Genomic DNA, 89400 nt, shown 5'->3' with positions numbered 1-89400 from the left:
CTGGCTGGCTTCCTTCATGGATTATGATTTGGGCTACTTCGATGATGAGACATGCAGGCTCGAACCACTCCAAAACCCCTTCGGGCCAAAAGTGTACCCATGTCTCCGATATAAACCGTAACCTACGTGTCCGGAATGGACCCAGAGAAAACTGGTGCCCAGAGGCGGATTCGAACCACCGACACGCGGATTTTCAGTCCGCTGCTCTACCAACTGAGCTATCTGGGCCTCGCCGGCAAAACGAGACATCGCCTGACCGGATTTCAGGAAAGCGCCGTGGGGCACCCCTTGAAAGCGCGTGGGTTATAGCACGGGAATCCGGCCTGTCCAGCGCCTAAGCGCTGATTTTCCGGGGCAATTGTCGCAGACAATACCGACGCCGGCAAAGCAGCAATTGCGTAAGGTCGGCGAAGTGGAATTGCGCGGCCGGCACCGCCCAAACCCTACTTCGGCTCGTCGCTCTCGTCCTCGTCATCCCGCGCGGTGATGACATAGGCGCCCTTCAGCCAGCGGTTGAGGTCGATGTCCTTGCAGCGCTTCGAACAGAACGGATAGGTCTCGCGCGCCGACGGCTTGCCGCATTCGGGGCAGGGGCGCTTCGGGCGCAGTGGTGTGACCTTATCGTCCAGGCTCATGGCCGCGCGGTATGCCAGCTGGTGTGGACCTTGAAGCCTTCGCCCGAAAGCAGCGCCACTGTCTCGTAGAGCGGCAGGCCGACGATGTTGGTGTAGGAGCCGACCAGCTTGACGACGAACGACCCGGCGAGACCCTGGACGGCATAGCCGCCGGCCTTGCCGCGCCATTCGCCGGAGGCTACATAGGCGTCGATCTCCTCGCGCGGCAGCCGCTTGAAGCGAACCCTGGATTCAACCAGCCTTTGGCGCAGCTTGCCGCCCGGCGTAATCAGGCAGATGCCGGAATAGACCCGGTGCGAACGGCCCGAAAGCAGTCCAAGGCAATTGGCGGCGTCGTCCAGCGTCTCGGCCTTGGGCAGGATACGGCGTCCGACCGCGACCACCGTATCGGCGGCCAGCACGAAGCCCGGCGCATAGTCTTCCTCGCTTTTCAGCGAGGCCAGAGCCTTCTCGGCCTTTTCCTTCGACAGCCGCTTGGCCAGCGAGCGCGGATGTTCGGCGCGCAGCGGCGTTTCGTCGACATCGGCCGGCAGCACGCGGTCCGGCTCGATGCCGGCCTGTTGCAACAGTTCGATCCGGCGCGGCGAACCAGAGGCAAGCACGAGCTTCTGCAGGATGCTCATCGCGGTTCGCGCCGGACTGTTACTTGAAACGGTAGGTGATGCGGCCCTTGGTCAGGTCATAGGGCGTCATCTCGACCAGGACCTTGTCGCCGGTCAGCACACGGATGCGGTTCTTGCGCATGCGGCCGGCCGTATGGGCGATGATCTCGTGTTCGTTTTCGAGCTTCACCCGGAACATCGCGTTGGGCAACAATTCCGTCACGACACCCGGAAACTCGAGGACTTCTTCCTTCGGCATTCGATACCTTTGCTTGGATTGCAGTTCCGGCGCCCTGGAGCGCCCAGGCCGGAATTTCGGCGGAACCTATATGATAATCGTGCGCTTGTGAACACGCTTAGATCGCGTCATAAGCGACGCGCTCCAAGCTTTCGTTTTATGCATGTCGTTGTCTCAAAACCGGGACCGCTTTTGAGCGACATGCATCAATCCGCCGCGTTTTTTACCTCCGGAAGCAGAAAACGTCGGCTGATGCGCGCTTTCAGCCGTTCTCTCACGTCGCGATAGCTGGCCATGATCTGCTCGCGCCTGCCGCCGACATCGGTCGGATCCGGCATCGGCCAGTATTCGACGTCGACGGCAAGCGAGCGGGTGAGCTCGAGCGCGGCGTGGTGGGCTTCCGGCGCCAGGGTGACGATCAGGTCGAAATAATCGTCCTCGAGATCGTCCATCGAGCGCGGCTGGCGCTCGCCCAGCGTCAGGCCCTCTTCGGCCAGCACCGCGTCGACGAACGGATCGCGCTCGCCCCTGTGCACGCCGGCAGAGGCGACGAAAGTGGCCGGCGGCAGCATGCGCCGCGCCAGCTGCTCGGCCATCGGCGAGCGCACGGCGTTCATGCCGCACAAAAACAGTATCGAGCGGGGCGCCCCAGTCAGGTCTAACCCCGCCAGTGCAGCACGCAGACCAGCGTGAACAGCCGCCGCGCCGTGTCGAAGTCGATGTCGATCTTGCCGGCCAGCCGGTCCATCAACGTCTGCGAGCCTTCATTGTGCAGGCCGCGCCGGCCCATGTCGATCGCCTCGATATGGCTCGGCGTCGAGGATCGGATGGCGTCGTAGTAGCTTTCGCAGATCAGGTAATAGTCCTTGACGATGCGCCTGAGCGGCGTCAGCGACAGGATATGGGTGACGACATCAGCACCATCCTCTCGGGCGACCGCAAACACCAGCCGGGATTCGGCCAGCGACAGCTTCAGCCGATAAGGCCCGGCGCCGTCATCATTGACCGGCTGAAAGCTGTTCTCCTCGATCAGGTCGAAGATCGCCACCGCGCGCTCATGTTCGACATCGGGCGTCGAACGGCCGATCGACTCGTCGAGCTCGACATCGATCAGCCTTGCGCGGGTTTGATCGCCGTCCGCCATCGCCGCCTACATGTTCAGCCGGATGGCGACGGAGCGGCCATGCGCGTCGAGGCCTTCCGCCTTGGCCAGCGCAATCGCCGCCGGCGCAAGTGCTCTCAGCTGCACCGGCCCGAGCTTCAGGATCGAGGTGCGCTTGACGAAATCGAGCACCGACAGGCCCGAAGAGAAGCGCGCCGAACGCGCCGTCGGCAGCACGTGGTTGGAGCCGCCGACATAGTCGCCGATGACTTCGGGCGTATGGCGTCCCAGAAACACAGCACCCGCATTGCGCATCCTGGCCAGGAAGCCCTCGGCATCGTCGATGGCGAGTTCCACATGTTCCGCGGCGATGCGGTCGACCAGCGGCAGCGCGGCCTCGATGGTCTCCACCAGGATCACCGCACCGAAATCGCGCCAGCTGGCAGCCGCCGTCTCGGCGCGCGACAGGCTCTGCAGCTGCCGCTCGACCGCCTGTTCGACGGCCTTGCCGAAGGCCGGATCGTCGGTGATGAGGATCGACTGCGCCGACACGTCATGCTCGGCCTGAGCGAGAAGATCAGCGGCAATCCAGTCGGGATCGTTGCTGCCGTCGGCCACGACCAGCACTTCAGACGGTCCGGCGATCATGTCGATGCCGACCGTGCCGAACACCTGGCGCTTGGCGGCGGCGACATAGGCATTGCCGGGCCCGACGATCTTGGCGACCGGCCGGATCGTTTCGGTGCCATAGGCAAGGGCGGCAATCGCCTGCGCGCCGCCGACGCGGTAAATCTCTGAAACGCCTGCTAGATCGGCGGCCACCAGCACCAGCGGATTGATGATGCCGCCCGGCGCCGGCACGACGATGACGATGCGCTCGACGCCCGCCACCCTGGCCGGCACGGCGTTCATCAGCACCGAGCTTGGATAGCTTGCCGTGCCGCCCGGCACATAGAGCCCGACCGCCTCGATCGCCGTCCAGCGCGAACCCAACTCGACCCCGACGGCATCGGTATAGCGATCGTCCTTGGGCATTTGTCGCCCGTGATGGGATCGGATGCGGTCACGGGCAAATTTCAGCGCCTCGACCGTCTGCGGATCGGCGTCTTTGTAGGCCTGCGCGATGTCGTCCTTCGACACGGCGATGCCGAGGCTATTGAGGTCGGCCTTGTCGAATTTCAGCGTGTAGTCGACCAGGGCAGCGTCGCCCTCGGCACGAACCCGCGCAATGATGGCGCGCACGGCAGTGTCGACGTCCTCCGATACCTCCCGCTTGGTGGTCAGGAAGGCGGCGAAACGCTGCTCGAAACCGGCATCGGACTGGATAAGCGTAATGGCCATCGGCTGCGTCTAGATCGTGATGAGACTTGGTTGAAATCTCATCACGATCTAACCCTTTGTTGGAGCATGATCTCTGGACAAACGATTCCCGTTTTGTCCAACAAAAACCGGCACCCACTTTTTGGGATCATGCTCTACACCCTGTGCACCGGACGCGAGGTCGCTTCCCAGGCGCCGCCTATGTCGGCAAGCCGCGCCTCGATGCATTCGACGTCGAGCATGATCGCGCCGCCGCCGGAAAAGACCAATTCGACGATGCCGGCCGGCTTGCTGATTTCGATAAAGCTGATTGCCAGAAGCGACAGCACCTCGGCCGGCCGATCGCGGGCAATGCCGCTGGTCTTGGCACCGAGCACGCGGTCGAAATGCAACACCGCCTGGCGCCGCTCATTGTGCTGGCTGAACAGCCCGGACTTCGCCTCCCAGACGAAGCGGTTCATGGTCAATATGAAACGCTTGGCCGAAGGCAGGTATTCGAGATCCGAGACCTTCATCACGGCGTCCTGGACGTGAGCCGAGACGATGCTCAGATCCTGATCGTCGAGCGCAATGAGTTTGAGGGCTGCCATGCCGAATGCACACCTGAAAGTTGGTTTCAGCCTTCTGTTAGGCGGTCTTTCCGGTCGGTGCAACCGCGACACAAATTCAACCCGAGGCTAGCGCCTCGGGTTTGAAGTGTTGGCGGTGAATGGAGGCAGCACCAGACGCCTGTCTGTCTGAAGCAACTGCCGTGCGGTCAAGCCGAAATCCGCTCGATCACCGCGCCGCAATTGGAGAGCTTTTCTTCCAGCCGCTCAAAACCGCGGTCGAGGTGGTAGACGCGGTTGACCGTCGTTTCGCCTTCGGCCGCCAGACCGGCGATGACCAGCGACACCGAGGCGCGCAGATCGGTCGCCATCACGGGTGCGCCCTTCAGCTTGGCGACGCCGTCGACGATCGCCGTTTGGCCGGACAGCGTGATGTGGGCGCCGAGCCGGGCCAGTTCCTGCACATGCATGAAGCGGTTTTCAAAGATGGTCTCGGTGATGCGCGACTTGCCCTTGGCCATGGTCATCAGGCCCATGAACTGCGCCTGCAGATCGGTCGGGAAGGCCGGAAAGGGCGCCGTCGTGACGTCGACCGGCGAAATGCCGGCGCCGTTGCGCTTAACGCGAATGCCGGAGTTGGTCGGCGTGATCTCGGTACCGGTCTGGGCAATCACATCCAACGCGGTCTGCAGCAGCTCGGGGCGGGCGCCTTCGAGCACGACATCGCCGCCGGTCATGGCCACAGCCATGGCATAGGTCCCGGTCTCGATGCGGTCGGGGATGACGCGCACGCGCGCGCCCGACAGCGATTCGACGCCATCGATGGTGATGGTTGGAGTGCCGGCGCCGGAAATTTTTGCGCCCATGGCGTTGAGGCATTCGGCGAGGTTGACGATTTCGGGCTCGCAGGCGGCGTTTTCCAGCACCGTCTCGCCCTTGGCGAGCGCCGCCGCCATCATCAGCACATGGGTGGCGCCGACGGAGACTTTCGGGAACACATAGCGATTGCCGACGAGGCGGCCGTTCCTGGTCTTGGCCAGCACATAACCAGTGTCGACATCGATGTCGGCGCCCAGCGCCTGCAGGCCTTCAAGGAACAGGTCGACCGGCCGCGTGCCGATGGCGCAACCGCCGGGAAGCGACACTTTCGCCTCGCCCATGCGGGCCAGCAGCGGGCCGATCACCCAGAACGATGCCCGCATCTTCGACACCAGCTCGTAAGGCGCGGTCGTGTCGACGATGTTGCGGGCCGAGAAATTGATGGTGCGCGAATAGCCCTCATTCTGCTTCTCGCGGCGGCCGTTGACCGAATAGTCGACGCCGTGATTGCCGAGAATGCGGATCAGCTGCTCTACATCGGCCAGATGCGGCACGTTTTCCAGCGTCAGCGTGTCGTCGGTGAGCAGCGAGGCGATCATCAGCGGCAAAGCGGCGTTTTTCGCGCCCGAAATCGGAATGCTTCCGGCGAGCTTGTTGCCGCCGACAATTCTGATGCGATCCATGAGAGAATGTCCCCTCGGCCCGAAAGGCCGGTTTTCGTCAGTTTGCGTATCGGCCCGTCTAGACCATTGGCCGGCTTGGTTCAAGATTCCTGAGCCCGTTGGCCAAGTTGGCCGGCCAGTGTGGCCGATATCGGTCAGTCCTTGTGCATTTTTTCAGCAGCCGCCAGGCCTTCCGGGCGCTGGTCAGCGTCACCGGTGCGCCGCGAACGCGCTTGCGTCTTGCGCTTCATGAGATTGGCGCGCAACTGCTCGGCCAGACGGTCCTTGCGGCTAGTCCCGTCCTTTTTTGCCGGATCAGCCTTTTTCGGTGGATTTGTCTTGTCGTCCATCGTTCCGTCCCGCCCGCGACTGGCAGGGCCTGCCGTTCAAGGGATAGCTAGCATTGTGGCGCCGCCATGTCAGCGAAACTTGTCTGGCAAAGCCTTTCACAGACGCCTTGCGCTTGCCGGTTCTATATGGCAGAAGCCCCGCCATCAGCGGCTGCGGTAGCTCAGTGGTAGAGCACTCCCTTGGTAAGGGAGAGGTCGAGAGTTCAATCCTCTCTCGCAGCACCAGTTCATTCCCTTTGATTTTAAAACGATGCAGTCGCGAAGTCGGGGTCTCGTTGCGGACCAAAAAAGCCGGCTGACGTAAAAGTGCCAATCCCGCGCATCCAACCGTGGCCCCCTCGCCCGGAAACATTGAGAGAAAGAGGCTCTACGGGGCCGGACGACTGCTCAACAAGTCCGGACCTGTCAACTCATGAACAGGCCGGACTGGCCGTATCCGGCATGCTGAACACTACCGCTCGCACGCTGAAAGCCAGCCGCCTCGTACGCATATCCATGACAAGAACACAGCTCGCCCAAGGACTTGCCACCGGCCGGCCATCATGATGCCATCTCGCTTGCGGAAGATAGCGTCGGGTTTTGGGGTAGAGAATGCTCTTTGGGCGAACAGCAGGTGCGACAGGGCGCATGTGCGCGGCACTTGCCGCGGCACTGGTGTGCCTATGCGTGTTTGGCCCCGCTTTGGCTGAAGAGCCGAAGGCGCTGAAAGGCGTCGCGCTCATCATCGGTCAGTCCGACTACCAGCATGTGGGCAAACTGCCCAATCCGGAAAACGACGCCCGCGCCATCGAGGAGATGTTCGACAAGCTCGGCTTCGAGACCAATGTCGCCACCAACCGCGACGCACGCAAATTGCGGCGCGATCTCGAAGGCTTCGTCGACGATGCCGAGGGCGCCGATGTCGCCATCATCTACTATTCCGGCCACGGCATCGAAGCCGGCGGCGAGAATTATCTGGTCCCTGTCGATGCCGATATTTCGGCGCTCGACAATGCCGGCGAAAAGTTGGTGCCGCTGTCGTCCATCGTCGCCGAACTGAAGGCCAAGGTGCCGGTCACCATCGTTCTGCTGGACGCCTGCCGCAACGATCCGTTCCCGCCGGGCACGCTCCTGAAGCTGGCGCCGGGCGACGAAGGCAAGCCGATTGGCGCCGGCGGTCTCGGGGAAACGCGCGGCGTGGTTTCCCTGAAGGGCGGCGCCGACGCCAAGGGCTCGGTCGACGACAGCCTCGGCCAGGTCATCGCCTTTGCCGCCGAGCCCGGCAAGGTTGCGCTGGACGGTCCGGCCGATGGCAACAGCCCCTATGCGGCAGCGATCCTGCGCCACATCGACACGATGGGCGGCGAGGAATTCGGCACCGTTTTGCGCATGATCGGCGAGGAGGTCTATCTCAAGACCAACGGCCAGCAGCGGCCCTGGGTCAATGAGAGCCTGCGCCGGCTGCTCTATTTCGGTACCCCCGCCGAGGCGCCGAAAGGTGATGAGGGCGAAATCCTCAGGGAGCGACGCCAGCTCCTGCTGACCATCTCGACGCTACCCGATCCGGAGCGCCGCCAGATCGAAACCATATCGCGTGACGGCAAGGTGCCGATGGATGGGCTCTACGCCATGCTGAAGGCGCTCGGGGTCGACATACCCAAGGATCCGGCTGAGCTCGACAAGCTGCTGCGTGGCCAGACCGAACGGCTGAAACACGTGTTGGCTGAACGCGAGACTTTGAAAAACCCGGACCCCGAAATTGCCAGGCTATCGAAACTCGCCGAACAGGCGGTTCAGGAAGGCGCGCTTGAAGCGGCGCAGAAATTCAACGAACAGGCCAAGGCCCGCATCGGCGAACTTTCGTCTACGGTCGACCAGGCCGAGGCCGAGCTGAAGGCAAAGCGGCTGGAATTCGCAAAGGTCTTCGCCAGCAGTGCCAGGACTTATGAAATCTCCTTCAACTTCAAGGAGGCGGCGCAAGATTACGCCAAGGCCTTCGAGCAGGCTGCCAAATGGAGCGACGAAGACGCGTTCTACTACAAGGCGGCAGAGGCCAACGCTCTGTCGGAACAAGGGGACTTCTCCGGCGACAATGCGTATCTCGCCCAGGCCCTGACAGCCTATGAACAGGCATTGACCTATGTCACCCGCGAAAAGTTGCCGCTGCTTTGGGCGGCCACCCAGAACAATATGGGCGCCACGCTTGCTACGTTGGGCGAACGGGAAGCCGGCCGCGAAAACCTCGACAAGGCAGCTGCCGCCTATGAGCAGGCGCTGACCGTCTATACGCATGACGCCTACCCCGACGACTGGGCATCGACCTATGGCAATCTGGGCACGGTCTACTGGCGGCTCGGCCAGCGCGAGAACGGGACGGCGCTTCTGGAGCGGGCTGTCGCGGCCTTCCGCTCGGCGCTCGAGGTGCAGTCGTTGAAGAAACTGCCGCTGGAATGGGCGGCGACGCAGAACAATCTCGGCATCGTGCTGTCCGAAATCGGCGACCGCCAGACCACATCGGACAGTTTCCGCGCGGCGATCGAGGCGCATCGTGCGGCATTGACGGAATACAGCAGGGAGCGCGTACCGCTCGACTGGGCGCTGAGCCAGGTCAATCTGGGGGCAGCGCTCTATCGCCTTGGTGAGCGCGAAAAGGATATCGCGACCATGCAGCAGGCGGTTGCTGCCTATCAGGCGGCGACCGGCGAAATGACCAGGGAACGCGCGCCGGCGCAATGGGCGACAATCCAGAATAATCTGAGCACGGCGCTGGAATCGATCGGAACCATTAACGGCGATGTCGCCACGCTTGAGCAGGCGCGCGACGCCGCCCTGGCATCGCTTACGGTTTGGACGCGCGAGCACGCCGCGGCGAGCTGGGCCAACGGCCAGCTGACGCTCGGCAACGCCTTGCAGCGCCTCGGCGCCAAGCAGAAGAACAAGGAACTGCTGATGCAGGCAGCCACCGCGTACCAGGCCGCTCTGTCCGAATATCCGCGTGAGAAACTGCCGCTTGACTGGGCTTCGCTGCAGCAGAATCTGGGATCGGTCAACGACACGCTCGGCGATCTCGATACGGGAACCGATTACTACATGCAGGCGGTGACCGCGTATCGTCAGGCATGGGAGGTCTATACCGCAACCGCCGCGCCGGGCGAGTTCGCTTCGATTGGTTACAGCCTTGCAGGCACGCTATCGAACTGGGGCGAACGCGCGGGGGACATCTCGATCCTGCGGCAGGCGATCGATGTCTACGGTCAGGTGCTCAGGGTTCGCACCCGCGACAAGGACCCAGTCAATTGGGCCAAGACGGAATTCCGCCTCGGCTGCGCGTTGATGATGTCAGGCAAGCTGGCCTCTGACGATCAACTGCTGCAGCAATCGGTCGACGCGCTGCGGGCGGCGCTCGACGGGCAGACGAAAGGCGGTGATGTCACGGAGATCGGCCAGACGCGGCGCGTGCTCGGCCAGACCCTGTCGATCCTGGGCGACAATACATCCAACCTGGACTTGCTGGCGCAAGCAGCCGACATGCTGGAAGCCGCGCTCCCCGCCTACTCCAAGGACGCCGACCCGGAGGAGTGGGCCAATATCAACTACGACCTCGGCTTTGCCCGCTACAGCCAGGGCCGGATTGGTGGCGACGCCACGTTCTACGCCAAGGCCGTGGAGAGCTTCGAGACGGCAGCGCGGATCTACGACGGTTTTCCCGACCGCATGCAATGGGCGCGCACCAAGGGCGATATCGGCAATGCCTTGCTGATGGCCGCGGACGGCAAGGACGTCGAGTTGCTCACCCGCGCGATTGCCGCCTATGACGCAGCGCTCAGCGTGGTAACGCGCGAGAATGCGCTGGCTGTCTGGGAGAACAATCAGAACAATCTCGCCGGCGGGCTGTCGAGTCTTGGTTACTGGGCGAACGATGTCGGCAAGCTGAAACGAGCCGCTCAGATCTACCGCGACCTCGCCACGGTGCGAACGATCGCCCGCGATCCCGATCTCTGGATCACCAACCAGACCAGTCTCGCGCAGACGCTGAGCATGATCGCGGCCCGCGAGCCTTCGGCTGAATTGTACGAGGAGGCGATTGTCGTCAACCGGGCGCTTGCCGAGCAGCTCGGTCGCGACCGCGATCCCGAACGTTGGGCCAATGCGCGCAACGAGATGGGCTATGCCTTGACCATGGCCGGCCGCGCCGAAAACAATGTCGCGCATTTCGAGGAGGCGGTGTTGGTCCTGCGCGAGGCGATCGTGGTGCAAAAGAAGATCAATTCGGTGCCGGCTGTCGCCTTCACGCAGGACAGCCTGTGCGACGTGCTGGTCGATCTGGGCGCCGCCCACAAGGACAAGGCGATGGCACAGGAAGCGATCGCCGCATGCCAGGACGCGCTCGTCATCTTCCGTGACAAGAAGATGGACGATCTCGCCGCCGGTTCCGAAAAGAACCTCGCCGAGGCACAGGCGTTGCTGGCCGAGTTGCATTAATCCGAGCCCGCGCTCCCGGATGCGGGCGAATGGTGGGCACGCCCAGCGTTCACGCTGTTGCGCAAGCAGATGTCACCGGCTCGCCATGGCATGACAGAGATGCGATGTGGCAGTATCGGCTTGTGCGCCGGTCGCCACCCGTCATTCAGGACGACAGGTAATCATATTCCGTTGGAGCGCCAGATGACCCTATTCACCCGCCGCGGGCTTCTGAAAACGGCTGCGGTTGCCGGCGGTGGCGGCGTCGGGCTGGCAGCAATGACCAGGCTCAGCGGTTGGGCAGCTGTCACACCTGAGCCGGTGGTGCTCAAGACGGCAAAGATCCAGGCCAGGTTCATGGATGCGGGCGAGACCCGGGATGTCCTGACGTATGGTGAATCAGGCATGCCGCCTGTACTGCGGATGAAAAAAGGCGAGCCCTTTGCCGCGCGTCTCGTCAACGCCATCGACGACCCGACGACCATCCATTGGCACGGCATTCGCGTTCCAAACAAGATGGACGGTGTTCCCTTCCTGGTTCAGCCTTACGTCTATACCGGCGATCATTTCGACTACGCCTTCACGCCGCCCGACGCCGGCACGTTCTGGTATCACCCGCATTGCAACACGCTGGAGCAGATGGGCCATGGCCTCACCGGCGTGATCGTGGTCGAAAACCCCAACGATCCCAAATTCGACGCCGAGGCAATCGTCAATCTGCGCGACTGGCGCCTCGGCGACGACGCGCAGTTCATCCAGCAATTCCGGCCGCGCGATGCCGCAAAAACCGGAACCTATGGCACGGTGCGCACCGCCAACTGGCTCGACCAGCCGCAATTCGACGCGCCGGCCGGCGGGTTGGTGCGGCTGCGGGTCGCCATCACCGATGTCACCCGCATCTACGCGTTTCGCGTCGAGGGTGCGGAGGCCGCGGTCATCGCGCTCGACGGCAATCCGGTGCCGCAGCGTTTTGCGCCCGATGCCTTGCTGCTCGGACCGGGGCAGCGCATGGAGCTCGCCATCCGCATGCCTGACCAGGAGGGCGCGATCGTCAGCCTGGGCGACATCAGGGGCACCAAACCCAAGGTCCTCGCCACCTTGCGCGCCACCGGCAGCTCGCTCAAGCGCGACCTGCGCGACCTCGCACCGCTGGAAGCCAACCCGGTGCCGGAGGTGGATCTCGCCAGCGCGAAACACATCGCGCTCTCGCTCAGCGCCACGGCGGAAAACGTGCCGAGCGACAGCATATGCGGCACGCTAGGCTACTCCTTCTGGGCCATCAACAAGGTACCGTGGCCGGGCGACACGCCGGACCCGACCGCGCCTTTGGCCGAGCTGAAGCTCGGCAAAAGCTATGTCATCGACATGGAGAATTTGACGCCGCAATCGCATCCGATGCATATGCACGGCATGAGCTTCAAGGTGCTGTCGTCGTCGACACGCCAGGTTCAGCCGGTCATCTCCGACACCTATCTCATGCAGCCCAACGAGAAGGTTCAGCTCGGTTTCGTCGCGGACAATCCCGGCGACTGGCTGCTGCACTGCCACATCATCGAACATCAGAAAACCGGCATGACGAGCTATATCAGGGTGGTTTGACGCCGAGGCGGGTCAATCAGCCTCTACTGGGGTTGGCCTCACCTGCCGGGCCTGTTGCCGGAGAAATTGCCGCCGTCCGCTGGTTTCGTTGGCAAAGCGGGGCCGTTCCCTGCTATTCCCGCCTGCAATCAAGAAGCCGTGGACACGCTTGCATGACCAATGTCGCCCTGACCGGACTGGCCCGCGATCTCGCCAGGCGCGCCGCCGAGGGCCGCCCGGTGCGCATCGGCGTCATCGGCTCCGGCGAAATGGGCACCGACCTGGTCACGCAAGGCATGCTGATGCCCGGTATCGAGATCTGCGCCATCTCGACGCGGCGTCCGCACACGGCGAGCGACGCCATCCGCATCGCCTATGGCGACGAGGCGATGGCGGTCGAGGCCGACATGGGTTCGAAAGTCACCGCGGCGATCGAGGCCGGGAAAATCGCCATCACCTCGAACGAGATGCTGGTCACCAATCCGCTGATCGACGTCGTGATCGACGCCACCGGCAAGCCTGGTGTCGCCGCCGATTTCGACTTGAAGGCGATGGAGCACGGCAAGCACCTGGTGATGATGAATGTCGAGGCCGACGTCACGATCGGCTGCTACCTCAAGCAGCAGGCAGACCGGCTCGGCGTCGTCTATTCGGTCGGCGCCGGCGACGAGCCGTCGAGCTGCATGGAGCTGATCGAGTTTGCCTCCGCGCTCGGCTACACCATCGTCTCGGCTGGCAAGGGCAAGAACAACCCGCTCAACCACGATGCCGTTCCGGATGACTATCGCGAGGAAGCCCTTCGCCGCAACATGAACCCGCGCATGCTGGTCGAGTTCGTCGACGGCTCGAAAACCATGGTCGAGATGTGCGCCATCGCCAACGCCACCGGGCTGGTGCCCGATGTGCCGGGCATGCACGGGCCCAAGGCCGACCGCGACCAGCTGGCCAAGGTGCTGATACCACGCGCCGATGGCGGCATCCTGTCGAAGAAGGGTGTTGTCGACTACACGATCGGCAAGGGTGTGGCGCCGGGCGTCTTCGTCATCGTCGAGGCGACGCATCCGCGCATCGTCGAGCGCATGGACGATCTGCATATCGGCCACGGCCCCTATTACAGCTTCTTCCGGCCCTACCATCTGACCTCGCTGGAAGTGCCGCTGACGGCAGCGCGTATCATGCTCTACGGCCGCCCCGACATGGTGCCGCTGCCGAAGCCGGTGGCCGAGGTCTGCGCGGTCGCCAAGCGCGATCTCGCCACGGGCGAGACCTTCGATGCCATCGGCGAGACTTGCTACCGCTCCTGGACCATGACCGTCGAAGAGGCGCGCGCCAATCTGGCAGTGCCGGTCGGCCTGCTCGAAGGCGGCAAGGTGCTGAAGCCGGTCAGGAAGGGCGAGCTCATCACCACCGACAACGCCACACCCGACCGCACGACCAGGCTGTTCGCTTTGCGCAAGCTGCAGGATGAGATGCTGTACGGGAGCTGAGATTGGATGACAGGCCAGTCGGGCTGGCCTTGTCATGACAACTCCCTATGTTGTAGTGGCACCGAACGGAGGCTCAGGATGAATCTCCAGATCAGAGACCCGCGCGCCCGTGACCTCGCCCGGCAGCTTGCCGAAAAGCGAAAGATTTCAATGACCGAGGCGGTGATCGAGGCGCTCGAATCCGAGCTTCAGCGCGAACGTGAACGAGTTCCGCTGGCTGAGCGGCTGGCCGCCATATCGAACGATCTGAAGGCCAAGGCGGGAAGCGGCGGCAGGGATTTGACTAAGGATGAGATCGACGAGATGTGGGGACATTCCTGATGTTCATCGACACCTCGGTGGTGATCGCTGTCCTCGCCGGAGAGGAAGACGCCGCCGATTGGAGCCGCCGGATCGGGCAGGCCTCGATACGGATAACATCTCCGCTGGTCGTGCTCGAAGCGGCGATGCGGCTTTCATCGAAGTTGGTGGTGGAGCCGCTCTTCGCCGAAAAGGCGATAGAGGACTTCCTGCGTGAGGCCGAGATCGAGGTGGTTCCGATCGAAATCGGTGATGCCAAGCTCGCGATCCAGGCTTTTTCGAACTATGGCAAACGTCGCGGCCACCCGGCTCAGCTCAATCTCGCTGACTGCCTGTCATATGCCTCGGCAAAAAGCTGTGGGATGCCCTTACTCTACAAAGGGAAAGACTTTTCCCACACCGATCTGGCCTGATCCTACTCCCCCAGTTCCACGATTCGGCCAGCAGCTTCGTCAGCCGCTCCCGCCCAGCAGGCCAAATGCTGCCGCGCTCGCGCCATGGGCTGTTGACCTGGTCGCGCAACACGCCTGATCATTGCGCTCGTGCTGACGACGCAGACCATCGGCTGCCATTGTGTGATCCATTCATACAGTCTGTCTTTTTGATCCGGGTTTTTCAAACCATGCCGAGATGCCAATCTCGATCAGTTGAACCCCCATTGAGGATTGAAATCTTGCAAACCATTTGGACAAGACGCGAGACGATGAAAACCCTTCTGGCAACGGGCATGGTTGCCATGCTTCAGCCTCTGGCTTTTGCAGCCAAGGCCGCCGCCAAGCTGGAATGGACCCATTTTCAGGCTGACGAGAATGGTTTCCGCCGCACGCCGGTGCTGCTGACCGGGGAAAAAGAAGCCATCCTCCTCGACGGCGGATTTACCCTGTCCGATGGCCGTGCGGTCGCGGATGCGATCAAGGCGACGGGCAAGACCCTGACGACGATCTATGTCAGTTGCAGCGACCCTGACTATTATTTTGGCCTCCGTCCCGTCGCGGATGCTTTCCCCGGCGCCAAGATCATCGCGGCCGGCGCAACGGTTGCGGCCATCAAAGCCAATGTGCAAGCCAAGCTGGATGTCTGGAGCCCACAGCTCAAGGACAATGGACCGAAGGTCCTGGCGGATGTCGTCATTCCCGAGGCTTCCGATATCACCTCACTTGAAATCGAAGGAAACAAGATCGAGATCGTCACCGTCGCCGATCTGAAAGACCGGCGGTATCTCTGGGTGCCCAGCCTTGAAGCGGTGTTCGGCGGCGTGCTGATCTCGTCCGGCGTACATGTCTGGGTTGCCGACGAGCCAACCGTAGACGACCGCAAGAAATGGATTGCCGCGCTCAACGAAATCGCGTCCCGCAAACCAAACATCGTGGTGCCGTCCCATCAGGTAGCCGGTGCACCGGACGGTCTGGCGGCCGTGGAATTCACCCGCGCCTACCTCGAAGCTTTCAATAAGGAAGCCGAAAAAGCGAAATCCAGCGTCGAGCTGATTGCAGCGATGAAGCGGCGCTATCCCGATCTTCTTGACGTCTCGTCCCTGGAACTGGGCGCAAAGGTCGCCAAGGGTGAGATGAAGTGGGGCTGATACGGCCCCGCGAGCGCCTCGGCTACTTCCCCAATTCCACCGACCGCAGCCGCGCGGCTTCCACCGCCTCGGTCAGCAGCTTCGTCAGCCGGTCTTCGCCCATCAGCACGGCAAGGGCGGCTGCCGTGGTTCCGTTGGGGCTGGTCACCTGCTGGCGCAGGACGCCGGGCTTCTCGCCGCTTTCGGCAGCGAGTGCAGCAGCGCCATAGACGGTCTGCATGGCCAGCAGCCTGGCGGTCTCGACCGGCAGCCCGGCCTTCTCGGCTGCAACCGTAAGCGCCTCGATGAAATGGAAGATGTAGGCCGGACCGGACCCCGAAACCGCCGTCACCGCGTCCATCAGGCCTTCGTCGTCGATCGTCGTCACCACACCGCTCGCCGACAGCAGCTCGGCAATGAAACGCCTGATGTCGTCGGTCACCAGCGGGTTGGAATAGACCACCATCATGCCCTTGCCGATCGCGGCCGGCGTGTTGGGCATGCAGCGGATAACAGGCGCGAGATGGCCGAGTATGTGCTCGAAGGTGGCGACCGGCGTGCCCGCGGCGATGCTGACGAAGGTGGTCCTGCCGTCGCCGAAGCGCTTGTAGGCGGCGGTGACGTCGCGGATCACCTGCGGCTTGACGGCGATGACGACGAGGTCGGGCTCTGCGTCGGCGGGGATCCCGTTCGCTCCCGCGGCGACACTGCAACCGAGGTGCTCGGCGCGCTTGCGCAATTCGGCATTGGGCTCGACCACGAACACGGCTTGCGGGGCAAGCTTGCCGGATTTCAGCCAGCCCGCAAGCATGGCGTAACCCATATTGCCGCAACCGGCGAGAACAAGCCTGATCGTCATTGAGAGCCCTCCGAGACAAGGGTTCTCCTTAGACGCTAGCGGGCAGACGGGAAAGCCCCAAGGGGTGCTGGATCAGGCCAGCCGGTCAAGGTCGCCGGCGTACCGCGATCGGCCGCAGCGACACTTGCCGCAAGCCAAGCACGCCGAGCACGAAGAACAGCCACACCGGGTCGCCGCGATGGAAGAAGAAGCTTTCCAGGAACGCGTTCAGCGCCGTGAACAGCACCACCATCATGAAGAAGTCACCGAGATAGATGTTCTCCTTGCGCGGCGGGATGCGCATGTAGTCGCGCAGCGGCGCGATCAGGAAAGTGTAGACGGCAACGCACAGCGCCGGGATGCCCATCAGCACCGCAATGTCGAGATAGCCGTCATGGCCATGCACGATGGTCCGGATGTCCCAGGCCCGGTCGAAAGGCTGGTCCTGGCTCAGCAGCAGCGGCGTGCCCCAGAAGCTTTCATAGCCGTAGCCGGTCCAGGGCTTCTTCGCCAGCATCTCGCCGGAGAACTCCCACAGCGTCGTGCGCCCGGTATAGGTGAGGTCGGGGAAATAGGTGGCCGCCAGCTCTTTCACCGGCGGGATGAAGACGATGCCTAAGGTACCGATGGCCGTCGCAATGATCGCCAGTGCAAACAGGATCGGCGTGCCGAACCGCATGCCGATCAGGCCCGGCAGCACGACGATCAGGATCGAGAACGGCACCAGGCCGGCCGTCGTCTTGGATCCGGTGTGCAGCATGAAGATCATCGCCGCGCCGAAGATCGCCACGCCCCAGAATTTCTGGCCGCGCCGGAAGAGATAGAGGCCGGCGAAGCTGAAGCAGGCCATGATTGGTCCGGCAATGTTCTTGTGGGCGAACACACCACGCCACAGGCCGGCATGTTCGGGCTCCTGCGAATCGGCCGTATGCAGGGCCTCATGCGGAAAGACGATGAGGCCGATATAGGACAGGCCGATAACGACGATCGCGCAGAATATGATGACTTTCGAAAAACTGTCGGCATCGCGCGGCAGCACCAGGACCGTCGCTATCGTCAGAACGCCAAGCAGCGTGAAGAAGGCCGCGCGCATGGCCGAGGACGGGTCGGTCGCGTTGATGACCGAAAGCATGAAAAAGCCGAGCATCAGAATCCAGGACGGGCTGAGCAGCGAGCGCACCACCTTGGGGTCGGCGAACGTCAGCAGTGAGAAGATCGAAATGGCGCCGAGCGAACTGAAGCCGAGCTGGTTGACGATGTCGCCGCCGTCGCCGGTCAGTTCCGCGCCTGCCGGCTGAAACGGCCGGAACGACACGATGACGACGGCAAACAACAGCGCGGCAATCGCCGTCGCCACACTGTTGCGGGTGACGATGCCGCCCAGCAGCAGCTCGTCAGTTCTTCTCAGGCTGCCTGTATTGCTCATTGGCGTATCCGAATTCGGCAAGCACGCGGCCGAGCGAGACATAGACGGGGTAAAGCGCCGTCGACAGCGATCCTGTCCGCGCCAATTTGATTGCGCCGCGCACGGGCGAGGCTATCAGCAGCGCCAGGCTTTTTGCAAACACCTTGGCGCCGGCGAATGGCATGCCGGCGCGCTTCTTCTTTTCGACCAGCGTCGAGATTACACCGTTGCGTAAGGATCGGGCGCGGATCCAGTCAGCCTCGACGCGCCGGGCTGGAACGCCTTCGCGCACCTTTGCCTCGGCGCACCAGCCAAGCACGAAACCTTTCTGCGCCGAGCGGCTGAGGAAGTCGGAATCGCCGCCGCCCATGAAATTGAACCGCAGGTCGAGGAAGGGTGGCCCCATGATGGTGAGCACATTGCGCCCGACCAGAAGGTTGCCAGAGGAATAGAGTGCGGCCACGCGCCCGGTCTGGCGATAGGGCGGCGCAAACACCGGGTGCTCGGCCCATTTGGCGTGAGCAGGATCGGTAAACACCGGCACCTGCGGGCCACCGACAATGTCGGCGCCAAGCGTCTCCGCCGTCCTGCACATGCGCTCCAGCCAGTCCGCGTCGGCGATCTCGTCATCGTCGATGACCAGCAGGTGGCGGAAATCCGGAAAATGCAGGATCGCCGTCTGCCAGCCAGCATTGTAGGCACTGCAATTGCCCCGCTCATGCGCGATGATGACCATGCCCTTCATATCGTCGCGTTCGAACAGCGGCACGGCCGCCTGGGCGCCCTCACGCGCCTCGGCCTCGTTTTCGATGACGATGACGGCGAAGCGCCGGCTGGTTTGCTGTGCCTTGAGCGACGCCAGCGTTTCGAGCAGCAGTTGCGGCCGCTTGAAGGTCGGCAGCGTGACGACGGCTTCCATCGTCTCTGCGGCGAGCCCCGGAGAGCGTCCCGCAATCGATACCGAACCGTCCGATGGCAAAGGGATCATCCGCTCCAGCCGCATGTTTTGAATCTGGCTTTCGATAACACCGCGACGATAACGTTTCGTTAATCACCTTTCGCAGCGGCGCCTGCCGGTCCGCGCCTTTCAGCCATTGCGTTGCGTGATTTAATCAAGGGTTCACCCAGCTTTGCTAGTGGCTGACGCCTGGATAGGTGAGATGCATCTGCTGTTCGCCACATCGATCGTGCCCGACGGCGCTCTCGCTTCGGGCTATGAGATCGCCAATGCTGCGATCATCGCCGCCTTGCGGCGCGCCGGCGTGCGCGTCACCGTCATCGGCTTCATCTGGCCGGGCAAGGCGCCCAGCGACCCCGAAAACACCATCGTGCTCGGCGCCGTCGACGTGCGCACGGAAAGCGCCTCGGCGCGGCAGAAGCTCGCCTGGCTTGGCAAGGCGGTGCTGTCAGGGCTCACCTTCGCTTCCGTGAAGCTGCGCGCGGTTTCCGACAGCGAAGTCCGTGCCGCGATCGAGCGCGCCGGTCCCTTCGACGGCTATGTCCTGAATTCGGTGCAGTTCGCCGGCGCCTTTGAAAAACTGTTCGCCGACCGTCCCTCGATTTTCGTCGCCCACAATGTCGAACATGGTTCGGCCAAAGAGAATGCGGCAGCAGCAAACAGTCGCTTCCAGCGCCTGCTGTTTGCCCGCGAGGCCAGGCTGCTCAAGACCATGGAGGAGCGGCTCTGCCGCCGGGCTCGCTTCGTCTTCACGCTGGCCGAGGAAGACCGCGCCGCACTCGGCGTTGCCAGCGACGACCGCTCGGCGGTGCTGCCGCTGGTGACCACAGCCACGGCGCCAAAGCCGGTCAAGCCGCGCCGCATCGATTGCGACGCGGCGCTGATCGGCACTTGGACCTGGCAGCCGAACCGCATCGGCCTCGACTGGTTCCTGGAAAAAGTCGTGCCGCATCTTCGCCGGAGCTTTCGCATCAGGGTCGCCGGCAACATGCCGTCGGATATCACCTCTGCCCATCCCGGTGTCGAATTTGTCGGCCGCGTGTCCGACGCCCAGAATTTCGTGCGCGGCGCCGCCGTCATTCCACTGATCAGCACCGCGGGCAGCGGCGTTCAGCTCAAGACCATCGAAACCTTCGAGCTCGGCCTGCCGTCGGTCGCCACCAGCCGTTCGCTGCGCGGCATCGATCATCGCCCGGCAAATTGCTTCGTCACCGACGATCCGGCCGCCTTCGCCGGCGCGCTGGAGGCAGCGGCGGCCGATGTCAAGGATGTCGATGGCAGCGCCTTTCACCGCCGGCAGATCAAGGCACTGGATGCCGCCATCAGGCTCGGCCTGGAAAAGCTCGGGTCGGTGGGGGAGGAGGTGTTTGCATGAACATGCACACCGCCCGCGCCGCCTTCGGGCTCGATACGCTGAAGACGATCCTTGGCATTTCGGTCCTTGCCATCGGCTGGGATGACGCGATCGCGCTGCTCGCTCGTCTGATTGCCGAGCGGCGCTTCACCAAGGTCAGTTTTCTCAACGCTCACAACGCCAACATCGCCTCTACCGATCCGGTCTTTGCCGAGGCGCTCGACGATTTCCTCATCCTGCCCGACGGCGTTGGCGTCGATCTGGCGGCAAAGCTGCTCTACGGCGCGCCGTTCCCGGACAATCTCAACGGCACTGATCTCATTCCGGCCTTTCTGCAGGCATCGGCGAGGCCGCTGACCGTCGGGTTGCTTGGCGCCACCCGCGCCAACGCCGAGGCGGCGTCGGTCAGGCTAGCCGCTCTGGCGGTGCAGCACGAATTCGTCGTCATCCATGACGGCTATTTCTCCCCCGCCGAAGAGCAGGCGATCGTCGATCGCATCGAGGCATTGCGGCCCGACGTGCTGCTTGTGGCCATGGGCGTGCCGCGCCAGGAATTGTGGATCGCCCGTCATATCGATGCCCGCCACTGCACGCTGCCGATCGCCGTCGGCGCGCTGCTCGATTTTCTCTCCGGCACGGTGCCGCGGGCGCCTCTGTGGATGCGCCAGCTGAGGCTCGAATGGTTGTTCCGTCTGTGCATCGAGCCCGGCCGGCTGTGGCGCCGCTACGTCGTCGGCAATCCGGTGTTCCTGCTGCGTGTCGTCAGGCAGAAATTCTCGCGTCGGCCCGAGCCCGCCGGAGAGTTGCGGTGAACAGCCGCGTCGTGCCGAGCCCTGCAGCCGAGACCGGTGCCCTGCCGCAAACGCCGACGGCGGCGGTGGTGACCGCCAGCTATGCGCCGGATTTCGAACGCTGCCGCCTGTTGTGCGAGACCCTCGACCGCCATGTCTCCGGCGTGGCGCATCATTACATTCTGGTCGAGCACCGCGACGTGGCGCTGTTTCGCCAGTTGGAAAACGACCGCCGCAGCGTTGTCGACGAGCGCGACCTGCTGCCGCGCTGGCTGCGTGTGTTCGACGATCCGATGAGCCTCTTTCGCCGTCGCATCTGGCTCAGTTTCAAGACCCAGCCGCTGCGCGGCTGGCATGTGCAGCAGCTGCGCCGCATCGCCATCGCTGCGCATGCTGGAGAAGACGTGCTGGTCTTCTGCGATTCCGACGTCGCCTTCCTCAAGCCATTCGATCTGAGCGCCTTCTGGCGCGACGGCAAGGTGCGGCTGTTCCGGCGCGACGGCGTGCTGTCGAGCGACGGTCACGACGAGCATCGCATCTGGTCGCGCAATGCGGCCTCGGCGATTGGTATCGATGCATCCGAGGTTTCGAACCACGACTATATTTCGACGCTGATCGCCTGGCGCCGTCAGACCGTGACGGCGATGTGCGCCGAGATCGAGAAGGTGCACGCGCGCGGCTGGGTCGAGGTCATCGCTTCAGTGCGCCGGTTCTCCGAATGCATGATCTATGGCCGCTATGTCGACGATGTGCTGGGGGGCGCCGGCCATTTCCACGGCTCGGAGGAATTCTGCCGCGTGCATTGGACCGGGGAGGCGCTGTCGGATGACGAATTCCGCAGCTTCGTCGCCGCTATGGCACCGGGGCAGGTGGCGATCGGCATGCAATCCTTCATCGGCACCGATATCGGCCGCATCCGCCGCCTGATCGGATTGGCTTAGATTGCCTTGGCGGGCTTGCGCAGCGCCGAATAGGTCAGCAGCGCCGAGGCGAGATAGAGCAGCAGGAAGACGACATTGAGCGATACGACAAGCCTGGGCGTGTCGGCAATCGTGGTCAGCACATAGGTCAACAGCACCGCCTTCAGCCCCGCCAGCAGGCCGAGGTTGAGCGCCCTGAGCGCGGTCTGGCCGCGCGCGAACAGCAGCTCGGCCTGGTATTCGACCAGGTTGCGCAGTCCCGGCACGCCGATTGCCAATGCCACCAAGGGCGCCGCCTCGGCGACATTCCGGCCAAGTGCATTGGGGAAGAAATGCAGCACGATGCCGAGTGCGGCCAGCGCCAATGTCGATACCAGGAACACGCCGGCTTCGATACCGCTCTTGACCCGCAGTCGCGACAACAGCTCCGGCGACCGCATCATCTTCTGCACCAACATCATCGAGAAGGTGCGGATCGGTATTGCCGTTAGGTCGACCAGCCGCATGATGATGGCATAGATACCGGCCAGATGCGGCCCGCCGATCGCCAGCACGAGCAGCTTGTCGAATTCCGACTGCAGGTAGAACAGCACTTCGGCTCCTGCAACATAGATCGAATCGGCAAGCCGCCTGAGATAGAGCTCGGTGCGCAGCCTCAGCCGCTGGCGTGGATAATAGAAGCCGAAGGCCAGCAGCAGCGAGGCGGCGTTGGCGCCGATGTAGAACAATGACCAGATCCAGACGCTGTGCTGCCCCGACAGCATGAACAGCACGGCGCCCAGCGCACGGAACGCCGTGGTCACGATCGACAGCACCGCGGCGCGGCCGAATTTGCCGAGCCCGTTGTTGACGATCAGCACCACCTCGACCGGCCGCCACAAAAGCGCTTCGGCAAAGACGATTGCGGCAAAGACGGCCAGAGGCACGGTGCTGGCGAAGAAGATCAGGTAGACGCCCCAGGAGGCCGCCGCCAGCAGTGGTAAGGACACGGCGCCAAGCAAAAGGAAGCCGGCGGTGAAGGTGCCGATCAGATTGGGGCGGATGGTGGCTGTGCGGTAAAGCGCCGAGATGAAGCCGAAGGCGAGGATGCGCGACAGCATGACGCCGGCCGCCGAGGCGGTGGCGAACATGCCGAACTCGGCAATCGACAGCGTGTTGGCAAGTGCGATGAAATAGGCAAGCGAGAACACCAGCCGCCCGCCGGCGCCGCTGATGGCTGAAAGATAGTCGCGAACCAGCCCCCGTCTTTCGGCAAGGAAGGTGCCGATGCGGGCGAGTGTGCGCCTTTGCGGTATGTCGCTGGCCTGCGTCATATCGAGGAAAGCCGTAAGCCGGAAAGCTTAACGTGCGGTTCTGACGCCATTTTACAGATCCCGGCAATGCGTGGCGAAGCGAGAAACTTTCACTTGCAGACTTCGGAAATTAACCTTTTGTTTCCCATGCCTGTTTAGCGTGACTTAACGATTGGCCGACCGCCGCTCCCGCGCCGTCGAAGGTAAAGTTTCGAGACAATGGTCGACAGGGAAAACCGTGAAGACTGGAGGCGCGAGCGCTCCCTCCTGGCGCTCGGCAAAGCCGTGCGCGGCGATGAGGCGGCGGATGCGTCGGCGGTCTCGATCCGTGACCGGGTGGATCCGTCATGGCGCGAGGATGCCGCCACGCGTCACCGCATAGCCCGCTCGCAACGCGAGGCGCGGTCGAATCCGGCGCCAACGTCACCGCCCGAGCCGCCGCAGTTCCAGGCCGACGGCGAACCCGTTTCGGCCGCCAGCGCGCGTGAGGAGCCTGTTTCGGGCCGGCGTCAGCAGCACGCCGCCTATGAGCCCCGCTCTTTCCACGAGCAGCGACCGGACCGCGACGACGATGACGGGCAGGAATGGAAACCGCTGATCGATCCGCTCCAGGTCGTCCGCGGCATTAGTCGTTCCAAGTTGCTGATCGTCTCGACGACGATATTGGGGACGGTGCTCGGCGTCGCCGTCGCCGTTTCGACACCGAAGAAATACGAAGCCACCACACAGATGGTCATCGAGCCAGGCGACCTGAAGCTTTCCGACAACGATCTCACCCAACCGGTCGGGCAGCCCGATGCGGCGCTGGCTGTTGTCGAAACCCGCATCAAGATGGTGACATCCGGCAAGGTCCTCGACAAGGTCGTGGCCGATCTCAATCTCGTCGACGATCCGGAATTCAACGGACAGGGTTCCGGCGGCCTTGGCGTCCTGTCGCTCATTCGCTCGATACTGTCGCGCCAGGATGGCCTTGGCGGCGGCGGTGAAGTGCGCCGCCAGGCGCTGGCGGTCGGCAATCTGGCCAAGAGCCTGTCGGTTGAGCGCAGCGGCAAGAGCTTTGTCGTTTCCATCAGCGCCACCACTCAAAGCGCCGACAAATCGGCGGAGATAGCCAATAGGACCAGGGACGTTTTCCAGCAGGAGGCGGCCCAATACCAGTTCGGGATGGCCGGGCGCGCGACGGACCAGCTGACGGCCAAGCTCGATGACCTGCGCAAGAATGTCGAGACAGCGGAGCGCAAGGTCGAGGATTTCAGGGCCACGCATGATCTCGTCGACGCGCAGGGCCATCTGATCAGCGACGACCAGATGCTGAAGCTCAACGAGCAGCTCTCAGTCACCCGGGCCCGCACGCTGGAACTCAATGCCCGGGCGGCGTCGGCGCGTTCGCTGGACGTCAATTCGGTCATCAACGGCACCTTGCCGGAAGAAATCAATTCCAACACGATGAGCGAACTGCGCGCGCAATATGCAGTTTTGAAGCAGGATGCCGACCGCGCCGCCGTGCGTCTGGGACCGCGTCATCCCGAATACCAGGCGCTCAGTGCCCAGCTCGACGGCTCGCGCGAGCGCATCGCAGGCGAACTGCGCCGCATCGCCTCGTCGCTGCAGGTCGACTTGAAGCGCTCGGTCCAGCTTGAGCAGGATCTCGCTTCCCGCCTGGCTCAGGCAAAGGTCCAGAGCGGCGACGTCAACAGCGATCTGGTCAGCCTGCGCGAACTGGAGCGTGATGCCACGGCCAAACGCTCCGTCTACGAACAGTACCTTCTGCGCGCCAAGGAGACCGGCGAACAGCAAAACATCAACACCACCAACATCAATCTGATGACCCCCGCGCAACCGCCGCTCGAACCCAACGGACCGTCGCGGGCTGTAATAGCGCTGGCCGGCCTGCTGCTCGGGCTTGCTTCGGGCATCGGTGTCGGCGCCATGCGCGGCGCCTTTGCCAGCCTGCGCGGCGCTGCCAATTCGCGTTCGCGCGGCAGAATGGACGAGCGCCGCCCTCCGGTCGAGGACAAGGTCTATCGCGCGCCGCTGCCTGTGGCGCCGCCACCGGCAGCACCTCCGGTGTTGCCGACCGCGGCCGCTCCCGCCCGGAGCCCAGGTCTGTTCGACGGACTGTTCTCGGCGATGCGCAAAGCCGCGCCGGGTAGCGGGACGTCAGGCGAACCCGTCGAGACCTACCGCGCCCAACCAGCCGCCGAATATACAAGGCCGGTGCAGGAGCCTGTGGGCTATCGCCAGCCGGACTTCCGGAACGAGGTTCCGCACGCCAATTCCCCTGCGCAGCAGCCTGGCTACGCGCAGCCTCGTCAGCCGGCTGACTATGCCTATTCGCAGGCTCAGCCGATGCCCGCGGCGTCCGGGCCGTGGTCTTCTCCGCAGCCCGCTGGGGCGGCGCCGGAAGACCAGCAGGCGCAAATCGACGATATCCGCGCCAGCCTGCGCGAATTTCGCGAAGCGGTGCGCGAACTCACCGAAAGCCGTTCGCACCGCCGCTATTTCTGAGCAATTCCAGGAAAAGTGTGAAACGGTTTTCCCGGGGAAAGCGCGTAGCGCGCTTTCCCTTGGGAATTGCGTCAAAACAAGAAATAGAGCGGTTCAGCCTTTCCGTGAAAGGATGAGTCGCTCTGAGCCCGTCAGCACAGAATAAAAGCTGCCGGTTTCGAGTTTACGGCATGTGACGGCGCTTTGACGGGATTGCTTAGGCCAAATTTCGTGACAATGCCGCGCAGCATGGCGCCCAAAAAGCGCTGCCGTCGGGCTTTACCCGAATGGGCGGAACGTTTGGAACAACGACATGCACGAAGCAACGTTCAAGGCGCGCGCCGCGCCTTGGCTGGAATGATGTCGAGGATGGTTCATGGCCGAAGTGATTGACGGAAAGATCGTCGCCGCAGACGTGGTTCAGAAGGTCAAGGCCTTGACCGAGGACCTGGTCGCCAAGGGAAAGGCCCAGCCCGGCTTAGCGGTGGTCATCGTCGGCGAGGATCCGGCAAGCCAGGTCTATGTCGCGTCGAAGTCGCGCACCGCCAAGGAATGCGGCTTTCATTCGCTGCAGCACACGCTGCCGGCCGACACGTCCGAAGCGGCACTGCTGAAGATCATCGGCGAACTCAACGCCGATCCGGCCATCAACGGCATTCTGGTGCAGCTGCCGCTTCCCGCCCATATCGATGCCGGCAAGATCATCCAGGCCATCGCACCGCAAAAGGATGTCGACGGCTTTCATTTCATCAATGTCGGCAAGCTCGGCACCGGCGAACTCGAAACAGCCTTCGTGCCCTGCACGCCGGCCGGCTCCATGCTTTTGATCGAACGCGTGCGCGGCAAGGATCTTTCCGGCCTCAACGCGGTCGTCGTCGGCCGCTCCAACATCGTCGGCAAGCCGATGGCAAATCTGTTGCTTGCCGCCAACTGCACCGTCACCATCGCCCACAGCCGCACCAAGGATCTGCCGGCGCTGGCCCGCACAGCCGACATTCTGATTGCCGCCGTCGGCCGGCCCGAAATGATCAAGGGCGACTGGGTCAAGCCGGGCGCCACCGTGATCGATGTCGGGATCAACCGCATTGCCGCACCCGAGAAGGGCGAAGGCAAAACCCGCCTCGTGGGCGATGTAGCCTATGCCGAAGCGGCCAAGGCCGCCGGCGCCATCACCCCCGTGCCCGGCGGTGTCGGACCGATGACCATTGCCATGCTGATGGCCAATACGTTAGCCTCAGCCTACCTTGCGGCCGGCTTGAAGCGGCCTTCCTTCTGACCCAGAAAGCAGCTTCTTTGCCGAACCTTACTATACCCTCTGAACGGCCGGATGATCCCGTTCAAGGGGGCCGGCAATTCGCGTTCCTGCTGGTCGACAAGTTTTCGATGTTTTCGCTGGCAGCGGCGATCGATACCTTCCGCTCGGCCAACCGCCTGCTCGGCCGCGATTTCTATGGCTGGACGACGGTCTCGGCCGACGGCGATCCCGTCATGGCCTCCAACGGCCTGCCGCTCAAGATCGACTATGCCGTCGCCGATTTGCCGCCCGTCGATATCCTATTCGTGTCGGTGGGCCTGTCGGTCGAGTTCCCCGGCAAGAGCAAGGTGCTGGCGGCGCTGCGCAGCTGGGGCCGGCGCGGCAATGCGCTCGGCGCGTTGTCGGTCGGCTCTTACCTCCTGGCCGAAGCCGGTCAGCTCGAAGGTTATCGCTGCACCATCCATTGGGAAAACCGCGCCGGCTTCGTCGAGCGCTTTCCCGACATCAATTGCACCGGCAACGTCTTCGAGATCGACCGCAAGCGCTACACCTGCGCCGGCGGCACCACCTCGATCGACCTGATGCTGGAGATCGTGCGTGGCGACTTCGGCTCGAACCTCGCCAACGGCGTTGCCAACCAGTTCCAGCATGAGCGCATCCGCTCCGCCGGCGACCGCCAGCGCGTCGGGCCGGAGCGCGACCTGACCGGCAAGTCGGAGAAGCTAAGGCGCATCGTCGAACTGATGGCCGACCATCTCGACGAGCCGCTATCAGCCGTGCAGCTTGCCAAATCGGCGGGCCTGTCGGTGCGCCAGGTCGAGCGCTTGTTCCTGCGCCATTTGAGCGTCACGCCCGGTCGTTACTACATGCGGCTCAGGCTTGAGCGGGCGCGCGAACTGCTGCGCCAGACCAACATGCCGATCCTCGACGTGGCCATTGCCACCGGCTTTACCTCGCACTCCTATTTCGCGCAGAGCTATCGGCTGCAGTTTGGCCGTCCGCCTTCCGAAGAGCGGCGCACCACCTACTGATTTCGTGTTACCAGCTCTGCCGGCGCCGATCCTGTTACACTGCAACCGTTAGAAGCATGATCCCAAAAAGTGGGTGCCGGTTTTTGGAAAAGATCGTGCTCCAACAAAGGGTTAGATCATGATGAGATTTCATCCAAATCTCATCATGATCTAGTAACCCGCTCCAGGCTTGTGTCCGGACGCGCTGTCAAATAGCTTCCGGCGCGGATCAGAGGGCGGCCTCAAGGAGATTTCGATGGCGGGACTTTTGCGGAGCGTCGCTGCGGCGCTGCTCCTTTTGTCGATGACTTCGCTCGGCTTTGCCGCCAATAAGGTTATCATCATTCTTGACGCTTCAGGCTCGATGTGGGCCCAGATCGACGGCAAGCCGAAGCTCGAGATCGCGCGCGAATCGCTGAGGACCGTACTGCAGTCGGTCCCGGGCGACGACGAGATCGGCTTAATGGCCTATGGCCACCGCGAAAAGGGCAGCTGCGACGACATCGAGCTGATCGTGCCGCCGCAAGCCGGCTCGGCTAGCGCCATTTCGGCCGCTGCCGACAGCCTGAAATTCCTCGGCAAGACGCCGCTGACCGCAGCCGTCAAGCAGGCGGCCGAAGCTCTGAAATACACCGAGGACAAGGCGACCGTGGTTCTCATCACCGATGGGCTTGAAACCTGTGAAGGTGACCCGTGCGCGCTGGGCAAGGAACTGGAGGCCTCAGGCGTCGATTTCACCGTCGACGTCGTCGGCTTCGGCCTGACCGCTGACGAGGGCAAGCAGATCGCCTGCCTTGCCGACAACACCGGCGGCAAATATATCCAGGCCTCGGACGAGAAGGCGCTGCAGGAAGCACTGGTCGAAACCGTCGCCGCGCCGGCTCCGGCGCCGGCACCCGAACCCGCTCCGGCGCCTGCCCCTGAACCGGCAAAGCCCGAATTCAATTTCATCCCGACCGTGGTCATGGCGGAAGGCGGCGATCCGATCACCGACGGCAATGCCTGGGAGGTCTACAAGGCCAAGGCCGATGGCACGCGCGGCGAGGCCGTCACCACCCAGTACAACAACTACGAGGCCAATCTCGAGCCGGGCGACTATGTCGTCGTCGCGCGCGCCGACGAAGCTCGGGCGGAACAGAAGGTCAAGATCGAGGCGGGCCAGGTCTACAAGCCGCTCTTCACCTTGAACGCCGGCACCATGCTCATCCATCCGAAGCCAAGCCAGGGCGCCGAGATCAGTGACGAAGCCCATGTCGACTTCGCCTTCCCGGGCGGCAGCACCACCCACTATGGCGACACCAGGATCATCGTGCCGGCTGGTGAGCAGAAGGTGACGGTTGCGATCGGCAGCGGCTCGGTGACCGAGAACATCCAGCTCGCCGCCGGGCAGACTGTGGAAAAAGACATAGTCGTCGGCGTCGGCCATGCCGCCGTCAACGCCTACTACACTGCAGGCGGCGACAAGGCCGACTCCTCGGGCATCAGCGTCCAGATCGTCAAGGCCAAGAAAAAGATCGACGGCTCGCGTGACGATGTCGCCCACTCCTATGGGCCCGACAGCAAGTTCTGGCTGCCGCCGGACGACTATGTCGCGGTCACCTCGCTTGAGCTCGCAACCGTCGAGCAGCCTTTCAGCGTCAAGGTTGGCGACGTCAAGGACGTCAAGGTGACGCTCGATGCCGGCGTGCTGGTGATGTCGGCGCCGGGTGCCTATTCGATCGAGGTGCTGTCGTCGAAGAAGGATATCCAGGGCAACCGCAAGGCGCTCGGCCTGAACTATGGCGACACCTGGCAGCAGACTATCCCGGCCGGCGACTATGTCGTCCTCCGCCACATGTCCGATCAAGGCCATGACAAGGAAATGCCGGTGACGGTCAAGGCCGGCGAACGGAGCGAGATTACGGTTCAGCCGTAATCGCCATCCATCCCTCACCAAAGGGCGGCCTCAAACCGAGCTCGAGCCGCCCTTTTTACAAAATAGGCAATGATGCCTCAGGCCGTGCCGAAAGCACTGGCGCCATGGTCGGCGCGGCCGACCAGCTGGCGGAAACCGGCGAACAGCTCGCGGCCGAAACCGAACTCGTTGCCGATGAGATCGATGTCGGCCGTGCGGCGCAGCGCGAGCTCTGGCCCCGGCACCAGCACTTCCAGCGTGCCGGCATCGGCGTCGAGCCGGATGATGTCGCCGTCATGGATCCTGGCGATCGGCCCTTCCTCGACCGCTTCCGGCGTTACATGGATCGCCGCCGGCACCTTGCCGGAAGCGCCAGACATGCGCCCGTCCGTGACCAGCGCGACGCGCTGGCCACGATCCTGCAGGATGCCGAGCACGGTGGTCAGCTTGTGCAGTTCCGGCATGCCGTTTGCCTTCGGGCCCTGGAAGCGGATGACGGCGATGAAGTCGCCGGTCAGCGTGCCGGCCTTGAAGGCTTCGTTCAGTCCCTGCTGGCTGTCGAACACCTTGGCCGGCGCCTCGATGACGCGGCGTTCCGGCTTCACGGCGGACGTCTTGATGACGGCGTGGCCGAGATTGCCGGCGAGCACTTTCAGGCCGCCGGTCGGCTGGAAGGCCTTCTTGAACGGCGCCAGCACCTTCTCGTCGCCGCTCTGCAGCGGCGAGGCTTCACGCACGACGCTGCCGTCTTCGCCGAGCCGGGCTTCGACCGCATAGGGCCTGAGACCTTCGCCCCATACCGTCTGCACATCCTCATGCAGGATGCCTTCGTCAAGCAATTCGCGGATCAGGAAGCCGAGCCCGCCGGCGGCATGGAAATGGTTCACGTCGGCAAGCCCGTTCGGATAGACGCGCGCGAGAAGCGGCACCGCTTCCGACAGGTCGGAAATGTCCTGCCAGGTAAGCGTGATGCCGGCGGCCGCCGCCATGGCGATGAGGTGGATGGTGTGGTTGGTAGAGCCGCCGGTGGCGTGCAGGCCGACGACGCCATTGACGAAAGAGCGCTCGTCGATCATGCGGCCGACCGGCGTGTAGGCGTTGCCGAGCGCGGTGATGGCGAGCGCCCGCTTCGTCGCCTCACGCGTCAGCGCGTCGCGCAGCGGCGTGCCCGGATTGACGAACGAGGCGCCGGGCGTATGCAGGCCCATGATCTCCATCAGCATCTGGTTGGAGTTGGCGGTGCCGTAGAAGGTGCAGGTGCCCGGCCCGTGATAGGATTTGGACTCCGCTTCGAGTAGTTCTGCGCGCCCAGCCTTGCCCTCGGCATAGAGCTGGCGAACCTTGGCCTTCTCGTCATTGGGCAGGCCCGTCGTCATCGGCCCTGCCGGCACGAACACCGCCGGCAGATGGCCAAAGGTGAGGGCTGCAATCACCAGCCCGGGCACGATCTTGTCGCAGACGCCGAGATAGACGGCGGCGTCGAACATGTTGTGCGACAGGCCGATCGCCGCCGACATGGCGATGACGTCGCGCGAAAACAGCGACAGCTCCATGCCGGGCTGTCCCTGGGTCACGCCGTCGCACATGGCGGGCACGCCGCCGGCCACTTGCGCGATGCCGCCAACTTCCTTCGCGGCTTCCTTGATCAGCGCCGGGAAGGTTTCGAAGGGCTGATGCGCCGACAGCATGTCATTGTAGGAGGTGATGATGCCGAGGTTCGGCACCTTGTCGGCGCCGAGCGCCAGCTTTTCAGACGGGCTGCAGACGGCAAAGCCATGCGCGAGGTTGCCGCAAGACAGAACCCCCCGGTTGGCGGCGCGGCTGGAGGTCTCGGCGATGCGGCCGAGATAGCGCTCGCGGCCGGCTTTCGAGCGTTGGCGGATGCGTTCCGTGATGGCTTCGATGTCGCGTCTGGCTGTCATGGTCGGTCCTTTCGAGCCCCGGAAGAACGTCCTCCACCGTCTGCCGGGACTGCTTTGCGTGAAATCAGGGTGCCCAGAACACCTCTACCGGGGTGGGTGCCGCTTCGAGCACTTTGCGGATGGGCTTTTTCGCACCCGGTCCCATCGCACCGTCGAAGGCGGTGCGCTTGTCCTCGCCTTCTATATGCAGCGCGATGAAGCCGGCGTCGACGATCCGCGCCAGCGGCAGCGTCAACCGGGGTTCGCCGGCGCTTGCCGCGTGAACGGGCAGCACGATCCTTGATGAGGCGGGGTCGAGCAAATCGCCGAGATTCTCGGCGTCGGGAAAGAACGAGGCGGTGTGGCCGTCGCCGCCCATGCCGAGCACGACGACATCGAGGGGCCAGGGCAGAGCCTTCAGCGCCGCATCGTCGGCCGCCGCGGCGGTCTCGATGCTTGCCGCCTCATGGTAGAGCGGCACGAAGTGCGCGGCAGCCGCCTTGTTCTGCAGCAGGTTGGCCGCGACCAGCCCCGCATTCGAGCGCGGCGAGGAGGCCGGCACGAACCGTTCGTCGACCAGCGTCACCGTCACCTTGTTCCAGGCGATCGGAATGGCCGAAAGTGCTGCAAAGAACTTTGCCGGCGTGGTGCCGCCGGAAACGGCAAGCAGGGCCGTGCCGCGCTCGTCGATGGCCTTGGTCAGGCGCGCCGCGACATTGCCGGCAAGGGCTGCCGCCAGATCCTGGCGCCCGGCAAAGCCGTTCCAGTTATAGACGGGCTCGCTCAATTGCTTTCGTGCCATGTCCGCCCGTCGCGTTCGATCAGCGCAATCGAGGCCGAGGGACCCCATGTGCCGGCCGTATAGCCTTGCGCCTCCTGCCTGGCGCTTTCCCAGGCGTTCTGGATCGGGTCGATCCACTTCCATGCCGCCTCGACCTCGTCGCGGCGCATGAACAGCGTCTGGTTGCCGCGGATAACATCCATGATTAGCCGTTCATAGGCGTCCGGCGCGCGGCCGTCGAAAGATGTTGCAAAGCTCATGTCGAGCGGAATCTGGCGCAGCCGCATGCCGCCCGGGCCTGGATCCTTGATCATGATGAACTGCTTGACGCCTTCGTCGGGCTGCAGCCGGATCACCAGTTGGTTGGCTGAGATCGGCCCGGCGCTGTCGCCGAAGATCGAATGCGGGATCGGCTTGAACTCGATGACGATTTCCGAAACGCGGGTCGCCAGCCTTTTGCCGGTCCTGAGATAGAATGGCACGCCGGCCCAGCGCCAATTGCCGATCTCAGCCTTGATGGCGACGAAAGTCTCGGTGGAGCTGTCTTTGCCAAGTTCCTCGACATATCCTTTCACCGCGCCGCCTGCAGAGGCGCCGGCGCGGTACTGCCCGCGCACGGTGTGCTTGGGTGCCTCATTGCCGTTGATGCGCTTCAGCGCCCGCAGCACCTTCAGCTTCTCGTCGCGCACGGCATCGGCATCCATCGACGATGGCGCCTCCATAGCAACCAGGCAGAGCAGCTGCAGCATGTGGTTCTGCACCATGTCGCGCAGCGCGCCGGCCTTGTCGTAGTAGGTGACGCGGTCTTCAAGACCGACGGTCTCGGCCACCGTGATCTGCACATGGTCGATATGGGCAGAATTCCAAAGCGGCTCATAGAGCGCGTTGGCAAAGCGCAGCGCCATCAGATTCTGCACCGTCTCCTTTCCGAGATAGTGGTCGATGCGGAAGATCTGGCTTTCGTGGAAGTCGTCTCCAACCACGTCGTTGAGCTTGCGCGCCGAATCGAGGTCGCGGCCGATCGGCTTCTCCAGCACGATGCGCGAATTCGGCGTGATGAGATTGTGGGCTTTCAGCTGGTGCGAGATGTCGCCGAACAGCGCCGGCGCAACCGCCAGATAGAAAGCGCGAATGCGGTCGCTTTCGCCGATCGCTTTTTTCAGCTTGTCGAAGCCGGCACCCGTCGTCGCGTCGGCCGATACGTAGGACAGCCGGGCAAGAAATGTCTTGAGTTCCTCGGCGTCGATGTCGGCCGGCTTCACATGCTGGGAAATCGCCTGCTTGGCGAAAGCCTGGAATTCCTCGTCGCTCATCTTGGAGCGCGAGGTGCCGATGATGCGGGTCGGCTCGGAAAACTGGTGGTCGCGCTGGCGGTGGTAGAGCGAGGGCAGCAGCTTGCGTTCCGACAGGTCGCCGGTGCCGCCGAAAATGATGAAGTCGAAAGGCTCGACGGGAATGATCTGGCTGGTCATGGTCTGTCCGCTTTGACGCCGCTCGCTGTGACGCGGCAGGATATAATCTAATCGATTTAAACTATCCAGTGCCATGGTGTCACATCAAGCCCAAATCACTGCATATTGATTCGCTCCAAATGTGCCTTGACACTGGCTGCCACCCGGAGGCTTTTCGTCAAGCGATGGTCCCCGGGGCTTTCGCGCCTGCAACATAAAGCGGGAATGTGACGGAAGCTAATGCGTGTCGCCCAGAAGTGCGAAGCGGTTCTGGGAGACAGACACGCATCAAACAAAAAGGAAAAATGCGCTTGCGAGGTGGGTCTTCAATGAGCGGAAAAAGCATGCGTCTGGAAAACAAGGTTGCCGTCATCACGGGTGCTGCGTCAGGTTTCGGCGAAGGCATGGCCAGGCGCTTTGCCGAAGAGGGCGCCAAGGTCGTCGTCGCCGACCTCAACGCCAAGGGCGCGGAGCGCGTTGCAGCAGAGATCGGCCAGGCCGCGATCTGGACCCAGACCGACGTTTCGCAGCGTTCCGAATTCGACGAGATGGTCTATGCCGCAAAAAGCGCCTTCGGCCGCATCGATATCATGGTCAACAATGCCGGCTACACCCATCGCAATGGCGACATGCTCGACGTCGACGAGGCGACCTTCGACCTGATCACTTCAGTCAACATGAAGGCGATCTATCACGCCGCACTTGCCGTGGTGCCGATCATGGAGCGGCAGGGCGGCGGCGTCATCCTGACCACGGCTTCGACCGCCGGTCTGCGGCCGCGGCCGGGGCTCACCTGGTACAATGCCTCGAAGGGCTGGGCGATCACCGCGACCAAGTCGATGGCGGTCGAACTCGCGCCCAAGAACATCCGCGTGAACTGCCTTTGCCCGGTCGCCGGCGAGACCGGCATGCTGGAGAAATTCATGGGCACTGACACGCCGGAGATCCGCGAGAAATTCCGTGCCTCGATACCGCTCGGCCGTCTGTCGACGCCGCTCGATATCGCCAACGCTGCGCTTTGGCTTGCGTCGGACGAAGCCGCCTTCATCACCGGTGTGGCGCTGGAGGTCGACGGCGGCCGCTGCATTTGAGCAATTCGGGAAGTACCTCGCTGTTCGCAATGCATGGCAGACAGAGCAATGTCGGCAAGAGTTCGCATCGGTGCGCCGGCCGGCCGAGGAACGAACAGTTGACGTCGTCACGCCGGACCCCAGTTTGACTTCTCGATCCCCCGAAAGGCATAACGGATCGTGGATAGTGTTGGCGGGTGATGAAGATCAGGCAGCAGAAAAGTCGCTACGATCTGGGATGGCGGCTGCGGCTTTACCTGGCCAAGCGTGCGCGGGCGCGAAGCAAGGCAATTTTCATCGGTGTTACCGGAAGCTCCGGCAAGACGACGGCGGGAAGCCTGCTTGGACACATCCTGGCTGGCCAGGGTTCGGTCCACACACAGGTTCTGGCCAACACTATGAAACTGTTGGTCTCGACCCTATCCAGGCGAATGGGAAAGGGCGGCAAAACCGGCTACGTCGTCTTCGAGGCTGCTGCATTCGGCCCGGATACAATGAAGCCCATGGCCGAGTTGCTTCGCCCCGACGTGGCTGTTGTCACAATGGTCCGGCTGGAGCATCGGGCCAGTTTCAAGACTGTGGAAAACGTCGCTCGAGAAAAGAGCGCCCTAGTCGCGGCGCTGGAGCCGGGCGGCTTCGCGATGCTCAATGCCGATGACCCTCTTGTGATGGGCATGGCCTCGGCGAGCGACTGCCGTTCCGTCACATTCGGCACATCGGAGCAGGCGGATTATCGCGTCAGCGATATCGAGGCCGCCTATCCCAAGCCGTTGCGGTTCTCGCTCCACTGGCGCGGCGGTGTGCTCCATATCGAGACGTCGTTCCCCGGCGAGCATTTCTGGCTGCCGACTTCAGCGGCGGTGGCAACTGCTCTTGAGCTGGGCGTGCCTGCGCAGATGGTCAAGGACAGAACCGCGACGTTCCAGCCTCTGGAAAATCGCGGCCAGGTGCTCGTCCCCGCGGGCGGCCCCCACTTCATCGTGGATGCCGCAAAGGCGCCCTGGCATTCGCTGAGCCTTGCCTTCGACATGGTAGCCGGATCGACATTCGGGCGAAAACGCATCGTTCTTGGCCAGCTATCGGATTTTTCCGGCTCGAATAACAGATATGCCCAAGCCTACAGCAGCGCGCGCGAGATTGCAGACCAGGTGATTTATGCCGGCGATCATGCCCATCGCTCCAAGGCGAACCAGGCAGATCGCGACAGCGGCCGCTTCATCGAATTGCGCACGGCGAGGGAAGTGTCGGACTACATCGCCCAAACCGCGCAGCCTGACGAGTTGATCCTGCTCAAGAGCTCGTCCAATCTGCACCTCGAGCGTGTCGCACTTGCCTGGACCCACAACGTCGAGTGCTGGGTTTCGGTATGCGGCAAAACCGAGGGATGCGAGCAATGCGGCCTCTATGAAGTGCCGTTTGAGCAGCACCGTGAGTTTGTGGCGCAGAGAAAATCGAAGCGCCGCAAGCACAGACTGCTGCGGCTCCTCGGTCGCTAGAACTCTTTGGCTCAAGCACGCCAGCGCCCGTTTGACTCTGGAACTTGGCACGACGCATATTAGGCTGGGCTAAAAGCTGGCGGGGTGTGAAACTGGAATCGCTGAAAATTCGCAAGGACTTGGGCTGGGCGCTGCGACGGCTGCAGGCGCGCTGGGTGCGGGCGCGTAACGAGGCGACGTTCATCGGCATTACCGGCAGCTCCGGTAAATCCACATCCACCAGCCTGCTTGCACACATACTGGGCGCCCAAGGCAAGGTGCATCTACAGGCCCAGGCCAATACAATGCCTGCGCTCATCCGAACGCTTTACAAGCGCCTGAGGAAGGCCGGCAAAGTCGATTACGTCGTTTTCGAAGCCGGCGCTTCCGACTTCGGCACGATCAGCGCCATGGCGCAGATGCTGAAGCCGAGTGTGGCGGTGGTTACGATGATCCGTCTGGAGCATTTCGGCAAGTTCAGGACTCTGGAAGCTGTGGCGGGAGAGAAGCGGGCGCTGGTCGAGGCACTCCAACCCGATGGACTTGCGGTTCTCAATTGCGATGACCCACTGGTGATCGGCATGGCGTCTGGCGCGAAATGCCGGATTGCGACCTTCGGCCAGTCCGGCGAGGCAGACTACCGCGTGAGTGACGTGCATGCCGCGTATCCGGAATTGCTGCGGTTCACCCTTCATTGGCGCGGTGGCAGCCTGAATATTCAAGCGCCTTTTCCCGGCGAGCAATTCTGGCTGCCGACTGCAGCGGCCATGGCCGCCGCCTTGGAACTTGGCGTCCCGCCAGAGCAAGTCGTAGCAAGAACGGCATCGTTTGCACCACTGCCCAACCGCTCTACGGTGCAAGAGGTATCCGCGGGTCCGAAATTCCTGGTCGATACGGCCAAAGCGCCCTGGCATTCGCTCAACATTGCTCTGGAGATGATTGCAAAGGCCAAGGCCGCTCGCAAGCGCATTGTGCTTGGGCAGATATCCGACTACGCCGGCTCGTCGAGGAAATACGGCAGTGCGTACAAGATCGCTCGCGAAATCGCCGATGAGGTCATCTACACGGGCGGCAATGCGCATCGCTCGCGCGCCAGCCAGGCCGACCGCGACAGCGGCCGGTTCATTGAGCTTCGCAGTCCCAAGGAAGTTTCGGATCACATCAAACAGACGGCAGTCCCAGGAGAACTGATTCTGCTGAAAAGTTCGTCCAACCTTCATCTGGAAAGGATCGCGCTCGCCTGGACGCACGATGTGAAATGCTGGACCCCGCTATGCGGCAGGTCAGAAAGCTGCCAAATGTGCGGCCTCTATGAGGTGCCGTTCGAGGAACACCGGGATTTCCTGGCGAAGCGCAAACTTGCTCGCAGGAGACACCGTTTCAGGTGGTTGCTCGGCGGCTGACCAGATCTGGCGGCTTGTGTCTCAAGCCCCGGTCTTGATGTAGCTCTTGTAGATCCAGCCGCGCTTGCCGTTGTAGACGATCTGGCACCATTTCTTGCAACTCACCACCTGCACCGACGACTTGGCGGGCACGGTGCCCATGGCGGCGGCGTTTTTCTGCGGACCGCTGCGCATTGTCACCGTCCTGAGGATGCGTCCGGTGCCGGCGGCAGCAGCCACCTTCTGTGGCTTGGCCTTGGCCTGGGTATCGTCCGTTGCGGCGGAAGATTGCTCGTCTGGAAGTTGCGGTTTTGGCGTCGGTATGGCGGCGGTCTCGGCGTCGTCGTCATTGGCGGGAGCAGCGACCTTTGACAGCTGCGTCGTGGCGTCGCTCTGCGCCGCCGGTTCTTCGAATGCCGCGGCATCGGACGGTTTGGCGGCAGCCTGCTCGGCAGGCGCCTGATAGGATGGCGTCGCGGCAGGGTCGCTGTTGGATTGCGCCGCAGTCCAGCGCGGATCGTTCGCCGACAGCGGCGGCATGGCAGCCGCACCGGCAGCGACCGTCGATGAAACTGCATCGCCCTTGCGCGCGGCTTGTGGCGCCGCTACCGCGGCGGCCGTGGCCGCGACCGGGGCAATCTTGGTCGTCTTGACCGGAAAAGTCGGAACGTTCTGCTGTGTGCTGGCGATCGCTTGCCGGTCGCTGGCCGGCAACGCCAGCCAAAGCGCTATGCCCGCCACGCCAAGCAGCGCTGCGGTGCCGAGCGCGGCGATCACCAGATGCGAATTCGTGCGCACCCCCTGCCAGAAGGAGGGCCGCATGTCATAACCGAATTGCATGGCGAAGCGCCGACGTTCCGGCGCGCCGAAACTGAAGGGCTCGTTCACTCTTGCCACCTCCAAAAGATGGGCCGGTGTTCTTTCGATCGGCGCCGGCAGCCCGGCATTCGATCGGCATCGGTCCCAACAACAAAGCGGGCAGGCCCGCAGAAATCCCCGTTCAATCGCCCAGAACCGGCATCCTTTGCCCTTGATTGTGGCATCAGTGCGCCCTCAGGGGAATTGTGCGCCCTTGTTAAGGATTCTGCAACGTCTCGCTGCGGCAACCAACAGCTCAATAGAATCAGCTCAGTACCAGCCCCGGCTGATATGAGATACTTTCCCTATATTCGGTCCCTCAGGGCAAACCAGTTCAGTGCGAGGAACAATAATGGCGTTCTAAAGCGCCGGCCACCTGGAAAAGCCGGGATGTTCAGGTCCTCGATCAGCTTCAGTCTGTCGCGGTTGCCGGCGACGGCCTGGGCATAGAGCTTGCCGAAGAAGTTCGACAGCATCACGCCGTGGCCGGAATAGCCTCCGGCCGAGATCACATTGGGCATCACCTCGCGCACGAACGGTTTCCTGGGCATGGTGATGCCGACATAGCCGCCCCAGCCATGGGTGATCTCGACATCGCTCAGCTCCGGATAAAGCTCGGCTATCTGCCGGCGGATATGGACATGGATGTCCTTCGGATCGTTGACGCCATAGACCTCGCGCCCGCCGAACAGCAGCCTTCCATCCCTGGATTTGCGGAAATAACGCACGACGAAACGCGAATCGTCGACCGCCTCGCCGCCCGGCAGCACTTTCGAGTCCACGCCCAGCGGCACCGTCGCGCCGATGAAGGAACCGATGGGCATGATGTGCGCGGCACTCACCGGCTCGAGCGTGCCGCCATAGGCATTTACACCGATCAGGCATTTCTGGGCGGTGATGGTGCCTCTCGAAGTCGTCACCCTGACCTTGCCGCCGCTGGAGGTAACACCGGTCGATAGTGTCTGCTCGAACAGGTGCGCGCCGGCCGCTGCCGCGACCTTTGCCGTGCCGATCACCAGCTTCATCGGGTGGATGTGTCCGGTGCCGGTGTCGCGGGTGCCGCCGAAGTAGCGTGTGGAGCCCAGCCGTTCGGCCGTTTCCCTGGCATCCATGAAGGCGATGTGCGGATAATTGAAGCGGCCGGCCATGATCTCGGCATGCGCCTTGTAGTCGTCGAGATAACGCGGCTTGTGCGCCACGGACAACTGGCCGGGCATATAGTCGATGTCGATCTGGTTAACGGCGGCGAATTCGAGCAGGTGCGCTTTCGCCTCCTCGGCAAGGTCGAACAGCGCCTTGGCGCGGGAGAAGCCGTATTCGGCCTCCATCTCTTCGGCCCAGGCGCGCTGGCCCGTGCCGAGCTGGCCGCCATTGCGCCCTGAAGCGCCGTCGCCGAAGCAATGCGCCTCGATCAGAACGACGTCGGCTCCCGCCTTCGCCAAATGAGCGGCCGCCGACAGCCCGGTGAAGCCACCGCCGACGACGACGACGTCGCAGCTGCGGTCGCCGTCCAGGGCAGGGTACTCAGGGCGTGGTCCGGCTGTGTCTTCGTACCAGGAGCGACCGGGGGAGATAGGTGATTGGTAAGGCATGGGGACACCAGCCAATGGTGAATGGTGAATGGTGAATGGTGAATGGCTGCGAGACGCACGTCGTCTGCTCTCATCCATCCAATATGAAACTACTCAGCATTCACTATTCACCATTCACACGACGAAGTCGCCGCTCACACGTTGAGCAACAGATACTCCCGCTCCCACGGGCTGATCACTTCCATGAAGGTCTCGAACTCCGCCCGCTTGATCGCTGCATAGGTTGCGGCAAAGGACTTGCCCAAAAGGGCGCACAGCTCCTCGTCGCCCTCGAACAGGTCGACGGCTTCGAGCAGGCCGCGCGGCAGGTCGATCTCATCGGCGTTTGCGGTGGTCAGCACCGGAGGCTCGGCCTTGATCTTGTTGGTGATGCCGATCAGCCCGCAGGCAAGTGAGGCCGCCAGCGCCAGATAGGGGTTGGCGTCGGAAGACGGGATGCGGTTTTCGACACGCCGCGCCGCCGGATCCGAGCGCGGCACGCGGAACGCCGTGGTGCGGTTGTCATAGCCCCATTTGTTGTTGACCGGCGCCGAGGCCGACTGCGTCAGCCGGCGGTAGGAATTGACGTAGGGAGCAAACATCACCAGTGCGTTCGGCACATGCTTCTGCATGCCGCCGATGAAATGGAAGAAGTCGTCGGTTTCCGAGCCGTCCTTCGCCGAAAAGATGTTCAGCCCGGTCTTCTTGTCGATGATCGACTGGTGGATGTGCATGGCAGAACCTGGCTGGCCCTGGATCGGCTTGGCCATGAAGGTGGCATAGATCTCATGCTTCAGCGCTGCCTCGCGAATGGTGCGTTTGAACATGAACACCTGATCGGCGAGCTCGACCGGATCGCCGTGACGCAGATTGATCTCGAGCTGGCCGGCGCCTTCCTCGTGGATCAGCGTGTCGATCTCCAGGCCCTGGCTTTCGGAGAAATGGTAGATGTCGTCGATCAGTTCGTCGAACTCGTTGACGCCGGCGATCGAATAGCCGGCTCCGCCGCCGATTGGCCGCCCGGAACGCCCGACTGGTGGCGTCAATGGGTAATCCGGGTCGGGGTTCTTGCGCACCAGGTAGAATTCGATCTCGGGCGCCACCACCGGCTTCAGCCCGCGCTTGTCATAGGCTGCTACCACGCGCTTCAGGACGTTGCGCGGCGTGAACTCGACCGAACGGCCATCCTGATGGACGAGGTCGCAGATGACGGCGGCCGTCGGGTCTTCTTCCCACGGCACGACGGTCAACGTCGACAGATCCGGCATCAGCTTCAGGTCGCCATCATCCTCCGGATAGTGGAAACCGTTGCCGTCCTCGGGATAGCCGCCCGAAATCGTCGTCATGAACACTGCCGATGGCAGTGCCAGCGAGGTGTTGGAAGTGAATTTCTTCGACGGCATCATCTTGCCGCGCGCGACGCCAGCCTGATCAGGCGTGATGCATTCTATGTCTTCGATGCCGCGCCATTCCAGCCAGGCGCTGACTTCCTTCCAGTTCTTCACGCCGCGTTGATTTTTCACGAAGGCAGGCGTTCGGACGCGTCCTCCGCGGGTCGACGGACGGACTTCCTTTTTCGCAGGCGGCATCATTCACCAGTTTGGGTTGCAATTATCACAGTATAGCTGTTGCCGGTGATGGAAGGGAAGGGGAGCTGCCTGTCTTCGCCTTCCTGGTTGAAAATCGCGCCACGCAGATTAGGGTCAACCTCCCGCAGATCGAGCAGCAGAAGACACCGTATGCCAGGCAAATTGACCACGATCGGCTTCGACGCCGACGATACCCTATGGCAGAACGAACAGTTCTTCCGCCTGACCGAGAAGCATTTTGCAACCCTGCTCGCCGACCATGGCGAGGCCGAGCACATTTCGGCACGGCTGCTGGAGGCCGAGAAGCGCAACCTTGCCGTCTACGGCTTCGGCATCAAGGGCTTTACCTTGTCGATGATCGAGACGGCAATACAAGTGACCGAGGGCCGTGTGCCGGGGTCGACCATCGCCGAAATCCTTGCCGCCGGCCGCGACATGCTGGGACATCCGGTCGAGGCTTTGCCGCATGCGCGTGAGACCGTGGAAAGGCTCGCCGGCGCCTACCATCTGGTGCTGATCACCAAGGGCGATCTGTTCGACCAGGAGCGGAAGCTGGCGGCGTCCGGCCTTGGCGACCTGTTCGATGCCGTCGAGATCGTCAGCGACAAGAGCGCCGCCACCTATGCCAGGATCTTTGGCCGTCACGGCAGCCCGCAGACCAGCATGATGGTCGGCAATTCGCTCAAGTCGGACGTGGTGCCGGCCATCGAGGCCGGCAGCTGGGGTGTGTATGTGCCGCACGAGCTGACCTGGGTGCTCGAACACGTCGAGCCGCCGGTCGAGGCACCGCGTTTTCGTCAGCTTGTCGATCTTGGCGAACTGCCGGCTTTGATCGAGAGCATCGGCAAGGAACGCTGACCGCCCCGCACGTGTTCGGGCGGATTGCGATCAGCCGCGCCCGACGCTGATCAGCCGGTCGACCACCGGCTGCAGCCTTTCGGTGGTGATCGGCTTGGTTACCACCACATCGACCACGCTCGACAGGCCCAGGCTGTCGGGCGTGCCGGTCTTGGTTGAAAGCAGGATCACCTTGGGGAGCGACCGCCCAGATGTCCGCCGCAAGGCGTCGATGGCCGCCATCAGCGCGCGGCAGTCCTCGTTGTCGGGGCCGCCATCGAGAACGACGGCGCCCGGAATGAGGGTTCGCAATGTCTTGGCCGCCATTTCGGGCGACTCGGAGATCGGCTTCAGTCCGGACTTCTCGACGATCTTCGACACCACCACCCGGTTGATCGGCGATTTTCCAACGACCAGCACGTGGGAGAAATCCGTTGATATCTCGGAGTTCGCGTCCCTGCTTGACGAATTCAGATGTTTGGCGGTGTCGGTCTCGCGGTTCACAGGGCACATGGGCGGGGCGGGCACTCGGCGCTGCTTCAATGCAGGGTTGAAATCCGAGAGCCAATTGGCGTGAGATCGCCCGCCATGTCAAGCTGAAATGACGGACCTGCGAAATATAGCCGGAAATATTAAACCTCGGAGACAAGGTCTGTTTTCGAACTGTAGTTAAGTTTACGCTCAAAAGCGAAAGTCACCCGCGCTGAAAACCCGCGGGTGACGTTGAAATCGGCCAGTGAGCGACGGGGCCCATAGGTTCCACAAGCACAAAGCTTCCGTAAGGGAAGATCAGCCGTGACTCTTCTGCGTGACGATCACCGGGATCAGCAGGTCGCCCCAATTGCCGTCGCCGCCATGATGCCGGGCCGAGCGCACCAGTTCCACCGAGACGCCGGCCTCCACTGCCTTCATCACCGATTGATTGAGCCGGTGCAGGTCGTTGGCCAGCATGCGGATGGTCGCCTGTTGGTCGACACTCATCGTGGTGGACTGCTCTTCTGCACGTTCCTTGACGCGGCTTATCGATGCCATTTTCTTCTCCCTTGCCCTTCGGGCGTTTCCTCTGTTGGTTATGTCGATCGGTTCATTCCGCTGCCGGCTTGAACTGGACGTGCTCGGTCGATTCATGCATGGCGGTGGTCGACGACTGGCCGCCGCTAATTGCCATCGACACGGCGTCGAAATAGCCGGTGCCGACCTCGCGCTGGTGCTTGGTCGCGGTGTAGCCGTGGACTTCGGCCGCGAACTCGGCTTCCTGCAACTCGGAATAGGCCGCCATCTGCCGCGCCTTGTAGCCGCGGGCCAGCTCGAACATGCCGAAATTGAGCTGGTGGAACCCGGCCAATGTGATGAACTGGAACTTGTAGCCCATGGCGCCGAGCTCGCGCTGGAACTTGGCGATCGTCGCGTCGTCGAGGTTCTTCTTCCAGTTGAACGACGGCGAGCAATTATAGGCGAGCAGCTTGCCCGGATGATGCCTGCGCACGCCTTCGGCGAATTTCTTGGCCTGCGCCAGATCGGGCTTGGATGTTTCGCACCAGATCAGGTCGGCATGCGGCGCATAGGCAATGGCGCGCGCGATGCACGGTTCGATGCCGTTCCTGACCTGGTAGAAGCCTTCAACCGTGCGGCCGGCATCGTAGTCGACGAAAGGCTGGTCGCGCTCGTCAATGTCGGAGGTCAGAAGCTTTGCCGCTTCCGCATCGGTGCGTGCCACGACTAGCGTCGGCGTGCCCATCACGTCGGCCGCCAGACGCGCCGCGTTGAGGTTGCGGATATGCGCGGCGGTCGGGATCAGCACTTTGCCGCCGAGATGGCCGCACTTCTTCTCAGAGGCCAGCTGGTCCTCATAGTGGACGCCGGCAGCGCCGGCCTCGATGAACGCCTTCATGATCTCGAAGGCGTTGAGCGGTCCGCCGAAGCCGGCCTCGGCATCGGCGACGATCGGCGCGAACCAGGTGTCGACCGACAGGCCGTTGCCTTCCGAGGTCTCGATCTGATCGGCGCGCTGCAGCGTGCGGTTGATGCGCTTGACCAGTTCGGGCGCCGCATTGGCGGGATAGAGCGACTGGTCCGGATACATGGCCGACGCGGTGTTGGCGTCGGCGGCGACCTGCCACCCCGAAAGATAGATTGCCTTCAGCCCGGCACGCACCTGCTGCATCGCCTGGTTGCCCGACATGGCGCCGAGTGCATTGACGAAGTCTTCCTCGTGGATGAGCTTCCACAGCCGGTTGGCGCCCATTTCGGCAAGACTCTGGCGTATCTGGACCGACCCGCGCAGCCGCTTCACATCGTCCGGCGAATAGGCTCGTTCGATGCCGTCGAAGCGGCCTTCGGGCGCGGATGGGACAAGATTGTAAAAATCAGTCATTGGTCACTCCAGATCAATCGATGCCAGTGTCTTGAAACGCCGCGCCCTGGGATGGTGTGCGTCGTCTGTGTGTGACATCATTTACATTGCGCCGCGACGAGAGCGAGGAAAACCACCATTTCCGGTAGAAAATAAGAGAGAACCTGTGTTGTGTTTGACTGCTTGCCGCTGTAAATCTGTCATGATTGTAAAAAGATGGTGCGCCGTTCATCGCTCGCAAGTCGTGTAAATTCCTGTCAAGGAAAGCCGATGGCCGACCAGAAGATATTCGCCGGGCCGCGCATCCGCCGCATCCGCATCGCCAAAGGCCTGACCCAGACGGCGATGGCCGAGGGGCTCGGCATCTCGCCGTCCTATCTCAACCTGATCGAGCGCAACCAGCGGCCGCTGACGGTGCAGCTGATCCTGAAGCTGGCCTCTGTCTACAAGGTCGACCCGCATGAATTGCAGGGTGAGGCGAGAGGGTCGATCTCGGCCTTGAAGGAAGTGTTCGGCGACCCGCTGCTTGCCAGTGAGCTGCCGGGCGACCAGGAACTGATCGAACTGGCCGAGGCCGCCCCCAACGCATCGGCTGCGATGATAAAACTGTTTCGCGCTTACCGCGAGCAGGCCGAGCGGCTGTCCGATCTCAACGAGCTTCTGGCGCGCGAGGGCCGCGCCACGGCGCTGTCCGGTGCGCGGCTGCCGATCGACGAAGTGCACGAGATTTTCGAGCGCCGGCCGAACCATTTTGCAGCACTCGAGGAGGAGGCCGAGGCCTTCACCTCGGTGCTCGACCCCGGCGACGATCTGTTCGGCGCGCTGAAGGCGTGGCTGAAGCGCGAGTATGGCATCGTCGTCAAGGTGCTGCCGGTCGCCACCATGCCGAACTGGCGCCGCCGTTATGACCGTCATTCGCAGCGTCTTTTTCTATCGGAGCGGCTGTCGCCGTTCGACCAGTTGCGCGAAGTCGCCATGGAGGCCTGCCTGATCCGCATGACGGTCGCTGTCGCCGGCGAAATTCAGACGCTGAAGCTCGGTACGGACGAAGCCCGTCGGCTCGCCCGCTTCGAGTTCGGCCGCTACGCCGCCAATGCCTTGATGATGCCCTATCAGGCATTTCATGCCGCCGCCGTGCGGGCTCGTTACGACATCGATGTGCTGCGCTCGCGTTTCGGCGTCTCCTTCGAACAGGCGGCGAACCGCCTGACCATGCTGCAGCGTCCTGGCTTGTCCGGAGTGCCGTTCTTCATGCTCGAGGTCGACAATGCCGGCAACCGCTTCCGCAAGGCCGGCGGCCAGGGCTTTCCGCAAAGCCGCTTTGGCGGCGGCTGCCCGAAACTGCCGGTCCATGCCGCTTTCGCTTCGCCTGGCCAGATACTGGTCGAGGCGGTGGAAATGCCCGACGGCGCCGAGTTCCTCTGCATCGCACGCACGCTCGAGGGGCCGCAGGGTTCGTTCTCCGAGCGCCCGCGCCGCACCGCGCTGCTGTTGGGCTGCGATATCGGCTTTCGCGACGAGATCGTCTATGGCGCCGGGCTGCCGGCAAAGGCCGGACAGGGCGCCGCCACGCCGGTCGGTCCCGCTTGCCGGCTGTGCGAACGCATCGGCTGCCTCGCCCGCGCCGAGCCGCCGGTGACCCGTCCGCTCGGCCTGGACGAGATGGCGACGGGCCTGAGCGCCTTCGATTTCCAGTGATGCTTCTCGGGCTGGAGGTCGCGGAGACCGCAGCTGTTTGCGCTAAGCAATAGAGCGCGGCCCGAACCATCCCCGAACCAAATATTGATTAAGCATCGGCGCTGCGCTATCGAAGGTGAGCTGCAGGGCAGCCAAGGGGGGACGGCTTATGAACAGGAAAGCTTTGTGGCTTGGCGTGGCGCTTGCCCTTTTGGCGGGGCCTGTTCTGGCAGAAAAATCCTCGGAATTCTTCAAGGACTATCGACAGTATAGTGACGACGGCAAGGCATTCCTGGACAAAATCGATCCAAAGACCGGCGCGGTCGACCTTCCCGAAGGCATCCATCTCGATCTCAAGGACAAGTTCTATTTTCTGGGCAAGAAGGACGCGACGTCCGTCCTGACCGAGGCCTGGGGCAATCCGCCTGATACCGCGTCCGAAGCAATCGGCATGATCTTCCCGGCCAAGTACGAGCCCATCGCCGGCAACGGTTGGGGCATCGAATTGCGCTATGAAAAGATCGGCCATGTCGATGACGCCGACGCCGCATCCATCGACTACACCGAATTGCTGAGCAGCATGCAGGCGGACACATTGTCGGCCAACGATCAGCGGGTGAAGGACGGCTTTCCCCCGATCAAGCTGATCGGCTGGGCCTCGCCGCCGGTCTATGATTTCGTCCACAAGCGGCTGCACTGGGCCAAGGAACTGCAGTTCGGAGACGATACCGTCCACACGCTCAATTACGACGTCCGTTTCCTCGGCCGGGAAGGCGTCTTCGTGATGAGCTACATCGCTACGGTCGAACAATTGCCGGAGATCAAGCAGAGCTTGGACGAAGTGCTGGGCGTGGCGGACTTCAACACCGGCAAGAAATACACCGATTTTCTGCCAGGCACCGACACGGTCGCCGCGGTTGGCATTGGCGGCCTCATCGCCGGAAAACTCGCGGCAAAGGCCGGCCTGATTGCGGTCGCGCTCATCGCCCTGAAAAAGTTCGGCATTCTGCTGCTGGTGCCGTTGGCCGGTCTTTGGCGCTTTATCCGCGGCAACAAGGGCACGTCCTAGAAACGGCGGTGTTTGCCCTTATGGCTGCCGGTTGGCGGTGCGCCAAAGGGAATGCCGGGCTGGATCACGTCCGGCGGTAGCCTATGCGCTAGGCGAATACGGCACGTTTCTGTCGTCCATTGTGCATCATGCCGCCCCGAGATAGCCGACAGTCGCACCCCATGACCGATACCGCATCTTCTCCAATCGCCGCACCGCCGATCGTCTCGCCGCGCGAAGAGCGGGTCGGCTTGCTGCTGGTGTTCCTGTCGGCGCTGATGTGGAGCTTTGGCGGCACCATCGCCCGCTTCATCGACACCGCTGACAGTTGGACGGTGGTGTTCTGGCGCTCGCTGTGGGCGGCTGTGTTCCTGATTTGCTTCATGGCCTGGCGCGACGGCTGGCGCGGCATGTTGCGGCTGTTTCGCGACATGGGCCTGCCCGGCCTTGCCGTGGCCGTCTGTTTCGCCACGGCGTCGACGTGCTTCGTTGTCGCGCTCGCCTACACCACCGTTGCCAATATCCTGTTGATGCAGGCCGGTGTGCCGCTGCTGGCTGCATTGCTTGCCTGGGTGCTGTTTCGCGAACGCGTCGCCGTCGCGACCTGGGTGGCGATCGCCGCCGTCATCGCCGGCGTCGCCATCATGGTGTCGGAATCGCTCGACGGCGCCGTATCGCCCATCGGCGACGGGCTGTCGCTGCTTATCGCCGTCATGTTCTCGATCGCTACTGTTATCACCCGGCGCTTCGCCCATGTGCGCATGACGCCGGCGACGTGCCTCGGCACGATGCTGGCAGCGGCTTTCGCCGCATCGCAAGCCACGCAGTTTGCCACGTCGGCCCACGACATGGCTTTCCTGTTTGCCTTCGGCGTCATCAATCTCGGCCTCGGCCTTGCCTTCTTCGCCACCGGCGCGAGGCTGGTTCCGGCGGCGATCGCAGCACTCCTCGGCACGTTCGAGCCGATCCTCGGACCGATCTGGGTCTGGCTCGTTCATGGCGAGGTGCCCTCGGTGCGCACCATCATCGGCGGCGCGGTGGTGGTCGCCGCGCTGCTCGTCCATATCGCGCTTGAATTCAAGCGCCAGGCGAGGCCTGCACGGCCGGGGACCACCGGCCTGCCATCCCCTAATTGACCCGCCTTTCCCTTGGTTGAGCCCGTCTTCCCTAATTACGCCCGTCTTTCCCCAATTAGCGAAGCCGCACGCCCTATTGACCGAGCTTCCCCGCGCGGGCCATTGACAACCTTGCTGCGGCACGGGCAGGCTGGGGGCACGGCAACAACAAGACAGGCTTATCTTGCCAAGTGTCCCCGCCGGTCGGACCAAGACCGGACCACAGCGTCGTATCCCTGCCCGCGCCGCGGCGAAAGCCTCTGACGGCGTCAGCGCGCCCGCCATGCGGGCACACAGAGCCATCATCTGCCGCTCGTCGAACCGCCCGGACGGCGCTGGCAGTTCATGCTTGTGGCTGCCCGGAAAGCTCAATACTCTGAAGCAAATGCCCAATCGCGCTCGAACAGCGACGACTTGGCGAAGGAACACTCATCAAAGGAGAACAGCATGATCCGCAAAGCGCTCTGGCTTTCGGCAACCTCGGCATTTCTGACGCTTTTCGCCGTTGGCGGCCATGCCGAGGATCGCGTCGTCAACGTCTTCAACTGGTCGGATTACATCGACAGTTCCATCATTGACGACTTCACCAAGGAGACCGGCATCAAGGTCGTCTACGACACCTTCGATTCCAATGAAATCCTCGAGACCAAGCTGCTTGCCGGCGGCAGCGGCTATGACGTCGTCGTGCCCAGCGGCAACTTCCTGGCGCGCCAGATCCAGGCCGGCGTGTTCCAGAAGCTCGACAAGTCGAAGCTGCCCAACATTTCCAACATGTGGGACACGGTTTCGGAGCGGACCGCCAAATACGATCCCGGCAATGAATACTCGATCAATTACATGTGGGGCACCGTCGGCATCGGCTACAACATCAAGAAGGTGCAGGCTGCACTCGGCACCGACAAGATCGACAGCTGGGATGTTTTCTTCAATCCCGACAGCCTGGCCAAGCTGAAGGACTGCGGCGTCTATGTGCTGGACTCGCCGGCCGACATCATCCCGGCGGCGCTCAAATATCTCGGCCTCGATCCGAACAGCACCTCACCTGACGACATCGCCAAGGCCGAGGAGACGTTGCTGAAGGTGCGGCCGTATATCCGCAAATTCCATTCGTCCGAATACATCAACGCGCTCGCCAACGGCGATATTTGCCTGGCGGTCGGCTGGTCGGGTGACGTCTTCCAGGCGCGCAACCGCGCGGTCGAGGCCAAGCAAGGCGTCGAGATCGGCTATTCCGTGCCCAAGGAAGGCGCCCAGATGTGGTTCGACCAGATGGCGATTCCCGCCGATGCGCCGCATGCCGCCGAGGCACTCGAATTTCTCAACTACATGATGAAGCCGGAAGTGATCGCCAAGTCGTCCAACTATGTGCTGTACGCCAACGGCAACAAGGCTTCGCAGCAGTTCGTCGACAAGGCACTGTTGGATGACCCGGCTGTCTATCCGGACGCCGAGACCCTGAAGAAACTCTATACGGTCCAGCCCTACGATCCCAAGACCCAGCGCCTGATCACGCGCAGCTGGACCAAGATCGTCACCGGCCAGTAAGCAACGCGACTGGTCCCGGCAGTCATCTGCCGGGACCATTCTTCTCTGGGGCAAGAAGCAAAAAAACAGGACGGAGTGGGACATGAAATCGCTTGGCAGCATCCGCAGGGATTTTGCGCCTTGGACTGATCCGAATGCCAAGCCATACATTCAGTTCGAGAACGTCACCAAGAAGTTCGGTGACTTCACAGCCGTCAACAATCTATCGCTGACCATTTTCGAGCGCGAGTTCTTCGCCCTGCTCGGCGCGTCCGGTTGCGGAAAGTCGACTTTGCTCAGGATGCTTGCCGGCTTTGAGGAGCCGACCGCCGGCCGTATCCTTCTCGACGGCCAGGATTTGCGCGGCATCCCGCCCTATCGCCGCCCGGTCAACATGATGTTCCAGTCCTATGCGCTGTTCCCGCATATGACGGTGGAAAAGAACATTGCCTTCGGCCTCAAGCAGGAAGGCATGCCGGGACCGGATATCGAAAAGCGCGTCGCCGAGATGCTGAAGCTGGTCAAGCTCGAGCAGTTCGCCAAGCGCAAGCCGCACCAGCTCTCCGGCGGGCAGCGCCAGCGCGTCGCACTCGCCCGCTCGGTCGCCAAGCGGCCGAAAGTGCTGCTGCTCGACGAACCGCTCGGCGCGCTCGACAAGAAGCTGCGCGAGGAAACGCAGTTCGAGCTGATGGACCTGCAGCAAAATCTCGGGCTCACTTTCGTCGTCGTCACCCACGACCAGGAAGAGGCGATGACCATGGCCGACCGCATCGCCATCATCGACAAGGGCGAGGTGATGCAGGTGGCGACGCCGGCGGAAGTCTATGAAGCCCCCAGTTCGCGCTTCGTTGCCCACTTCGTCGGCAATGTGAACATGTTCGAGGGCAAGGTCGCCGAGCGTGCGGCAAACACCACGCGCATCACCGGCGCGACAGGGGCCCAGATCGTCGTCGAAAACAGCACCGATACAAAGGCCGGTTCCGACATCGTCTTCGCCATCAGGCCGGAGAAGATCAAGGTGTCGTCGACGAAACCGGCCGACGCCGTCAATGCGCTTGAGGGCGAGGTCTACGACGTTGCCTATCTCGGCGACATGACCGTCTACCACATCCGGCTGGATGACGGGCAGATCATCAGGGCAAGCGCGCTCAACGCGGCGCGAGTCACCGAGGACCCGCTGACCTGGAACGACCGCGCCTGGGTCTCCTTCCGGCCGGATGCCGGCGTCGTGCTGACACGGTAGGGGGCGGCCATGTCCAACATTGCACTCACCGACGCCGGTCCATCGGCCGCGGCCAAACCGTTCCTGATGCGGCTCGGTGCCGGCTTCGTCAGCCGGCTCGTCATCATCGTGCCTTATCTCTGGCTGCTGTTCTTCTTCTTCATCCCGTTCATCATCGTCTTCAAGATTTCGCTGTCGCAGTCGGCGATCGCCATGCCGCCCTACACGCCGGCGCTCGATTTCAGGGACGGCATGTCCGGGTTCTTTGTCCGCTTCCGCGAACTCAGCGTCGACAATTATGTCTGGCTAACGCAGGACGCGCTTTACTTCAAAGCCTACGTGACCAGTGTTATCATCGCTGCTGTCTCGACGATCCTGACCTTGCTCGTCGGTTTCCCGATCGCCTACGGCATGGCCCGCGCGCCGGCGACGATCCGTCCGACCTTGCTGATGCTGGTTATCCTGCCGTTCTGGACGTCGTTCCTGATCCGCGTCTATGCCTGGATCGGCATCCTCAAGCCCGAGGGTCTGCTCAATCAGCTGCTGTTGTCGCTGCACATCATCAATCAGCCACTGATCATCCTCAACACTTACACGGCGATCTTCATCGGCATCGTCTATTCCTACCTGCCATTCATGGTGCTGCCGCTCTATTCGTCGCTGGAAAAGATGGATTACTCGCTGATCGAGGCGGCAAAGGATCTCGGCTGCCCGCCGACATCAGCCTTCTGGAAGATCACGTTCCCGCTGTCGCTGCCCGGGGTCATCGCCGGCTGCCTGCTGGTGTTCATTCCAGCGGTCGGCGAGTTCGTCATTCCCGATCTGCTCGGTGGCTCGCAGACGCTGATGATCGGCAAGACCTTGTGGAATGAATTCTTCGCCAACCGTGACTGGCCGGTGTCGTCGGCCGTCGCCGTCATCCTGCTGCTGCTCCTGATCGTGCCGATCATGCTCTTCCAGCAGGCCCAGGCACGCGCCCAGGAGCAGGACAAATGAACGCCACCTGGAGCCGCTTCAACGTCACCTCGGTCGTGCTGGGCTTTGCCTTTCTCTATCTGCCGATCGTGCTGCTCATCGTCTTCTCCTTCAACGAGTCGAAGCTGGTCACCGTCTGGGGCGGCTTCTCGACCAAATGGTATGCCTCGCTGTTCCACAATCAGGGGCTGATGGACGCCACCTGGGTGACCGCGCGTGTGGGTGTCATCTCCGCCACTGTGGCAACCGTGCTCGGCACGCTGGCAGCACTGACCTTGACCCGCTACACCCGCTTCCGCGGCCGCATCCTGTTTTCCGGCATGGTGTTTGCGCCGCTGGTCATGCCGGAAGTCATCACCGGCCTGTCGCTGTTGCTGCTGTTCGTTGCCGTCGGTCTCGACCGTGGCTTCCTGACCGTGACGCTTGCTCACATCACCTTGACCATGTGCTTCGTGGCTGTCGTCGTGCAGTCGCGCCTGGTGTCGTTCGATCGTTCGCTGGAAGAAGCTGCCTTGGACCTCGGCGCAACGCCGGTAAAGACCTTCTTTCAGATCACGCTGCCGGTGATCATGCCGGCCATCGTCTCCGGCTGGATGCTGGCCTTCACCTTGTCGCTTGACGATCTGGTGATCGCCTCCTTCACCTCCGGGCCTGGCGCCACCACGCTGCCGATGAAGATCTACAGCCAGGTGCGTCTCGGCGTGACGCCGGAAATCAACGCCGCCTGCACCATCCTGATCGCCGTCGTGGCGGTAGGCGTCATCATCGCTTCGGTCGCCAACAAGCGGCGTGAGGTGCAACGCCAGCTCGACGAACAGGCCGCGCAGCGCGGTTGATTGCGTCAAACGAGGGATAGGGCGGTCCCGGTAAGGGTCCGCCTATTCGCCTGAGACGCCGCGGCTGATCGGCGAGATGAACGGCGTGCTCCAGGTGCCGCCGACGAAGAATGACGACTGGTTGGATCCCTGCTGGCCATTGACCGGTGCCGCTGCCGGGTCGGCCTGGGTGACACCCCCCGAAAGCGCCAGCCCGCGTCCGCCGTAAGAGGCGATGCCGGACAGCCAGACCTTGTATTTCGCCGAATTGGCCTCGGCCTTGTCCAGCCTTGCCACACCCTTCGAGATGGTGGCCTTGAGCTCGGCGCCGTCCATCGGCAGTGTCCCGTCCGAGACGTCGTCGAGCGCGAAGAAGCCGCCCTGTTCCGTGTGCTTCAGAAATGCCGGCAAATTGAGCCCGCTCAGCGCGCCCGGCCCGAACGTCGCAGAGACCGAGCCGTCGGCGTTCTCGAAGATCGAGTCCCAGGATTTGCCCGGCCCTTTGAGAATGACCGAGACAGTGCCGGTGCTGGCCGGCACCAGCCGCGTCATTCCGGCCGCGGTGCCGAAAGCGGCGCCGTCAATGTCGGAGGCGAGCAGCCGGATCTCGACCTGCGAGCCCTCCGGTTTGCGGTCGAAACGCAGGCTGCTCTGCACGTTGCCGCCAAAGGCCGACGCATCGGAGATATCGAAGACGGCAAGCCCGTTCTTCACCTGCGCCGTGGCGGCGACGTCGGCAAGCTGGATTGCGCCGGCCGAGGCATGTGCCGCTGACAGCCTCAGATCGAGATTGATCCGGTCGGCGAAGCTGGTGTCGATTTCGCCGGGACCGGTCTCGCCGGTCGGCGCCAGCGGCGTGAAGGCCGAAAACAGCGACCTGAGGTCGAGCGTATCGAAGGCGAGTGTGCCTGATATCACCGGCAAGGCGTCGCCGAACGAAAAATCCAGCGCCCCCATTCCCGGGTTGTTGTCGAGCGTCACCGCGGTGTTTTCGAATTTGACGCGGCCGGCGGTCGCCGTGATCTTGCTCGAAATCGAGACCGAACCGATCGCCGTACCAGGAGCAATGCCGGCCTGCGACCATTCCAGCACGCGCCGCAGCGAGGGCGCGGCGAATTTCGCCTGGCCATCGAAATAGGCGTTTTGCGACATGCTGGCCGTGCCGTCGAACGAGAAGCTGGCCGGCGCTGCCTTGAACGAAAACGTGACCGGTGCGGCGCCGCCGGCAAACAGCACCAGCGGCTTGGGCGAGGCGGCATCGACGGTGACGCTCTCGCCGCGCCAGATTCCGGTCGCCGACAAGGTCGCGTTGCTGTTCATCGCTGCCCAGCTCGCCTGGCCGGACAGGCTGGTCAGCAATTCGACGTCCTTGCCGCCGACGGAGGCGACCATGCGGCCGTCCCTGAATTCCACGGTGCCGAACGGATCGGCGGGCAGCTTGCTCAGATCCGGCTTCGTCGGATCGGCGTTGACCACGCCGCGCGCCGTGTCGATGGAGCGGGTGATGCGTCCGCCCGTTGGCATGGCGGGCAGGAATATGCCGTTTGCGGCGCGCTGGACCCGGATCGTCGGCCGCACCAGCCGCGCCGTCGAAAACACCACATCGCCCTGCAGCGCCGCCATGGCCGAAAGGTCGACCTCGACCCGTTCGGCCTCGATCACCGGCGGCGCGTCGGTCTCGGTCCACTGCGACAGCGTGACGTCGCTCAATATGGCGCGGAACTTCGGCCACACCTCGATGCGCGGCGAACCGGCGATGGTGACCCTGAATCCGCTCCACGCGCTCATCTCCCAGGCAATGCGATCGCGCACGATCCGGGTCGAGGCAATCAGCGGCAGAGCGGCGACGACCAGCGCGATGACGAGCACGGCAACGCCGATCGCCCATATTCCGCGCCGGATCAAAGGTGATGGCATATTGCCCCGGTTGCTTTCATTCCGATAAAAATCGCCTGACGGGTGTAACCGCCAGTTGTCACCACGCCTTCCAGTCGTCACTACGACTTAGGGCTGAGGCATTTCAAGTCTTTATGGCCCGGCGATGGCAATTGCGCACACATGGCCGAGTTTAGCGGAACAAAATCTTGCTCTGCCGCACGGTGGTAGGCATAAGCGATGCAGCTTCAGCCTGCTACGAGGCGTGGCGTTTTTGGGACAGCGCGCCTGTAAAGCTGAGGCTAGTGCATGTCGCCCGGAAGAGTGCAGCGGTTCCGGGACAACGACGTGCATCAAAACAAAAGCATATCTATCTTGCGACGCGACGGGCTTCAAGGAGGATCGATAATGGCTGCCGAAGCACCGCTCTGGACCCCGACGCAAGACCAGATCGACGCAGCACCACTGACCGCGTTCATGAAGGCAGCAGCGGCCAAAAGCGGCACATCCTTCGCCTCCTACGCCGAACTGCACCGCTGGTCGGTCGAGGATCGCGAGGGCTTCTGGAGCCTGCTGTGGGACTTTTGCGGCATTGTCGGCGACAAAGGGACCGATGCGGGCGAGCCCGTGCTCGTCGATGGCGACAAGATGCCCGGCGCATCGTTCTTTCCCGAAGCGACGCTGAACTTCGCCGAGAACCTGCTGAAGAAGACCGGTTCCGGTGACGCGATCGTCTTTCGCGGCGAGGACAAGATCGAGCGGCGGCTGTCGTGGAGCGAACTGCACCAGCTGACCTCGCGCTTTCAGCAGCTTTTCCTGTCGCTCAAGGTGAAAAAGGGCGACCGCATCGCGGCGATGATGCCCAACATGCCGGAAACCGTCGCCGCCATGCTGGCGGCCGCCTCCATCGGCGCGGTCTGGTCGTCCTGTTCCCCCGATTTCGGCGAGCAGGGCGTGCTCGACCGTTTCGGCCAGATCGAGCCGGTCATATTCATTGCGCCGGACGGCTATTGGTACAATGGCAAGGCAATCGAGGTAGCCGACAAGATCGCTGCCGTTGCGGCGAAGCTCGAAACCGTCCGCAAGGTCCTGATCGTCGACTATCTCGGTACCTCGCGCGATATCGCAGCGATCATCGACAAGGCCGTGGCGCTCGAAGAGGCGCTGTTACCCTTTACCGCCAAAGCGGTCACGTTCGAGCGGCTGCCGTTCGCGCATCCGCTCTACATCCTGTTCTCGTCAGGTACCACCGGCATTCCCAAATGCATCGTCCATTCGGCCGGCGGCACGCTGGTCCAGCATGTCAAGGAACACCGGCTGCATGCCGGACTCATCGAAGGCGACCGCTTCTTCTACTTCACCACCTGCGGCTGGATGATGTGGAACTGGCTGGTGTCGGGCCTGGCCTCGGGCGCCACGCTGCTGCTCTATGACGGCTCGCCCTTCCACCCCGACGGCAATGTGCTGTTCAGCTTCGCAGATGCCGAGAAGATGACCTTTTTCGGCACCTCGGCCAAATTCATCGATTCCGTACGCAAGGCCGGGCTCAAGCCGATCCGCAGCCATGATCTGTCGAGTGTGCGGGCTATTTCCTCCACCGGCTCACCGTTGTCGCCGGAGGATTTCCGCTTCGTCTATGACGGCATCAAGAAGGACGTACATCTCGCCTCGGTTTCCGGCGGCACCGACATCGTCTCCTGTTTCGTGCTCGGCGTACCGACGCAACCGGTCTGGACCGGCGAGATCCAGGGTCCCGGCCTCGGCCTTGCCGTCGATGTATGGGACGATGACGGCAAGCCGATCCGCGAGCAAAAGGGTGAGCTGGTCTGCACAAAAGCGTTCCCGTCGATGCCGATCGGCTTCTGGAACGATCCTGAGGGCAAGAAATACCAGGCCGCCTATTTCGAGCGCTTCGACAATGTTTGGTGCCACGGCGACTTCGCCGAATGGACCGCGCATGGCGGCATGATCATCCACGGCCGTTCCGACGCGACGCTCAATCCGGGCGGTGTGCGCATGGGCACGGCGGAGATCTACAATCAGGTCGAACAGATGCCGGAGATCCTTGAGGCGCTGTGCATCGGTCAGGATTTCGACAATGACGTCCGCGTCGTGCTGTTCGTGCGGCTGGCCGCCGGCGTGACGCTGGACGAGGATCTGGAAAAGCGCATTCGTTCCAAGATCCGCAGCGGCGCCAGCCCGCGCCACGTGCCGGCAAGGATCGTCGTCGTCAGCGACATTCCGCGCACCAAATCGGGCAAGATCACCGAGCTTGCAGTGCGCGACGTGGTGCATGGCCGCGCCATCAAGAACAAGGAAGCGTTGGCCAATCCAGAGGCGCTGGAGCTGTTCAGGAACCTGCCGCAGCTGGCTGAGTGACGCGGCCGGGATGGTTAACCAGATATGTCGGTCGAATTTACCTAGATTTCATGAGTGGTACACATTCGTAAATTTTTTGGACGGCCGGTAAGGAGTTGTTAAGGCCCGGCGTCGATAGTCGCACGTAACTTGAGGGAGAAATCCCGTTCCTCGTCCCCTGAGGATCAGATTCGCTCAAGCCCCCGTTGTGACAGCAAATCCCATTTAAGGCGTCCTGTTGGACGCCTTTTCTTTGTCCGGGATTCTCGCCCGGGAATGGCCGGCCCTATTCGGCAAGCACCCGCGTCGACGGGAAGGCGACCTCGACCAGCGTCCCTTCGCCCGGCGTCGAGGTGATGGTGAAGCGGGCGCGGTTGGCTTCCACCATCGCCTTGGTCAGCGGCAGGCCGAGACCGGTGCCGTCGCCACGCCCGCGCTTCAGCGCATTGATCTGCTTGAACGGCTTCAGCGCCTGCTCGATCTCGGCATGGCTCATGCCAATGCCGGTATCGCGCACCCGCATGACAACGTCGCCGGAGGTTTCATAGGCGGTCGACACGATCACCTGTCCGCCGGCTTGCGTATAGCGAATGGCGTTGGACAGGATGTTGAGCGCGATCTGGCGCACGCTTCTGAGGTCGGCGACGACTTCCGGCAGTCGCGAGGCGAAGCTGGAGCGAATGATGACACGCTCGCGGTTGGCCTGCGGCTGCATCATCGCCACCGTCTCGGCCAGCGTATCGTTGAGCGACACCGCCTCGTAGTCCATTTCCTGCTGGCCGGCCTCGATCTTCGAAATGTCGAGGAGGTCATTGACGAGATCGAGCACATGGTTGCCCGAGCGGTTGATGTCTCTGAGATAGTCGCGGTAGCGGTCATTGGCTACCGGGCCGAACTTCTCGTCCACCATCAGCTCGGAAAAGCCGATAATGGCGTTGAGCGGCGTGCGGATCTCGTGGCTGATGCGGGCGAGGAAATCGGTCTTCTGCGAGGAGGCGCGCTCGGCCACCGCGCGAGCCTGGGTCAGATCCTCTTCGGCCCGCTTCCACTGCGTGATGTCGCGCACCACGGCGCAGAAGCCGCTGTCATTGGGCAGCCTGCCGATGGTCATGAACAGCGGGATGAAGCGCCCTTGCGCCTCGCGCCCGATCACCTCGCGGCCATCGTTCATCACACTCGCCACGCCGGGCTCGGACAGGCCGTTCAGATAGTCGCGCGCCGCGCGCTGGCTTTCGATGGCAAACAGCGAGGCGAACGGTTTACCGGTGACGTCGTCGCTGTCGAAGCCGAACAGCGCCTCGGCCGGCCGGCTGATCGAGCGGATGTCGCCGTCGCGGCCGATCAACACCACACCATCGGTCGCGGTGTCGATGATGGTGCGCATCTCGGCAATGCGCGCTTTGAGTTCGGAGACATCGGGCTGCGTCTGCTCCTCGGCTGCGAGATGCGCAACCATCGGCGGCTCGTTATCGCCGGTACGTCGCACCACCAGCATCAGCGCCTTGCCGGCGCGCCACGGCACCGAACGCAAAATGGCTTCGATCCGAAATTCCTGGCCCTCGCGCGTCTTCAGTTTGAGTGTGTGGTCGCTTTCGCCGGCCGTTTCTGAATAGGGGTCGGCAAACAGCGCGTCGAGCCCGCCGGCGTCGCTCAGGTCCTCAAGCGTGTCATAGCCGGTCAGGCCGAGGAATTCCTCATTGGCGTAATGAAGCTCGTCGCCCGAATGGATGAGCAGCGGCACCGGCAGCTTGCCGAGGATCGACGTGTCAGGGGCCTTGTGTTCATCTCCGGCCGAGAATGCCGAAGGCATGAACCCCTCAAGCTTGAGCGGCGGCACTTTCAGGCGCTGTGGTTCTGCCGGCACTGTGTCCGCATCGCCGGCCTTGTCCCCGTCTTCCACGGCCGAGTCAGTCGCCTCGTCGGACGGCGCCCAATCCTCATTGTCCTCGGCGTCGCGGAAATCGGCCGACGTCATGCTGTCGTCTTCACCGGCATTGGCCGGCGTCTCGGCAACAACCGGCTGTGGCTCTGCGGCCTCGACGATCTCTTGGGCTTGCGTATCATCCGGTTCGGAAGCCGGCGCAGGTTCGTCGTTGGACGACGTTGCTTCCGTACTGTTTTCGGTGACGGAGCCTGGTTCGGGATCGGCATAGTCGAGCAGGGAGCGCGACACTGTCGGCGCCTTCGCCTCGCCTGCTTCGCCGTCCGCAAGGCCGTCGTCCGGCTGCTCGCCGTCAAGCCGCGCGAGATCCTTTTCGTCCTCGGCATCGCTTTCCGGCGGTTCGGCCTCAGCCGTTTCATTTTCGGGTGCGGTTGCCGATGGTTCAGCCACGGCAGCCGGGCCGGCTTCGCCCGGACTCGAGACCTCGGCGGGCCGCCGGGCTGGCGCGGCTGTTTCAGCCTGGTTCGCCTCGACATGATCCGGCTTGAGCTCATCTGCCTTGGCCTGGTCTGGCGTTACCTGATCCGGATTGGCCGGTTCGGCCTGCTTGGCAGCCTCCGGCTGCTCCGGCGGGGGATTGTCCTTCTTCAGCCGCTCGCCGATTTCGCGGAAAGCGCTGCGCTCCAGCGTCGACAGGCCCCTCTCGCTTGTCGGCTGCTTGTCGTTGGCGGGCTGCCGATGCTCGGCCAGCCGGATGACCTTGTCGGCAAAACGACGTTCCTGCTTCGGCACGATGGTCAGTGCCGGCACTTCGCCCTCGAACGGATCGGCCGCCATGGGAGCTTCCGCCACGGGCTGTTCCGAGGCCGGCTCGGCTGCTGCCGCTGGCGCGCCATTGGGGACCGGCGCCATGCCGATTGCTTCCGGATCGACCACCGCATCGCCGGCGCGGGCGACGCCGAAACCACGAAAACCTTCGAAGGCGCGGCTGCGGCCATAGACAGGCAGTGCTGCCAGATCGACCGGTATCTTCAGGTCGGAGCCGGCAACCGGCCACAGTACCGAGCGGCCCGACCAGGTGTCGCGCCGTTCAAGCAGGCCCGCGATCTCGCCCGAGGCGTCGAGGCCGAGAATTGTCGCGACGTCCTTGAAGCGGCGGCCGATCACGTCGGCGGCGGCTTTGCCGACAATGTCGCCGAATTCCGGCGACAGCGCGCTGAACTTGCCCTCGGCGTCGGTGCGCCAGACGAAGCGCAGCGGCGGCGCCGAGCGGTCGATCTCACGTTTGGCGGGAGGCGCAGCCGGTGGGGCTGCGTCAGAGGGCAGGGCGGGCGCAGCGGCACTGCTGTCCAACTGCGCACTCTCGGCCGGGGAAACAGAGTCCGGCTCGGCCTGCGCCGGGCTGTCCGGCTCGCCCGCCTGCGGCTCTTCGCCGGCATGGAAGTACCAATGATCATGTTGCGCCGGCGCGCTGTCATTCGCCGCCTGCTCGCGGCCGGTCGTCTGCTCGCGATGGTCCGCCTTTGTATCGGTTGACGCCGAAGCATCATGCTCGGTGGCAGCCGGACCTGTCTCCCCGACATCAGGCGCGGCCGCGAGTGGGGCGCCCTGATTCCCGCTTGCGGGGGGGTGGTCAGCCACCGCATCCACCGTTACCGCGTTCTCCGCGGCGGCTTGCGCCGGGCCATCGTCGACCTGCGCTGCAGCAGGTTCGGCATCCAGCTCGCCGACAGGATTTTCCTCACCGAGCTGATCCTCGTCGATGACCACCAGCAGATGCCTGGACTCGGTCAGGCGCGCGAAGCCGGCCGGATAGGACGTGGCGCCGCCGGGGACCAGCCGCTTGACGATGCGGTCGTCCTGGCTCGCCACGTCGGCGACAAGCGCGGCCATCGTCTCAGGCCGGATGGCGAGCGCGCCAAAGCCATCCGAAGCCGCCTCGACAGTGCCGGCGGCGTCGACAAAGGCGATGAAATGGCCGTCTTCGGTAAAGCCGCTGATCGCGCGGGCCGCAATGTCGGCAGCACTGCGCGAGCCGGCCTGCGCTGCCGGCACCACCAGCATGATGGCGCTTTCGCGGTCCGGCATAGTCACCGCACTGGCCAGGAAGCCGACGGCGCGGCTGGTGATGCCGGTCGCCAGCCGTACCGTAATGGCGCGGTCGCTGCCGATCTGCGGGAAGCCCGCGGTCGCCATGATCTGACGCCTGGCGATCAGCGGCAGCTGTGCCGAGGCGCCGATGATGGCCTCGATGTCGGGATAGCCGAACACCGCAGCGCCCGGGCCGTTGGCCCAGATCACCTGTTCGAGGTCGGCCGACAGAATCGCGATCGCGTCGCCGGCGGCGAAGCGCTGGCGAACCGCATCAAGCACGGCGACATCGAGGAAAGAGTAGTTCTCGGAAGGCATGCGCTTGGCGGACCCTTTCGGTGAAACCTCTTGGCGAACCCCTCTTGGCGAACCTACAAGGCGGGCAATTTGCAGTTAACGCTTTGTTAATAAAAGCCCGCGCGGCGAAGGTCCACAAGCCATGGCGGGAAGCAGGTGGAATCTCTGGCCACTTGGTTAACAGCCCCTCGGAATGCCCTTGGGTAACCTCTTGGGGTAACCCATGGGAAGAAATTATGGTGCACTGCAACAAAGATATTGCATCGCACAAAAAAACCGCTATATTGCCATCATACATGAACGAGACGGCTTTTTGTCAAAGCCGCTACCCCGAAAGGATGGAAAATGACCAAGGCCAAGACCGCTGAGACCATCGAAAACGTTGAATTCCCGAGCTTCGACGCTTCCAAGGCAACCGACCAGATCCGCGCTTTCGCCGAAAAGGGCGTCGAGCAGTCGAAGGAAGCCTACTCCAAGCTGAAGACCGGCGCCGAAGAGACCCAGAAAGTCCTGGAATCGACCTTCGAGACGGCCAAGACCGTTTCCAGCGACCTGTCGCTCAAGACCATCGCCGCTCTGCGCGCCAATGCCGAGGCCGGCTTCTCGCATCTCGAAGCCCTGATCGGCGCCAAGTCGCTGTCGGAAGTGGTCGAACTGCAGACCGCCTTCCTGCGCAAGCGCGTCGAGACCACGGTCGAGCAGGCCAAGGACTTCCAGGCTGTTGCTTCGAAGGCTGCCGAAGACGTCTCCAAGCCGGTCAAGACCGCTTTCGAGAAGGCCCTGAAGGACATCAAGGCCGCCTAATAATTGCGCACAACTCTGCAATGCATCAAAACGTCGCATTTCGTCAGACAAATAGGTGTGCGATAGAGTTGTCCAAATGAATACCCGGCGAGTGGAACCTCCTCCCTCTGCTCTCCGGGGTGACCAGCCAGCACCTCCTCCCGCTGGCTCGTAACAGGAAAAGGCCGGCACCTCCTCCCGCCGGCCTTTTTCTTTTGCCGAAGAAACCGGCGCCTGTTGGCAGAACCGGCTTTGCCTTATCAAAGGCCTTGAATTAGTCTCTGATAGACCGTATTGGACGCATCGCCGAACGACAGAGCGGATCTCGGAGAATGAATTTTCACCACGATCTGGCTCAGGCGAACGTGCCGTTGTAGCTCAGATGGTTAGAGCGCCGGATTGTGGATCCGGAGGTCGCTGGTTCGATCCCAGCCAACGGTACCATCGAATTTCCCGCTAAAGTATTGATTGCCGATCCCGACGATCCACGAGAGATCAAGACCTGTATGGCCCTGTCGGCAGGGCAGGAAAACCCTGACTGCGCACACACTCCGCGGTGCGGATACCCGCGCCGCAGCTTAGGTTTCATCTTACTCCAGCGGTTCGTCGGTCGGCCGAGGCGTCGTGCCTGCCTGACGAGGACGGCCGGCATTGCGATTTGCAACGCGGCTGTCGAGCGGCGATCTGGACGCTTGCTGGGCGCCAGCGGTCTTGGGCGCCGTCGGCCTGGCGCCGGAATCGCTGTCTTCAGCATCGCGAGGGGGATGTGGCAGGCCGGCGGCCTCAGGCGATCTGACCGAAGGTGTGGCGGCCGGGTTTGTCGATGCGGGTTTGTCCTTGGCCATTTTCAACTCTCGCCTTTTCAGCATGCAGACGGCCGGACAACAAAGTCGGGCCATTGGACAGAACGGTCAGCCGTGCGGGCGCATCACGACTTTGATGCAGCCGTCCTCCCTGTCGCGGAAGGTTTTGTAAAGTGCGGGCCCGGCCTTGAGGCCAGCCCGATGGGTGATCACGAATGACGGGTCGATATCGCCGTTCCGAACTTTCTGCAGCGATGTCGCGTTCATCCTGGATCGTCGGATCGGCCACCTGTCCGCAACGTATGTCGCCTTTGCCGTGCCATGTCAGGGCCTTCATGTGCTGTTCCTTGACGACAAGCTCTGCGAGCCCGAACTTGGCTTGATGTGAAATGTTCCCGCTTCGAACGAGCATCCGGCCTCAACCCTTGGCGGCCGAGCCGGGTTCGGCCATGCCGCAATGCTGCTCGGTCAGGGTGCCGGCCGGCGTGCCATGCGCCGCTGCAACCTGCAGCTTGTTTTTCCAGCCGCTGATCGCCTGCTGCCACGACCGCATCCCTGATCGCTTCGCAGGGCAGAGGTTTGGCGCAAGCGCAGGATCTGCTATCGCGCCAGAATCGCGGCGACAACGAACACGACGGCGGCAACGACGACAAGCGCGACAATGGCCAGCACCGGGCCGTTTTTACTCGGGGCCGGGGCGCGCTCGTCGTCCGGCCGCCGCATCGCATTGGCGAAGCTTGCTTGATTAGCGAAAGCCGGCGTGCCCGTCGCTGCGGGAACCGGCACGGCGCAGGTGTCTGCTGCTTCGGCATCGGTTTCCATAGGCGCCGCCGCCGGGTCGAATCCTGGCGTCTTGTCCTCTGTCACCCCAGACTGAATATCGCCTCTGTCTTCCGCCGGGTTACGTTCGACGTTCATGATGATGCTCCTGCCGCTGGCCCGGGCTTCCCCAACCGCGAGCGGATCAGGATGTTCCATCGGGCGGAATCGCCAACAACGAGGAGCAAATTCAGATAGCCTTCAAACAGATGTCCCTGGTGACAACGCGGGCCTTGCAACCGGTCAGCACCGGATTGGTGGTCTCGTTGTAGTCGGCCATGGTCGGCAACGCGGCAGATTCGGCAAAGTTCCAGTCTGGCTCGCAATGCTCGCTTACGCACACCGCCGCTGGTTGACCTTGAACTGGCTCGTTCCAGCCACTCCAAACCAAATTGCCCGTCCGGATCGCGGCGGCGCGCTGTTTGTATTCCGTGGGAACATCAACAGCGCCAGCGAGTTCGGTATGTGCAGCGAGTTCCCTGTTCGCCGCATGGCCAACGTCCGGAACTCTTGACCGTCTCGCGTCTTCGCTCCTGGAGCGCGGGCCACTCCTCTTAGCCCAAGGTTGCGATCATGAGCAGAAACATTCCGGAAAAGCGGGCCAGGCAGGGTGGCTTGGGGCGACCGGTCCTTGGCGTGCTCTTGGCCGGCCTTGTCTTGGCGCTCGTTGCCTGGGGGATCGCTGAAATCTATGGCGAGCAGGCTAAGACACCGGCGACACAACAAAACAGCCGGGTTCCATCGCCAGATACTTACAGCCCAAATCCTGGCCAAACGGACCCTGCAAACTCCAAGGCCGACGATGTGAATGGCGAACCGGTGGACCGAAATCCCAAGCTCGACAAGGATCCCACGCCGCGATCAAGCACTGGCGGGGATCAGCCAGGAACGCCGCCAACTCAACCTGCTTCGCCATAGCGTTCGCACTAGTTGATAAACACAATTCAAACAGATGCGGAAATGTGGAGCGGCGATTTCAGCCAATTTCAAGAGCCGGGTCTGTCAATAATCGATGGCGCTCTCTGATAGCTGGGGAGCCACGAAAACCTCCGCTGATTCTTACCGCTTGCTGGATGGCACTGGCGGCTCCAGACCGACTGCGCGCTGTGTCACGCCGGCAGACCTTTGCACCTCTGGGCGCTTTTGAACTTGCAAGTCGATGGAATCGGGCAAGCTGGGTGTAGATGACGCAGTCGTCATCTTATCGAGGTCCGGCAGCAACACCATCTTTGCGTAGCGTGGAGGAACCAGATGGCCTCCGAAAACAGCGAATATCCCGCACACGAATAAAGCGAGAAGCAGGGCCGTAAGCACATCTGTGAAAATTTCGACAAATCTCATGTGCTCGCTCCGCGCATAAGGATCCCGCCGCGCTCTCGACAGTAAGAGCGGCGGGATCCTCAACCGGCGATGAAGGGACTTTGATCGACGGTCTTCTCCTAATGTGGCTTCCGGTTGCGTGTTCCCTGGTTCGGACCTTATCCACCGACTATGGGACTAAGGTCCCGAACCTAAATGGAACCAATGGGGAAGAGCGGAATCCATGTGCCTTTAAGAGGCTTCAGCCAGAGGGCACGACGGCTGATCGTCAGCCTCCCGCCAGAGACAGTCCACGGGCGCGCTCGCGCAGCAACGCAAGCAGTTCGTCGCGCCGTGGCTCCGGCGTGTCGACGGGTAACACCAAACACAAGGTCCTTTTGATGGCGCCGTGGCCGTCACGGATGGGGGCCGCCATGCACCAGGTGAAACGGTCGGCCAAGGCTGTGGTCTCGCTGAAACCCTGCCGGTGGGCCAAGGCAACATCGGCAAAGAATTCGGCTGGTGCAATGATGCGGCCGTCGGGAAGCCTGTAGTCGCCAGATGGGATGAAATCCCTCAACTCTTGCTCGTTCATATGGCCGAGGAGCAGCCGTCCGGATGCCGTCCATGGGATCGGCACCTCAACCCCAACATCGCTTGAGATCCGGAACGGGCCTGGGGAATCTCGGCAGTCAAGAACGACGTATTTGTTGCCACGCAGGCCGCATAGCTGGACCGTCTCGCCTGTCTCGGCGGCCAACTTATCCAAGGTCTCGATGATGCGACGGTAATGGGCATTGTGATGTGAGTAGGCCCAGCCGAACAGATGCATGGCGCGTCCGAAATAGACGTAACCTTCACCGCCGACGTTTTCGAGCATTTCGGCGTCGAGCAGGCTGTTGACGATCTCGTAGGTGGTCGAACGCGGCGCGCCGATCATTTTGGCGATGTCGCCGACGCGCATTGGCGCGCGGTGCCGCAGCAACGCCTCGAGCAGCATGATGACGCGGTCAATGCCGCGTCGTCGTTCGCCGTTGCGCGGCTCCGCGCCGGCTTCCTTCCCGATCGCATCGTTAGTGCCGTGGCTCATGACCATCCGCCAAAATCATTTCGGTTCTCGTCTCAAGGCGCTTGAAAGATGTCAAGGCTCGGTCTAGCATCCAATTTGTCCGATATACAGACACATTGTCTGAAATACCAGACAAACTAACGAGCCTGACGCAGACAAATCCCGAGAGGACACACGGTTTCCAAGACCCGGCGACCGACGGGTTTCCTCGCCCTTGTTCTGCACGTCGAGGCCACAACCTCTGAAGGGAACAGTCATGATGAAATCACCGTTTTTCGCATCCGCCAGCGCGCTTTGCCTCGGTCTCGTGCTGAGCTTTGGCGTCGCCTCGCAGGCCAATGCCGCCGCCAACTGCATCAAGGGCGACCGCAAGGCGCCGTACACGATCGGCTGGGCCAACATCTATTCCGTGCCGACCTGGATGAAGCAGACCCAAGGCACGATCGAAGCCGAAGTCGAGACCCTGAAGAAGCAGGGACTGGTCGACAAGCTCCTCGTCACCGACGCTCAGGGCGATGCCAACGTCCAGATCCAGCAGATTCAGTCGATGATCGATTCCGATGTCGACGCCATCATCCTGATCGCCGGTTCGTCGACCGCACCGGCACGCGTTCTGGCCGACGCCTGCGCCAAGGGCATCGCCATCATCAACTTCGACAGCCTCGTCGACACCGACAAGGTCACCGCCAAGGTCAACACCGATTCTTCGCAATGGGGCGACCAGGCCGCCAAGTTCCTGATCGACGCCATCGGCGGCAAGGGCAAGATCCTGATCCTCAATGGCCCCGCCGGGGTTTCGGTCAGCGATGACAGGCGCAAAGGCGCCGACGCTGAGCTCAAGGCCCATCCCGACGTGACGGTGCTTGCCGAGACCAACACGCCCTACAACGTCGCGCCGGCACAGGAAGCCGTCACCAGCCTCCTCTTCGCCAACCCCGAGATCGACGGCATCCTGTCGCTCGGCGGCGCTCTGTCGGCAGGCGCCGTGCTGGCCCTCGACAAGCAGGGCCGTGAACAGGTGCCGATCACCGGTGAGAACGCCCGGCAGTTTTTGGAACTCTGGAAAGAAAAGGGCTTGAAGAGCTGGGCGACGATGCAGCCGAACTGGCTCGGCGCCTTCGCCACCTACACTGCCGTCCAGGCGCTGGAAGGCAAGGATGTGCCGACTTTCGTCAAGATTCCGCTGCCGGTAATCGACAATTCCAACATCGACGAATACCTCGCCCGGGCCAAGGACTTCCCGGCTGACGGCTACATCTTTTCTCCTTACGATGAGGAGCTGTTCAAGAAGCTGCTGGCTCAGAAATAAGCCTGAAGGGTTGTAGCGTTGACAACCATGGCTCCGCTGCTCGCGGCGCGGGGTGTGTCGAAGTCTTTCTTCGGCAACCCCGTCCTGCGCGACGTTTCAATCGCTCTCCAGCCGGGCCGCGTGCATGCGCTGCTCGGCGAGAACGGCGCCGGAAAGTCGACCTTGATCAACCTTTTGTCCGGCGCCTTGAGACCGGATGGCGGGACGATCGAGGTCGATGGACGCGCGGTCTCACGCATGACGCCGGCTGTTGCGCGGCAGGCCGGCATCGCCGTCGTCCAGCAGGAACTCAGCCTGACGGCCAGTCTTTCCATCGCCGAAAATATTGGTCTCGGCGCCTATCCCAAACGGTTCGGCCTGATTGACTACCGCGAACTCGCTGCGCGGGCGAGGACCGCATGCGAACTTGTCGGGCTGCACGAGCCGCTGTCGACGCCGGTCGGGCATCTGTCGCTCGGCCGCCGCCAAATGGTGGAGATCGCCAAGGCGCTCTACCGCCGGCCGCGCGTGCTCATTCTCGACGAACCGACATCGTCGCTATCGGCAACCGAAACCAAAATCCTCACCGATCTGCTGCAGCGGTTGCGCGGCGAAGGCATCGCCATTCTCTACATCTCGCACCGACTGAACGAAGTCATGGCGCTATGCCAGCACGTCACCGTGCTGAAGGACGGCACCTGCACGGCCGACCGCACCCTGGAAGGCACCGACGCCGCCGGGTTGGTTCGGCTGATGGTCGGCCGCGATCCCGGTGATCTTTTTCCGCAATGGCAGCCTTCCAGTTTGCCTGCCGACGCTATCTCCGTCCGAAATCTTTCGGCCGGCCTGATGCGCGACGTCGATCTAGATATCAAAACGGGCGAAGTGCTTGGCATTGGCGGTCTGGTCGGGCAAGGGCAGGAAGATCTGCTGCTCGGTCTCTACGGCGCCATTCCGGCACGGACGGCGTCGGCGACCGTCAACGGCGCCTCCGGCCTGCCCGGCGGCGTGCCGAAAGCCAACGCGCTGGGGTTGGCCTATGTGCCCGCGGATCGCAAGCGCGAGGGCCTGCACCTGATCCATCCCATCATCACCAACATGATGCTGCCCGCCTTTGCCAGGCTGCCGGCGCTGAAGCTGCGCAGCCGCCGCGCAGAGCGCGAGACGGCCAAAAGCCTTGCCGTCCAACTCGGCATCAAGGGTCACCTCGGGCGGGCGGCGCAGGCTCTATCGGGCGGCAACCAGCAGAAGGTGGCGCTGGCGAAATGGATGCCGCACGACCCGCTGGTGCTTCTGCTCAACGATCCGACGCGCGGCGTCGACGTCGAAACAAAACGTGAGATCTACATGATGCTTCGCAATTTCGCCGCCGCCGGCAAGGCGGTCGTGCTGCTCAGTTCCGACACGCCCGAACTCGTGCACCTTTGCGACCGTGTAGCCATCGTCCGCGAAGGCCGCATCGTCGCCATGCTGGCGCGTGGAGCGCTGAGCGAGGAAGCCATCGTCTCCGCGGCGATGGGCGCCGAACAGCGGAAGGTTGCGGCATGAACGGATCTTCCTCCGCCCGGCAGACCGATGCGCTCTACTGGCCGGTGCAGATGCGTCGCAATGTCGGCGTGCGCAGCCTGTTTGCCGTCGTCCTGGTGTTTCTCATCGCCTATGGCGTCCTCTTTCCGGGCCTGTTCACGGCGTCCGGCTTCGCCAAATTCACGCAGAGCTGGTTTCCATTGGCGCTGGTCGCCATGGCGCAGGCGATCCTGATGCTCACCGGCGGCATCAGCCTGGCCATCGGCGCGACGGTCAGCTTGGGCGCGGTCATCGCCGCGACGACGATGGCCGGGCCGCTGGGCGTCGCCGGGGGCACTGCCGCAGTGGCGCTGACGGGCCTCGGCATCGGGGCGGCGACCGGCTTCATCGTGGTACGGCTTCGCCTGCCGGCGATCGTGGTGACGCTTGCCGGGTCGTTCATCATCGGCGGCGCCGCACTGCTGATCCTGCCGCGGCCCGGCGGCGCAATCCCGGCGTGGCTGTCCGACCTGCTTGCCGGCAACACACCGGCGGCATTCGTGCTGCTGGTGGTCATCATTCTCCTGTGGAAGCTCTATCTCGCCACGCCGCTTGGCTTGAGCCTCTATGCCGCCGGCGAGAATCCGGTCGGCGCCTATCGCTCCGGCGTGCCGGTCGACGGCGCGCGCATTGCGGCCTATGCGATCAGCGGTCTGCTCTCCACTGGCGCCGGCTTGTTCGTCGCCGCACAGACCGGTTCGGGCGACCCGGTCATCGGCGCCGCCTTTACCCTGAACTCGATTGCCGCTGCGGTGCTCGGCGGCATCGGCTTCCTCGGCGGCCAGGGCACGATGCGCGGCGCGCTTGCCGGCAGCCTGCTGCTCAGCCTGATGATCGGCGTCATGTTCTTCCTCGGCTTCACGCCGGTCGCACAATATGTGGCCCAGGGCCTGATCATCATCGGCGCGGTCGCCATCCCGCAATTCCGCAAGGCACAGCAATGACAGCATGGAATGACAGCGCGGGCGGCAAACGCGCCCTGACGGTCCTGCGCAGCCGGCCGTTTCTCACCGTTGCCATCGTTGCCGCGGTCTGGATCGTGGCGAGCTTCGTTTCGCGCGGCTTCGGCGCTTATGGCCATCTGCGCTATCTGGTGGAGCTCGGCGCCGTCATCGGCCTGGTTGCCGCGGGCCAGACTTTTGTGGTGATCGCCGGCGGCATCGACCTTTCCGTCGCGGCCATCGTCACGGTCAGCGCCGTCAGCCTGCCGCTGCTGTCGTGGCAGGTGGATCCGACCGGCATCACCGCCATTCTTGCCGTTCTGGTGCTGACCACGGCAATCGGCCTGGTCAACGGGCTCGGCGTCGCTTTGCTGCGCGTCCACCCGATGATCATGACATTGGCCATGGCGACATTCTTGCAGGGTCTGTTGATCATCATCGCCGGCGGCAGCGCCGTGACCGCCGAGAACCCGCTGGTCCACTGGCTCGGCAATGGCCGGCCGGCCGGCATTCCCGCTGGCGTATTGTTGTGGGTGGTCGTCTCGGTGATCGTGCTGACCACGATGCATGCGACATCGCTCGGCGCCCGGATTTTCGCCATGGGCGCCAACCCACTTGCCGCGGCATTGTCCGGTGTTCCGGTCACGTCCACGACGCTTGCGGTCTACGGCATCAGCGGCTTCTGCTCGGGACTTGCCGGCGTGCTCGTGTTGGGCATGAACGGACAGGGCTATGTCGGCATCGGCGATCCCTATCTGCTCGCCTCGATTGCCGCCGTGGTCCTCGGTGGCACCTCGATCCTCGGCGGGCTCGGCACCTATGCCGGCACCATCCCCGGCGCCATCCTGCTGGTCACCATCACCGCGCTGATCACCGTCGTCAACGCATCGCCCGGCTGGCGCAGCATCCTGTTCGGCTCGCTGATCCTCGGCCTGCTGCTGCTCTCAGGCCGGGAGCAGGCGCGCCGATGACACATCGTCGAGCCGATAGATGCGCTTTGCGTTGCCGAAGAACAGCGCCGTCTGCTCGTCGGCGGAAAAGTCCGCTGTGATGGTTTTGAAGCCGTCATATATGTCATCGAACGAGGCATGCAGGCCGGCGACCGGAAAGTCGCTGCCGAACATGGCGCGACCGGTGCCGAAACAATCGATGCAGTGCAGGACGACGGGCTCCAGACTGTCGAGCGTCCAGTCATGATCGTAGGCGACCAGATCCGATATTTTGATGGCGACGTTGTCGCATTGCGACAGAAGCCGCAGCCCGTCGCGCCACACCTGCATGCCATCGGCGTCGCGGTCGATCGGGCTACCGCAATGGTTGAGCACGAATTGCTGGTTGGGGAAGGCCCTGGCAAGCCGCCCCGCGTCGGCGAGCTGGCGCGGAAACACCATCAGGTCGAAGGCCAGCCGATGCTGGCCAAGCAAGGCAAGCCCGGCGCGCCAGGCCGGATCGTCCATGATGCCGTCACGGGCCGCAAAACGGCGGGCAGGGTCGGGATCCCAGCTCAATATGTCGCGCACGCCGGCGACGCGCTCGAACGCGGCTTGCGCTTCGATCAGCGCAGGCGCCTGGCGATCGGCGAGCGGCACGTGAACGACATAGCGGGCGGCGACGCCGCGCGATTTGTCGAGTGTTTCAAGCCAGCGCGTTTCTCCGATGCAGTCGCCACTCGCCCAGCCGGCTTCGACATGGACGGTCGCGAGGACATTATGCCCTATGGCATCGCGCGCATAATCCCCGGGCAGATAGTTCCGCCGCAAGGGGCCAAGCTCGCCCAGGCCGCCGCGCTCGCCGGCCGTGGCGGCGAGCCAGGGATGCCGTCCCAGTCTGAGATCCCAAAGATGATGATGGGCGTCGATGATCGGTCCGGCGTAAGGTTCTGGCACGTATCTTTCTCAGGCTGTGACCGGCGATCGATCCTGGCTTCGTTCTGCGACGGTAAAGGGTTAGCATCGCATGACTGAAAACTCACCGGTTCCAGCCCTTTCGGTGCACGAAAATTTTCAGCTCGACGACCGCATCCGCGGCGTGCCTCCCGGCACAACCGGGCTTGACAGCAGCCTTGTCGCGGCCGAGCACTGGCATCCCGCGGATGGACGCATGGCGCTTCCGGTGCTGACCCTCGACGAGGCGGCCTTCTCCGCCAATCGCGACCTGTTCCTGCGCTATGCGCGCGAACACAATGTTGAGATCGCTCCGCATGCCAAGACGCCGATGGCGCCCGACCTTGCCCGGTCGCTGGTCGAGGCCGGCGCATGGGGCACGACGGTCGCCGACATCAGGCAAGCGACAGTGATGCTGAAGGCCGGCTTGACACGGCTGATCATCGCCAATGAGGTTGGCGGAGCCGGCGGCGCCAACCGGCTGGCCGTGCTTGCTGGTGCCTGGCCGGATGCCGAGCTCTATGTCTTTGCCGACTCGGTCGACGCCGTGAACGCGCTTTCCGAGGCTTGGCGCGCCAATGCGGCACTGCCGCCTTTGCATGTGCTGGTCGAACTTGGTGCGGGCAGGGCGGGCGCCCGCACCACCGCGCAAGCCGAGGCCATGGCCGATGCGATCACGGCTGCCGGCGGGCGGCTGCTGATCGCCGGCGTTGCGACCTATGAAGGGGCGGCGGCGCAACCCGAGCCCGGTCGCACCGATGAGGTGATATCCGGCCTGCTGGCAATGACCGCCGACATGTTCCTGCGGCTGCGTGCCCGCGTCGGCGGCGACGCACCGCTGATCGTCACAGCCGGCGGCTCCGCCTTCTTCGACCAGGTGGTCGCGGCGCTTGCACCCCTCGTTTCCAGCGACGGCAACGCAACGCTGGTGCTGCGCAGCGGCGCCATCTTCTTCCACGACCACGGCACCTATGACCGTTCGCTCGGCGCCCTCGATACCCGCAAGGGTTTTGCCATAGGCGGCATCAGCGCTTCGGCGCGGCATTCCTTTCGCCCTGCGCTACGCCTTTGGGCCGAAGTGCTGTCGCGTCCGGAGCCGGGCCTTGTCATCTGCGGCATGGGCATGCGCGACGTGTCGTTCGACCAGGGCTTTCCAACGCCGCTCACCGTCTTTCGTGCCTGCAAGCCGCTGCCGATGCCGGCGGCGCGCGCCGAGGTGGTCAAGCTCAACGACCAGCATTCCTTCCTGTCGATTGCACCGAGCGACGACGTGGCCGTCGGCGACGTCGTCGAATTCGGCATCTCGCATCCCTGCACCTGCCTCGACCGTTATCGCGTGATCTTCGGCGTCGACGCGACCGGCCACGTCCGCCACGCTTTCCCCACCTGGTTCGGCTGACCAGATCCCCCAAAAAGAGAACCTCGAAAGGATCCGATATGATCAAGTATTTTCAGTCCGGCTCGCGCATGTCGCAGGCAGTCGTCTATGGCGGCCTCGTTCACATAGCCGGCCAGGTGGCCAACGATCGCAAGGCCGGCATCGAAGGCCAGACCAGCGACGTGCTGGCCAAAGTCGAGGCGCTGCTGGTCGAGGCCGGCAGCAGCAAGTCGAAGCTGGTGGCGGTCAACATCTTCCTGCCGCAGATCGGTGATTTCGAGGCCATGAACAGCATCTACGATGCCTGGATCGATCCTGCCCGCCTGCCGGCGCGGGCCTGCGTCGAGGCGCGCCTTGCCGACCCTGATCTGCGCATCGAAATCACCGCGGTCGCGGCGGTCTGACCATGCACACCGGCCTCGCCCACACGCTCGATTTCGACCGCGACGGCAAGACGCTCAGCCATCTAAGCATTCCGTTCTCGATCGATCGCTCGCCCTACTTTCAGGTCAAGGTGCCGATCTGCCTCATCCGCAACGGCGACGGCCCCACACTGCTTTTGATGGCCGGCAATCACGGCGACGAATATGAGGGCGAGCTGTCGCTGGCAAAACTGGTGCGCCGGCTCGATCCGAAGCGCATCAAGGGCCGCATCACCATCATGCCGATGGCCAACGCCCCTGCGGTGATGGCCGCCAAGCGCTGCTCGCCGCTCGACGGCGGCAATCTCAACCGGGCCTTTCCCGGCGATCCCTCGGGAACGCCGACAAGCCGGCTCGCCAATTTCCTTGAGACGGAGCTGTTCCCCCGTCACGACGTCGTCTTCGATATCCATTCGGGCGGCACGTCGATGGAGCATCTGCCGACCGCGCTGGTCGAACGCAACGCCGATCCCGAGCGCCACCGGCGTGGCGTCGAGCTGATGCGCAAGCTCGGCATGCCCTACGGCTTTATCGCTGACAACGGCCAGGCCTCGCCAACCTCGATGGGCGCAGCGCGCCGCGCCGGCGCCGTCGGCGTCAGCGGTGAGTTCGGCGGCGGTGGCACCGCAACGGTCGATTCGATGGCGATCACGGCCCGCGCACTCGACCGTCTGATGATAGCAATGGGTGTGGTCGGCGCGCCGGTTCTTGGCGCTGGCGAAAAGCATTCGGCGCCGACAAGGCTGCTGTCCCTGTCCAGGCACAGCCAGGGCCTCTATGCTACCCGCCGCGGCTGGTTCGAGCCCGCCGCCAGGCTCGGCGACAGTGTCACTTCAGGACAATTGGCCGGCTGGTACCACGATCTCGAGCGGCTCGATGTTGCCGAGGAGGCCCTGCATTTCGCCGAAAGCGGCTTGGTGCTGTCGCGCCGGCTGCACACGATGTGTGAGGCGGGCGACTGCCTAATGCAGGTCGCAGAGCCGGTCGACGGCTGAGCCAAACCCGGATCAGGCAGAGGATATTCCATGCAGCAACTGTCCATGTGGACCTATCCCTGGGACATCCAGGATCTCGGCCTGGAGACGGTCGAACGTGATCTTGTCGGGCGCGCCGGGCTCAACATGATCAGCCTGGCGACATCCTATCATGCCGGGCGCTTCCTGCAGCCGCGCAGTCCGCGCCGCAAGGCCTATTTCCCTGAGGACGGCACCATCTATTTCAAGCCGACCGCAGCGCGCTGGGGAAGTCTAGCCATCCAACCCAAGGTGGCTGACGTGATCACCGAGGGCGGCGACGTGCTCGGTCAGCTCATCCGCCGTCGCGACGCGGGCGGGCTAGGCGTTTCGTGCTGGACGGTCTGCCTGCACAACACCCGCCTGGGCATGCTGCATCCGCAGGCCGTCACCCGCAACGCCTTCGGCGACGCCAACTACTACAATCTCTGCCCGTCCCATCCCGATGCGCGCGCCTATGTCCGCGCGCTGATCGCCGACATCTCGCACAGCTATCGGCCGGACCGGATAGAACTTGAAAGCCCGTCCTTCATGGGCTTTGCCCATGAATACCATCACGAGAAGGACGGTGTCGGGCTGACGCCGGAAGACGATTTTCTTTTGTCTCTGTGCTTCTGTCCGTCCTGCGTCGCCCGTGCGGCAAAAGCCGGCATCGATGCCGAGGCGGCGCGTAAGCTCACCAGGCAATGGATCGTCGAGACCTGCGAGCGTGCGGTGCCTGAGCGGCGCTTTCCCGATTTCCCCGCCTGCGGCCTCGACGCCTTTGCGCCGTGGCCGGAGCTCCATGCCTATCTCTTGTGGCGATTCGAGCCAGTGACCAGCCTGGTCGCCGAACTGCGCGAGGTAGCCGATCCCACGACGCGGGTCGTCATTATCGATCTGAAAGACGGCTGGCTTGGCGGTTGCGATCTGGCAGCGCTGGGCAAGGTCTGCGACGGGGCGATCCTGTGCGCCTACGACATGCAGGCCGGCGATGTCGCCAGCCTGATGGCGGCCGGCCGTGCGGCACTGGGCGCGGACAAATTCCTCGGCGCCGGCTACCGGCTGTTCTATCCGGAAATGGCCCGCCCCGACATCCTCGCGGCCAAGGTGAAGCCGGCGCTGGCGCCCGGTGTGGACGGCGTCAATTTCTACAATTACGGCCTCATTCCAGCCGCGCGGCTCGACTGGATCCGCGCTGTTCGGCAGTCTTGAGCCAGCCGGCCAATGCTCGTGGCCACGAGGCGTTGAGGCCGGATTCGGGCGCGAGCGCTGCCGGGTTAATCAAATCAGCGAAACCTGAAGCCATCCATGGTGTAATCCGGGTAGGCGTCCATCGTGTCTAATAGGTCGAACAGGTCAGGTGTGTCCGCCAATATTCCTGACAGAACCAGCACCGTGGCCACGCCGGCAGCAAGTCCGCCGGCGATGTCGTGTTCGACGCTGTCGCCGACGCAGACCACAGTGCTGCGGTCTGGATTGCCTGCCACCGCTAGCGCAGCGCCGAATATAGTGGGGTAAGGCTTGCCGATACGCGTGACGCTACCACCGAGGTCCTCGTAGAGATCCGCCAGCCGGCCGGCGCCGAAGCGCGGCCCCACCGCCGTTAGCATGATCTTGTCAGGGTTGGTGCAAAAGCATGGCACCTGCCGCACCGCAGCCGGCGCAAGAAGCCGGCGATAGTGCTCAAGATCGTAGCGGTCGCCCTCGCTGGCCGAAATCAGCACCAGCCCGGCATCGTCACCGTCCTTGGTCAATGCGAAGGGCAGACCTTCGATCGCCGAGCGGTCATCGTCGCGGCTTATCAACAGGCATTTCGTGTTTGGCAGTAGCTTTCCGGATACCGCCATGTCGTGGAAGAACTCCCACGCGACCTCGCCGGAAGAAACAAAATGGTCCCAGCTTCCCGGTTCGAAGCCGAGCTTTAGCAGCCGGCTCTCGTTAGGCCCCGCCCGCTTGCCGGAGTTCGAGATCAGCACAATGGTCTTGCCGGCGCGCTTCAGCGCCGACAGTGCTTCCACCGCCCCTGGATAGGGGCTGGCGCCGTCATGGAGCACGCCGAACTGATCGAGCAGGAAAAAATCATAGCGCTCGGCCAGCTGGTTGACGCCGTTGAGGTGTTCGACTGTTTTCGCGCTCATAGAAGCCCCGCCGCGGTTGCGCCCGTCAGCGCCAGCCGCGCCGTGCCGGCGGCGGCTTCGTCCGAAAGTGCCGGCAGGAAATCAACACCAAGTCTGCGCTGCCGGATCGCCGTCCAGGCGGCATTCGCCGCACCGCCGCCGACGCTTCTGACCGATGTCAGCCGCGGCGCGCCGAGCTCGGCGAGCCTGTCGTAGCCGAGTGCCTCGATCGCGGCGATACCCTCCAACATCGCTTTCAGATAGTCGGCGTCCTCCACCGGTCGCGGCACAAGACGCGGCGGCAGTGCCGGATCGGCGATCGGAAAGCGTTCACCTGCAGTGGCAAGAGGATAGTAGTCGAGGCCGGTCTCGGTCATCGGGTCGATCGCCATGCTCAGCTCGACGATGCGCGCCAGAGGGAAATGCTGTGTCAGCACCTTGCCGCCGGAGTTCGATGCGCCGCCCGCCAGCCAGACATCTCCAAGCCGATGGCTGTAGATGCCGAAGCGTGGCGCCGAGATAGGCCGGTCGGACAGGATCTTGACGGTCAACGACGACCCCAGCACGGTGACGCCGTCGCCTATTGCCGCGGCACCTGTCGCCAGGAACGAGGCGCAGCCATCGGTCGTTCCGGCGACGACGGCGATTTCGCGCGGTAAGCCGAACATATCCGCGGCATCCGCGGTTAGCTTGCCAACGACATCGCCCGGCCTGACGACGCCGGGCAGCAACTCCATGCGCATTTCGGTGGCCGCAATCCAGTCCGGCCAGCAGCGGGCCGTGATGTCGTAACCGGTTTTCAAGGCATTGTTCTCGTCGCTGACATCGAAGCGACCGGAGAATTGTCCCGCGATCCAGTCCGCCTGATGCAGCACCGCGGCAACACCGGGCGTGCGCTGGAACCAGAGCGCCTTGGCGAGACCGGACGTCGCCCCAAGTGCGGCACTGGTCGCTGGGGCTTCGCGAGCGATCGCGACCAGAATGGCGTTGTCGGCGACCGTATCGTTGTACATCAGCGGCTCCGCCAGCGGCCGCCCGGCGCCGTCGACCGGCAGCAACGTACCTGAAGTGCCGTCAACAGCGATCGACCGGACCGCTGTTCGGTCGATGCCCGAAAGCAGTTCCGCCAGCGCTGCGCCGACCGCTGACCACCACACTTCAGGGTCGCGGGCATTCCGGCCAAACAACTCGAGCGAAACGGCGGAACGCGCGGCGATGGAAAAATCCGGACGCATGGCGACCGCACGCGCGCCGGACGTGCCGATGTCGATGCCTATGGCAAGCGGCGTGTCAGCGGCTGGCGGCATTGAGTTTCTGGCGATACTTCTCGGCGTCCCAGTTGACCAGTTCATCGTTCTCGGCGGCGGTGAGGTAGTTCAGCCGCGCTGCAATGTCGATGCGTGCCGTCACGTCGGCAAGGCAGCGTTGCATGGCGTCGGCGCCCGCACTGGCGTCGCCGCGCATCAGCACGCCCAGCCCGGGAAACAGGATCGCCACGGGGTTTGCACCGCACCGCTCCATGACGCGCGGCACATCCTCACCGGGCTTTGCCACCACCGACCCCCGACCCAGAAAGATGACGTGATCGGGGTAGAGGCTGCCCCCCGACGCCATGCGGCGGCTTTCGGGATCGATGGCGACCGCATGCGCCTCGATTTCCGCCGGCAGCCTGTAACCGGTTTTCCCGGCCAGCGCCGCCAATGCCGCAACATCCGGTTCCGCCACCTGGCGCGCCGGCCGCGCCAGAAGCAGCGTGACGCCGCGCAGCAGCACTTCGGCCTCGGCGACGGTATCGGCCGCGACGACCAGCCCGTGATTGGCAAGGATCAGCACGTCGACCCCAGCCTGAAGCCGCTCGGCAATACCCTGGGCAAGCGGCAGGCCTGGACGGAAATAAGGGACATACACCCATTTGAGACCATCAAGGCGTCTGGCGGCTTCCATCTCGCAATCGGCCTGTACCGCCAGCGAAATGGTCTCGACGCAATGGACATGCAGGACGACGCGCTGCGGCATCAGCGCGTGAACGGTGGTTTCAATCGAAGGGCGCAGGCGCCGGGCGTTGAGCGTCTCGATAGCGAAGATCTGCGGCTGGTCGGCAGCGCTGTCGCGCTGTTCGACAGCCCTGAGCAGCGGCGCCATCGCCACCGGGACCATGATGTCTTCGGAGAGCGCATCCTTCAGCCATGTGCCGGAAGCCTTGATCCACAGCGTGTCGCCGGCTTTCAGCGAGGTGTTGCCGCCGGCGGCCTGGGTCAGGTTTGGGTTGCGCCCGATGCTGGCCGAAAGCGCCCGCAAGGCAGCCATTTCCTGCGCATCCGCATAGGTCGCCATGGCGCATTTCCTCTATCAGCTCCGTCAGCCTCGCAGCTTCGGATACCCGTCGTGGGATGTTGATGTGTATCGCAGATGCGAGCGACTTACGTCAATAGTGATCTAATGTCATCAAAGGTTCTTGCAATCGGAAAGATGTTGAGTAAGTTACGTCAAATGCCGTGGCAAAAACGGCTCCTGGGAGGAAAAACGATTGAGCGACTCGGGCCGCCAGCGTCAGATCGTCGAGTTGCTGCGGGATCGCCCCTTCGCGTCGGTGCGCGAACTGCAGGAGCAGCTCGGCGTGTCGGCGGCGACGGTGCGGCGCGACATCGACAAGATGGACGAGGCCGGTGAAGCACGGAAGGTCTATGGCGGCATCTCGGCGCTCGACGGCGCTTCACAGGCGGGTGTTGCCTATGCCAGGCCCTATGACGAGAACCGCGACCTCGCGGTCGAGGCCAAGCGGCAGATCGCCGCTCTCGCGGCCACGATGGTGCGCGACGGCGATGCGGTCATCGTGCACGGCGGTTCGACCTGCTTCCACCTCGGGGTCAAGCTCGCCGAGCGCAGCATCCGTCTCTATACCAATTCGATGCCGCTCGCGGCCTATCTGAGCGACCACGGCCATTGCAGCCTGGCCGTTGCCGGCGGCGATCTGCATCGTGAGCCGGGCATCATCCATTCACCGACCCAGGCGGAGCCGTTCTACGCATCGAAGTTCTTTCTCGGCGCGCAAGGCCTTGGCCAGGAGGGCGTGCTGGAATCGCACCCGCTGCTGGTCCGCTCCATCGCCGATCTCAGCCTGTGTGCCGACCAGATCGTGGTGCTGGCCGACAGCCGCAAACTGTCGATCCACGCCCGTAACATCGCGCTGCCCTTGTCGCGCATCGGCACGCTGGTGACCGATGACGGCCTGTCCGACGTTGACGCGCGCATGCTGGAAGACGCGGGCGTCATGGTGCGCATCGCTTCGGCTTCGGGAGCCATCCAGTGAAGATGGCCGTCCTCGATTTCGGCAAGACCAATTCGAAGCTGTTCGTCTTCGCTCAGGACGGGCGCATCGTCGACGAGCGCCGGACCCGGCCGAACTGGATGCGCAAAGATGGCTTCAGCGTGCTTGATGAGGCAGCACTTCACGATTGGGCGGTTCGCGCCGTAAGCGAGGCCACCGACGTCCATGGCGTAGAGGGCGTGATGGTGTCGGGCCATGGCTGCACCTTTGCCCTGGTCGACGAGGCGGCGCTGACGCATCCGATACTCGACTACGAGCAAGAGCCGCCGGCTGATATTGCCGCGCAAATAGATCGCCTCGTTCCGGATTTCACCGAGACCTTCTCGCCGCGATTGCCGCTCGGCTTCAACTACGGTCGCCACATGCTGTGGCTACAGGCGGTGCAACCCGGTGCATTCACGGCCGCGAAATCGATCCTCGGCTATCCACAATACTGGAGCTGGCGGTTTGGCGGCCGGGCGGTCTCGGAAGTGTCCTATCTCGGCTGCCACTCGCATTTATGGGCGCCGCGCAAGCGCGACTTCAGTTCGCTGGTCGATATTGAGGGCTGGCGCGACCGGATGCCCGCTTTCGAGCGGGCGGGCTCGGTTGTCGGCGAGCAACGCCTCGGCGACACGAAGCGGCGGATCGCCATCCACAATGGTGTCCATGACAGCAATGCCGCGCTCCATGCCTATCGCCGGCAGGAGCTTGGCCCGGTCACCGTCGTCTCGACCGGCACCTGGGTCGTCGTGCTTAATCCGGATTGCCTGCTCGACGCGCTCGATGGCCAGCGCGACATGCTGGTCAATGTCGATATCGACGGCGGCCCTGTGCCGACCATCCGCTTCATGGGCGGGCGCGAATTCGCCACGATCAGCGACGGCTGGCAAGGCGCGATCGCGCCGGCGGCAGTGCAGCGGGTGATCAACGCCGGCAGCATGGCGCTGCCGAGCTTCGCGCCGGGCGGACCAATGCCCGGCCGCGCCGGCAAATTGGTCGGCCGCATGCCAAGCGCCGAGGAACGCGCAGCCGTGGCGCTGCTCTACGTCGCGCTGATGGTCGACCTCTGCCTCGACCAGATCCATTCGGACAACACCGTGATCGTCGATGGCGGACTGAACGCTGGCGGCCTGCTCGCCGGGCTAGTGGCGCAACTGCGTCCCAGCCAGGCCTTCCTGCAAGGGGCCACACTGGAGGGCAGCGCCACCGGGGCGGCGGCGCTGGCCTTCGAGACCGTCGGCCGCGAATTTGCCGCGGAAGTGCCGGAGCCCGTGCGTGCCGCAAGCTTCACCGGACTTGCCCGATATCGCGACACATGGCGTGGCCTCATCGGCGAGCAGGGCATCCCCCGCGCGGCAGCGGGAGGCGCACGGTGATCGTCGCTGCTCAGGCCGAAGTCACGCGCCAGCCAGTGCTGGAAATGCGGCACATCTCGAAGACGTTCGGGCCAGTCCGCGCCTTGCAGGACGTGTCGCTGACCGTCCATGCCGGCGAAGTCCATGCGCTGATGGGTGAAAACGGTGCCGGCAAGTCGACTTTGATGAAGGTGCTGTCCGGCGCCTATCGGCCTGATGCCGGCGGCGAGATACTGATTGACGGCGTGCCGGTCGCCACCGGCGACCCGATCAAGGCGCGGGCTCACGGCATTGCGGTTATCTATCAGGAACTGTCGCTGGCGCCCAACCTGACGGTCGCGCAGAACATCTTCCTCGGCAATGAGCCGAGGCGTTTCGGCATCGTCGACCGCGACCAATGCTACCGGCGCAGCAATGAGATCATCAAGCGTCTCGGCGTGTCCTTCTCCGCACGGGCCCAGGTTTCCAGCCTATCGCTCGGCGAGCGTCAGCTGGTCGAAATCGCCCGCGCGCTTTCGACCAGCGCGCGCATCATCGTCATGGACGAGCCAACCACCTCGCTGACCTCGCGCGAGACCGACCGTCTCTTCGAGGTCATCGCGACGCTGAAGTCGCAAGGCATCGCCATCATCTACATCAGCCACCGCATGGAAGAGGTCTACCAGTTGGCCGACCGTGTCAGCGTGCTGCGCGACAGCGGCTATGTCGGCACACTCGAGCGCGCCGAGCTGAACGCCTCGCGCCTCGTCTCGATGATGGTTGGCCGCGACCTGTCCGCTTTTTACAGGAAGGATCATCGCCCGCCGGACAACAAGCGCGCGGTCGCCTTGTCGGTGCGCGGCATGGCGGACGGCAATCTCCTGAAGAACTGCTCCTTCGAACTGTATAAGGGCGAGGTGCTGGCTCTGGCTGGCCTTGTCGGCTCGGGCCGCACCGAACTCGCGCGACTGATCTTCGGTGCCGACAGACGCATCGCCGGCACGCTGGAACTCGACGGCAAGCCCGTAACCATCGGCTCGCCAAGCGAGGCACTGAATGCCGGCATCGCCTATCTCACCGAGGACCGCAAGGAGCTCGGCCTGTTCCTCGACATGTCGATATCCGACAACATCAGCATGGGCGTGCTGGCCAGGGATGCGCGGCCCGGCGGCTTGCGCGATTTCAAAGCCGCCGAGATACGTGCTGCCACGGCCGTTTCGGATCTCTCCATCCGCACCAGGTCGGTACAGGCCAATGCCGGTTCGCTGTCGGGCGGCAACCAGCAGAAAGTGTTGCTTGCCCGCCTGCTCGAGACCGAGCCGCAAGTGGTCATCCTGGATGAACCGACGCGCGGCGTCGATGTCGGAGCGAAGTCGGAAATCTACCGGCTGATCGACAATCTCGCCAAAAAGGGCATCGCCATTCTGATGATCTCCAGCGAACTGCCGGAGGTGATCGGCGTCGCCGACCGCGTGCTGGTAATGCGCGACGGCACGATCGCCGGCGAGGTGACGGCGTCCAAAGACCAGCCGCTGCGCCAGGAAGCAATCATGGAACTTGCAACGGGAGCGGCCAAGGGATGACCGACAAGGCGACCGAGATCAGTGGCCAAGCTGTCGGCAGGAGCCGGCGGTTGCGCACCGCCTTCGCCGCCCTTGGCATGCTGCCGATCCTGATCCTGCTGGCGGTCGGCTTTCAGTTGATGAACGCGCGCTTCTTCACCCAGACCAATTTGCTGATCGTCATGCAGCAATCGTCGATCAACATTGTGCTGGCAGCGGGCATGACCTTCGTCATCCTGACCGGCGGGATCGACCTGTCCGTTGGCTCGATACTTGCCGCCTCGGCGATGGTGGCGGTGATGGTGTCGCTGGTGCCTGATTGGGGACTGCTGGGCGTGCCGGCGGCCATTCTCGTCGGCCTCGGCTTCGGCGTCATCAACGGGCTGCTGATCGCCTATATCAGACTGCCGCCCTTCATCGTCACGCTGGGGTCGCTGACCGCTGTGCGCGGCGTCGCCCGCCTGCTCGGCCAGGACACCACGGTGTTCAACTCGGACCTGCCGTTCGACTTCATCGGCAACGGTACGCTGTTCGGCATTCCGTGGCTGGTCATCATCGCCTTGTCGGTCGTGGTGCTGTCCTGGCTGGTGCTCAAGCGCACCGTGCTCGGCACCTGGATCTATGCCGTTGGCGGCAATGCCGAAGCGGCGCGGCTGACCGGCATCAAGGTGCCGCTGGTGCTGCTCTTTGTCTATGGCGTTTCCGGCCTGCTGGCCGGCCTTGGCGGCGCCATGTCAGCGGCCCGGCTCTATGCGGCCAACGGGCTGCAGCTTGGGCAGTCTTACGAACTCGACGCCATTGCCGCGGTCATTCTCGGCGGCACCAGCTTCGTCGGCGGCGTCGGCTCGATCTGGGGTACGCTGATCGGTGGCCTGATCATAGCGGTGCTCTCCAACGGGCTTATCTTGGCCGGTGTCTCAGACATCTGGCAGTACATCATCAAGGGATTGGTCATCATCGTGGCAGTCGCCCTCGACCGCTACAGGCTCCAGGCAGGAGCGAGAACGTGATTGACCTTGGTCGCCGGCGTAAACGACCGGTTTGTGTAACGCACCGTGAGAGGCGCGGGGCAATTGGAGGAAAGCAATGAAGACCATCGCTAAACTGCTCTGCGGCGTCGCACTCGCGGCTGCCGCCATCGCGCCCGCATCGGCCAAGGACCTCAACAAGGTCGGCATCTCGGTCGGCCTGCTCGGCAACCCCTTCTTCGTCGCCACCATCAAGGGCATCGAGGACGCGGCCAAGAAGATCAACCCGAAGGTCGAGGTGACGTCAGTGTCGGCCGACTACGACCTCAACAAGCAGGTCTCTCAGGTCGATTCCTTCATCGCCGCCGGGGTCGACGTGATCATGCTCAATGCGGTCGATGCCAAGGCGATCGGCCCGGCGGTGAAGAAGGCGCAAGCAGCGGGCATCGTCGTTGCCGCCTTCGACGTCTCGGCGCCAGGCGCCGACGTCACCGTCATGACCAACAACGTCAAGGCCGGCGAAGAGGCCTGCCAGTACCTGGTCGACCACACCGGCGGCAAGGGCGACTACGTCATCCTCAACGGCCCGGCGTCGTCGTCGATCCTGGAGCGGGTGAAGGGCTGCAAGGACGTCCTTGCAAAACACCCCGACATCAAGATCCTCTCCGACGACCAGAATGCCGAAGGCTCGCGCGACGGCGGCCTGAAGGTCTTTCAGTCGCTGCTGACCCGCTTCGACAAGATCGATGCGGTGTTTGCCATCAACGATCCGACGGCGATCGGCGCCCAGCTTGCGGCCAAGCAGCTCAATCGCTCGGAGTTCATCTTCACCGCAGTGGATGGAGCGCCCGATATCGAGAAGGAACTCGCTTCCGGCACCTCGATGATCAAGGCCTCGGCTTCGCAGGATCCCTATGTGATGGCTGGCCAGTCGCTGACGATGGCGGCTGAGCTGCTTGCCGGCAAGAAGCCGGCGGAGCCGACCGTGCTGCTCGACCCGAAGCTGATCACGGCCGAGAACCTGAAAGACTACAAGGGCTGGACCGCAGCCCGCTAAGCCTCCCAAGGCCGATGCGGCCGGGGCAACCCGGCCGCATCTCAATTCAGAAACGGGAGACGATCATGTCGCGCATCGGTATTCATTCCTTCGTCTGGTCGGCGAGTTCGGCGCAAGGCGACCTCGAACGGACGCTGGCCAACACCAAGGAGGCCGGTTTCGACCTGATCGAGTTCTCCTATCTTGACCCGGCCAATGTCGACGTTGGCGGGTTGGCCAGGCGCATCGCCGACCTCAAACTCGGCGTCGCGATCAGCATCGGCCTGCCGGCCGATGGCGACATTTCGAGTGCCGACAAGGCGGTTGCCGCGCGCGGCGTCGAGATCCTCAACGAGACGATCGCGCTTACCCGCGATCTCGGCGGCCAGAAGGTTGGCGGCATCCTCAGCACCAGCCATGGCTTGCAGACGCAGGCGCCGACGCGCGATCAGTGGAACCGCAGCGCGGGGACACTTGCGAAGGTTGCGGAGACGGCCAAGTCCGCCGGAGTCACGCTCAATCTGGAGATCGTCAATCGCTTCGAAAGCAATCTGCTCAACACCGCTTCACAAGGCCTGGCCTTCATCGCGGACACCGGCTCCGACAACATCTTCCTGCATCTCGATACCTTCCACATGAACATCGAGGAGGCCGATGTCGGACTGGCTATCCGCCATGCCGCTGACAAGATCGGTTATGTACATATCGGCGAGAGCCATCGCGGTTTCCTCGGCACCGGCAATATCGACTTTGCCGCCATCTTCGATGCGCTGACCGCAATCGGCTATAGGGACGACCTCAGCTTTGAATCCTTCTCGTCGAAGATCGTCGACGAGAACCTGTCACGGAAGACCGCGATCTGGCGCAATCTGTGGGCCGACAATATGGAACTGGCCCGGCATGCGCGCGCCTTCATCGCAATCGGGTTGGAGACGGCGCAGCGCAAGGCAGAGCTTGTCGCATCGAGACATCGTCCTTAGCAGGAGCGCGCTGCCAAAGCGCCAATGTTGTCGTTCATCCGGCCCGCGCCTTACGTGCAAGGAATCGACGTCGGAGGCGCTGAGTGTGGCGGAGGCAGTCGAGCGGGGTGACGCTGACGAGAGGTTCTGATTTTGGCCACGAAACGCAATAAAATCAACATTTTCATACGCCCTCCGGGGCCATCCAATCTCCATACTGGACGGGGATGACGTTTGACACAGCGCGGCGGAAAGAAGCAGGATAGCTGATAGAGTCGACATCGCATAATGATGTCACTATATAGCGGCGGCTTCGACCGCGTAGCTGTGGCGGTGTACCACGAAGCAGCAGAAAATGTGTTACGCGTTGTGACCCCTATTGTGATACAAATCGGCCGTCGACAGCAGGAAAAGATCGTAAGAACAACAGCATAGAGCCGAAGCCGATCCGGCCAACGTACCACTCTATCAAACAATCAGAACGTGCTCCTTGAACCCTTCCCTTCATTCGGCTCTTCGGACCTCCGACAAGATCAACTTGCCGGGCGAAGCCGACTCGGTTCGAATGGCAGCATGCATCCTTTACCGGGTGCGGACGTTTACGGTTACCAACCGGCATAGCCGCCAGGGAAAAGCAGTATGAGTGAACATGCGATCGAGTTCTTGCGCGGATGGATCGGTGAAAAGGTCCACTGCCAGCACTCGCCGGTAAAGATCGAGAAGCAGGCCGAGACCCTCGCCAAGGAGTGCGCGGCCAAGGCCGCTGAGGTCGGCATTCCGCTGGAAGATATCCAGGAAGAAGTCGGCGACATCCAGGAACTGATCGCATCGCGGCTCGAAGAGGCGGCCGAGGCCGACCAGAGCAACGCGGCCAAGCCGTGACGCAACAGGCCTGGCGCCGCCAGGCCTTGTGCTCTATCCAAATCGATCTTTCAGCCAGGCCTTCGGCAGCGCCGGCACGAAATTGCTGTCGCGTCCGCTCATATCCTCATTGGCGACCATTGCATTGAGGATCGCCTCCTCTATGCCTTGCGCCACCGCATCGAAGAACGGATCGATATCGACGTCCGGGATGTAAGCGGCGTTTGCGGTTCGTCCCGATGGTGCAAGTGCTGCTTGCGGATTGGCGGTGGTGAAGGCCAGAAAAATGTCGCCCGAACTGTGGTAGCCGAAGCCGCCTGTCATGGTGATGCCGAGCGGCACGCGCTTTGCCAGCCGCTTCATCTGGTGCGGCAGAAATGGCGCATCGGTGGCGACGATGGCGATGATCGAGCCCTTTTCGGCACGCGGCGTGCCTTCGCGCATCGCCGGCTCTACCAGATCGGGCCCGACGCGGGCGCCGCGCAGTGTGAAATTGCGCCGCTTGCCGAAATTCGCCTGCACGAATACGCCGACCGTATGCCTGATACCCTGCCACTCGATGATGCGGGATGCCGTGCCCGAGCCGGCCTTGAAGCCAAAGGCAATCATGCCGGTGCCACCGCCGACACTGCCTTCCTCGATCGCTCCACCGGCGGCACCGTCGAGCGCGGCTTCGACATCTTCGAAGCCGACGTGATGACCGTTGATGTCGTTGAGGAAACCATCATAGGTCTCCGCCGCAACCGGCAGGCCCCAGCCGCTGTCGAGCGCCGCCGGCAGCACGCGTTGCATCCAGCGCAGCGTGCCGTCGCGGGTGACGCCGCAGGAATGCGTGTTGGTGATGGTGACCGGCAGGTTGAAGGCGCCGACTTCCTCGATAATGTGCGACCCCGTCAACTCGCCGTTGCCGTTCTGGCTGAAGACACCGGCAAACACCGGCGTGGCGAGCTCAGCCAACGGCCGCGGCAGTATGGCTGTGACGCCGGTGCGCACCGGCCCGGTGCCAACCTCGAGCGGACCATCGCCGGAAATCAGCGTCGCATAGCCGACGGATACGCCGGGCACATCGGTGATGGCGTTGAAGCGGCCCGGCGTGCCGTCAAAGGCAATGCCGAAAGCACGGGCGCGCGGCTTGCCGGCCGGCGTTTGAAGATGCGGGTCGTGTCCGGTCATGCCGTCCTCTAAAAAAGCGAGCCCTGACTGCCCGGTTCTTTCGGTTTGCTGGCCGCGGGCTTTGCGGCGGCAGGTTTGCTGGCGGGCGGCGTGGCCGCTGGTTTGGCAACGGCCTCCAGCCGCTCGGCGTCGCCAGTCGCGATTGCATTTACGATGCCGTCGGCGAACTCCAGCTGCAGGCCAGCGCCCGGCGCCACATCAACTGCCAGTTTGATCACCGCGCCCTCGGCATCCTTGACCAGCGCGAAGCCGCGGGCCAGCACAGCCTTGTGCGACAGCGTCGCCATCAGCCTCTCGGATTGGACGATGCGGCCGCGCAGTCGCTCCAGCCTGAGCAGTACCGCTTGCGTGCCGCGTCTCGTCAAAGCTGTCAGAAGATCCCTCTGCACGGTTTGCCGCCGTGCCGTTGGCTCGATCGTAATGCGGCCTTGCAGCAAAGCCAGTTGCTGCCTGTGCCGTTGCAGGGATGCTTTCGCACATTTTGGCAACTGATCCGCCGCACGATTCAACTCCGCGCGCCGGGCTCTCGCCAATGCGCGCAGCGCCCCTTGGGCGCGCAAAAGGTTGCGGTCGTTGGTGCGTCGCGCCTCGGCAATCCGCCGCGACAGCGTTGCCGGAGTGAGCTTCACGGCGAAGAACCGAGCTTGCTTTCTTTCGGTGGAGACCATCAGCCCCCGGCTAAGCCGGCTGGCCGCCTCGTCCAGCCGCCGTCGCGGCAGCGCCAGCAACTGGTCGGGCGCGGGCAGCGCGCGGGCGGCCGCACGCGAGGCCTGCCGCTTGCGTTCGAAATTGCGCAAGGTAGCTGCTTTGAGCCGTGCGCCAAGACTGGCTAGTGTCGCTT

At 63.2% G+C, this 89400-nt stretch carries 74 protein-coding genes, 3 tRNA genes and 2 pseudogenes; 44 read left to right on the top strand and 35 right to left on the bottom strand.

The genetic code is table 11. The features are described from left to right. Nucleotides 1–152: 152 nt before the first annotated feature. From NKI06_RS17620 to NKI06_RS17575, 10 genes are all read right to left on the bottom strand, one after another. Nucleotides 153–228, bottom strand: a tRNA-Phe gene (locus NKI06_RS17620). 215 nt (nt 229–443) lie between these two features. Next, a complete protein-coding gene (gene yacG / locus NKI06_RS17615) occupies nt 444–635 on the bottom strand; it encodes a DNA gyrase inhibitor YacG (RefSeq protein WP_023669280.1) in 192 nt (63 codons plus the stop codon). Beyond that, nucleotides 632–1258, bottom strand: a complete 627-nt coding sequence (locus NKI06_RS17610) for a Maf-like protein (protein ID WP_023747220.1) — start codon at nt 1256–1258, stop codon at nt 632–634. Before NKI06_RS17610 ends, yacG begins: the two co-directional genes overlap by 4 nt. Nucleotides 1259–1277: 19 nt before the next feature. Continuing rightward, nucleotides 1278–1496 carry a translation initiation factor IF-1 gene (infA, locus tag NKI06_RS17605; protein ID WP_006200926.1) on the bottom strand — a complete coding sequence of 73 codons (219 nt, stop codon included), beginning with the start codon at nt 1494–1496 and terminating at the stop codon, nt 1278–1280. Between the two features lie 185 nt (nt 1497–1681). Continuing rightward, nucleotides 1682–2146 carry an arsenate-mycothiol transferase ArsC gene (locus NKI06_RS17600; RefSeq protein WP_081725519.1) on the bottom strand — a complete coding sequence of 155 codons (465 nt, stop codon included), beginning with the start codon at nt 2144–2146 and terminating at the stop codon, nt 1682–1684. Next, on the bottom strand, nt 2134–2619 hold the full coding sequence (locus tag NKI06_RS17595; protein WP_023669283.1) for a UPF0262 family protein: 486 nt from the start codon (nt 2617–2619) through the stop codon (nt 2134–2136). Before NKI06_RS17595 ends, NKI06_RS17600 begins: the two co-directional genes overlap by 13 nt. Before the next feature lie 6 nt (nt 2620–2625). Further along, nucleotides 2626–3918 (bottom strand): histidinol dehydrogenase, encoded by a 1293-nt coding sequence (hisD, locus tag NKI06_RS17590; protein WP_352544002.1) that lies wholly within the window; start codon nt 3916–3918, stop codon nt 2626–2628. 134 nt (nt 3919–4052) lie between these two features. After that, entirely contained in the window at nt 4053–4487 is a 435-nt protein-coding gene (locus NKI06_RS17585; RefSeq protein ID WP_023692404.1) for a DUF2948 family protein, read from the bottom strand. Nucleotides 4488–4654: 167 nt separating this feature from the next. Beyond that, complete coding sequence (gene murA, locus NKI06_RS17580) at nt 4655–5947, bottom strand: UDP-N-acetylglucosamine 1-carboxyvinyltransferase (RefSeq protein WP_023727782.1); 1293 nt, start codon at nt 5945–5947, stop codon at nt 4655–4657. Nucleotides 5948–6081: 134 nt separating this feature from the next. Then, complete coding sequence (locus NKI06_RS17575; RefSeq protein WP_023832768.1) at nt 6082–6276, bottom strand: hypothetical protein; 195 nt, start codon at nt 6274–6276, stop codon at nt 6082–6084. A gap of 150 nt (nt 6277–6426) precedes the next feature. On the opposite strand from NKI06_RS17575, the gene NKI06_RS17570 reads away from it, so the two are divergent. The 7 genes from NKI06_RS17570 (at nt 6427) to NKI06_RS17540 (ending at nt 15663) form a co-directional block, all read left to right on the top strand. Further along, nucleotides 6427–6501, top strand: a tRNA-Thr gene (locus tag NKI06_RS17570). Between the two features lie 402 nt (nt 6502–6903). Continuing rightward, nucleotides 6904–10737, top strand: coding sequence for a caspase family protein (locus tag NKI06_RS17565; protein ID WP_352986382.1), 3834 nt, complete (start codon nt 6904–6906; stop codon nt 10735–10737). Between the two features lie 183 nt (nt 10738–10920). Next, nucleotides 10921–12315, top strand: a complete 1395-nt coding sequence (locus tag NKI06_RS17560; protein WP_023832766.1) for a multicopper oxidase family protein — start codon at nt 10921–10923, stop codon at nt 12313–12315. Nucleotides 12316–12467: 152 nt separating this feature from the next. Continuing rightward, the gene (locus NKI06_RS17555) at nt 12468–13781 is read left to right on the top strand and encodes an NAD(P)H-dependent oxidoreductase (RefSeq protein WP_352986380.1); all 1314 of its coding nucleotides are present in this window, start codon (nt 12468–12470) and stop codon (nt 13779–13781) included. A 78-nt stretch (nt 13782–13859) separates the two neighbouring features. Next, complete coding sequence (locus tag NKI06_RS17550; RefSeq protein WP_023669292.1) at nt 13860–14102, top strand: type II toxin-antitoxin system VapB family antitoxin; 243 nt, start codon at nt 13860–13862, stop codon at nt 14100–14102. Continuing rightward, entirely contained in the window at nt 14102–14494 is a 393-nt protein-coding gene (locus NKI06_RS17545; protein ID WP_023738240.1) for a type II toxin-antitoxin system VapC family toxin, read from the top strand. Before NKI06_RS17550 ends, NKI06_RS17545 begins: the two co-directional genes overlap by 1 nt. A gap of 269 nt (nt 14495–14763) precedes the next feature. Continuing rightward, nucleotides 14764–15663, top strand: coding sequence for an MBL fold metallo-hydrolase (locus NKI06_RS17540; protein WP_023740456.1), 900 nt, complete (start codon nt 14764–14766; stop codon nt 15661–15663). A gap of 22 nt (nt 15664–15685) precedes the next feature. On the opposite strand, the gene proC is transcribed toward NKI06_RS17540, so the two are convergent. The 3 genes from proC to NKI06_RS17525 all read right to left on the bottom strand — a co-directional run bounded on the left by proC (nt 15686) and on the right by NKI06_RS17525 (nt 18873). Further along, complete coding sequence (gene proC, locus NKI06_RS17535) at nt 15686–16501, bottom strand: pyrroline-5-carboxylate reductase (RefSeq protein WP_352986378.1); 816 nt, start codon at nt 16499–16501, stop codon at nt 15686–15688. Nucleotides 16502–16586: 85 nt separating this feature from the next. Further along, nucleotides 16587–17906, bottom strand: a complete 1320-nt coding sequence (locus NKI06_RS17530; protein ID WP_352446449.1) for an O-antigen ligase family protein — start codon at nt 17904–17906, stop codon at nt 16587–16589. Further along, nucleotides 17875–18873, bottom strand: coding sequence for a glycosyltransferase family 2 protein (locus NKI06_RS17525; protein ID WP_352446451.1), 999 nt, complete (start codon nt 18871–18873; stop codon nt 17875–17877). Before NKI06_RS17525 ends, NKI06_RS17530 begins: the two co-directional genes overlap by 32 nt. A gap of 172 nt (nt 18874–19045) precedes the next feature. Between NKI06_RS17525 and NKI06_RS17520 the strand changes: the two genes are divergently transcribed. From NKI06_RS17520 to NKI06_RS17510, 3 genes are read left to right on the top strand one after another with little or no spacing between them, the layout of a single operon-like run. Then, the gene (locus NKI06_RS17520; protein ID WP_023669297.1) at nt 19046–20218 is read left to right on the top strand and encodes a glycosyltransferase; all 1173 of its coding nucleotides are present in this window, start codon (nt 19046–19048) and stop codon (nt 20216–20218) included. Then, nucleotides 20215–21009 (top strand): WecB/TagA/CpsF family glycosyltransferase, encoded by a 795-nt coding sequence (locus NKI06_RS17515; RefSeq protein WP_023669298.1) that lies wholly within the window; start codon nt 20215–20217, stop codon nt 21007–21009. The genes NKI06_RS17520 and NKI06_RS17515 overlap by 4 nt, the downstream gene beginning before the upstream one ends. Further along, a complete protein-coding gene (locus tag NKI06_RS17510; RefSeq protein ID WP_023704513.1) occupies nt 21006–21929 on the top strand; it encodes a DUF6492 family protein in 924 nt (307 codons plus the stop codon). The genes NKI06_RS17515 and NKI06_RS17510 overlap by 4 nt, the downstream gene beginning before the upstream one ends. On the opposite strand, the gene NKI06_RS17505 is transcribed toward NKI06_RS17510, so the two are convergent. Next, nucleotides 21926–23221 (bottom strand): lipopolysaccharide biosynthesis protein, encoded by a 1296-nt coding sequence (locus tag NKI06_RS17505; protein ID WP_023681896.1) that lies wholly within the window; start codon nt 23219–23221, stop codon nt 21926–21928. The two genes, NKI06_RS17510 and NKI06_RS17505, sit on opposite strands and share 4 nt — an antisense overlap. A 198-nt stretch (nt 23222–23419) precedes the next feature. Here NKI06_RS17505 and NKI06_RS17500 point away from each other — a divergent pair, with 198 nt between their 5' ends. The 4 genes from NKI06_RS17500 to NKI06_RS17485 all read left to right on the top strand — a co-directional run bounded on the left by NKI06_RS17500 (nt 23420) and on the right by NKI06_RS17485 (nt 29867). Continuing rightward, a complete protein-coding gene (locus NKI06_RS17500) occupies nt 23420–25708 on the top strand; it encodes a GumC family protein (protein WP_352986375.1) in 2289 nt (762 codons plus the stop codon). Nucleotides 25709–26063: 355 nt separating this feature from the next. After that, nucleotides 26064–26963 (top strand): bifunctional methylenetetrahydrofolate dehydrogenase/methenyltetrahydrofolate cyclohydrolase FolD, encoded by a 900-nt coding sequence (folD, locus tag NKI06_RS17495; RefSeq protein ID WP_023681888.1) that lies wholly within the window; start codon nt 26064–26066, stop codon nt 26961–26963. A 17-nt stretch (nt 26964–26980) separates the two neighbouring features. Further along, nucleotides 26981–27973, top strand: coding sequence for a GlxA family transcriptional regulator (locus NKI06_RS17490; protein WP_032905230.1), 993 nt, complete (start codon nt 26981–26983; stop codon nt 27971–27973). A gap of 235 nt (nt 27974–28208) precedes the next feature. Next, complete coding sequence (locus NKI06_RS17485) at nt 28209–29867, top strand: vWA domain-containing protein (RefSeq protein WP_023704510.1); 1659 nt, start codon at nt 28209–28211, stop codon at nt 29865–29867. A 77-nt stretch (nt 29868–29944) separates the two neighbouring features. Here the strand turns inward: NKI06_RS17485 and edd are convergent, their stop codons facing one another. The 3 genes from edd to zwf all read right to left on the bottom strand — a co-directional run bounded on the left by edd (nt 29945) and on the right by zwf (nt 34000). Then, the gene (edd, locus tag NKI06_RS17480; RefSeq protein WP_023704509.1) at nt 29945–31768 is read right to left on the bottom strand and encodes a phosphogluconate dehydratase; all 1824 of its coding nucleotides are present in this window, start codon (nt 31766–31768) and stop codon (nt 29945–29947) included. 64 nt (nt 31769–31832) lie between these two features. Continuing rightward, nucleotides 31833–32549, bottom strand: coding sequence for a 6-phosphogluconolactonase (gene pgl, locus NKI06_RS17475; RefSeq protein WP_023669306.1), 717 nt, complete (start codon nt 32547–32549; stop codon nt 31833–31835). After that, a complete protein-coding gene (gene zwf / locus NKI06_RS17470; protein ID WP_023669307.1) occupies nt 32531–34000 on the bottom strand; it encodes a glucose-6-phosphate dehydrogenase in 1470 nt (489 codons plus the stop codon). Before zwf ends, pgl begins: the two co-directional genes overlap by 19 nt. 323 nt (nt 34001–34323) lie before the next feature. Here zwf and NKI06_RS17465 point away from each other — a divergent pair, with 323 nt between their 5' ends. From NKI06_RS17465 to NKI06_RS17455, 3 genes are all read left to right on the top strand, one after another. Continuing rightward, nucleotides 34324–35070 carry an SDR family oxidoreductase gene (locus NKI06_RS17465; protein WP_027049416.1) on the top strand — a complete coding sequence of 249 codons (747 nt, stop codon included), beginning with the start codon at nt 34324–34326 and terminating at the stop codon, nt 35068–35070. Between the two features lie 179 nt (nt 35071–35249). Continuing rightward, nucleotides 35250–36545 (top strand): Mur ligase family protein, encoded by a 1296-nt coding sequence (locus tag NKI06_RS17460; RefSeq protein ID WP_352986387.1) that lies wholly within the window; start codon nt 35250–35252, stop codon nt 36543–36545. A gap of 86 nt (nt 36546–36631) precedes the next feature. Then, nucleotides 36632–37927 carry a Mur ligase family protein gene (locus tag NKI06_RS17455; RefSeq protein WP_023832758.1) on the top strand — a complete coding sequence of 432 codons (1296 nt, stop codon included), beginning with the start codon at nt 36632–36634 and terminating at the stop codon, nt 37925–37927. 21 nt (nt 37928–37948) lie between these two features. On the opposite strand, the gene NKI06_RS17450 is transcribed toward NKI06_RS17455, so the two are convergent. From NKI06_RS17450 to NKI06_RS17440, 3 genes are all read right to left on the bottom strand, one after another. Then, nucleotides 37949–38794, bottom strand: a complete 846-nt coding sequence (locus tag NKI06_RS17450) for an SH3 domain-containing protein (protein ID WP_352986373.1) — start codon at nt 38792–38794, stop codon at nt 37949–37951. Nucleotides 38795–39069: 275 nt separating this feature from the next. Next, a complete protein-coding gene (locus NKI06_RS17445) occupies nt 39070–40356 on the bottom strand; it encodes an NAD(P)/FAD-dependent oxidoreductase (protein ID WP_352986371.1) in 1287 nt (428 codons plus the stop codon). A 134-nt stretch (nt 40357–40490) separates the two neighbouring features. Continuing rightward, the gene (locus tag NKI06_RS17440; protein ID WP_023681878.1) at nt 40491–41927 is read right to left on the bottom strand and encodes a glutamine synthetase family protein; all 1437 of its coding nucleotides are present in this window, start codon (nt 41925–41927) and stop codon (nt 40491–40493) included. 147 nt (nt 41928–42074) lie between these two features. Between NKI06_RS17440 and NKI06_RS17435 the strand changes: the two genes are divergently transcribed. Continuing rightward, on the top strand, nt 42075–42782 hold the full coding sequence (locus tag NKI06_RS17435) for an HAD family hydrolase (protein ID WP_352764536.1): 708 nt from the start codon (nt 42075–42077) through the stop codon (nt 42780–42782). Between the two features lie 30 nt (nt 42783–42812). Here the strand turns inward: NKI06_RS17435 and NKI06_RS17430 are convergent, their stop codons facing one another. The 3 genes from NKI06_RS17430 to aceA form a co-directional block, all read right to left on the bottom strand. After that, nucleotides 42813–43274: a response regulator gene (locus NKI06_RS17430; protein ID WP_352986369.1), complete on the bottom strand. Its 462-nt coding sequence runs from the start codon at nt 43272–43274 to the stop codon at nt 42813–42815. Between the two features lie 276 nt (nt 43275–43550). Then, nucleotides 43551–43793: an SMc00767 family acetate metabolism repressor gene (locus tag NKI06_RS17425; protein ID WP_023669318.1), complete on the bottom strand. Its 243-nt coding sequence runs from the start codon at nt 43791–43793 to the stop codon at nt 43551–43553. A gap of 52 nt (nt 43794–43845) precedes the next feature. After that, complete coding sequence (aceA, locus tag NKI06_RS17420) at nt 43846–45135, bottom strand: isocitrate lyase (protein ID WP_023681876.1); 1290 nt, start codon at nt 45133–45135, stop codon at nt 43846–43848. A gap of 249 nt (nt 45136–45384) precedes the next feature. Between aceA and NKI06_RS17415 the strand changes: the two genes are divergently transcribed. The 7 genes from NKI06_RS17415 to NKI06_RS17385 all read left to right on the top strand — a co-directional run bounded on the left by NKI06_RS17415 (nt 45385) and on the right by NKI06_RS17385 (nt 53511). Further along, the gene (locus NKI06_RS17415; RefSeq protein ID WP_352986367.1) at nt 45385–46812 is read left to right on the top strand and encodes a helix-turn-helix domain-containing protein; all 1428 of its coding nucleotides are present in this window, start codon (nt 45385–45387) and stop codon (nt 46810–46812) included. Nucleotides 46813–46960: 148 nt separating this feature from the next. Beyond that, the gene (locus tag NKI06_RS17410; protein WP_352986365.1) at nt 46961–47860 is read left to right on the top strand and encodes a DUF2167 domain-containing protein; all 900 of its coding nucleotides are present in this window, start codon (nt 46961–46963) and stop codon (nt 47858–47860) included. 161 nt (nt 47861–48021) lie between these two features. Then, nucleotides 48022–48975, top strand: a complete 954-nt coding sequence (locus NKI06_RS17405; RefSeq protein ID WP_023751980.1) for a DMT family transporter — start codon at nt 48022–48024, stop codon at nt 48973–48975. Nucleotides 48976–49401: 426 nt separating this feature from the next. After that, nucleotides 49402–50499, top strand: coding sequence for a polyamine ABC transporter substrate-binding protein (locus NKI06_RS17400; RefSeq protein ID WP_023669323.1), 1098 nt, complete (start codon nt 49402–49404; stop codon nt 50497–50499). A gap of 82 nt (nt 50500–50581) precedes the next feature. Continuing rightward, nucleotides 50582–51721 (top strand): ABC transporter ATP-binding protein, encoded by a 1140-nt coding sequence (locus NKI06_RS17395; protein WP_023729070.1) that lies wholly within the window; start codon nt 50582–50584, stop codon nt 51719–51721. 9 nt (nt 51722–51730) lie between these two features. Then, nucleotides 51731–52696 (top strand): ABC transporter permease subunit, encoded by a 966-nt coding sequence (locus NKI06_RS17390; protein ID WP_027049422.1) that lies wholly within the window; start codon nt 51731–51733, stop codon nt 52694–52696. Further along, nucleotides 52693–53511, top strand: coding sequence for an ABC transporter permease (locus NKI06_RS17385; RefSeq protein ID WP_023669326.1), 819 nt, complete (start codon nt 52693–52695; stop codon nt 53509–53511). Before NKI06_RS17390 ends, NKI06_RS17385 begins: the two co-directional genes overlap by 4 nt. Before the next feature lie 42 nt (nt 53512–53553). Here NKI06_RS17385 and NKI06_RS17380 read toward each other — a convergent pair whose 3' ends face one another. Then, nucleotides 53554–55407 carry an AsmA family protein gene (locus NKI06_RS17380; RefSeq protein ID WP_352986363.1) on the bottom strand — a complete coding sequence of 618 codons (1854 nt, stop codon included), beginning with the start codon at nt 55405–55407 and terminating at the stop codon, nt 53554–53556. A gap of 366 nt (nt 55408–55773) precedes the next feature. Here NKI06_RS17380 and NKI06_RS17375 point away from each other — a divergent pair, with 366 nt between their 5' ends. Beyond that, nucleotides 55774–57744, top strand: a complete 1971-nt coding sequence (locus NKI06_RS17375; protein ID WP_352986361.1) for an acetoacetate--CoA ligase — start codon at nt 55774–55776, stop codon at nt 57742–57744. A gap of 265 nt (nt 57745–58009) precedes the next feature. Here NKI06_RS17375 and NKI06_RS17370 read toward each other — a convergent pair whose 3' ends face one another. Then, nucleotides 58010–62014: a PAS domain S-box protein gene (locus NKI06_RS17370; protein WP_352986359.1), complete on the bottom strand. Its 4005-nt coding sequence runs from the start codon at nt 62012–62014 to the stop codon at nt 58010–58012. Between the two features lie 324 nt (nt 62015–62338). Here NKI06_RS17370 and NKI06_RS17365 point away from each other — a divergent pair, with 324 nt between their 5' ends. Both NKI06_RS17365 and NKI06_RS17360 read left to right on the top strand, forming a co-directional pair. Then, the gene (locus tag NKI06_RS17365) at nt 62339–62797 is read left to right on the top strand and encodes a phasin (protein WP_023669330.1); all 459 of its coding nucleotides are present in this window, start codon (nt 62339–62341) and stop codon (nt 62795–62797) included. Nucleotides 62798–63143: 346 nt separating this feature from the next. Beyond that, a tRNA-His gene (locus NKI06_RS17360) sits at nt 63144–63220 on the top strand. A gap of 467 nt (nt 63221–63687) precedes the next feature. Here NKI06_RS17360 and NKI06_RS17355 read toward each other — a convergent pair. From NKI06_RS17355 to NKI06_RS17345, 3 genes and pseudogenes are all read right to left on the bottom strand, one after another. Further along, nucleotides 63688–63816 (bottom strand): annotated as a pseudogene (locus tag NKI06_RS17355) (glutathione-dependent formaldehyde dehydrogenase); the annotation flags it as partial. A 181-nt stretch (nt 63817–63997) separates the two neighbouring features. After that, nucleotides 63998–64111, bottom strand: a pseudogene (locus NKI06_RS17350) (SDR family NAD(P)-dependent oxidoreductase); the annotation flags it as partial. A gap of 68 nt (nt 64112–64179) precedes the next feature. Next, entirely contained in the window at nt 64180–64497 is a 318-nt protein-coding gene (locus NKI06_RS17345; RefSeq protein ID WP_031195897.1) for a hypothetical protein, read from the bottom strand. Between the two features lie 474 nt (nt 64498–64971). Between NKI06_RS17345 and NKI06_RS17340 the strand changes: the two genes are divergently transcribed. Beyond that, entirely contained in the window at nt 64972–65316 is a 345-nt protein-coding gene (locus NKI06_RS17340) for a hypothetical protein (protein WP_081726829.1), read from the top strand. Nucleotides 65317–65986: 670 nt separating this feature from the next. On the opposite strand, the gene NKI06_RS17335 is transcribed toward NKI06_RS17340, so the two are convergent. Next, a complete protein-coding gene (locus NKI06_RS17335) occupies nt 65987–66793 on the bottom strand; it encodes an IclR family transcriptional regulator (RefSeq protein WP_352986356.1) in 807 nt (268 codons plus the stop codon). A 229-nt stretch (nt 66794–67022) separates the two neighbouring features. Between NKI06_RS17335 and NKI06_RS17330 the strand changes: the two genes are divergently transcribed. The 4 genes from NKI06_RS17330 to NKI06_RS17315 are packed head-to-tail and all read left to right on the top strand — an operon-like array spanning nt 67023 to nt 71532. Then, the gene (locus tag NKI06_RS17330; RefSeq protein ID WP_352986354.1) at nt 67023–68075 is read left to right on the top strand and encodes an ABC transporter substrate-binding protein; all 1053 of its coding nucleotides are present in this window, start codon (nt 67023–67025) and stop codon (nt 68073–68075) included. Nucleotides 68076–68102: 27 nt separating this feature from the next. Continuing rightward, entirely contained in the window at nt 68103–69602 is a 1500-nt protein-coding gene (locus tag NKI06_RS17325) for a sugar ABC transporter ATP-binding protein (RefSeq protein WP_352986352.1), read from the top strand. Further along, entirely contained in the window at nt 69599–70564 is a 966-nt protein-coding gene (locus NKI06_RS17320; protein WP_352986349.1) for an ABC transporter permease, read from the top strand. The genes NKI06_RS17325 and NKI06_RS17320 overlap by 4 nt, the downstream gene beginning before the upstream one ends. After that, nucleotides 70561–71532 (top strand): ABC transporter permease, encoded by a 972-nt coding sequence (locus NKI06_RS17315; protein ID WP_023748645.1) that lies wholly within the window; start codon nt 70561–70563, stop codon nt 71530–71532. The genes NKI06_RS17320 and NKI06_RS17315 overlap by 4 nt, the downstream gene beginning before the upstream one ends. On the opposite strand, the gene NKI06_RS17310 is transcribed toward NKI06_RS17315, so the two are convergent. Further along, entirely contained in the window at nt 71506–72447 is a 942-nt protein-coding gene (locus NKI06_RS17310; protein ID WP_352986347.1) for an amidohydrolase family protein, read from the bottom strand. The two genes, NKI06_RS17315 and NKI06_RS17310, sit on opposite strands and share 27 nt — an antisense overlap. Nucleotides 72448–72517: 70 nt before the next feature. On the opposite strand from NKI06_RS17310, the gene NKI06_RS17305 reads away from it, so the two are divergent. From NKI06_RS17305 to NKI06_RS17290, 4 genes are read left to right on the top strand one after another with little or no spacing between them, the layout of a single operon-like run. Continuing rightward, nucleotides 72518–73843, top strand: a complete 1326-nt coding sequence (locus tag NKI06_RS17305; protein ID WP_352986345.1) for an alanine racemase — start codon at nt 72518–72520, stop codon at nt 73841–73843. A gap of 38 nt (nt 73844–73881) precedes the next feature. Further along, complete coding sequence (locus tag NKI06_RS17300; protein ID WP_023670576.1) at nt 73882–74226, top strand: RidA family protein; 345 nt, start codon at nt 73882–73884, stop codon at nt 74224–74226. Nucleotides 74227–74228: 2 nt separating this feature from the next. Then, complete coding sequence (locus tag NKI06_RS17295) at nt 74229–75239, top strand: succinylglutamate desuccinylase/aspartoacylase family protein (protein WP_352986343.1); 1011 nt, start codon at nt 74229–74231, stop codon at nt 75237–75239. Between the two features lie 30 nt (nt 75240–75269). Beyond that, a complete protein-coding gene (locus tag NKI06_RS17290) occupies nt 75270–76451 on the top strand; it encodes a hypothetical protein (RefSeq protein WP_352513142.1) in 1182 nt (393 codons plus the stop codon). A 74-nt stretch (nt 76452–76525) separates the two neighbouring features. On the opposite strand, the gene NKI06_RS17285 is transcribed toward NKI06_RS17290, so the two are convergent. Genes NKI06_RS17285 through NKI06_RS17275 form a run of 3 tightly spaced genes read right to left on the bottom strand, consistent with a single transcriptional unit; the run spans nt 76526 to nt 79690 of the window. Continuing rightward, the gene (locus tag NKI06_RS17285) at nt 76526–77377 is read right to left on the bottom strand and encodes a TIGR01459 family HAD-type hydrolase (RefSeq protein WP_023748641.1); all 852 of its coding nucleotides are present in this window, start codon (nt 77375–77377) and stop codon (nt 76526–76528) included. Continuing rightward, nucleotides 77374–78663, bottom strand: a complete 1290-nt coding sequence (locus NKI06_RS17280) for an FGGY-family carbohydrate kinase (protein ID WP_352986341.1) — start codon at nt 78661–78663, stop codon at nt 77374–77376. Before NKI06_RS17280 ends, NKI06_RS17285 begins: the two co-directional genes overlap by 4 nt. Further along, on the bottom strand, nt 78647–79690 hold the full coding sequence (locus NKI06_RS17275) for a class II aldolase/adducin family protein (RefSeq protein WP_352986339.1): 1044 nt from the start codon (nt 79688–79690) through the stop codon (nt 78647–78649). The genes NKI06_RS17280 and NKI06_RS17275 overlap by 17 nt, the downstream gene beginning before the upstream one ends. 193 nt (nt 79691–79883) lie before the next feature. Between NKI06_RS17275 and NKI06_RS17270 the strand changes: the two genes are divergently transcribed. The 7 genes from NKI06_RS17270 (at nt 79884) to NKI06_RS17240 (ending at nt 87407) form a co-directional block, all read left to right on the top strand. Continuing rightward, nucleotides 79884–80666, top strand: coding sequence for a DeoR/GlpR family DNA-binding transcription regulator (locus NKI06_RS17270; RefSeq protein WP_352986337.1), 783 nt, complete (start codon nt 79884–79886; stop codon nt 80664–80666). After that, the gene (locus NKI06_RS17265) at nt 80663–82042 is read left to right on the top strand and encodes an FGGY-family carbohydrate kinase (protein WP_352986335.1); all 1380 of its coding nucleotides are present in this window, start codon (nt 80663–80665) and stop codon (nt 82040–82042) included. The genes NKI06_RS17270 and NKI06_RS17265 overlap by 4 nt, the downstream gene beginning before the upstream one ends. A 44-nt stretch (nt 82043–82086) precedes the next feature. Continuing rightward, nucleotides 82087–83583, top strand: coding sequence for a sugar ABC transporter ATP-binding protein (locus NKI06_RS17260; protein WP_352986386.1), 1497 nt, complete (start codon nt 82087–82089; stop codon nt 83581–83583). Continuing rightward, a complete protein-coding gene (locus NKI06_RS17255) occupies nt 83580–84572 on the top strand; it encodes an ABC transporter permease subunit (RefSeq protein ID WP_023710139.1) in 993 nt (330 codons plus the stop codon). The genes NKI06_RS17260 and NKI06_RS17255 overlap by 4 nt, the downstream gene beginning before the upstream one ends. Nucleotides 84573–84648: 76 nt before the next feature. Next, on the top strand, nt 84649–85587 hold the full coding sequence (locus NKI06_RS17250; protein ID WP_023670567.1) for an ABC transporter substrate-binding protein: 939 nt from the start codon (nt 84649–84651) through the stop codon (nt 85585–85587). 65 nt (nt 85588–85652) lie between these two features. After that, complete coding sequence (locus NKI06_RS17245; protein ID WP_352986333.1) at nt 85653–86546, top strand: sugar phosphate isomerase/epimerase family protein; 894 nt, start codon at nt 85653–85655, stop codon at nt 86544–86546. A gap of 618 nt (nt 86547–87164) precedes the next feature. Beyond that, entirely contained in the window at nt 87165–87407 is a 243-nt protein-coding gene (locus NKI06_RS17240; protein ID WP_023670565.1) for a DUF768 domain-containing protein, read from the top strand. 33 nt (nt 87408–87440) lie between these two features. On the opposite strand, the gene NKI06_RS17235 is transcribed toward NKI06_RS17240, so the two are convergent. Beyond that, the gene (locus tag NKI06_RS17235; RefSeq protein ID WP_352986331.1) at nt 87441–88559 is read right to left on the bottom strand and encodes a DmpA family aminopeptidase; all 1119 of its coding nucleotides are present in this window, start codon (nt 88557–88559) and stop codon (nt 87441–87443) included. Nucleotides 88560–88567: 8 nt separating this feature from the next. Continuing rightward, a partial coding sequence (locus tag NKI06_RS17230) for an exodeoxyribonuclease VII large subunit (protein ID WP_352986330.1) occupies nt 88568–89400 on the bottom strand: 833 nt, incomplete at its 5' end.

Source organism: Mesorhizobium sp. M0772 (genome assembly GCF_040320135.1).
Classification (GTDB): domain Bacteria; phylum Pseudomonadota; class Alphaproteobacteria; order Rhizobiales; family Rhizobiaceae; genus Mesorhizobium.
The sequence above is the reverse complement of the archived record's forward strand: the minus strand, read 5'-3'. Positions and strand labels throughout refer to the sequence as shown.

What these genes read in the sequence shown, in the direction of transcription:
- yacG (WP_023669280.1), bottom strand. Translation starts at nt 635, where the DNA reads ATGAGCCTGGACGATAAGGTCACACCACTGCGCCCGAAGCGCCCCTGC.
- NKI06_RS17610 (WP_023747220.1), bottom strand. Translation starts at nt 1,258, where the DNA reads ATGAGCATCCTGCAGAAGCTCGTGCTTGCCTCTGGTTCGCCGCGCCGG.
- infA (WP_006200926.1), bottom strand. Translation starts at nt 1,496, where the DNA reads ATGCCGAAGGAAGAAGTCCTCGAGTTTCCGGGTGTCGTGACGGAATTG.
- NKI06_RS17595 (WP_023669283.1), bottom strand. Translation starts at nt 2,619, where the DNA reads ATGGCGGACGGCGATCAAACCCGCGCAAGGCTGATCGATGTCGAGCTC.
- hisD (WP_352544002.1), bottom strand. Translation starts at nt 3,918, where the DNA reads ATGGCCATTACGCTTATCCAGTCCGATGCCGGTTTCGAGCAGCGTTTC.
- NKI06_RS17585 (WP_023692404.1), bottom strand. Translation starts at nt 4,487, where the DNA reads ATGGCAGCCCTCAAACTCATTGCGCTCGACGATCAGGATCTGAGCATC.
- murA (WP_023727782.1), bottom strand. Translation starts at nt 5,947, where the DNA reads ATGGATCGCATCAGAATTGTCGGCGGCAACAAGCTCGCCGGAAGCATT.
- NKI06_RS17575 (WP_023832768.1), bottom strand. Translation starts at nt 6,276, where the DNA reads ATGGACGACAAGACAAATCCACCGAAAAAGGCTGATCCGGCAAAAAAG.
- NKI06_RS17565 (WP_352986382.1), top strand. Translation starts at nt 6,904, where the DNA reads ATGTGCGCGGCACTTGCCGCGGCACTGGTGTGCCTATGCGTGTTTGGC.
- NKI06_RS17560 (WP_023832766.1), top strand. Translation starts at nt 10,921, where the DNA reads ATGACCCTATTCACCCGCCGCGGGCTTCTGAAAACGGCTGCGGTTGCC.
- NKI06_RS17555 (WP_352986380.1), top strand. Translation starts at nt 12,468, where the DNA reads ATGACCAATGTCGCCCTGACCGGACTGGCCCGCGATCTCGCCAGGCGC.
- NKI06_RS17550 (WP_023669292.1), top strand. Translation starts at nt 13,860, where the DNA reads ATGAATCTCCAGATCAGAGACCCGCGCGCCCGTGACCTCGCCCGGCAG.
- NKI06_RS17545 (WP_023738240.1), top strand. Translation starts at nt 14,102, where the DNA reads ATGTTCATCGACACCTCGGTGGTGATCGCTGTCCTCGCCGGAGAGGAA.
- proC (WP_352986378.1), bottom strand. Translation starts at nt 16,501, where the DNA reads ATGACGATCAGGCTTGTTCTCGCCGGTTGCGGCAATATGGGTTACGCC.
- NKI06_RS17530 (WP_352446449.1), bottom strand. Translation starts at nt 17,906, where the DNA reads ATGAGCAATACAGGCAGCCTGAGAAGAACTGACGAGCTGCTGCTGGGC.
- NKI06_RS17525 (WP_352446451.1), bottom strand. Translation starts at nt 18,873, where the DNA reads ATGATCCCTTTGCCATCGGACGGTTCGGTATCGATTGCGGGACGCTCT.
- NKI06_RS17520 (WP_023669297.1), top strand. Translation starts at nt 19,046, where the DNA reads ATGCATCTGCTGTTCGCCACATCGATCGTGCCCGACGGCGCTCTCGCT.
- NKI06_RS17515 (WP_023669298.1), top strand. Translation starts at nt 20,215, where the DNA reads ATGAACATGCACACCGCCCGCGCCGCCTTCGGGCTCGATACGCTGAAG.
- NKI06_RS17505 (WP_023681896.1), bottom strand. Translation starts at nt 23,221, where the DNA reads ATGACGCAGGCCAGCGACATACCGCAAAGGCGCACACTCGCCCGCATC.
- NKI06_RS17500 (WP_352986375.1), top strand. Translation starts at nt 23,420, where the DNA reads ATGGTCGACAGGGAAAACCGTGAAGACTGGAGGCGCGAGCGCTCCCTC.
- folD (WP_023681888.1), top strand. Translation starts at nt 26,064, where the DNA reads ATGGCCGAAGTGATTGACGGAAAGATCGTCGCCGCAGACGTGGTTCAG.
- NKI06_RS17485 (WP_023704510.1), top strand. Translation starts at nt 28,209, where the DNA reads ATGGCGGGACTTTTGCGGAGCGTCGCTGCGGCGCTGCTCCTTTTGTCG.
- edd (WP_023704509.1), bottom strand. Translation starts at nt 31,768, where the DNA reads ATGACAGCCAGACGCGACATCGAAGCCATCACGGAACGCATCCGCCAA.
- pgl (WP_023669306.1), bottom strand. Translation starts at nt 32,549, where the DNA reads ATGGCACGAAAGCAATTGAGCGAGCCCGTCTATAACTGGAACGGCTTT.
- zwf (WP_023669307.1), bottom strand. Translation starts at nt 34,000, where the DNA reads ATGACCAGCCAGATCATTCCCGTCGAGCCTTTCGACTTCATCATTTTC.
- NKI06_RS17465 (WP_027049416.1), top strand. Translation starts at nt 34,324, where the DNA reads ATGCGTCTGGAAAACAAGGTTGCCGTCATCACGGGTGCTGCGTCAGGT.
- NKI06_RS17460 (WP_352986387.1), top strand. Translation starts at nt 35,250, where the DNA reads ATGAAGATCAGGCAGCAGAAAAGTCGCTACGATCTGGGATGGCGGCTG.
- NKI06_RS17445 (WP_352986371.1), bottom strand. Translation starts at nt 40,356, where the DNA reads ATGCCTTACCAATCACCTATCTCCCCCGGTCGCTCCTGGTACGAAGAC.
- NKI06_RS17440 (WP_023681878.1), bottom strand. Translation starts at nt 41,927, where the DNA reads ATGATGCCGCCTGCGAAAAAGGAAGTCCGTCCGTCGACCCGCGGAGGA.
- NKI06_RS17435 (WP_352764536.1), top strand. Translation starts at nt 42,075, where the DNA reads ATGCCAGGCAAATTGACCACGATCGGCTTCGACGCCGACGATACCCTA.
- NKI06_RS17430 (WP_352986369.1), bottom strand. Translation starts at nt 43,274, where the DNA reads ATGTGCCCTGTGAACCGCGAGACCGACACCGCCAAACATCTGAATTCG.
- NKI06_RS17425 (WP_023669318.1), bottom strand. Translation starts at nt 43,793, where the DNA reads ATGGCATCGATAAGCCGCGTCAAGGAACGTGCAGAAGAGCAGTCCACC.
- aceA (WP_023681876.1), bottom strand. Translation starts at nt 45,135, where the DNA reads ATGACTGATTTTTACAATCTTGTCCCATCCGCGCCCGAAGGCCGCTTC.
- NKI06_RS17415 (WP_352986367.1), top strand. Translation starts at nt 45,385, where the DNA reads ATGGCCGACCAGAAGATATTCGCCGGGCCGCGCATCCGCCGCATCCGC.
- NKI06_RS17410 (WP_352986365.1), top strand. Translation starts at nt 46,961, where the DNA reads ATGAACAGGAAAGCTTTGTGGCTTGGCGTGGCGCTTGCCCTTTTGGCG.
- NKI06_RS17405 (WP_023751980.1), top strand. Translation starts at nt 48,022, where the DNA reads ATGACCGATACCGCATCTTCTCCAATCGCCGCACCGCCGATCGTCTCG.
- NKI06_RS17400 (WP_023669323.1), top strand. Translation starts at nt 49,402, where the DNA reads ATGATCCGCAAAGCGCTCTGGCTTTCGGCAACCTCGGCATTTCTGACG.
- NKI06_RS17395 (WP_023729070.1), top strand. Translation starts at nt 50,582, where the DNA reads ATGAAATCGCTTGGCAGCATCCGCAGGGATTTTGCGCCTTGGACTGAT.
- NKI06_RS17390 (WP_027049422.1), top strand. Translation starts at nt 51,731, where the DNA reads ATGTCCAACATTGCACTCACCGACGCCGGTCCATCGGCCGCGGCCAAA.
- NKI06_RS17385 (WP_023669326.1), top strand. Translation starts at nt 52,693, where the DNA reads ATGAACGCCACCTGGAGCCGCTTCAACGTCACCTCGGTCGTGCTGGGC.
- NKI06_RS17380 (WP_352986363.1), bottom strand. Translation starts at nt 55,407, where the DNA reads ATGCCATCACCTTTGATCCGGCGCGGAATATGGGCGATCGGCGTTGCC.
- NKI06_RS17375 (WP_352986361.1), top strand. Translation starts at nt 55,774, where the DNA reads ATGGCTGCCGAAGCACCGCTCTGGACCCCGACGCAAGACCAGATCGAC.
- NKI06_RS17370 (WP_352986359.1), bottom strand. Translation starts at nt 62,014, where the DNA reads ATGCCTTCCGAGAACTACTCTTTCCTCGATGTCGCCGTGCTTGATGCG.
- NKI06_RS17365 (WP_023669330.1), top strand. Translation starts at nt 62,339, where the DNA reads ATGACCAAGGCCAAGACCGCTGAGACCATCGAAAACGTTGAATTCCCG.
- NKI06_RS17345 (WP_031195897.1), bottom strand. Translation starts at nt 64,497, where the DNA reads ATGAACGTCGAACGTAACCCGGCGGAAGACAGAGGCGATATTCAGTCT.
- NKI06_RS17340 (WP_081726829.1), top strand. Translation starts at nt 64,972, where the DNA reads ATGAGCAGAAACATTCCGGAAAAGCGGGCCAGGCAGGGTGGCTTGGGG.
- NKI06_RS17335 (WP_352986356.1), bottom strand. Translation starts at nt 66,793, where the DNA reads ATGGTCATGAGCCACGGCACTAACGATGCGATCGGGAAGGAAGCCGGC.
- NKI06_RS17330 (WP_352986354.1), top strand. Translation starts at nt 67,023, where the DNA reads ATGATGAAATCACCGTTTTTCGCATCCGCCAGCGCGCTTTGCCTCGGT.
- NKI06_RS17325 (WP_352986352.1), top strand. Translation starts at nt 68,103, where the DNA reads ATGGCTCCGCTGCTCGCGGCGCGGGGTGTGTCGAAGTCTTTCTTCGGC.
- NKI06_RS17320 (WP_352986349.1), top strand. Translation starts at nt 69,599, where the DNA reads ATGAACGGATCTTCCTCCGCCCGGCAGACCGATGCGCTCTACTGGCCG.
- NKI06_RS17315 (WP_023748645.1), top strand. Translation starts at nt 70,561, where the DNA reads ATGACAGCATGGAATGACAGCGCGGGCGGCAAACGCGCCCTGACGGTC.
- NKI06_RS17305 (WP_352986345.1), top strand. Translation starts at nt 72,518, where the DNA reads ATGACTGAAAACTCACCGGTTCCAGCCCTTTCGGTGCACGAAAATTTT.
- NKI06_RS17300 (WP_023670576.1), top strand. Translation starts at nt 73,882, where the DNA reads ATGATCAAGTATTTTCAGTCCGGCTCGCGCATGTCGCAGGCAGTCGTC.
- NKI06_RS17295 (WP_352986343.1), top strand. Translation starts at nt 74,229, where the DNA reads ATGCACACCGGCCTCGCCCACACGCTCGATTTCGACCGCGACGGCAAG.
- NKI06_RS17290 (WP_352513142.1), top strand. Translation starts at nt 75,270, where the DNA reads ATGCAGCAACTGTCCATGTGGACCTATCCCTGGGACATCCAGGATCTC.
- NKI06_RS17285 (WP_023748641.1), bottom strand. Translation starts at nt 77,377, where the DNA reads ATGAGCGCGAAAACAGTCGAACACCTCAACGGCGTCAACCAGCTGGCC.
- NKI06_RS17280 (WP_352986341.1), bottom strand. Translation starts at nt 78,663, where the DNA reads ATGCCGCCAGCCGCTGACACGCCGCTTGCCATAGGCATCGACATCGGC.
- NKI06_RS17275 (WP_352986339.1), bottom strand. Translation starts at nt 79,690, where the DNA reads ATGGCGACCTATGCGGATGCGCAGGAAATGGCTGCCTTGCGGGCGCTT.
- NKI06_RS17260 (WP_352986386.1), top strand. Translation starts at nt 82,087, where the DNA reads ATGCGGCACATCTCGAAGACGTTCGGGCCAGTCCGCGCCTTGCAGGAC.
- NKI06_RS17255 (WP_023710139.1), top strand. Translation starts at nt 83,580, where the DNA reads ATGACCGACAAGGCGACCGAGATCAGTGGCCAAGCTGTCGGCAGGAGC.
- NKI06_RS17250 (WP_023670567.1), top strand. Translation starts at nt 84,649, where the DNA reads ATGAAGACCATCGCTAAACTGCTCTGCGGCGTCGCACTCGCGGCTGCC.
- NKI06_RS17245 (WP_352986333.1), top strand. Translation starts at nt 85,653, where the DNA reads ATGTCGCGCATCGGTATTCATTCCTTCGTCTGGTCGGCGAGTTCGGCG.
- NKI06_RS17240 (WP_023670565.1), top strand. Translation starts at nt 87,165, where the DNA reads ATGAGTGAACATGCGATCGAGTTCTTGCGCGGATGGATCGGTGAAAAG.
- NKI06_RS17235 (WP_352986331.1), bottom strand. Translation starts at nt 88,559, where the DNA reads ATGACCGGACACGACCCGCATCTTCAAACGCCGGCCGGCAAGCCGCGC.